A 115,343-nucleotide genomic window follows, 5' to 3' on the forward strand; every position below is an offset into this window, starting at 1 on the left:
CGAGCGGGCGGCGCGCTCGAAGGCCTCCGCCCAGCCGGGGTCGAGCTCGCCGAGCGCGTCCACCGCCGGCACGGCCACCCGCCAAGGCCCCGGCCGCCTGGACGGCACGGCCACCTCGCCAGCCGACCCCACGGCCGACCCGGTCGCCGGTCGACCAAGCGGCCTCATGGCCGTCGCACTCGACGAGCCGGTGCCCCGCCCAGCCGCGGCATCCGACGAGATGGGCTCCCCCGCCGCCGCGGTGCCCGACGAGGCGGACGCCGCTGTCACCGATGAGGCGGCCATGACGGCGAAGGCGCGGCGGGCCTCGGGCAGGGTGCGGGCGAAGACGGTGACGCAGTCGAGGCTCCGGCAGGCGGGCATGACGCCGTCGGTGGGGACGAGGCCGTAGGTCGGCTTCAGCCCCACGATCCCGTTGAAGGCCGCCGGGACCCTCCCGGAGCCCGCGGTGTCGGTGCCGAGCGCGAAGTCCACGATCCCGAGCGCGACCGCGACCGCGGAGCCGGAGCTGGATCCGCCCGAGACATAGGAGGGGTGGATGGCATTGGGCACCGCCCCATAAGGGCTACGTGTCCCGACCAGCCCGGTGGCGAACTGGTCGAGGTTGGTCGTGCCGAGCACCACCGAGCCGGCTGCGCGCAGCCGTGCCACCACCTCGGCGTCACGCTCGGGCAGGTAGGCGTAGGAGGGGCAACCCGCCGTGGTAGGCAGGCCCGCGACGTCGATGTTGCCCTTGACCGCGAAGAGTGTCCCGGCCAACGGCAGGGCCGGGTCTATCGCGGCGGCCTCCGCCTCCACCTCCTCCTGCGGGCGCAGGGTGATCCACACCTCGGGCCGGTCCACCTCGGCGATGCGGGCATAGGCCCGCCGTACCCTGTCGACCGCCACCGGAGCGCCGCGCCCATCCGCATGCCGTACTCCGTCCATCGCCGTCACGCCCGCTCTCCTCTCACCACGACCAGCGCGGTCCCGGCATCGACCTGGTCGCCGGGCTTGACCAGGACCCGCTCCACCACCCCGGCCACCGGGGCCACGACAGCCGACTCCATCTTCATCGCCTCCAGCACGACGAGCCTGTCCCCCACCTCGACCCGCTCGCCAGGCGTGACGGCCACCTGCCAGACGCTGGCCGCGAACTCGGCCACCACCCCTCCCGCGGGAACCTCCGTCGAGGCAGGCGGCGAGTCGGCGGGTTCGGAGCCCCGGGCGAACTCGCCGGAAGCCTCCCAGGCGGCACGCTCGGCGGCGAAGGCCGCGGCCTGCCGTTCCCGGAAGGCGGCGATAGACGGCGAGTGGGCGGCCAGGAAGCGGCGATAGTCGGCCAGCGAGAACGAGCCGTCCTCGATCTTCAGCTCCAGCCGCCCGGTCGCCATGTCCGCCCGCAGGTCGAGCAGCTCCTGCGCGCTGACCGGGTACCAGCGGATGCGGTCGAAGAAGCGCAGCAGCCAGGGCTTGTCCTGCCGGTAGGTCGACCAGACCTGGACCGTGCGGCCGACGAACTGGTAGCCGCCGGGCCCCTCCATGCCGTAAATGCACAGGTAGGCGCCGCCGATGCCGACGGAGTTCTCCGCGGTCCAGGTCCTGGCCGGGTTGTACTTGGTGGTGACCAGCCGGTGCCGCGGGTCGAGCGGGGTGGCCACCGGCGCGCCCAGGTAGACGTCGCCGAGCCCGAGCACGAGGTATTCGGCGTCGAAGACGGTGTCGTTGACGTCCTGCACGCTCTCGAGCCCGTTGATCCGGCGGATGAATTCGATGTTCCACGGGCACCAGGGAGCGTCGTCACGCACACCCGCCATGTAGCGTTCGATCGCCTCGCGTGTCGCCGGGTCGTCCCACGACAGCGGCAGGTGCACCGTGCGCGAGGGCACCACCAGGTCCTCGACGGGTGGCCGCCCTGCTTCGACCTCCATCAGTACGGCCAGCAGCCGCTCCTGCGCCAGCACGGCCGGATCGAGGTGGACCTGGAGCGAGCGGATGCCGGGGGTGATGTCCACGATGCCGGGCAGCCGGGCCGCCTCCACCGCCTCGGCGAGGGCGTGCACCCGCATGCGCAGGGCCAGGTCGAGCTCCATCGGGCCGAACTCGACGAGGAGGTTGTCGTCGCCGCTTCGCCGGTAGGTGACGTCACCCCGGCGGGCCAGCACTCCCCCGTCGCCGGGCTGGCCGACCGCCGAGGGCAGACGGACGAAACGCACCGTGTCACCCGGCCGCAACTGGCCGATTTTCCACCGCTCGCCCGTCACGACGGTGGCGGGGCAGACGAAGCCGCCCAGTGAGGGCCCGTCGGGTCCGAGGATGACCGGCATGTCGCCGGTGAAGTCGATCGCCCCGACCGAGTAGGGCGTGTCGTGGATGTTCGACGGGTGCAGTCCCGCCTCGCCGCCGTCGGGCCGAGCCCAGCGCGGTTTGGGGCCGATGAGCCGGACGCCCGTTCGCGCCGAGTTGTGGTGCACCTTCCAGGTGGCGGCGTAGAGGTCGGCGATGTCGTCGTCGGTGAAGAACTCGGGCGCGGCGTGCGGCCCCTCCACGACGCCGATCTCCCAGGTGCCCGGCTCCCAGGCTCCGCTGGTCCCGGTGAGCCCCCGGCGGACTGTCCCGCCGCGCAGCACGTCGCCCGCACGCAGCGCCCGACCGCCGTGGCCGCCGAAGTTGCCGAGCGTGAAGGTGGCAGCGCTGCCCAGGTAGGCGGGCACGTCCAGGCCCCCGGCGATCAGCAGGTAGGTGCGCATGCCGGTCGGCGGGGCGCCGATGTCGAGCGTGGCGCCCGCCGCGACGGTCACCGGCTCCCACATCGGGATCGGCGCGCCCTCGAGGGTTACGGGAGCGGGCGCGCCGGTGACGCAGAGCGTGGTGGCGTGGGTGAAGCGCAACGCCGGACCCTGCAGCATGCTCTCCAGTCCCGGTGCGCCCGGCTCGTTGCCGAGCGCCTGGTTGCCCAGGCGGAAGGAGCGGTCGTCCATCGGGCCCGACGGCGGCACGCCCACTTGCCAGTACCCGGTGCGGCCCGGCCAGTCCTGGACCGTGGTCAGTATGCCGGGCCGGATGACCTCGATGCGCCGCGAGCTGTCGCCGATCCCTGCGAGGGTGGCGGTGTGGTGCGTGGCCGCCAGCACGGCGGGGTCCTCGACGACGGCCCGCAGCAGGGCGAGGTTGGTCTCGACGCCGTCGATCCGGCTGGCCTCCAGGGCCGCACCGAGCCGGGTCAGCACCGTCTCGCGGTCGGGCCCGTGCGCGATCACCTTGGCCAGCATGGGGTCGTAGGAGGTGGTGACAACGGTCCCGGCCTCGACCCAGGTGTCCACGCGGACGTCGGCGGGGAACTCCACCCGGGTGAGCAGCCCGGCGCTCGGCCGGTGGTCTTTGCTCGGGTTCTCCGCGTAGACGCGCGCCTCGACCGCGTGGCCGCGCGGCTGCGGTACTCCTGCATCCAGCGGCGAGCTGTCCCCCTGCGCCAGCCGCAGCATCCACTCGACCAGGTCAACGCCGTAGCGTGCCTCGGTCACCGGGTGCTCGACCTGCAGGCGGGTGTTGACCTCCAGGAAGTATGGCTGGCGCCGCATGGGGTCGTAGATGAACTCGACCGTCCCGGCCGAGCGGTAGCCGACGGACTCGCACAATCGCACCGCACTGTCGGCCAGCAGGTCGCGCACCGAGTCGGGCAGGCCGGGGGCGGGCGCCTCCTCCAGCACCTTCTGGTTGCGGCGCTGCAGCGAGCAGTCCCGGTCGCCCAGGGCCACGACGCGGCCCCGGCCGTCGCCGAACACCTGCACCTCGACGTGGCGGGCGCCCTCGACGAGCCGCTCCAGGAACACTCCGGCGGTGGCGAAGTTGGCCGACGCCACGTGCTGCACGCTCTGCCACGCCTCGGCCAGCTCCGCCGCGTCGCGGCAGGCCCGCATCCCGATCCCGCCGCCGCCGCCGGTGGCCTTGAGCATCACTGGGTAGCCGATCCGCTCGGCGGCGCTCTGCGCGGCCGCCAGGTCGGCGAGCAGGCCGGTGCCGGGCAGCAGCGGGACGCCGGCCGCGCGGGCCGCGGCGCGGGCGGTGTGCTTGGCGCCGAACAGCTCCAGCTGCTCCGGGGTGGGGCCGACGAACGCCACACCGGCCAACTCCACCCGGCGTGCGAAGGCGGCGTCCTCCGACAGGAAGCCGTAGCCGGGGTGGAGTGCGTCAGCGCCGGACTCGATCGCGGCGTCCAGCACCCGGTCGGCGTCGAGATAGCTGTCCTTGGCCGGAGCGGGGCCGAGCCGTACGGCATGGTCGGCCAGCCGGACGTGCGCAGCGCCGCGGTCGGGGTCGGAGTAGACCGCGACGGTCCGCAGGCCCATCCGGCGGGCGGTGCGGATGATCCTGACAGCGATCTCGCCCCGGTTGGCGACCAGCAGGGCCATGCTCACTGGATCGTTATCCTCACCGGGGTCGGGTCGAAGCCGTTGCACGGGTTGTTGATCTGCGGGCAGTTGGAGACGAGCACTAGGACGTCGGTCTCGGCACGCAGCGTCACCCGCAGGCCGGGGGCGGAGATGCCATCCACGATGCCGAGTGTGCCGTCGGCCTCCACCGGGACGTTCATGAACCAGTTGATGTTGCTGACCAGGTCGCGCTTGCCCAGGCCGTGCCGCAGGCCCTCGGCCAGGAAGTTCTCCACGCAGGCGTGCTGGGACCAGGTGTGCTGGCCGTACCGCAGGGTGTTGGACTCCTTGGAGCAGGCGCCGCCGACCGTGTCGTGCCGGCCGCAGGTGTCCTCGACGACGGTCAGCAACGGCGTGTGCTCGTTGGACAGCAGCACGGTGCCGGTGGTCAGGAAGATGCCGCCCTGGGCTTGGACGGTGTCCTGGGCGCTGTAGCGCACGGCGGTGTCATGGGCGTCGTAGATCAGGCAGTCGACGGCCTGGTTGCCGCCGAGGTCGGTGATGGTCAGGTTCTGGCCGACCCGGACCACCGAGGACCAGGGAGCGCGGGCGGGAACGGTCACGTCGGTCATCGCATGCCCCTGGCGGTGAGGTGGTCGGCGGTGTTCTCGAAAGCGCGGCGGCCTTCGGGGGTGGCCTCCCAGAGCGGGTCGCCGGGCGCGGTGGGCTTGCCGGAAGAAGCGGCCACCTCCAGCAGGCCGCAGTTGTAGTCGGGGCGAGGGTCGATCGGGTGGGCGGCGTTGGCGATGAGGATGGTCACCGGCATTTCCATGCGGAGCGTGACGCTCGCGCCGGGGCCCGCCGAGCCCGTGAACTCCAGGCGTCCCGACTCGGGGTCGACGCGGACGCCCTGGAAGAAGGAGATGGAGGGCGGCAGGTCGCGCGGGCTCAGCCCGTGCTTGGCCGCGGCCAGCTTGAACAGCTCCCGGCCGGCGAGCGAGTCGCTCTGCGCGGCGCCGTCGCCGTAGCGTTCGGTGTTGCGACGCAGCGTGGAGACGCCGCACATGGTGTCGGCGGGCGCGGTCGACTCCAGCACCGAGGCCAACACCCGGCCCTGGTCCGACAGCAGGAGGTGGCCCGCGCCGGGGTAGGCGTTCCACAGGACCTTGACGGTGTCGGCGATGTTGAGCCGCTCCCAGGGGCGGTCGGTCACGTAAAGCAGCAGGTGGGCGCAGGCATCGCCGGTGACGTCGGTCAGGGTCAGCTCCGTGCCGCGGGCCAGGGCGCGGTGCGTGTAGTTGGCGCCCGCGACCGTCTCCGACCAGGTCAGGCCTTCGGGGGCTGGCACGCGCGGCATGGCCGGGACCGTCGTGCCCTCCTGGGCGCGGGCGTGCTCGCGCGCGCCGTACGTGGTGGCTGTCGCCATCGGGCTCCTCCTTGATTTCTGTCGCTCGACAGAAATTAAGATCGCGACGTTTCGCCCGCGGATCCCGGGTGTTTCATTCCTGTGAAACGGAGGGGTTCGCGGCCTGTGAAAGGATCAGTGGGTGAGCAGACGAGGGGTGGGACGGCCGCGTGCCGTCGCGCGTCCCGACACCGGCCTGTCCCCGCGCGAGGAGCTCCTGGCGGCGGCAGCGGAGCTGTTCACGGTCAACGGTTACAGCGCCACCACCACCCGGGAGGTCGCCGAGCGGGCTGGGATCCGGCAGGCGACCATGTACCACTACTTCAAGGGCAAGGAGGCGCTGCTCGCCGAGTTGCTGGAGAGCACGGTGCGGCCGTCGCTGGAGGCCGCGCGCCTGCTCGCCGCCTCCGACGCGCCCGCAGGGGCGCGGCTGTGGGCGCTGGCGCACCGCGACGCGGCGCTGCTGTGCTCGGGCGAGCACAATCTGGGCGCGCTGTACCTGCTGCCCGAGGCCGACCGGTTCCTCGACTTCCAGGAGTTGCGGACCGCGCTCAAGCAGGCCTACGCAAACCTGCTAGCGCCGATCACCGCCGGGCTGCCACAGGCCGAGCGTGACCTGCGCGCGGATCTGGTCTTCTCCGTGGTGGAGAGCGTCATCCTGATCCGCAGGAACGCCTCCGCCCTCGCGGTCGAGGCGATGGCGGAGGCGGTGGCCGACGCCGCGCTACGCGTTGGCGGCGTCGGTGAGGGCGACCTCGCCCACCCGCGTGAGCTGGGCCGCGCGCTTCTTCCCGGCTGACCACCGGTACAGCAGGCCCGCGCCCACCGCGGCGGCCAGGAACAGCACCGTGAACCACTGGAAGTACCACTGTCCGCTGGCCGGGGCGTACACCTCGACCCGCGGCCAGGCCAGGTTGACGGCCATGCCGACGCCGTAGACCACGGCCAGCACGTTGACCGCCAACCCCCAGCGGCCCAGTGAGAACAGCGGCTTGCCGTTCTCGTCCACCCCGGCCGGGGCCCCGCCCGGCCACGAGCCGCGCAGCCGTTGCCACAGCAGCGGCCCGGTCACCATCGCGTAGGCGATGTACAGGGCGACGATGCAGGTGGTGCCGATCGCCAGGAAGGCGTCGGGCGAGACGAAGTTGATCGCCACGATGAGGGCCGCCAGGAGGCCGGTGACCAGGGCGGGGCCGGTCGGCATGCCGGTGCGGGGCGAGACCCGGGCCAGCTGTGCGGCGAAGGGCACGACGCCGTCGCGGGCCATCGAGAAGAGCATGCGGGTCGCGGAGGTCTGGATCGCCAGCGTCGCGACGCAGATCGCCACGACGACGTCGGCCAGCAGCAGCTTGCCCACGCCGTCGCCGAGGGTGCTGGTCAGCACGTAGGAAAGGCCCTCGGTGGCCAGGCGGCCGTCGGTGAGGCTGGGCGCGGCCATCAGCGCGGCGAAGACGATCAGGCAGGCGAGCAGCCCGGCCGCGCCGAGCGCGGTGATGATCGTACGCGGCGCGACGGCGGAGGGCTTGCGGGTCTCCTCGCTCAGCTCGCCCGCGCTGTCGAAGCCGATGAGCACGTAGGACGCGGCGAAGGCGGCCACCAGCAGGGCGGCGAAGGCGCTGCCGGGCAGGCCCGTCTCGAAGGTGATGGTGGGCTCGCGGTCGGCGTGGGTGAGCAGCAGCACGACGATGAGGACCGCGCCGATGATCTCGGCGGTGACCCCGATGACGTTGATCCGGGCCATGATCTTGTTGTCGAGCAGGTTGACCACGGTGGTGGCGGCCAGTAGGAGCACGCCGAACAGCGCGGCGTTGGCCGCGCCGTCCGCCGACACCGGCGAGGGGTCGGTGCCGATCAGCTGGAAGCCCGGCCAGATCGCCGGGAGCACGACCTGCAAGGCCAGCGCCGCGGCGGCGATCACCACGACCTGGCCGAGCACCATGATCCAGCCGGCGAACCAGCCGAACGTCGCGTTGCCCAAGCGGCTGGACCACTGGTAGATCGCCCCCGAGATCGGGTAGCGCGCGGCCAGCTCTGCGAAGCAGAGCGCGACCATCAGCTGGCCGGTCAGCACCAGCGGCCAGGTCCAGAAGAACGCCGGGCCGCCGAAAGAGAAGCCGAGGCCGAAGAACTGGAAGACCGTGGTGAGGACCGAGATAAAGGAGAAGCCGGCCGCGAACGAGGCGTAGCGGCCCATGCTGCGGTGCAGTTCCTGCCGGTAGCCGAACTTTTCGAGGACGCTCTCGTCGGTGGGGGGTGAAGGCGCCATTGGGTCTCCCCGGGGAGGCAATTTCTGTCGATTGACAGATAAGTAACGCCGCTCTGTTTCTCCCACGTGTCCCGGCAGTTCCCCGGCAGTAAAGCTGCCCTCACATCAGCAGGTGCGCAGCATGTTCAGCAGCGCCGTCTTCTCCTTGCACGTCACGAAGAGCTTGTAGTGGTGCTTGACGGTCCAGATGCCGGACGGGTCGGCGGTGATGGCGGTCAGCCGAGGGCCGGTCGGGTCGGGCGGGGAATCGTCGGACGGGGGCGGGGCCTTCGGCAGCGCCGAGGTCAGGTTGATCCGGACCCAGGCCTTCCCGTCGAAGTGGTGCACCCAGGGGGCGTCGCCGTCGAGGGCCCAGATGTCGGAGGTGGAGCGGGCGCTGACTCGGAAGGCGTGGAAGGAGACGCTCTGTTCCGACCAGGTGGTGCCGTTGTAGTGCCAGGCCTTGTGGTCGCCGAAGACCCACACGTCGTTGTCGGAGGTGACGGCGAGGCTCCCGGCCGTCGCGGGCAGCTTCTGGACGATCGTCCAGGTGCGTCCGTCCCAGCGCAGGACGGAGGTGTCGCCCTCGTCGCCGGTGAGTGCCCACACGTTGGAGGGGGTGGAGGCGGCGACCGGGCCGATGTCGCTGCTTCGGAAACATGATCGAAGCATATGAAGACCACCAGAACGGCACATGAGTATTCGTACTCAGCTGGATGGGCGTAGGGCCCAGAGGCGTTCGTGGCGATGGGGTCGTTGCTGGGGAGCCGGCGCGGCGGCAGGCTGAGTCCCGGCAGCGGATCGAGGAGCTTGGTGAGGAACTCGCCGAGGTGCGGGCGCGACTGGAGGCCGAGGAGGATCGGTTGTCGCGGTCGCTGATCGCGCAGGAGATGGTGACCGAGAGAACCAGCGCTTTCGCCACCGCCGTCACCAGGACGAACATACCCTCACAGCCTGATCGAATCAGTCACTGCGGAAGAGCCATACTCAACGGAGTAGCCCTTCTCAAACGCGTTCTTAGAAGGGCGGCCAGTCCGGCTCATTGGTTCTACGCTTGAGTTTCGATACCAGGCATCAGCGAGTTCGGGTACCAGTTGGCGATCTTCGGAGCAGGTTCGGCGAGTGAGTTTTGGTACCACTCAGCGGGGTCGGAAGGGCGGGCTGGTGTCGGGTGTTCCATCCCGCCGAAGTTGACGCAGATCCCAGCAATCTGACGTATTCGACGGTTGTCCCATCGATCCTGACGCATGATCACTAAGGTGCTGATCACTGTGTTGGCCAGTCCCGTGCCTGCCTGTCGCATGTGCTGGACCGCACGAGCGACCACCCCCTGGGTGGCGAGGAAGTTACTACAGGGGTTCGGCGAACGCCCAGTGTTCGACGAGCCGGCCGTCTTGCACCCGGACCATGTCCATCCCCTTGATCTCGAAGCGTTCGCCGGTCGGCGGCTGTCCGAAGAAGTCCCCGGTGTGCGTGCCGCGGATGGTGTAGCGGTTGGCGACCCACTCGCCGTTCTCCACGCTGTGCTCGGTGATGACCTCCATGTCGGGGCAGCCCGCTCTCATGTGCTCCCATTTGCGCCGCCAGTCCTCGCGGCTGGCCCGCCGGCCTTGGTCCAGGGACTCGGGGGCGATGTACTTCAGGCCGGTCTCCAGATCGCTGTCCTCGCGTGCCGCGATGATCGCCCTGACGACCGCCGCCGCTCCCATCTCTTCGGCCATCTGCTCTCCTCCAGTGAATCCGGTAATTAAGTGGGGACAAGTCCCCGTTTGCCGTTCAAGACGATACGGGGATTCGTCCCCGGTTGGCAAGTAGGATGATCCTGAAATGGCTTCTCAACCATCACGACGGCGGGCTGACGCGCAGCGCAACCACGAGCGCCTGCTGGCGGCCGCTGAGGCCGCGCTCAACGCCGACGGCGTCAACGCCTCGCTGGACGACATCGCCAAGGCGGCCGGAGTTGGAAACGCCACGCTCTACCGGCACTTCCCGACCCGCGAGAAGCTGATCGAGGCCGTCTACGATCACCGGATCCGGACGCTCTGCGATGCTGCCGGAGAGCTGGCCGCATCGCAGGAGGCCGGCGAGGCGCTGATCGACTGGCTACGCGCCGTCGTCTGCCACATCACCCAGAGCCAGGTGCTCGGTGACGCGTTCATGGCCGCCTACGAGGGTCCTGCCGACGTCGAACCGCCGCAGATCATCGCCTGGCACCAGGCTCTACGCGAGGTCGCCGCCCCGCTGCTGGGCGCGGCCCAGGTGGCCGGAGCCGTACGGCCCGACCTCGACGTGGTCGAGCTGCTCGCCCTCACCACCGCCGTGGCCCGCGCCGGGAACCCTGCCCAGGCGGGCCACTTCCTCGGTTTCCTGCTGGAGGGCATCGTCCCCCGGCCCGGCTGAGCCCAGTCCTGGTTCGCAGACAGGAAACTGAACCAGGCATGGCCGCCCCGCTCGGATCGCCGGGCTGGACCGCTGCGATCTGCGTCAAGTCAACGAGACACCCAGGTCGAGGAATCGTCCCACCTACCTGACGCATCCCAGCTCAGACACCGACGCCTGCGTCAGATTTCCTGGGACGGAACATCGGGGATGTGCCTGTTGCCGGGGTGTGTCGGTTCCCAGTCCTGATGGGGTTCCCGGTCTTGAGGGGCCGGTTCTCAGCATCCGATGGTGCGGACGGTCACGTGGGCGCTGGATGTCGTCTGGTCGATCCAGTCGGGTTCGGCTTGGGTGATGATGAAGGTGGCTCCGTCGTCGTCTTGCTTGACCACCAGGTAGGGGGTGGTCTGGTAGCTGGTTGGCATGACGCCGACCAGCGGCAGGTGCCGCATGTCGCCTCGCCAGCCGACTTGGTCGGCGGCGTCGACGAGGGCCAGGACGGCGGCCAGGACCCAGGCGGTGCGGGCGGTGCGCTGCGGGGCGGGGGGCCGGTCGGCCAGTGGCCCAGCGGGGCGAGCCCGTCGAAGTCGTCGATCGGCACGGTGAGGCGGTGGACGAACACAGGGTCTCCCGTCGGGTGGAGGAGCCGGGTATGGTCGTCACGCCAGGGCGGCGTCCTGCTGGGCGCGGGTGCGGGCGAGCCGGTAGGAGTCGGTGCCGGTCTCGATGATGGTGGCGTTGAAGGTGAGCCGGTCGACGATCGCGGCGCAGAGCCGGGGGTCGGTGAAGGTCTTGGTCCAGCCACCGAACGACTCGTTGGAAGCGATCGCGACGCTCGCGGTCTCCTCCCTGTCGGCCAGAACCTGGAAGAGCAGTTCGGCGCCGCGTTTGTCGAGTTCCAGATAGCCCAGCTCGTCAATGCACAAAAGATCGAAGCGCTCGTAGCGGGCGATGGTCTTGTTGAGGATCAGCTCGTCGGCGGCAGTGCTGTGTCGTCCGGACAGGCGATCGCGGGCGCCCGCCGGCTGAGCGATGGACGGGTGGCCCGCGTCTCGCGTGAACGGGTGGGGGTGATGCCGGCCACTACCACTCCTAGACGAATAAGTCCGAAGTCTGATCAGTGGTCGTAGGCGATCAGGGATCGGGTGATGGGTTGGCCGGTGGCCCGGTTGTGCCAGATTGCGGCGGTCATTGCGAGGACGCGCTGGGCGACGCGGACGGCGACGCCCTGTGGGGTGCGTCCGCCGTGGAGTTCGAGATCGAGCTGGCCTTTGAGGGTGTCGTTGACCGACTCGATGAGCCAAGGCCGGACCGCCCCCGCAGGACGGCAAGCGCGCCTAACCCTCCGTCACCACCGAAAGAGAGACAGAGCCGTTCGTGTCTTACGGTCCCCAGGCCGGGTTGTTCGGGGGCGGCGGTCTGGGCGACTTCGCGATCACGTATGGATCGCAGCGCTACAACTGGCCGATCGTCTACATCACCGTCGCCACCATCGTCGTCATCGTCCAAGCCGGCCAGTTCCTCGGCAACTGGCTGGCACGATCATCTCGGACGGCCATCGGGGAGGGCGGGTGGAAGGAGGATGCCGTTGTTGGCGCTGAGGCCGCCGTCGACGGGGATGACGACGCCGGTGACGTACGACGCGGCGGGTGAGGCGAGAAACCAGATGACCTCGGCCTGCTCACGCGGGGCAGCCCAGCGCCGTTGCGGGATGCGCTCGGTCACGGCGGACGCGAATGCGGGGTCGGAGACCACTCCGGCAGTCAGCGCGGTCGCCGTCAGGCCGGGGGCGATGGCGTTGATCCTGATGTTCTCGACGGCGAAATCGATCGCCGCGCCGCGCACCAGGTTGATCACTGCCGCTTTTGACGCGTTGTACGCCCACGTCAGCGGGTCGCCGCCCAGGCCTGAGACCGATGAGGTCACCACAATGGAACCACCGCCCGACGCCCGCAGGGCGGGCAGGGCCGCCCGGATGCCGAGAGCCGTCCCGCGGACGTTAACGGCGAGGATCCGGTCGAATCGGTCGATGGCTCCGGGTGACTCCAGCGCCCCTCCCCCGCCGATCCCGGCGTTGAGCACGACCGTGTCCAGCCTCCCGAACTCTCGTACGGCGAGCTGAACCATGACGGCGTTGGTCTGCTCGGTGGACACGTCGCCGACGAGCGGGATGGCACCGTGCACATCCGAGAGCTTGTCGAGTTCGACCTCGTTCACATCGACGGCGACGACCTGGGCCCCTCGCTCGGCGAACAACTCCACCGTGGCCCTTCCGATGCCGGAAGCCGCGCCAGTGACGGCCACGACCTGCACGCTCATACGGCCCTCTCCTCATAGGACGGGACAAGTCGGACCGAATGCGCCCGGACACCACACCCTTGCCACCGCCTCGACCGCGGTCAGCGCGTGGTGAAGGCGCCGGCGCTCATCCACGCAACAGCGGGAGAAGCCGGTCGCCCTGGCGCTTGATCTCCGGCAGATATGGGGTGTCGGAGAGGACGAAGTGGGTGATGCCGAGGGCCTGGTAGTTGCGCAGCGACTTCGCCACGTCCTCGGCCGAGCCGACCAGCCAGGTGGTGCCCGCACCGCCTCCACCGAATTTTCCGGGGGCGGTGTAGAGATTGTCGTCGAGCACCTCTCCCCGCGCGGCCAGGTCGAGTAGCCGCTGCTGACCGACGGCGGCATGCCGGTTCAGGTCGCGCGTGCTGCTGCCTTTCGCCATCTCCACGACCTTGGCTTCGGCATCGGTCCAGGCCTGTTCGGTGGTGTCCCGCACCAGCGTGGTGATCCGCAGCCCGAATTCCAGCGGAGGATGCTCGCGTCCGAGCTTCTCGCTCAGTCGCCTGAGGCGCTCGATCCGCTCGGCGACGCCGTCGAGAGGCTCACCCCAGAACAGTTGCACATCGGCCTCGGTGGCGGCCACCTTCTCGGCGGCCTCGGAGGCGCCGCCGAAGTAGAGCCGCGGGTGCCGGCGTTCGCCCCTGACGACCGTTCGCGGCGCAACGGTGGAGTCCGTGACGCCGAAGTGCCGGCCCTGGTAGGTGACGTTCCCCTCGGTCCAGAGCCTGCGCACGATCTGGATGAACTCCTTGGTGCGGGCGTAGCGGTGGGCCTGGTCGCCTTCGCTGTCGCCGTACGCCGCGAGGTTGTCCTTGCCCGAGACGATGTTGACGAGCACCCGCCCTCCGGTGAGGTGGTCCAGGGTCGCGGCGGCGGAGGCGAAATTGGCGGGACGCCAGTAGCCGGGCCGGATCGCGATCAGCGGCTTGAACGTCGTCGTCTGCGCGGCCAGTGCGGTGGCGACCGTGAAGGTGTCGGGCCGTCCCCATCCGGTGCCGATGAGCGCCCCGCCCCACCCGTGCTCCTCAAGGGCCTTGGCCTGAGCGGTGAGGGTCTCCAAGCTGTTGTGGTTCGCGGTGACGGCGTCGCCTCGGTGCCCGGGCTCGGCCTGATTCGGGACGTACCAGAGGAACTCGAGGCTCATCGGTGGACCCTCCTGCAAAACCAAATATTCCTGTAGGTAAAGTGTAGATTGTGTTTCGATACTCCGGGCGCGAGTCGACTTCGCTTTCTTCGCTCCTTCCATCGCTGAGCTCGGCGGGTTGGATGACCGCAACCGGCACCGCCATCGGTGAGATCGTTCCCGCGGAGGTCGTCTGGAGACTCTCGCAACCGTGGTATGGCGATCGACTGGACCCGGCTACCAACCACACACTGCGGCCGCCAACCAGATGCCACTCGCAGAGTTGGGGCTGACGGGAACGTTCTGGGACCCCCCATGAGTCGTGACGAGTTGTCGACCGAGCTTCCTCACGCTGACCAGCGTGCGCGAATCGGCGCCCACCACCGCCGCGCGGTCGAGGCGTACCTTCGGGTATTCGTCAAGCTGTCGTGCAGAGGCAACAAGCGTCGATGAACACTCGAACGGCCTCGCGATGGTCTCCTGTGCGCCAGACGACGGCAAGCTCACTCGGAGAGAGACCGGTGACCGGTCGGCAGATGAGGTCTACGCGGTTGTAGATCTCAGCGTTCCCCGCGGAGAGGAGGGCTATCCCGAGCCCCGAAGCGACCGCTTCGAAAGTCTCGTCGGCGGTTTCGGCCGTCGCGGCGATCCGCGCCGGTGTCCGGCGATGATCGTTGCCGACCCAGAACTCACGGAGCGCTCCGGCCGCCGCCGGAAGGGCGATGAAAGGCTCATCGGCGAGGTCCTCGAAGGAGATGACGGGGCAGTCGGCCAGATGGTGATCGGCTGGAAGAGCGACCCAACGATCTTCCCTGGTGATCACCTTATGAGAGAAATCGCCGCCCGTCGGGACCGGCAGCCAGGCGACGGCGACATCAACATCGCCGGCAAGTCCCACTGTCGGATCGGCCCAGGTGACCTGGCGGAACTGGAGTCGCCAGCCGGGAAGCAGCTTCTCCATCGTGGCCGTGACGGCCGGAATGAGTCCGCGACCGATGCTCGTCTGGAAGCCGACCGTAAGTGTCGTGTGCTGGGTCGCCGCGGCATCGGCAACCGCACGCTGTGCCCCCTCCCACTGCTCGATCATCTGCCGAGCGTGCGGCAGAAGGGCGCTACCCGCGGCGGTGAGGGTGACCGTCCGCCGGTCGCGCTCGAAGAGCGCGGTCCGGAAGGAGAGCTCCAATTGGCGGATCTGTTTGCTCAGTGTTGGCTGCGATACGAAGAGCCGGCCACTCGCCGCTCGGGTGAAGCTGAGTTCCTCTGCGACCGCGACGAAGTAGCGCAGATCCCGGAGGTGAACATCCATAGACAAAGGCTATAACAGCAGATCTTGGACGTATGGCATGTGTGCTCTCATGCTTGATCACGCGGTCGCAAGCAGGCACCGCATGTGGTCGCCGCCCGAAGTGGATGGAGATGGGCGCTGATGGAACTGGGTGTCAACGGGCTGAACGCCAAGGCCACCATGGGTCCCGCGGAGACGGTCCGGCTTGCTCGACTGGCGGAGGAGTTGGGCTACCGGTCGTGGTGGGCCGGTGAGCATGTCGTGCTCCCCAGCCCTCGGGTACCGCCTGCGCCGATGGAGCCGACAGATCCGATTCTCGACCCGCTGGTGCATCTGGCCTACGTCGCTGCCGTCACTGAGCGGCTGGAGCTCGGCACCGGGATCATCATCCTGCCGCAGCGCAATCCGCTGGTACTCGCCAAGCAGGTCGCGAGCCTCGATGTGCTCAGCGGTGGCCGGCTGTCCCTGGGGGTCGCAGCCGGATACCTCGAACCGGAGATGACCGCCGTCGGAGTGCCGTATTCGGAGCGTGGCAGGCGCACAGACGAGTACTTGGACGCCATGAGGGCGCTGTGGACCCAGCCCGCGCCGTCCTATCAGGGCCGGTACGTGGCCTTCGACGGCATCGACGCACACCCGCGGCCTGTCAGGGAAGACGGACCGCGGATCGTGATCGGTGGACATAGCCCGGCCGCTTTCCGGCGGGCGGTCGCCCGCGGCCACGGGTGGTTCGGCAATGGAGACAGCCCAGATGATCTAGAGGGGCATCTCATCGGGCTGCGGACGGCGGCCGCCGAGGTCGAACGCCCGGAGTGGCTGGGTCGACTGGAGATCAACTTTATGCAGCTCTCCCCGGTAAACGCCGGAACCGCCCGGCGTTACGCCGACCTCGGCGTCGACCGGCTCGTGGTCTACCCACTTCCGCTGGAGCATCCAGCGGAAGTGGCCGCGTTCCTCGAACGTCACGCCGACCTGCCGCACTGACGTCGTCCCCGTCGCCCGCAGCGAGGACTGTCTCGACGAGGCGGTGCTCAACGCTCCCCCGCAGCCGCTCGACATGGCTCCACTGAGCGCGCCGCTCCCATCTGACGACCCGCGATCGCGAATGGGTACCGGGCGAACGGGAGCCGGAGGGCGCGATCCCTCGGGCTCCCGTCTTCGCGTCCGGAGGAGCCGTCAAGCCAGTTGCCCGCTGAAGACGGTCACCGGCCTGTCGAGCTTCTGGCCGTCCACGACGATGTCGACGGCCTCGTTGTAGAACGCGACGTGATCCTTGATCTGCGCGGCCGCGGGGATCGGAGCGGGGTAGGCCCACGCGATGTCCGCGGGCACGCCGGCGTCTACGTCCCGGAACGACCAGTACGAGGCGATGCCTTTGTATGGGCAGCGGGTGTGGCTCCGCGTGGCCTCGAGAAGGTCGAAGTCTACGTCATCCGGCGGAATGTAGTACCGCGTCGGCAGTCCGGTCTCGAACAACAGCACGGGCCGGTGGGTGTCGGCGACGACCTGGCCGGCGATCTCGACCCTGATGTGACGCGAGCTGGGGATCGGGTCGACACGCTTGTAGGGGTCGCGGGGGTGCACGAAGATCTCCTCGTCTTCCTCGTACCAGTGGTCGAGCACGCCGGCGGGGTGGCGGAACCATCCGAAGGCGATGTGGCCGGGGAGGTCGGGATAGGTCCAGGCCGCACGCTCGACCGTCTCGTCTCGGTCGAGAAGGTCGTAGAAGACGACGCCGTCCACCGCCTCGCCGGCCCTCAGCAGGTCAGTCCGGACGTCCTCCTCAGGGAAGGCGTAGCCGGGGACGGGCACGCCCGGCTCCCAGACGAGGACCGGGCGCCTGCTGTCGACGACGGTCGTGTCGCCCCTGACCCCCCGGACCCACCGCTCGCTGGGCACCCAGGTGAAAGTGTCGGATGCAGGCACGTCTACGCCTCCGAGAGTTCTGCGACGTACGGGCGGCCCTCCCGCCAGGCGGCGACCTGCTCGGGACGCCCGAACACCTGGAGATACTCCTCCACCTGTCCCTTCGTCCTGTCCCAGAGGAGCACGGGCTCGAAGTCGGACCCATCGGGCCCGACGAACGCCGGCAGCGGCTCGATCACCGTGTCCAGGCTGGGGTGCCAGAACACGGCCGTCGAACGCCGCGTGACGGTGCCTCCGGCCACGACGCGGTGACGTCCGGCGCGCAGCAGGCCGTTCGTCCAATGGGTGAGCAGCGATCCGGAGAAGACCTGGAGGGCTCCCGGGACGATCGGAACCGGGATCCATTCACCCGTGACGGCCTGGCCCTGCAGGCCGTCGTAGTCGCCTCGCTGGTGCAGCACTGTCAGCGCGGATCCGTCGGCGTGCTCCAGCAGGAGCAGCTTGTCCTCGTCCTCCGGAACATCGGGGTAGATCCAGGTCGGGTAGTCGTTGACGACGAATGTGGTGTGGTACGGCCGGCCGACGGTGGGGAAGACGGCCGGGGAGACGCCGAGCACGCGGGCGTACAGCTCGAGGACCTTCTCCGCGACGCCGACGGAGGCGTCGTGGTAGCGCCGGGCGACGTCGGCGAGCCCGGGGTCCTGCGAAGGCCACACGTTGTCGTGCGCGTACAGCTGCGCGTACTCCTCCGAAAGCCCTGCCGACTTGGCGTCTTCCGCGTTGTCGAACTGGCCGATGCTGAAGCGCTCCAGTTCCAGCCGGCCGAAGTCGTCCGGCCACTGCCGCCAGCCGCGGTAGGGGTGACCGGTGGGGCTGGCCAGGTTCGCCTTCTCCTGCCTCGGCAGGTCGAGCACGCGCGCGATCCGGTCGTGGAACTCGTCGATCAGGTCGTCGGGGACGCCGTGGTTCACGACCTGGAGGATGCCGAGCTCCTCTCCCGTCTGCCTGACGGACTCCAGCAGGCTTTTCGGCGCGTCATCACTCAGCGCCAACTCGAGGTCGATCAACGGAATGTCGTCAGCCATGATCATCTCCCCTTTGTGATCTCGTTCACTACCTGTGCCAGCGCCCTCGGCCGGTGGACGTCGGTGGTCACGAGCCGGGCACCGGGGGCGCGGCGGCGCAGTTCAGCGATGGCGTCGTCGGTCAGGCGGGACCTCTCGGCCGCGCGTACCACCACGACCGGCACGTCGAACGCGGCGAGCACGGCCAACTGGTCCCAGAGAGTCTCGTCGTCGAGGTGGTCCGCCGACTCCGGCGGCAGGTTGCCGAGGTGATGGCGCCACGACAACGATCGGTCGGAGTTCTCCACGACCTCGTGGCGGAGATCGGGGTCCAGCCGGTGGGCCGGGCGAGGGGCGCCTTTCCCGGCAGCGGCGTCGCCGGCTCCTGGCAGGGTGTCGAGCAGTATCAGCGCCCGGACGAGGTGGCGGGAGCGCACGGTGAGCGCCAGCGCCGTGAGCGCACCGAGGCCGGTGCCGAAGACGGCCTCGGTCTGAGGGGCGAAGGGATCGCCGACCACCTGCTCCTGTCCCACCGCATGTCGCAGCCAGCTGTACCGGATATACCCACGCTCGGGATCAGCAGCGCAGAGGGCTGCGCGATGCTCTGACCGACCTGGCCTGACGTACCCGGCAAGGCCAGCATCGGGACGACGTGCGCCCCGGCCGAAGCATCGGGGATGAAGGTCATCGTGGCCGTGTCGCGCTTCGGCCCCGCCCGGCGGCCGAGAAGCCGAGAACCGGGATACACGCCCTCACGGGCATGGCCTGCCGCAAGCCGCCGTTGCCGTCGTCCGGACCGCTGATCTCACCCTCGGCTCCCGCTACGGGCGTCCCCCAACTTGGCCCGGACGCATCACAATGACGGTGGCCATGCATACCGGGCGCTTGATCGAGGCGACGTCGACGGTGCCTTGGTAGATGCGCTGGCGTTTGTCAGTGCGTAAGGCCACAGCCCGGTGGCTCCTGAGCTTGCCGATGCACCGCTCGACGGTGTTGCGCTCCTTGTACCGCTCGGCATCGAAGATGGGCGGACGCCCGCCTTTACTGCCCCGCTTGAGGCGGTTGACCTGCTGATCCTTCTTGATCGGGAAGACCGCCTTGATGCCACGCCTGCGCAGGTAGCGCGGTTACTCCGGGAGGAGTACGCCTTGTCCGCCAATACGGTCGCCGGCCGCCTGCGGGGGCGACCCAAGCCCCGGCGTACAATCCGGATCGTGTTCAGCACCCGCTGGAAGTACGGGCTGTCTCCATGCTGGCCGGGGCTGAGGATCCGCGCGAGGGGACGGCAGCGCCGGTCGGCGACCAGGTGAATCTTGGTGCTCAGCCCGCCGCGGAAGCGGCCCAAGGCCTCTCGATGCGTACTCGTTTTGTGATCTACGACCTCCCCCTTGGTGGGATATCGGCAGCCGGCGCACGTCGGGCTCCGGCGGCGTGCTGATGAGCGCGCACCACCGTGGAGTCCACGCTCACTGTCCAGTCCTGGCCGTCGGCCTCATCGCATCCTGCCCGCAGCCCGTCCAGGATCCGCTCCCAGGTGCCATCCATCGACCAGCGGCGATGCCCTGCTGAGCTTGATCTGGGCGTCCTCTAGAAGTTTCTCTACGCGAGAGCCGCGAGCTCACCGGACGACGGATGCTCGCCCCCATCCGGAGCTACCTAAAGATCATCCCGCGCGCTCGATCATACTCGCGCGGCGCCAGCCGTGACGCCTGACGAGACGTGAATAGTCACATTTGAGCGGTTGTTGACGAGATGGCGTCTAGCCTCAGAAGGGAGAAGCCAGGTGCGTCGGCCATCGCGGGCCGAAACGCTCACGCATGTCAGCCGGGCCCGGACAAAGGCATATGCGACAGCCGTACGCGGGATGAAAGCGGAGGCACAGCGATGCGGCTCACGAGACGGGAATTCGCGCGCCTCGCGGCGGCGACGGGTATAGGTGTTTTCGGACTGCGAGCAGCGACGCGGCCCCTACGGAAATACGCCGACCCGTTGCCCCTACTGCCTGTGGCCGTTCCCGAGAAATCGACTTACCCCGACAGCGACTATTACGAGATCACTATGCGGCAGGCCCCGTGGCGCTTTCATCGGGACCTGAACACGACCGCCGCGTGGGGTTACTGGGCCTCTCACCCGTCCGATCCGGGGCGGCCGATGGGGCTGGGGTACCTTGGGCCGATCCTGGTCACCCATCGGGACCGGCCGGTGATCGTCAGGTATCGCAACCACCTGCCGACCACCCACCTGCTGCGGAGGTCGATCGACGTCACCCTGTGGAGGAACCTGCCGGGCGTTCCCCCCGATCCGCCAGGCGGGCGGCCCATGGACCTCCCCCGCGACGTCAACGTCTGGAACGTGGTCCACCTGCACGGCGGGTGGAACCCACCGCAGTCCGACGGCAACCCGGACGCCTGGTTCACACCACACGGGCTCCACGGCTCCCTGTACGGCACGCTGTCTGGGGCGGCACCCAACGAGGCCATCTACGCCTACGGCAACAGGCAGCGGGCGACCATGCTGTGGTACCACGACCACGCGATGGACCTCACCCGGCTCAACAATTACCTGGGACTTTCCGGCGTCTATCTGATCCGCGATCCGGCCGAGGATGCGCTCCGCCTGCCGCGGGGACGTTTCGAAGTCCCGCTCATCATCCAGGACCGCACGTTCAACGCCGACGGCTCGCTCTTCTACCCTACGAAGGGGATCAGCGCCTACCACCCCATCTGGGTCCCGGAATTCTTCGGCGACACGCCCGTTGTGAACGGCAAGGCGTACCCGTTCCTGGCGGTCGAGCCGCGACGTTACCGACTGCGCGTGCTCAACGGTTCAAACTCGCGTTTCTACCGTTTCTGGTTCAGCGACGGCCGGGTCCGGCTGCCCTTCTGGCTGATCGGCATCAGCGGCGGCCTGCGCGCCTATCCCCTGCGCTCGACGACCATCCTGCTGGCCCCCTCGGAACGCGCGGACGTCATCGTCGACTTCGGAGGACTGCCGCGCGGCGCGAGCGTCACGCTGATGAACGACGCCGTCGTGCCGTACCCCGGTGGCGGCGGCGGCCCGGCCATTCCGGAGATCATGCGGTTCCAGGTGACCGAGCCGCTGTCGGGCCGCGATGACACGACGCCGCCCCACGCGCTGGTCCTTCCACCGTTCGAGTCGCTGCACCCGACACCGGGAATCCCCTCACGCGAGCGCGTCCTGACCGAGACGACCGACCCGCACGACAACCCGGTCCACATGAAGATCAACGGATGGTATTTCTTCGAGCCCGTGGACGATTTCATCAAGGCGGGCAGCACGGAGATCTGGGAATACGTCAACACGACGGGGGACGCCCATCCCATGCACGTCCACCTCGTCCAGTTCCAGATCCACAACCGGCAGAAGTTCAGGGCCGGGGACTACGCGAAGGACTACGAGCGCTGGGTCGCGGCGGGCCGGACGGCCGGGGGCAAGCCCCAGCTGTCCCGTTATCTGGTCGGGCCGCCGGTCCCACCTGAGCCGTACGAGCAGGGTTGGAGGGACAGCTTCATCGCCTATCCGGAGATGGTGAACAGGATCATCGCCACCTTCACTCCGGCGCCGCCAGTTCCGAACATCAGCGGCACCGACACCAAGTATCCCGCCGACTACATCCACCACTGCCACATCCTTGAGCACGAGGACAACGACATGATGCGGCCGTGGCAGCTCGTCAGGGTACCTGTGCCGCTCGAATAATCGGTTCGGGATTCTCCCCCGTGGCGCACGCGCGTCCGACTCACTCGCTCTCGTGGTCACCTGCGTCGTCGGGGCATTCCTCGTGCACAAACGCAGAGTTTTGTCAGTACGGGCGCAGAGTTATGTCAGTGGCTCTGAGAGGGACACGCTCGTGCTGACGCCGACCGGAGTGAGCTCTCCGTTGCCGACGGCTCTGCGTCGTGATCGACAATGTGTCTGACCAGGGCAAACATCTCACGGCTGGCTGCCGGCAGCTCGGCTCACTGACAAAACTCTGCGTATTTACTGTCAGTAGCACTGCGCTCAACAGGAAACGCAGGGTTTTGTCAGTAGGCGCAGAGTTTTGTCAGTGACTCCATGCACCGTTTCCCGGCGAATCTGCAGGTCAGGCCACTTCCCCGCCTGGGAGCCCTCGCGCGGTTCACGGCTCGACTGGCGACGGGTAATCACGGCCATGTGACGGTATCTAGCACCGCTAGCCTGGCTCCACGCCGCATGGGACAGGCAGGTGAGGTCACTTCCAGCACGAATCCGCGTGCGCTCTGCCAGGGAAAACGCAGAGTTTTGTTCAGTGACCGCCGGGCAGAACCGGGTTCCAGCCGGCTACCCCGCACTGAAGGACCTGGAATGGCCCGGCCTGCCCCGCGTCCAGGCGATCATCGGCACTTCGCGCGATCGCCGACTACGACCTGCTCAAGGTTTCCGGCGCGACCAGCGGCGCCCGAACCACGATTTCCACGATCGACAAGGTGATCACTGCCGTCCAATCGGACACCGCCGTGCGGTCGAAGGCCGCGAAGATCATCGTCGCGGCGGCCGACAAACCCTACAGCGTGAAGGTGAACGGGTCGGGGCTGGCAGTGGCACGGGCCCAGTTGGGGGCGCCAAGCAGCTGGAAGATCTTCGCCAAAGCCCGACTACTGAGGCTGTTCAAGGCAACCGACGCGTTGGCATGGGCACCGATGGATGCCTGGGACGGGCAGAGCGCTTACGTCAAGGACGCCCAGGCGGTCCGGCGAGTCCTGGCCGCGGAAACTCTGGACGGCGCGCCGATCGAGCCGGTCGCGGTGAGCCTCATGAACATGCACAAATCCAAGGGCAAGGGGTTCGACGCAGTCATCATCGCCGAAGACCGATCCGCCGCCCCGCTTCCCGACTTCACCTGGAACACCACCGGAATGAGCAGCGTCGGCGCCTCCTCCGCATGGCCATGACCGGGCGCGACACGGGCATCAAACTGATCAGACCACCCGCAGCCGCACCATTGCTGGGGTAAGCGGCAGCGGACCGGATCCCCTATCCATGGTCCGTCCGCGAGACCGCGGAACAGGCCCAATGGGTACAGATCGGCTGAGGCGCTGGTCGGCGCCGTTGTGTTGCGCTTCCGCGGGCATGGGTCCGCGCTCTTCCGGAAGCGCGACCTGCTTGCCGTTGATGCCCTCATTAAGCCGGCCCAAGTGATCTATGCCGGCGGCGATGCGGTCGTACACCTCGTCGATGTGCTTCGCCTCTTCGTCGACCGCCTTGCGTGTCGGGATGAACCGACTCCTGCGGTCGCTGCGCTGCAGTTTCTGCCCTTCCTGATCGGTCAGCCTGCGCACCCTGACCGGTTCTGCCACCGCGACTCCCTCCGCCGACCGGATGTGTCCTCACATCCAATCGGCGCGCTGGTCGACGCGCGAACCCGGTGATCATTTCCGGTCACAGCACTAGCCAGCACGTCGAACCGGCGGTTCACAATGAACGCCATCTCGTGGCGGCAGGCCTCCAATAGACGCAGCACGTTCGGGTGGACCCGGTCGGTCGGCCTGCACTTGCTTGTACGAGGGCAAGCAAGCGCGTAGAGGTGTTCAGTGGCCTGGAGATCGAGCTGGAGGACACGCGCCAGGGCGCCGAGCACCTGGCCCGAGGGGTTACGTTCTCGCCCCTGTTCGAGCCTCACGTAGTAATCGGTGCTGACGCTGGCCAGCATGGCCACCTCTTCGCGGCGCAACCCGGGCGTCCGGCGGCGGTCGCCAAAGCGCGCTAACCCAACCTCATCAACGGTCGTGAGCTGCCGCCGAGCCCGAAGGAACTCGCCCAGATGACTGCTCGTGCCGGACAGAGTACGGAGCGTAAGGTCAAGATAATGCAAAGGGGATAAGACGGGCCCCTGGCGTAGCCTGCTCGGAGTTACGGTCCGGGCCGTGACCGAACTCGACGTCGACCAGGCGGCCGCGTACCTTTCGGCCCTCGGCGGAGCGGCCACACACTGGGGGCGATCGCGTTCATCATCGCCGGCACCGACCCGTCGTCTGGGTTCGATGCCCCAGCCGAGGTTGCCGAGCAGGCGCTGCGGCTCCGCGCGGAGACCGCGGCGATCGAAATCTGAGAGTCACAAGCCCTTACCCTGCGCTGTTAGAGGCAACTTCGACCCGACACCAAGACGGGACAAATTACGCATATTTAGCCTCGTCGTTAGCCAAGATCAAACCCCGGACTGCTAACAAGGAACCATTCCCGGAAGTCGCGTTCAGCTGACCGGGGAGGTGGATCATGGAATTGCTGAACGTCACGGTGGAACCCGCCTCCGAACAGCTCATCGTCCGCGTACACGGCGAGATCGACATAGACACTGCCGGCAACCTCGAGCACACCCTCGACGCGGCACTTCAACGAGCTGAGGTATCACGACTCGAGTTCGACATGAGCGGAGTACCTTTTATGGATTGCTCTGGGATCCGTGTCCTACTCGATGCCAAGCGGCGGCTCAACAAACGGGGCGGCACACTCACCCTGATCAATAAGACGCCCCAGGTCATTCGGCTGCTATCGATCCTTCACCTCGACCCTTCCCTTAACCCGATCAAGGTCCGCCACCAGTCCCGGCGACTCATCGATCGCCGACCTATGACAGGAGCCAGACCGGGTTAGGTCAGGGCTCTGGGGCTCACCGTCGAAGTGCGGCCCGTCACGCTGACGACGAGGTCGTGCCTCACCGTGAAGACCCAGCAGCAACGCACACTGACGCTCCGACCGGTCGCCTCGAGCACCTCGCGCCCCCGGCCAGCAGGAATGGTCCCGTGTGCGTGTACCCGTCACCGGTCCCTCGACCACACGCTGTCGCCGCACACCAGCTTGTCCCACACCGTCACCCGTAAGTCCGGAAAGCCTTCAACGATGTGCCCGCGGAAGGCGATGATCAGTAGCCCGTCGCTGGTCTCGCGATAGTCCAACACCATATGTAGCCGCTGAGGAAGCCGCCTGACGGGAGGGAACTTCGGGCTGCGGTTGTCTGTCATGCGCTCCCTCCTCGCTCCAGAGCGGCACTGTCGTTACGGTTGCGCTTGTCTCGGGCGCGCTGGTGGAGGGTCTGGCGCCGGTCAGACGAAGAACCTGGTTGATCCAGGCTTCCGAGGAGATGGGCGCGGAGGCGTACGAGGACTTTCGGCGCGCGATCCATGACCCGGACACGGTGCACGCCATGATGGAGGACTACCGGGCCGGGCTCGGCGTGGACCGCGTGGCCGATGATGCCGACCAAGCGGCGGGCCGCAAAATTCGGTGTCCGCTGCTCGTGCTGTGGGGCGCCCGCGACGACCTGCCCGAGCTCTACGACGACATCCTCGGCATCTGGCGGGACTGGGCCGGCGACGTTCAAGGGCACGCGCTTGACTGCGGCCACCGCATGTCAGACGATGCGCCGCTCGAGCTGGCCGCCGCCCTGCGCGCGTTCCTCAATCCGTCGGCGATGCTCGCCGTTCCCTGATCTTCGCCTCCGATGTAGGTCGGCTGTCGGTCAGCCGCAGGGGCCGATGCTGGGACAACGCCCTGGCCGAGTCGTTCTTCGCCACGATCAAGGGCGAACTGCTGGACGAACGTCGATGGCCCAGCCGCGCGGCCGCGCGCAGTGCGATCTTCGAATTCATCGAGAGCTGGTACAACCTCCGCCGCCCGCACAGCAGCCTCGGCTACGTTAGCCCCGCCGCCTACGAGGCCACCCATGCCGCCTGACCACACCAACGGTGTCCGCCAAAGCGGAGCAAGCTCAGGTGATGAAACGTCCGTGGGCACTCCTCCTTCCGGAGGGAGTGCGTGTGGGCCTGGTCTGAGTTTCACCAGGTTGTCCCGCCTTGCGCGCTGGGGGACACGGGAGCGCCCGTTACCGGTGGCCCGGGCGCTCTTCGCCTTTCAAGCGTCCTTCCGCGGTCGGCTGCCCCGACACCGTGGCCGGGGCGCGCTTCGAACGGCGTGTACGAGGAAAGTGATCCCAGTTTCCTGTGTCAGCCAACGCCGTCAGTGCCTAATCAGCAAGCCGCGTTGAGGGTGTTACGGCACACGCGATCCCGGTAAGCGGCCAACAGACCGATAGTGATCAACCTGGTCAGCAGCGCAAGAAGCATGGTCCCAATCATGACAACTCTATTACTCTAAGTAGCAGTTTAATAACTATGCGTACTGGTCGTTTATCCCCGCACTGCCCGCCGACTCATCCAAAGAGATCTCCAAGGAGCCGAAATGCTGGCACAGCACTTCGCCGCGCCGGACCCAGCGGGGCTGGAAGCGTGGATCCGGCAACTGCTCCGCCTCACTGGAGCTTGCGCCAGCACGCCGACGACCGTGGCTCCAACCGAACCCCTGAATCCGTTTTCCCCGGCTGAGCCTGACTCACATGGACGCCGGCGCGCGTAGTGACACCGACAGAATTGGTCGCCCGGCGATTCACGGCCGCCTTCGAGTCTTTCGCGGCCGGCCACCACCGACGCCGCGGCCCGGGCGCCTGGTACGACTACAGCGACCTCGCCACCATCGAAGGTTGCCTCCGCCGCGGCGACCCGTGCCCCCATCCCGGAGCTCCGCGCCGACTACCGCGCCGCCGCGCTCAACCCCAGCCTGACCCGGCCGCACCTCACACTTCGGCCCGCCGTCTTTGCACCATGTCATGGGAAATGCAGGGATGACACAGCGGCGGACCGAGACTACCTCTCGCGCGGCTCCATCGGGATCTCGAACGCCGCGATCTTCTCCAGATACTCCGGCGTCGGCCGCTTCATGAACCAGTGGCCGCCCGGCGGCTCCTGGAACGGCAGCACTTGTCCGTCGATCTTCGTCACGGGGAACTTGCTCGTGAACTCGACCAGGTAAGCGCGGAGCCGCACCCGGGATCGGACCCGGTGCACACGCCCGTACTCGGCGGGCTCCTCGTGCCAGACCTCCGGCGCGACGTAGCGCGTGCAGCACGGTCACGGCGGCGGGTATTCCGGTGGCGCTCTCGCTCGGCGTGCCGGCCGGCACCTTCCTCGGCCAGACGCTCGGCTGGCGCATGGCGTTACTGGCGATGACAGCGCTCACGGTGGTGCTGCTGTTATGGATCTTCGCGGCCGTGCCCGACTACCCCGGGCAAGATCGGGGTGAGCGCCCGAAGATGCTGGGCGCGCTGCGTGTCCCGGGCGTGGCCCCGGTCCTGTTCGTGGCCGAGCGGCCGCTCCTGCCCGCGTATGCGGCTCACGGATTCCGCGCCGTACGCGATCCGGCGAAGACCGTCAGCGATCGATACCGGGCGACGGCGTCCTCCACGTGGAGGGTGCCGTTGTGAGCGCGGGCGATTGCCAGGCCGAGGTCGGCGCCGGCAGCGGGCACTGTCGAGCCGGGAGAAGCGCTCGAAGACGCGTTCGCGATCCGGGGCGGGGATGCCGGGCCCGTCGTCGGTGACGATGAGTTCGGCGTGGATCCGTGCCGGAGGACCTGGATCTGTATCGCATGCTGGGCGTATCGGCGGGTGTTCTCGAGCTGATTGCCACCAGCCTGTCAAGGAGCGTGGGCGTGGCATCGACGATGACCGAGTCCGCAGGCCGCAACCGGAGCCGGGAGCGGACGGTGGCGTTCGGCCGCGCCGCGGCCCGGTCGCGCATCGCGGGCCCGTCGCTCTCCCAGCAGATCAAGGCACTGGAGCGCGGTCTGGGCGTACGTCTATTCGATCGGGACCGCCGCTCGTCGCGCAGACCCCCCGGACAGGCCCTGCCGCCCGCTGATCCGGCGCACCGCCGAGTCCTCACCAGGTGCTGCGCCGCTTCACTCGCGGTGGCCCAAACACCCCACCTCACCGCGCTTCATCCATGCAAAGGGGTGAAGACTCCGACAGTGCCGAGAAGCCACTGCGCATCGTTCTCCCCCTAAGAGTTCGGCCGGCTCTACGACGTGCCGCCCGCCGTGGAGGCCCGGCTTCTGGCTCAGACCTGCATGGTCTTGACCTGGAGCAGTTCGCCGAAGCCCATGCGGGTGATGAACGCCTCCCGAGCCTCCCGCATGACTCGGTTGACCTCCTCGACTCCGGCGTTGGTGAAGTCGACGACACTGCGCAGCGGCCGGGTACCTGCGGGCAGGGCGAGGATTCGCGTGATCTCCTCGGCGACCGCAGCCGGGTCGGCGTCGACCCCAGGCTCGAACAGGCTTTCGGTAGCCTGCTCGTTGCGAGCGACCAGGTCGTCCAACGCCGAGTAGGCCTGCGCGGTGGCCGTGTCGGTGGTGTGGCTGGCGTTGGGGAAGTGCTCGGTGCCCTTGGTGAACGGGCCGGGCATCACGATCGTGGTCTCGATCCCGAACTGGCCGACCTCGTAGGCAGTGGCCTGGGCGAGGGCGTCGGCAGCGAGCTTCGACGCGACGTACGGGCCGAGGAACGGCGGCACGACCACCGACGTGGTGCTGCCGATATAGAGCAGCGTCCCCGAGCGGCGCTCCCGCATGTGTGGGAGGGCCGCGCGATTGACGCGCTGGATGCCTAAGGCGTTGATGTCGAACAGCCGTTGGATGTCCTCGGCGGTGAACGCCTCGACGTAGCCGACGAACAGGTGGCCGGCGTTGTGCACAACGGTGTCCAGTCGGCCGCTCTCGCCAAGGATGATCTTGACGGCTGCGTCGGCCGACTGCTGGGACTGCACGTCGAGCTCGACCACGTGCAGGTCGAGTCTTCGCTCGTCGCCGAAGTCGAGCAGTTTCTTGAGATGCGCGGCGTTCCGGCCGCCGGGGTCATACATGCTGGCGTAGACGGTGTGGCCGGCGGTGGCCAACGAGCGGGCGGAGAGGTTGCCGATACCGGTGGCGGCACCGGTGATGAGGACGACGGAAGGCATGACGGTTCTCCTTGTGAAGTGGGCGGTGATGATCGCGCCGCCGGAGACCCAGGGCAACACCTCGAAGGCGCCATCGATGAATGCTGCGCCGTATATCAGATCGGTCCCCACCCGCCCGCCGGCGATTTACCCAGGCGTAAGAGTCGAGACATCGTGGGTCATGTATGGATCGTCACCCGGGCGGGCCTCACTCGGTCAGGCCCCAGTTCTCCTGGGAGGACGGAGTCCGGGTGTGCCACTGCCCCGACCGGCAGGAACGCTTGATCGGCCTGCCGGGCGGGGGATGTTCTCACGCCGCGTCGGAGCCGCAGGGCGTTCAGCCCTGAGCCAGGTGGGAGACGTGCTCCCAGTCTGCCCAGGTTTGCAGGCGCTGGGCGTAGAGGTTCTTGACTAGGTGGGTGGGGGAACTGCCGAAGAGCACGCGCAGTGGGGGCTGCTCGGCGTCGACGATCTGCAGCAGCGCGAGGCTCGCAGCTTCGGGGTCGCCGACGGGATCAGCGCTGACCGCGGCGTGGACCGCCTTCTTCACCTCCTCATAGACAGGGTTGGGATCGGCGAGGACGGCGGAAGAGCCCAGCCAGTCGGTGTCGAACCGGCCGGGCTCGACGAGGGTGACCTTGATGCCGAAGCCCGCGACTTCCTGGGCCAGGGACTCGGATAGGCCCTCCAGCGCCCACTTGGAGGCGTGGTAGCCGCCCAGGGTGGGGAAGGCCGCGATCCCGCCGGTAGTAGAGATCTGGATGAGATGCCCGGATCCTTGGGTGCGCAGGATCGGCAGGACTGCCTGGGTGACCCGCAGGGCGCCGAAGAAGTTGGTTTCCATCTGGTCGCGGATCTGCTGCTCGGACAGCTCCTCGACCGCCCCGAACAGTCCGTACCCGGCATTGTTGACCACCACGTCGAGGCGGCCGAACCGCTCGTGCGCGGCAGCGACGGCCGCACCGACGCCTGCCCTGTCGGTCACGTCCAGTTGCAGCGGCAGCACAGCGTCCCCATAGCTCTCCGCCAGGTGCTTCAACGACTCGGTGTCGCGGGCAGTCGCGGCCACCCGGTCACCGCGCCGCAGCGCCGCGATGGCGAACGCGTGGCCGAACCCGCGCGAAGTGCCCGTGACGAACCAGACCTTGCTCATGTGCTCCTCCAAGCTCACGGTCGCGGCGTGTACCGCTCCTACTAGCACCATACGCCAATAATGACACCCGGTGTCACAGTCTGCGCGCGGTACCATGCATGACATGGATGCTCCCCAAGTCCCCGCCCCCGGTCTTCGCGAGCGCACTCGGCGCGCGGTGCGTGCGGAGCTGATGGCCGAGGCGTGGCGGCTGTTCGCCGCTCAGGGATTCGAGGCCACCACCGTGGAGGAGATCGCCGCGGCAGCGGGAATGTCCAAGCGCAGTTTCTTCCGCTACTTCGTCTCCAAGGAGGACCTGGTCCTCGGCAACCTTGAGGATGTAGGGCGTGAGGTCGCCGCCGCCCTGGCGGAGCGACCTGCGGACGAGTCGGCGTGGCAGGCGCTCCGCCGAGCTTTCGACGGCCTGGTCGCGGAGATCGAAGCCGACGCCGATCGCTTCCGCCCGCTGCTGACGATGTTGCGGAGCGAGCCGGGCCTGCATGCCAGCCACGTGGAGAAGCGGCAGCGCTGGCAGACGATGCTCGCCCCTCAGCTCGCCGCCCGCGTCCCCGCTCGCGCCGGCGGATCCCAGGACCGGCCGGACCCACGCCTCGCCGCGCTCGCGGGCGCCGCGCTGACCTGCTTCGATGTCGCCCAGACGGCCTGGCTCGACGATCCCGCCACCGACTTGGCCGCTCTCCTCGACGAGGTCATGACCGCGATCAGCACCCTCACTCCGTAGCCGAACCAGACGCCATGGGAAGGTCGTCGAATTTCACCGCCACATCAGCGGTGCCACGAGGATCACGGCGGTGGCGTTCAGACCGGGCACGCGCTCGGGGCCGCCGGCCGATGTGCTGCGCGGTGCGGCCGTCAGCGAGGTGTGCCGGAGGTCTAGAGCGTCTTCTCCCTTAGGCCGGCCGAGTTCGGTGCCACTACGAGGCTGTCCAATTGGTCCAGAGCGGCCTGCGACGGGCTGCCGGGTTCGGCTTCCCCAACGAAGATGCGCAGGCCGGGCACGCTCTCGATGCGCAGCGTCTCATGCCAGAGGGTTACATGACCGACGTCACGCCGGCATAGGCGTACGAACCCCTGTTTCCTGCTCTGTACGTCATGGCGAGCCCATAGGTGGCGAAAGTCCTCGCTTGCCCGCGAGAGCTCTTCGACCAACTCATTGAGGAACGGGTCTCGGGGATCCGCTCCCGCCGCGGCGCGAAGGTCCGCCACATCGTTACGGGCCTCCTGTTCCCAATCCATGTAGAACTCATGTGCCACAGGATCGAGGAAGGCGAACCGGACCAGATTGTCGTGCTCCAGCCCCTTGAAAAGGGCAACGGCCAGCCGGTTCTTGGCCACGACGTCCAGCCGGTGATTCACCACAAGCGCCGGCGCGTGATCCCATTTCTCGATGAGGCGCAGCACGGCCGGACTGACCTGGTCGGCCCCGTTGCTGGGTGGACCCGTGTCTGCCCGGGGGCGTGCGAGCTCACACAAGTGCCGTGTGGCCTCGCCGTCCAATCTCAAGGTACGTGCCAGGGCTGCGATTACTTGATCTGATGGACGGCGTTCCCGCCCCTGCTCGATCCGCATGTAGTACTCGGTGCTCACGCCGGCCAGCATGGCCACTTCATCGCGGCGCAGCCCGGGTGTCCGGCGTCGGCCCCCGTCCATCAGCCCCACCTGGTCGGGGCTCGTCACCTGCCGCCGAGCGCGAAGGAACTCCCCCAGGCGCTTGTCACGATTCATTCCCACACGCTACGAGGTGACGAAACGAGAAGGATGGTCGTGTCACACCTAGGAACACGGTTGCCATGTGCCAGAGGTCCCGTATTGCTTCGCCCAGTCGAGAACCTTCGAATCGGGCGCACGCTGGTCAACGATGGTTCCGCAGGCCTCACCCCGCCCATTGAGGCGGCGTAGAAGCGAGTGAGGCTGAACGTCACTAGCAGGGGGATCGGCGATGACGCATCCACTCGCAGGGAAGACCGCCTTGGTCACCGGGGGATCACGTGGGATCGGCGCGGCTATCGTGCGCCGGTTGGCCCGCGACGGGGCGCAGGTGGTCTTCACCTATCTCCGCTCTGTGGACCTGGCAGAAAAGGTCGCGCGGGAGTTGGCGATCGCCGGGGGTCGCTCCCTGGCCGTCCAGGCCGACAGCGGCGACCCTGAGGCGGTCTGTGCCGCCGTGGCGCGGACAGTGGAGACCTTCGGTGGCCTGGACATCCTGGTGAACAACGCCGGTCTCAGCATCCGGAAGCCTGTCGGCGACGTCACGCTGGAGGACTTCGACGTGATGGTGGGCGTGAGTCTCCGCGGCCCGTACGCGACGATCCAGGCCGCCCTTCCTCACCTGCCCGATGACGGCAGGATCGTCAACATCGGCAGCATCTGGGCCGATCACCTGCCGCTGCCGGTGGCCCACCTCGGCATGTCTCTGTACACGATGACCAGAGCGGCGACGGCCGGCTTGACCCGAGCCCTCGCCCAGGAACTCGGACCACGTGGCATCACGGTCAACAACGTCCAGCCGGGCACCACCAGGACGGATCTGGTCCCCGACCGCCTGATGGAGGTCTTGAGGCCGATGATTCCCCTGGGCCGTATCGGAGAGCCCGCCGACGTTGCCGGCGCGGTTGCCTACCTCGTGGGGCCGGATGCCCGCTTCGTCACCGGCGCGAGCTGGAACGTCGACGGCGGCTACATGACATGAGACGGGCAGTAGTCGGCGCAGGCGACTTGTCCTGATCAACCTTCCGGCCAGGTGGCCGCTCTACTGCGACCGCGACATCGCTAACGACGTCGAAATCCGCAAGGCCGGCAGCCTCCCCGTGGTCGCCCCGGCCCGGGTCGACTCCGCGCTGTCTTAGAAGTCCTAACAAAAAGGATCTTGGAATAGGTTGATCATCTCTGCTGTTGATCGCGGCGTGAGGAAGGGTCAACAGCCTCCATGGATCGTGTCCGATGAACTGTGGGCGCGGATCGGGCCGTTACTGCCGGTCGTGCCTCGACGAGCCGACCACCCGGGCCGCAAGCGTCTGGATGACCGGAAGGTCCTGTCGGGCATCTTGTTCGTGCTCTACACCGGGATCGCGTGGGAGTTCCTGCCCCAGGAGTTGGGCTTCGGCTCCGGCATGACCTGCTGGCGGCGCCTGCGCGACTGGCATGAGGCCGGGGTCTGGCAGCGGTTGCACGAGTCCTTGCTCGCCGAGTTACACGCCGCCGGGGCCCTGGACTGGTCGAAGGCGGTGGTGGACGGCTCCCACATCCGAGCACTCAAAGGCGGCCCAAAACTGGGCCGAGCCCGGTCGACCGTGCCCAAACTGGCTCCAAACACCATCTGATCACCGAAGCGCACGGTATCCCGCTGGCCGTCATCCTGGCCGGCGGTAACCGCAACGACGTCACCCAGCTCATGCCACTGATCCAGGCCGTCCCGCCGGTACGCGGCCGGCGCGGCCGACCCCGGCAACGTCCCGACACGCTCTACGCCGATCGCGGCTACGACCACGACAAGTACCGCAAGCAGGTCCAAGCATCCGGGATCATCCCGATCATCGCCCGCCGCGGTACCGAACACGGCTCCGGCCTGGGCGTACATCGGTGGGTGGTCGAGCAGAGCTTCGCACTACTGCACTGGTTCCGACGGCTACGCATCCGCTGGGAAATCCGCGACGACATCCACGAAGCCTTCCTCAGCCTCGCCTGCGGCATCATCTGCTGGCGCCGAATGGCCAAACTCCAACTTTGTTAGGACTTCTTAGGCCGGCGCGGCCTCATTCTTTCTGCGGGTCGCATCCTGGCCGGGGGAAAGCCCGAACTGGCGGCGATATTCGCGGCTGAACTGGGACGGGCTGTCGTAACCGACGGCGAATCCCACACCGGCGACGTCTCGCGGTCGTTCCATCAAGAGGAAGCGCGCCTCCTGCAGCCGGATTTGCTTCTGATATTGGATCGGGGTCATCGTGGTAACCGCTCGGAAATGCCGATGGAAGGACGTCACGCTCATCCGGGCTAGTTGCGCCATTTCGTCGATGCGCAGGGTCGCGTCGTAGTTCTGCCGAATCCATTGGATCGCCCGGCCGATCTGGGAGAGGCGACTGTCGGCGAGACCGATCTGCCGGATCATCGCCCCCTGAGCTCCGGTGATCAGGCGCCACAGGATTTCTCGCTCGGCCCCCGGCCCGAGGACGCGGGCATCGGCGGGGTGATCGAAAAGCCGTAGAAGACGGACGACCGCATCGAGGAGAACAAAAGGAGCATCGCTGACGGCTATGCCCGGCGGAGGCGAGGGGGCCCTTTCCTGCGATGCCGTCTCCAGCAGGAGCGTGGCGATCGCCGCCGGCTTCAAAGTCAGCGCGAAGGCCGAGAAGGGCTCGTCAGCGCTCGCCTGCGTGATGTACGCCGTGAGCGGCAGGTCGACCGACACCACGAGATACTGGCCGGCATGGTAGTCGAACACGCTGCCGTTGAGCACCACCCGCTTGGCCCCTTGGGCGATCACCGCGAAAGCGGCACCCGCCATGCACTCCAACGGCTCCGTCGGTGCGCTGGAAACTGTCAGTTCGACCCCGTTGAATTCCTTGCAGCGGCTTCCGGAGGCGGAGTGGCGGGCGATCAGCTCCTGAAGCTCAGCCAGTACGTCCACGCCCTCACTAAAGCATCGAAGCCGCCGGCGTGGCTAGCTCGGCATGCCTGATCCTTAAACGATTGGCAGGATCAGGCAAGGCACTGACAGCATCGTTCTACCTGTCGGGTGATTCCGCATGCTTTGCTGGGCACCACACCGGCCGACGTTAACAGTCGGTTGTTCACGAACAGGGACGGAAAAGAGTAAGCACATGTCAGCGGATATGACCGATGAGACTCAGGGCCAGGTTTGGCTGATTACCGGATGCTCGACTGGATTCGGCCGCGAACTCGTCCTCGCGGCACTGGCCGGTGGCCACCGGGTGATGGCCACCGCACGTCGTCCCGAGACACTGGCTGACCTGGCGGAGTTCGGCGGGGACCGGGTGAGTACGACAGCGCTGGACGTCACAGACCCTGCTTCCATCCAGGCGGCGGTGAAGACGACGCTGGCAACATTCGGCCGGATAGACGTTGTGGTCAACAACGCGGGCAGCATGCTTCTCGGCGCTGTCGAGGAATTCACGATGGCCGAGTTGCGCTCGCAAATGGAAGTGGTCTTCTTCGGCGCGGCCGAGGTGACCAAGGCGGTCGTGCCATTGATGCGCGATCAGGGCAGTGGCACGATCGTGCAGATGAGCTCATTGGGCGGGCTGATGACCTACCCGGGCTATGGCGCCTACCACTCCGCGAAGTGGGCGCTCGAAGGCCTGTCCGAGACGCTGGCGGCTGAACTGGCACCGCTGGGAGTACGTGTACTGATCGTGGAACCTGGTGCGTTCCGCACGGAGTTCAACAGGAACATCAACAAGACTAACGAAATCGCGGCCTACCACGAGTCGTCCGGCGTGACTCGGAATCTCACGGACCAACTGCTGGACGCCGAGCCGAACGACCCGGCCAAGGGCGCGGCGGCCATCGTCAAGGCCCTTTACAGCAAGAACCCGCCGCTGCGGCTCGTCCTGGGTAATGACGGGGTTGATCAGGTACGCGCCCACCACGAGTTCTTCCTGGCCCAGGTCGCCGACTGGGAAGCACTCAGCCGCTCGACAGCGATGTCCTGACCGCACCCGTCCCGCGCCGATACCCACCGGCAACATCACGATCTACGGCTGCACCAGGCGATGGTTTCAATTCGATCTTGCGAGACGGGATCGCGGAGCCAGATTCGTATCGAGACGGGCTTTGCGCTGGGTTGGGACCGCAGGAACGCCGTGGCCGCCGTCGAGTGGCCGGCAGCGGGCGAGGAGTCCGAGGTGCACGGCGGGGACGGCGGTGACGCGCAGGGTGTAGCCCTGGCCGCGCCGTACGGTCACGCTCTGGTCGAGCGCGGCGCCGCGATGACGCGCCGCTAATCATCAGTCAACGGCGTGATCCCCACCTGCGCCCACGGGAGCCGCCAGTTGAGCCGGTCTACCGCGTACGGGCGCGTGGAGACGATCGCTGAGGCGTTGGTGCGACCGAGGAACGCCTCCAATATCCCAAGGGCGCGTTCGGCTGCGCCGACGTCGCTCCACTCGTCGACGCCGTCGACGAGCAGCAGCAAGCGATCGTCCTGCAGAGCGCGCTGGACCAGCGGCCACAGATGTGCGGCGCTGTGCAATTTCAGCCAGGCTTCAGCAGCCGAAACGAGCGAGTTCTCGGTCGACCTTTCCAGGTGACGGCACAGGAACCCAAACGGCAGCCAGATCGGCAGGTCGGCAGCGTGCTCCCGCTGCAGCGGGATCGACTGCGGCTGGGACGAGAGCACGTCCGTTGCCGCGAACCGCAGGAGGCTGGACTTACCCGCTCCCGGACGGCCAACAAGTAGCCGATATTTACCCCCGGCCAACCACTCGTCGGCCCCGACTGTGCCAACTATGGCGCCTGTGGTCGGCGTGGACCGGGTTGTGCTGTTGAGCAGGTGGCGGACGGATCTGAACGACTGCCGGCGTGCACCCAGTCGGGAGGCGACGTAGGTATGCCCGTCGACCGGACCTTGCGCAAGGTTTTGACCTTCACCGGTCGGCTCGAGGATATTGGACTGCTGGCGGTTGGTATCGACATCCAAAATCACAAACTGGTGGTCGGGCTCTGTGTTCTCGACGAGGTGGACACCGCCCTGGGCGGAGAAAACGGCCTGGTAGAGGTCACGCAGCCCGGCACGTAGCTCGCTGCTGTCCTGGCGGGGCAGGTTGATGGCGAGGGCTTGTGCTGCCCCCGGGCCGCAGAAACACTCGACCCAGGACCGGCCGAAGAAGTCATCGACGATGCGAGGATGATCCTTCAGCAGGCTGGAGACCTCCTGCACACCCCACGGAACAAAGGTGATCTTGAATTTGGCCAGACGTTCGGTCTGCTGGCGGATCGCGGCGTCCAACTTCGTGTCCTGCAGGTCGAACGAGGTGGCGAAGTAGAACCTCGACGTCTTGTACGCCCATTCGCCCTTCAGCAAGTCGTCAACAGCCTTCTTAATCTTGGCTGCCGTTAGGGATTTAATCCGCCGCGATTGCAGGGTGATTGTAGTTCCGGCCGCCGGTTTCGCCATCTGTCAGATCCAGTGGGAGCCGGGCGTAGGCATCGATCCCGGCCTGGGCCTGACCTGGAACGCCGAAGAGTTTCGCGTACTGGACGGGCCGGACCGTGTGCAGCAGCCTGAGAAACAGGCGCTCGGCGTCGGGCCAGTGCAGCTCACCGATAGGCAGCACCTGAGCCTTGGTGTCGATGGGTGGCGGGGGAAGCTGCCCTGTAGGGGCAGCCCACAAGAGCGCTTCGGCGCGGTCTGCGTCATCCCTCTCGTCCACGTAGGCCAGCATCATCTTTCCTTCGCCGTAACTCGCCGGCGCTCCGGCCGCCGGTTGCGTCCACGGGGGTGGTGTAAGAGTTTCCGCTGGTAGAGGCGTGGCGTCGTGAAATGAGTACGGCCATCGCGTGATCCTTCGTGATTGCGACATCAAGATCGAAGGAGAAGAAAAGCGATGGCCGTGAACGACAGTGTGGACCCTGGCGCGTGGCTGGCGCGGCAGATCGAGGCCGGGGATCCGGATCTGTTGCGATCCATGGTGAAGACCATGGCCGAGGCGTTGATGTCGGCCGAAGCAGACAGCGTCTGCGGGGCCGACTACGGGCAGCGCAGCAGCGAACGGACCAACTCCCGCAACGGCTACCGCACCCGCGAGTGGGACACCCGCGCCGGAACCGTTGAGCTGGCCATCCCGAAACTACGGCAGGGCTCCTACTTCCCGGACTGCTGCTGGAACGCCGACGGCGGGCCGAACAGGCACTGGTCAGCGTCGTGGCCACCTCCTACCTGCTGGGTGTCTCCACCCGGCGGGTGGACAAGCTGGTCGAGCAACTCGGCATCACCGGCATCTCCAAAAGCCAGGTCTCTCAGATGGCCAAAACCCTCGACGTGCAGGTGGAGGCGTTCCGCACCCGCGCGCTGGACGGCGGCCCGTATGCGTTTGTCTGGCTGGATGCGTTGACGCAGAAGGTCCGCGAGGGCGGGCGGATCGTCAACGTGCACACCCTGGTCGCCACCGCGGTCAACGCCAACGGCCAGCGGGAGATCCTCGGCCTGGACATCACCTCCCGTGAGGACGGCGCCGGCTGGCTGGCATTCCTGCGCGGCCTGGTCGCCCGCGGCCTATCCGGCGTGCAGTTGGTCATCTCCGACGCCCACGCCGGGCTGGTCGAGGCGATCGGCGCCACCCTGCCCGGCGCGTCCTGGCAGCGCTGCCGGACCCACTACCTGCGCAACCTGCTGACGACCGTGCCGAAGTCGGCTCAGCCGTGGGTGGCCACGCTGGTGCGGACCATCTTCGACCAGCCCACCACCGAGCAAGTTCGCGCTCAGCACGCCTGGGTCATCGACGCCCTCCAGGCGAAATACCCGGCCGCCGCCGACCACCTCGACCAAGCCCGAGACGACCTACTGGCCTTCGCCCAGTTCCCGCGCGAGATCTGGAAACAGATCTGGTCCAACAACCCGCAGGAACGGCTGAACAAGGAGATTCGTCGCCGCACCGACGTCGTCGGCATCTTCCCCGACCGGGAAGCGATCATCCGCCTCGTCGGCGCGGTCCTGGCCGAGCAGACCGACGGATGGACCGAAGCCCGCCGCTACATGGGCCTGGACGTCCTGGCCAAAGCCCGCCTGCGAGTGATCCCCGGCGACACACCGAACCAGCAACAGCTACCGGAGACACTCACCGCTTAACCTGCAGAAACGGATCACGCGGAGGTCGACTCATACACCACCCCGCTGGACGTGACCGAAGGCGGCACTCTGCGGCAGTAGTCGGCATTGATCAAATCGACTTTTAATCCGTAGGTTCAGGGTTCGAGTCCCTGGCGCCCCACCACCTCACACCCCATCTGACCTGCAATTTCTCGAGCGAGCCGGGCCTCGTGGCGAGAAGATGATCTCGCTTGGTTGCTCGTTGGCTGCCCTTGGGCACGGATCGGGCACAAGGAAGAAGTTTAGTCGCGGCATGTCATGTCGGACCCGTCAGACGCTTATGGGAAGACCAAGCCGAAGGACCCCTCCGGGACGCCGCGCCCGACTCGGGCGGGTAACGAGTCAAGTGTTGATCAAGCCGTTTGGAGCGGGCACCGTCGCTGGCCTTGCCGCTTGGATGAATGCCGCCCGCGAGCTGCTGCCGTGGGCCGAACGGTACTGGTCGCGCACCAGGTCCTCATCGACGCGGACTTGATCGGCATGCATGCGTGGTCTACTCATGCAATCTCCCGTCCGAGCACAACAGTAGCCACAGCGTTGGCCGCGGAGACACCGACCAGTAGGGGCAGTCCATTCGCGTCCGACAGGACGTGCATCTTCGAACCCGGCTTCCCCGCCACGGGCTCGGTCCTAACACAATGGCTTCGACGACAGGTCAGCATCGTTTCGGCCCGAAGCCCGTCAAAGCGGCACTCCCCGCACCCATCCACGGTCACCGTCCAGGAACCCCGACATCGTCAAGCCGGCCTCGCCAAGTGACGTCTCAAGGAAGTCGTCGTCGAGGCGCCTGCTGACCGCGTCTTCGAAGACCTCGCCCGGTTCACCTGGCGCAGGCTCATCACGATGCTGATGGTCCGGCACCACTGGAGTTGGAAGGACGTCCGGCGTTGGCTTGTCACTCCCACCGGGCGGTGGCGGCCGATCGCTGCGGACGGAATCGAGCTGTTCAACATGGCCAGCACACCGGTCACCCGATACCGCTGGCGCGGCAGCAGAATTCCCAACCCTTGGATCCTCAACCGCGTCTGACGGCAGGTCCCGTGGAGAGCCCGTTGCGTTGAGAGGCGCACGGCGGGTTCGGCGAGCGGCCTGGAGAAACGGACCGGGAGTGATCTCGGCACCGCGCTCCAAACCGACTCAGCTCTGTCTCTCTTTCGGCTCTGTCGCAGATTCGGTGGTGACGAATGGTTCGGCTGCGTCACAGTGAGTCATGCTTGATCTTGACGAGCTTGTGCGCGTGGTCTTTTCGGGGTTGTCGCCGCTGGTGGTGAAGGACGTCGTCGACGAGGGCGAGCGGATCCGCGTGCGGGCGCGAACTCCGGACGGGTCGGCCACCTGCTCAGGGTGCGGGGCTGAGACAGCGCGGGTGCACGGCTATCACGACCGGACCGTCGCCGACGTCCCAATCGACGCCCGCCGGGTACTGGTGGTGGTGCAGGTTCGCCGCCTGGTCTGCCCGACCGGTGGCTGCCGCCAGACCTTCCGCGAACAGCTGCCCGGCGTGCTCGAGCGTTACCAGCGGCGCACCACCCGTCTGACCTCGAAGATCGGTGCGGTGGTCCCGCGAACTGGCCGGACGAGCTAGCGTGCGTGCCTTATCCGCTCTGGCTGTTGGCCTGTCCCGGCACACCGCGCTGCGCCTTCTGCTGCGCATGCCGACACCCCAGCCTCGGGTGCCCCGTGTGCTCGGGGTGGATGACTTCGCGCTACGCCGACGTCACCGCTACGCCACCGTGCTGATCGACGCCCAAACGCGCAACGCATCGACGTCCTGCCCGGCCGCACCGCCGATGTCCTGGAGGCCTGGCTACGTGCCCATCCCGGAGTGCAGGTGGTATGCCGGGACGGCTCAGGCGCCTACGCCGAAGCCGTGCGCCGCGCGCTGCCGGACGCCGTCCAGGTCACCGACCGCTGGCACCTATGGCACAACCTGAGTGAGGCCGTCGGGAAAGAAGTCGCCGGACACAGTGCCTGCTGGGCCAAGGCCGGACCGCCAATACAGGACGGCAAACGCGCCAAAACCACCCGTGAGCGCTGGCATCAAGTCCACGACCTGCTCGGCAAGGGCGTCGGACTGCTGGAATGCGCCCGCCGGCTGAACGTGTCCCTCAACACCGTCAAGCGCTACGCCCACGTGGGCGAACCCGAACGCCTGCAACGCGCCCCGCAATACCGGCCCACCCTCGTCGACCCCTACCGCGACCACCTCAGGCGCCGCCGATCCGACGACCCCGCCGTCCCCATCCTGCATCTGTTCAACGAGATCAAAGCCCTCGACTACCAGGGCAGCTTCAACCTCCTCTACCGCTACATCACCCAAGCCCGGGTCGAAGCCGACCGCCTGCCCATCTCACCCCGCCGCCTCGCCCGGCTTCTCCTCACCCGGCCCGACAACCTCAAAGACGAGCACCGCCGCTTGCTGGACGACCTCACCACCGCCTGCCCACAGATGATCGACCTGGCCGAACTCGTCCGCGCCTTCGCCAACCTGCTACGGCCACACGAGGACAACGCCGACCGTCTTGATGCGTGAATCACCACCTCCCGGACCTGCGATCTGCCTCACCTGCACGCCTTCACCCACGGCCTCGACCACGACCGCGACGCCGTCCACGCGGCCGTCACCTTGCCCTTCCACAACGGCGGCACCGAAGGCGTCAACACGAAAACCAAGCGCATCATGCGCCAGATGCACGGCCGGGCCAGCTTCGCGTTGCTCCGCCACCGCATTCTCCTGGCCTAACCCTCCGTCACCACCGAAAGAGAGACAGAGCCGTTCTTCTTACAGTCCCGTTCCTGGCCGGCTGGTTCATCCAGAACATCGAGCCGGGCATCCCGGGCCGTCTTGTCGCCGTCCGGGTCCGCGAGACGGAGCGCAGCTGGGCTCGCTTCGACGTGGAGGAGCGATGACCGCCGGCATCAGCTCAGAGATGCGCAAGGACAGCGAAACCAGCGTGCACGTCCTGGCGTTCGCAGAAAACTTTGGGCGCTGACCGCCCACCCCTTTGCTCAGCCGCCTGTTTCCCCCACCCTCGGAAGCGAGGCGAAGTCCATGACGAACGCCGTCTACAGTCCGGCACCCGGCCAGAGTGCGGCCGTACCAGCGCAGCCCGGCCCTTCGGCTCCGGGACGTCTTGGCCAAGCTGCACGTGCTCCCCGCTACCGGCGGTGATTCGAGCGGACGTGCGGCTTGCCGCAGCCCCGCTACTCGCTGCGGACTGAGTGACGGGCAACCCTGCGGGGCCGGTGTCCTGGAAGGCCACCCGGGCGCGCCTTCGCCCACGCCTCGGGTGCCCCGTGTGCTGGGGGTTGATGACTTCGCTCTGCGCCGGCGTCACCGCTACGCCACCGTGCTGATCGACGCTCAGGCGCGCGAGCGTATCGACGTTTTGCCTGGCCGTACCGCCGATGTCCTGGACCACGGAGCCCGAGACGGGACTTCCTCCCCGCGGCCCGAAAGTATGGCTGTGTGAGCAGGTGATCGCAGCCGAGGCGACCGATCACCTGCTGGAGCTGGGGCACCGCACGGTCCATCACGTGCCCACTCTCAACTCCTCACGGCCGGGAAGCCGCTCGGAAGGTTGGCGGCAGGCGCTGATCCGGGCGCGCCCCCATCCCGCCCAAGCGCCCGCCGGGATGGAGCGCGGAAGCCGGTTACCGGGCAGGTCGGCCTGCGCGAGATCCGGAGGTCACCGCGATCTTCTGCGGCAACGACGATCTGGCACTCGGCGTCCACCGCGCCCTCCGCGAGGCCGGCCGATCGGTGCCCAGTGATGTGAGCATCGTCGGGTTCGACGACTCACCGTCCGCGGCGTTCTGGAATCCCCCGTTGACCACGGTCCGGATGGATTTCGTCGCATTGGGGCGGGCCTGCTACGCCGCCGCGCGCGCGCAGATCTGGGACGAGGAGATGCCCGTCCCCGACCTGCCGAGCCCGAGGCTCATCGTGAGGCAGTCGACCGGGCCACTCCCCACATCGACGTGAGCAGCGACTTTCCCGGCTCCGAAAGTGACCTTCTCAACCGGGGACTGATGGCGCGCCGAGCATCACGGCTCACTGGTGCCGTAACGAGTCTTCCGCTCCTGACTCCGTTCGCAGCTGGTACACGCGTGCCGCGGTTCCGTGGAAGACGGCGTCACGTTCGGTCGCTGACAACCCCGCGGTGATGAGAAGAGTCTCCGCGGCATCGGCCCAGTCGGTGTAAGCACCGGCGAGGAGGCAGACCGGCCAGTCGGAGCCGAACATGATCCGCTCGGACCCGAAGGCGTCAAGGACGACGTCGGCGTAGGGACTCAGCCCCGACACGTTCCACCCGTCCCACTCCGCTTCCGTGATCATCCCGGAGAGCTTGCAGGTCACATTCGGCAGATCGGCCAGCTCACGGATCCAGCCTGCCCAGGGCTCCAGCTCGCCCGTGGCGATGGGCGGCTTGGAGAGGTGGTCCAGCACGAAGCTCAACTCGGGCAGCGCACGGACCGTCTCGATGGCGGCGGGCAACTGGTGGGGCAACGTCAGCAGGTCGTAGGTCAGCCCGGCCGCCGCGACGTTCCGTAGCCCTCGGCGGACGTCGTCGCGGGACAACCAGCGCGGGTCGGGTTCACCTTGGACCAGGTGCCGGACGCCGCGCAGCAGCCCACCTCCCGGTGACGACGCCAGCGCGTCGAGTTCGTCCGGGAGATCGGACGCGGTCAGGTCGGCCCATCCGACCACGCCGGCGACGACCTCGGACGCGGCGGCCAGCGCGAGGAACTCCCTGGTCTCCTGGGCGTCGGCCGACACCTGAACCAGCACAGATCGGGTGACTTCGGCCTGCGCCGAGACCCGCGCGTAGTCGGTCAGGGTGAAGTTCCGGCGGATGGGCGCCATCTCGGCGGCGTCGAGCCAGGGTTGCTCCCGCCGCGCGAGATCCCATATGTGGTGATGGGCGTCGATGCGTGTCATTGGGCGTCGAGGGCCTCTCGTGCGAGCTGTCGCAGGGGTATTCCGGTGGCGTCCGCCAGCTTGACCAGGTCGTCGTGTTCGGCCTTGGCGCCCCAGGGGCCGCGTTTCACACGCACCTCACCGCCGTGGATCGTCACCGTGTCGGTGCTCCGGGGCAGCGCCACCTTGTCGACGAGGCTGCGCCGGAGGCCGAGGCTGCCGGTCTCGCGGAGAACCAGTTCCTGCAGGCTGTCCGCCAAGTCCTGTGCGACGAGGACGTGCAGGACGTTCGCGGGGCGGCCCTTCTTCATCGTCGCGGGCGTCGACCACGCGTCGGCGGCGCCGGCGGCCAGGGCTCGTTCGATGACATAGGCCAGCGTCTCGCCGGTCACGTCGTCGACGTTGGTGGACAAGACGACCTGCGTGCTCGCGCCGCCGCCGGGCTCCCCCAGCACGGCCACCACCACGTTGGGCCGGTCGGGCAGAATCCGGGTGCCCGTGCCGTAGCCGGAGCCGCGGATCGTCATCGGAGGCGGTGACTCGTAGCAGGTGCCTGCGGCTTTGAGCAGGGCGGCACCGGTCGGGGTGACCGTCTCCCCCACGATGGCATCGCCGCGCACACGGGCTCCGTGGAGCAGGGCGAGCGTCGCGGGGGCCGGAACGGGCAGCACCCCGTGGCGGGTCATGACCGTGCCGCTCCCCAGGGGAAGCGGCGCGCAGTGAACCTCGGTGACACCCAGAGCACGCAGCGCCGCGCCACAGCCGACGATGTCGATCAGCGTGTCGTGACCGCCCAGCTCATGAAGGTGCACATCGGTTACGGGCACGCCGTGCAGGGCGCCTTCCGCCTCGGCTATGGCGGCGAGCGCCGCGTCCGCGACGGGCAGACCGGCCTTCGCGGCCATCTCGCGCAACACCGAGGCGGGGCGCTCGGTGGCGTCGTCGTCGACCTGGATCAGGACGCGAGTGGCCATCAGCGGTCCGCTGCGCACCCGCTCGGCGTCGAGGCTCCAGCCGGTCAGGCCCGTCGCGGCGACCGCCTGCCGTACGGCCTCGATCGGGGCGCCCGCGTCGAGCAGCGCCGCCAGCAACATGTCCCCGGCCAGGCCGGTGAAGGGGTTCAGATAGAGAATCATGCCGACACCCTGGTCAGACGATATGCCGCGAGGGCGGCGCCGAATCCGGAGTCGATGTTGACCACGGTGAGCCCGGCGGCGCACGAGGTCAGCATGGCCAGAAGAGCGGTGACGCCCTCTAGCGCAGCGCCGTACCCGACGGAGGTGGGGACGGCGACCACCGGCGCCTCGACGAGGCCGCCCACCACGCTGGCGAGCGCGCCCTCCATCCCCGCGATGACGATGACGGTGTCGGCGTCCCGCAGCCTGTCCGTTTCGGCGAGCAGTCGGTGGATACCCGCCACTCCGACATCTCTTATCTCGGTGACCCGCATCCCGAGAGCGGTGGCCACCGCCGCGGCTTCCGCGGCCACCGGGCCGTCCGAGGTGCCCGCTGTGACGACGGCGACCCGGAAGCCGATGTCGTCCGCCTCACGCCAGGTGAGCAGGCGGGCCGCCTCGTCGTAACGTCCGCCGGGGACGGCGGCGTGGACCGCGGCCGCCGTGGCCGCCTCCACACGGGTGACCAGAACCGGTCCGGTGTTGCGGGCGATCAACGTGGTGACGATGGCGGCGATCTCGGCATCCTGCTTGCCCGGTCCGTACACGATCTCCGGCAGGCCCTGGCGGGCCTGTCTGCCGATGTCCACACGGGCGAAGCCCAGGTCAGACGTGTGGTGGTCCACGCTAATCCTCTGCGAGATAAGGGATGGTCATCGGGCCCTCCGGAAGCACGCACACTCGACCGGGCAGGGAGGCGACGGTGGCGGAGATGTCACCGGTCTGCTCCAGGTGGGCCGAGGCCAACTCGGCCCCGGACAGGAACGAGGTGTGCATGATCACTCGGGCGGCGATCTGGATACGTGCCTGGATCTGGACCTGCCACTGGTCGGGCACGGTCACGGCCCGACTGGAGATCTCCTCGAACAGCGCCCCCGGCGATGCCGCCGATGTCAGCACGTCACGGTAGGAACCGTGGTCGGGAAAGCCGTCGCGGCATTCGGCGGCACAGATGATGACCCCGCCGGGCTTGACCACTTGTGCTGCCGCGCTCATGCCCTTCACGGACTGGTAGAGATTCTGGTCCAGCGGGAAACCCGCGTTGGTGGTGATCACCACGTCGAACGGAGCATCGACGGCCCGCATCGCCGTCTGGCGGGCGGCACTCGTGGCTGCGGCATGCATGGGCAGCAGGTCGCCGCCGAACGCCGCGACGATCTTCTGGTCGCGGTTGAGAACGACGTCGAGGGCGAAGGTGACGCCCGTGCCGAGGGCGATCGCGCGGACGTCGTCGTGAACGGGATTGCCGGCAGTGACTCCCCAGGTGGCCCTCGGGCTGCCGATGCGTGCGGCGTCATGGAGCTTCAACACGGTCTCCAACGCCGCCAGACCCGGCGCGACGAGCTTGGGACCGCCGGAGAAACCCGCGAAGAAGTGCGGCTCCACGAAACCCGTGGTGATCTTCACGTCGGCCTGGACCCATTCGCTGTTGAGCCACACCGGGACTCCGTCGCCGTGGCGGCCCATCCAAGTCAGGCTGCCCGGGTCGCGGGCATCGTGATTGACGATCCGCACGCCGTCCACGACCTGATCGCCGAACATCGCACGCAACTCGGCTTCGGTGTTGCCCCTGTGCGTGCCGGTGGCGACCAGGATGACGACGTCCTCGAGGTCCACCAGTCCGTCGAGTTCCTCCAGGATCGCGGGGATCATCAGGTGCCGGGGCTGCGGCCGGGTGCCGTCGCAGGCGGAGATGGCCACGGTCTGCCCGGGCCGTACCCGCTCGCGCAGTGGCGGGCCCGCGACGGGTTGGCGCAGCGCCCGGCGGAGTTCCGCCATCTCGTCCGGTACGGCCGGCCGTGCCACGGGGGTGATCACCGTGGTGCGGTCCGCGGGCAACTCCATGGCCAGGCCGGTGCTGCCGTAAGCCAGGTCAACCAGCATGGATGATCGTCTCCCCCGTTCCCGCGTGGTGTGCCGTACCGAGGTCGTGCGGACCGGAACCGATCCTCATGACGACACGGGCCGCAGGCGGAGGCCCGCCATGCCGCCGTCGACGGGCAGTTCGACGCCCACGGTGGAACCCGAGGCGGGGCCGGCCAGGTAGGCGACGGCTGCGGCGACCTCCTCGGCGGTGACGAGCCGGCCGTGCGGCTGGCGTGCCCGCAATGCGGCCCTTTCTCCGTCCGGGTCCGGGGCGGCGGCGAGAAGCCGCTCGATCCACGGAGTGTCCACCGTGCCGGGGTTCACACAGTTGACCCGGATCCCCTCACGGATGTGGTCGGCGGCCATCGCGCGGGTCAGCGCCAGCACGGCGCCTTTGGACGCCGAGTACAGCGCCCGCTGGGGCAGCCCTGCCGTGGCGGCGATCGAGCAGGTGTTGACGATCGCCGCGGACGGCGAGCGCCGCAGATACGGCAGTGCCGCCCGGGTGACCCGGGCGATGCCGACCACGTTGAGGTCGAACACGCGCAACCACTCCGCGTCGGCGTTGTCGGCGACGGTGCCCTGCGCGCCGATGCCCGCGTTGTTGACGACCACGTCGATCCGCCCGAACCGATCGGCGACTCCGGCGACCGCCGTACGCACGCTGGAGTCATCGGTGACGTCGCAGGCGAACCCGGTGAGCGGGTCCGCCACCTCGGGCCGCACGTCGAGTACGGCGACCTGCGCGCCACGCCGGGAGAGTTCCCGGGCGGCGGCGAGGCCTATGCCGGACGCGCCGCCGGTGACCACCGCCACCAGGCCGTCGAAGTCGTCGCTCATGCCTGCGCCACCTTCTGCCGCTGGCGGCCGAGGCCGTCGATCTCGATCTCGACGACGTCGCCTGAGCGCAGATAGGCCTCCGGACCGCGACCGAGGGCCACTCCGGCCGGGGTTCCGGTGTTCACGATGTCACCGGGCTCCAGCACCATGAACTGGCTGAGGTACCAGATCACATGCTGGACGTCGAAGATCTGGTTCTTGGTGTCGCCGTTCTGGCGAGGCTCGCCGTTCACCCACAACCGCAGGCCGAGCGCCTGGGGATCGCCGACCTCGTCCGGTGTCACCAGCCACGGTCCGAGCGGGTTGAAGGTCTCGCAGGATTTGCCCTTGTCCCACTGGCCGCCGCGCTCGTTCTGGAACTCGCGCTCGGAGACGTCGTTGGCGATCGCGTAGCCGGCGATCACGCCGGCGGCCTCCGCCGGGCTGTCGAGATAGCGCGCGGTCCTTCCGATGATCACCGCGAGTTCGACCTCGTAGTCGGTCTTGACGCTGCGCCGCGGCACCAGGACCGTGTCGTCGGGACCGACCAGGGTGTTGGACGCTTTGAGGAACACGACCGGCTCTGCCGGTGATTCGGCACCGGTCTCCTCAGCGTGGTCGGAGTAGTTCAGCCCGATGCAGACGATCTTTCCGGGCCGGGCCACCGGTGCGCCGACCCGCTCGTACGGCCCGGCCTCGAGCAACGTTCCGGCGGCGACGGCAGCCTGGACTCGGGCGACGCCGTCATCGGCGAGGAAGGCGCCGTCGATGTCCGCGGTCAGCGACGATAGGTCCAGCACCCGGCCGTCCGGCCCGATGACCGCCGGCCGCTCGCCGCCGGACGGCCCCACTCTCAGCAATCTCATCTCGACCCCTTACTCGGGATTCACCCAACCTTTGTGACACCGACGAGCCTGGCATATTTCGCACCCGTGCGTAAAGTGGCCCTTCCACCGTGCGATCGGGTTGACGCCTCCTCGCCATCAGTCTTACCGTCTGCCATATTCATCGGGTTAATTTTTGGGAGTTTGGCCGATGCCCACCATCACCACCGTCGACGTCGTCGACGTTCGGTTCCCCACCTCCGCGACGCTCGACGGCTCCGACGCCATGAATCCCGACGGCGACTACTCGGCCGCGTACGTCATCCTGGGCACCGACGCCGACCACTCGGGATACGGGCTGACCTTCACGATCGGCCGCGGCACCGATCTGTGCGTCGCGGCGGCGCGGCAGATCGCCGCGCCGCTCGTCGGCCGGGACGTCGGCGAGGTCACCTCCGACCTCGGCGGCCTCTACCGCGAGATCATGTCCGACAGCCAGATGCGCTGGCTGGGCCCGGAGAAGGGCGTGGTGCACCTGGCCGCGGCGGCCGTCCTCAACGCCGCATGGGACCTCGCAGCCCGGAGCGCGGGCAAACCGCTGTGGCGCCTGATCAGCGACATGACCCCAGCCGAGCTCGTCGCCGCGTGCGACTTCCGTTATCTCACCGATGTCCTCACCCCTGACGAGGCGATCGAGATGCTGGAGAAGCTCGCTCCCACCCGGGAGCAGCGCATCGCCGATCTGGCGGTCCGCGGCTATCCGGCATACACGACCTCGCCCGGCTGGCTCGGCTACTCCGACGACAAGCTCCGGCGGCTGTGCAAGGAGGCGGTCGAAGAAGGCTGGACCCATGTCAAGCTCAAGGTCGGCGCCAACCTGGAGGACGACGTCCGCAGGCTGGGGATCGCCCGCGAGGAGCTCGGCGACCGGACCTTGATGATGGACGCCAACCAGGTATGGGACGTTCCCCAGGCCATCGACTGGGTGAACCGGCTCGCCCCTTTCGGTCCACTCTGGATCGAGGAGCCCACCAGCCCCGACGACGTCCTCGGCCATGCACGCATCCGCCAGGCGGTCGCGCCCGTCGGAGTGGCCACCGGTGAGCACGCGCACAACCGGGTCATGTTCAAGCAGCTCCTACAGGCCGGGGCCATCGACTTCTGCCAGATCGACTCCTGCCGGCTCGCATCGGTCAACGAGATCGTGCCGATCCTGCTCATGGCCGCCAAGTTCGGCGTTCCCGTGTGCCCGCACGCCGGCGGCGTCGGCCTGTGCGAGATCGTCCAGCACCTGTCCGTCGTGGACTACGTCTGCGTCAGCGGCACCCTCGACGGCCGCGTTCTGGAATACGTCGACCATCTGCACGAGCACTTCACCGACCCGGTCCGGATCGACGCCGGCCGGTACCGGCTGCCGGAACTTCCGGGCTACAGCACGCGGATGCACTCCGAATCCGTCGACACCTACCGCTACCCTGACGGCCGGCACTGGTCACAGGGAGTCTGAGTGGGCGTCATCGAAGCCACCATCGAGAAGATCAAGCAGATGCTGGTCGACGGCGAACTGCTCCCCGGGCAGAAGCTTCCGGTCGAGAAGGACCTGGCCGACCAGCTCGGTGTCTCCCGCAACACGCTGCGGGAGGCGGTCCGCGCGCTGACCACGATGCGCGTGCTCCAGACCAGGCAGGGCGACGGCACCTACGTCACCAGCCTCTCCCCCGGCCTGCTGCTCGACGGCCTGAGTTTCGTCGCGGACCTGCATCTCGACGCGGAGGCCAGGCACTTCCTGCACGTCCGCAGGCTGCTGGAACCGGAGGCCACGGCGCTGGCGGCGACCCGGGTGTCGGAGCCGGACCTGGCGCGGCTTGACGATCTGCTCTCCCGGGCCGAGCACCTCGCCGACCGGAGCCCGGTCGACCACGACGGTCTCGTCGACATCGACCACGCCTTCCACTCCCTGATCACCTCGCTGTGCGGCAACGCTGTTCTCGCCGCGGTCATCGAGAACATGTCCGGCAGGACGGTCCGCGCCAGGGTCTGGCGCGGCATGACCGACCCCGGCGCCGTGCAGCGCACGCTGCGCGAGCATCGGCTCATCTATCAGGCACTGCGCGCGGGAGACACCGAGCGCGCGCGGCTGCACTCCGCGGTGCACATCGTCGGCGTCGAGGACGCTCTCTTGGAGGCGACGCATGAGTGAGGGCATGGACCGGCTGACCGAGCGCCTGAGCCGCGAACACGCGGTCGTGGTCGCGTACTCCGGCGGCGTGGACTCGGCGCTGCTGGCCGTGGTGGCCGCCAACGTGCTGGGAGCCCGGGCGGTGGCCGCGACAGCGGTCTCCCCCAGCCTCGCCGCCGCCGAAAAGGCGGCGGCGAAGGCGTTCGCCCGCGAGCACGACCTGGCGCACATCGAGGTCTGCACCGACGAGGGCGACCGGCCCGAGTACACGGCCAACGGCCGGGACCGCTGCTACCACTGCAAGTCGGCGCTGTTCGACGCGCTCACCCCGCTGGCCCGTGCTATGGGCGCCCGGATCGCCCTGGGCACCAACCTCGACGACCTCGGTGACCACCGCCCCGGCCGGCGCGCGGCGGATGAGCGTGGTGCGATCGCCCCTCTGGTCGACGCGGGGCTCTCCAAGGCCGGAGTCCGCGCGCTCAGCCGGGAGCTCGGCCTGGTCACCGCGGACAAGCCCGCCGCGCCGTGCCTCGCCTCCCGGGTGAGCTACGGCGATCCGGTCACGCCGGAGGTCCTCCGCCGGATCGAGGTCGCCGAGGCGGCACTGCGCGGCCTGGGCTTCCCGGTCTGCCGTGTCCGCGCCCATTCGGGCGGCACCCTTGCCAGGGTGGAGGTCCCGTCCGCCGAGATCGCCCGCGCGAGCGAGTTGCGCGAGCGGATCGACACCGCGGTGCGCGGCGCGGGGTTCACCTTCTGCTCGCTGGACCTGTCGGGCTTCGCCTCGGGACGGCTCAACGCCCTGCTCCCCCTGCTCGTCTGAACCGAAGAGGTACGGCCTGCGTCGCGATCGCGACGCAGGCCGTACCTTTCTTCGTTCAACCGGTGACCGTCACCCCGCGTAGGCCTCGAAGTCGAACACCGCCGCGCCGTACCGGTGCGCGGTGAGCGGCTCGTTGGAGAACACCCGGATATACCGGGCGGTGACCGGCTGGCCGAGTTGGTATGTCTCGGACGTCGCCGTTCCGACGCCCGACGAGACGGTCGTCCAGATGTCCTTGTCGGCGGAGACGGTCGGGTAGCCGTTGCCGCCGCTCAACCGTGTGCACGTGCTGGAGTTCCGCTCAGCGGCCGTGTGGGCGTCCGCCTGTGCCTGGGAGAGCACCTGGATCTGGAACGGGGAGTTGTACATCGCCCCGTAGGTGGCGAGATTCTCTCCGAACTGGATCGAGTAGGACCCGATCGTTTTGTCGGAACCCAGATCGACATACGCCCACGTGCACAGCGACCCTTGAGTGGAGCCGGAGTTGCCGTCGGAGAACGCTCCGTCGGTCGCCCCGCCGGAGTACCAGCCGCTCGTCGCGTCGTCGTCGACCATCTTGGCCGGCGTCCGGTTCGCGTTCGTGGTCTGGCCGTAGGCGGTCACCGGCTTGTTCAGCGCCAGGTTCGGCGGCTTGATGTTGACCTTGACCGTCGCGGTCGCCTTCTCCCAGGGATGATCGGCGATCGTGCCCGTCAGGGTCTGGTCCTTGTCACCGGTGATCGCCTGGTCCCAGCGCACGTACACGAACCGGGTGAACGTCACGCCGCCGCCCGCGTCGAAGCGCGCGTTGGGGAACGTCTGCGCCGGAAGCGCCGGGGTGCCCGGGTTGTAGACCAGGCTTGTGGTGAGTGGCTGAGCCAGCTTGGGCATGACCGTCACCAGGACGGGGACCTTGAGGTCGGTGCCTTGGACTGTGCCCTCGACGGTGAACTTGCCGCGCGTCTGGCCGTCCACGTACGGGGTGGTGGCGATCGCGAGCTGATCGGCCCCGATCGCGGGCCACGTCACGCCGACCTTGTCCCGCGTTCCGTCGGAGAAGATCGCGGTGACCTGCTCCGGCAACTTCGGCTGGCTGTCCTTGACGGTCTTGACCCCGGCCACGTCGTAGCCGACGATGTGCCGTCCGGCGGTGCCGTCCTCCGGAACGACCGTCAGTTCGACCGGTCCGGTCGCGGGCGCGACCGGCAGTGCGGCGACGCGGGCGTCGTCGAAGCTGCCCGTGCTCTTCTTGTCCAGGTAGTAGCCGACGCCACCGCCGGTGAAGGTGTCGTCCTGAAGGGACAGGGCGTTCTTGCCGTTGACGGTGACGGTGAACAGGTCGCCGCGTGCGCTGACCCTCATCGCGTACCACTTGCCGGCCACGAGTTCGACGGGGGATGCCGCCTTGGCGATCTTCTTCCACTTGCCGCGGACCCGCTTGTCGAACGTGATCGTCTGCTTGTCGAGGTTCAGGGCCGCCCGGTAGAGGTTGTCGGGGTCTTGGACCCGGAGGAGCAACCCCGCGCTCTTGCCGCTGTCGACGCGCAACTGGGAGGAGTACAGGTACCCGGACCCGCTCCAGGGCGCCTCGCGTCCCGCGGTGACCACGCCCTCGTCCTTGCCGGTCTCGCCGGTGTAGTAGCCGGTCTCACCACTGGTGAAGACATCGGTGTTGACGACCTTCCAGGTTCCCGAGGCCGTCTGCCACTGCCACGGGAACTCGAAGCTCGTCCGGGTGTCCTTGGCGCCGAACACCAGGGCGCCCTCGGTGATCCAGCCCTTGGCCGCGTCCCAGTCGGCGAAGTCGCTGCGGTACAGCTCCTTGCCGTCGGGGTCGCTGAGCCGTACGTCGTCGAGCAAGACGAAGTCACCGAGCCCGCCGCCGTTGCGCTGGGCGATCCGGATGCCGCTGTATCCGGCGGTACGGCGCTGGGCTGCGGTGACCGTGTAGTCGATGACGAGCTGGCCGTCGATCCAGGCCTTGATCTGGTCGCCGATCGCCTGGAACCGCACGGCGTACTGGCGATCCGTGACCAGGTCGATGTTGGTGTTGACGGCCAGCGTCGTGGCGTGGTCGAGGATGAGCTGGACGTCCCCGGTGGTCGCCGTGGCGCGCTCGCCCTCGCCGACGCGGTTGGGGTCGAGCCGCAGCATGTAGCTGGTCTTGTTCTTCTCGTCGGCCCGCAGCATGAGCTGTCCGGTCGTGCCCTTGAGGAGCGTCATCTTCGCGTCGTAGACGACGTCGGCCGCCTTGACGTTCGTGTTGTAGACCGAGACGTCGCCGAAGAAGGGGAAGACGTACGGCAGGAGCTTGAGCTGGCCGTCGGCGACGCGCCACTTGTCGGAGCCGAAGACCGTGTTCTGGTCCTCGGCCGCGGTCGCGTAGGTGAAGTCGTCGTCGTGGACGTCGCTGAGCATGTGCTCGACCGATGGCACGTACGACAGGTGGTCGATCTCCGGCTTCCCGCCCTTGATCTTTTCGATCCGCAGTGTGTGCGGGCCGTTCGGCAGGCCGGTCGCGCGGAAGGGGACGCCGGAAGCCTCGTCGTAGGAATCGGCGTAGACGACGCCGTCGACCAGGACGCGGGCGGTGCCTTTCGCCTTGGCCGGGGTGGTCCACTGAATGGATGTGCCGTCGAAGGTGAAGACCTGGTCGCCCTTGTCGGTGAGGATGCGCTTGTCCTTGCCGCCGACCTGGGTCCAGCCGGTGTCGTCCGAGGTGGTGGTGAGGTCGAACTGGACGACGCCGTTGTGGTTGAGCGTGAGCGTGTACACGCCGGTGCCGGGGTTCCACTGCTGGGCGTAGGTGTACTGCCCGTCGTAGCCGGAGATCGTGAGGACCGGCCGCGTGGTGGTGTGGACGCGGATCGTCGTCGTCCTGAGCTGGTCGTCGGCGGCGTGCGGCACGTAGGCGTACTTGGGGTAGTCCCTGATGAACTCCATGTCCCGCCGGCCGTCGTCGCGCAGCAGGTCCTGGCTGCGGTCGGACCGGTAGTTGTCGACCAGCACGGACAACTTGTGGTCGCTCTCGTCGAGCGTCGCGAACGTGTGCGGTGTCATCTCCGGAATGTCCACCTGGGTGAACGTCGTGCCGTTCAGGTGGAGGGACGCGTCCTGGTTGACGTTGTCCCAGTAACGCGAGTTGTAGACCAGCCAGTGGCCGTTCCATTGCTGGGCGAACGCGTCGCCGGTGGAGATCTGCGGGTAGCGCTCGTCGAAGAAGGCCTTCTTCGCGTCACCGGCGATCAGCTGCGCGTTGTAGGTCGACTTGGTCAGCACGGTGCCGATCTTGTCGACGACGTCCTGGCCGGTCAGCTTGGGCAGCCGGGGGATGATGCCGTACCGGCCGGAGGAACGCAGGTAGTACCAGAGCTGCTGGCCGCCCAGGGCGTCCGGCACCTTCTCGTACAGGTCGAAGAAGGTGGTGCGGGCGTTGCGGGCGGACACGGTGTCCGACAGCGAGCTGATCGTGCCCTCGCGTTCGGAGAACGCCACCTTGGTCTTGGCGATGACCTCGTCCCTGGTGGGCCCGGCGTGCGTCAGCATGTACCGCATCGCGGGAAGCACGGACTGGTAGAACGTCGGCGTGTAGAGGTTGTTCGGCGCCGGGACGTCGATCTGGTTCTCCAGGTGGAAGACGGTCGCCCCGTTCTGCCACTGGTCCAGCATCGCCATCGCGTAGACCGTCTCCGGCTGTGACCGCGAGCACCGGTCGCCGCGGCTCAGCGAACCGCTGCTGCCCTGCCCGAACACGTTGCACCCGTAGTAGGCGTAGCCGTCGAAGTACGGCCCCCAGTTGCCCACCGCACCGGCCATCCAAGCGCCCAGCGCCTGCGCGTTGGCGGTGTCGAAGTTCTCGTGCATGTCCTTCGGGTCGAGGATGAAGTTCTTGGAGTAGCGGGTGATGCTGCTCCAGAACGCCGGGTCCTCCATCTTGGCGCCGAGGAGGTTCGCCTCTTCCATCGAACCGAGAACGTGGAACCCGCCATACCGGTTGGCCAGTTCGAGGATCTTCGGCAGGTCGTTCAGGGTGTTCGTCAGCTCCGACACGACCGTGCCGACGAAGTTCGGATACGTCTGGTAGAGCTTCTCGATCCACTCGTACTTGTCGGCGGGAGCGGTCGGGGACTCACCCCACAGGACGAGCATCGGGATGCCGAGGTCCCGGCCTTCGGCGAGGTTGTCCTCCACCCACCGGCGGGTGACGGACGGGTTCGCGTCGGCCCACTGGTTGTGTCCCGGGTGCAGCACGAACGCCGTGTGCCCCTTGAGCTCATCGGGCAGAGCGGCCCACGCCTGCTTGATGTTCCAGCCCTCGTTGAGGTCGCGGCGGAAACCGGGATCCTGGCCGAAGTTGTAGCCGATCAGGAGTTGGGTAATGAGCAGCGGATTCTTGTTGTCGATGGTCAGCCGGAGAGGTGCGTCGACGACGCCGCCGGCGGCCGACGCCGACGGGGCGAAGGCGACAGGGGAAACGCCGATCAAGGCGACCAGTAACGCGACGAGAAGCCCTCGAAGGTACTGGTGTGGCCGCCGTGAGGCAGATAGGGACATTCTTCCTCCACTCGGGAAGATCGGGGGGCGGGAAGTGGAGTGGTTCAGGCCTTGATCACGACCATGCCGTGGCCGTCCGGAACGTCGACCGTGGTGCGGACGTATCCGTTCTCGTAGGTGAAGGGCAGGTCGCGACCGTGCGGTTCGAGCCGGACGGCGCTGGGCGCGGTCTCAGATCTCACCGCGAGCTCCATGCCGACCAGCGGGAACGGGTCGCGCATGACGTCGATGCCCTCCACCTCGAAGGTGATCGGGCTGAGTCCCTCGGCCTGCCGGGACGCGAGGAAGCTGAGCAGGTGCACCACGCGGGCATCGGGAGTGTCGACGACCATGGCCTCCAGGTGGGAGGGTCCACCCGTCTGCAGGATCGGGTCCGGGAGGATCCGGTCGAAGATCTCCGCCAGCATCCGAAGGTAGGCGAGCGGAGCGTGTCTGCCGTACGCGGTGAAGATGGGCGCCGCGGTCACGGCCGTGCGCCCGCTGACGATCGCCGCCGCGTAACGCGGCTGCCCGGTTCCCGCAGGGGTGTAGTCGTGGCCGCTGAAGGCGTCCCACGCGCGGGTGAAGTACGGCTCGACCACGTCGTACAGCACGTCCGCGCCGTCGGCCGCGGTGAATCTGAGAGTCGGCTCATACATCGCATGAGGGAAGGCGTCCGTTTGCCCCGCGGGCCGCAGGAACGTTCCTTCCAGCGGCTCCCCCTCATGGATCTCGACGCCCTCGATTCCGATGGCCGCGGCGGCGGCCCCGCTCACCAATAACGCCCCGCCCGCCTCCATGAAGTGCCGGAGCCGGGCGGCGAACTCGGGCGAGACGGGTGTCGTCTCGGGAACCACCACGGCCCGGTAATCGATGACGGGCGCGTCCGGGGGAATCACGTCGAACTGGAGCCGGAGTTGCTGCAGCGCCTTGACCACGCCGACCCCGACCGAGCCCGGGTCGTCGCCGAGCCGGGGGTCCATGACCACGGCGACTTCCTTGACGTGCGCACCGCCCTCGACGTGCGGCTCGCACAACGTGAGGTAGGCGTATGCCTCACCGACCAGGTCGTATGTCTCAGGGGCGAGTCGTCCGCTCGGGTGCAGCAGGTCGCCGACCCCGGCGGTCAAACCGTAGGCCAGCATCTGCGCGCACTCGAACTTCAGGGCCGCGGGCGTCTTGAGGCCGCCGTTGTCTCCCCAGCTCTTGTGGAAGCGGCCGGTGTGCGCCAGCGCGGGCAACCCCAGGGGCCGGACGAACCTGGCCACGTACGGCAGATAGCCATATCCCCAGCCGCCTGTGGGAAGCGCCTCGATCTCCACATGGGAGATGAAGCCGATCTCCTCCGCCAGCGCGGTCTTGGGCCGGCTGTTGAACCAGATGCTCATCGGCGCGTCGTCGGCGAGATGCGGCAGGACCATGTCGCGGAAGCGGCCCATGTACTCATGGGCGACCTTCCGCGCGAACCGGTCCCGGTCGGCCGCGTCGGCGGGGTCCAACCCCGCGCGGCGCATCCCGTCCACCGCCCACTTGGACGAGCTGGGTTGGTCCCAGCACATGTCGAGGAATATCCCGTCCACGGTGCCGAAGCGGGTCAGCACCTCCGCCAGCTGGTCGGTGAAGTAGTCCTGGTACGGGCTGGACATGTCGAGGACGTACCAACCGGGATCGAACCGCCCATGGGAGCGCCTCACCTGCCGGCCGTCGGGCTCCAGGGCGATCCACTCGGGAGCGAGCTCGGCGGCGTACTCGTCAACCGCCATGCTCAGGTAGATCGGGGCCTTGAGCCCTTCACGGTGCAGCGCCTCGACCTGCTCCTCAAGCAGGTGCAGCTCCTTGGCCAGGCCGGGATGCCGCTCCGGCCGGTCGGTGTCGTAGTAGAGGTGCCCGTGATGGCACTTGGCGAACAGGGTGACACTCTCGACGTGTGCCTCGACGAAGGTGCGGGCGAACGTGCCGGCGTCGAAGGCGGCGCCGACGGCGGGAACCTTCGGGCCGGTGTGGAAGTCCAGGTGAACGGTGCGCCTGGGCAGCATGATGGGTCAACCCCCGAGATATGGGTCAGTCCTTGAGCGCGCCGCTGGTCAGCCCGCTGGTGATGAAGCGAAGGCCGAACACGACGAGAAGGACCGCGGGAAGGGCGAGGAGAACGAGACTCGCGCTGTAGCGAGCGGCGTCGACGGGCGAGGCGGACAGCGCGTTGTGGAAGGTGGACACCGCCTGCGCGGCCGTCGTCATCTCCGGCCGCGTGTTGAAGATGGCCGGCCACAGGAAGTCCTGCAGCGACCACATGAAGCACAGGACGGTCAGGTTGACGATGGCCGGGCGGGCCATGGGAACGAAGACGTACCGGAAGATCTGCGGATGACCGGCCCGGTCCACGATCGCCGCCTCCAGCAGCTGGTCGGGCACGTTGTCGGCGTAGTTGCGCATCAGCAGCACGCCGAACGGCACGGTCAGCGCGGCCTCGGGCAGGCCGACGCCGAGGTAGGTGTTGAACAGGCCCAACTCGTGCGTGACGTGATACAGCGGCACGAGGATCGCGGTGCCGGGGATGGCCAGGAACAGCAGCGTGCCGTAGTAGAGCAGTTCACGGCCGGGGAACTGCAACTTCCCGAAGGCGTAGCCGGCAGGCAGCGACACAACGAGGACCACTGCGGTGTGGACGACACCGTTGGCCAGGGAGTTCAGGTACGTCCGCCAGATCGGCACGCCCCCAAGGGGGTCGGTGAACAGCGACACGAACGTGGAAGGGCCGCCGAGCCTGAACGCCTCGCTCAGCGCCGACCACACCGGGAACAGCCAGACCACCGCCGTCACTCCGAGGAACAGCTGCATGATCATGCGATCTCGACGGCGGCGGCCCAGGAGGCCGAAACCGCCGGCGTGTGACGTGCTGACACTCATCGCGAGGTCCTTTCCGCGTCCGGCTTCTCGGCGGCCTGGCCGGAGGGCGACGCCGGTGCCCCGGCACCCCTGCTGCTCATGCCGCCATCCTTCGTGCGGCGACTGCTCCGCCGCTCCTGAGGAGCACGGCGAGGCCGGGCGATCAGGGCCTGCGTCGCTGACACGAGTAGCGCGACGATCAGCACCAGGACCGACGCGGCCGAGGCGTAACCGATCGTGGAGCCGGCCGAGGTCACGAACCGGTAGGTGTAGGTTCCGACGATCTCGGTCGTGTCGTCAGGACCACCGCCCGTGGACAGCAGCACGACCTCGAAGGCCCGGAAGGAGCCGAGGAGCAGGGCGAGGATCACTGTGATGTGAGTGCTGCGCATCATCGGATGGATGATCGTCCGCATGATGTGCAGCGGGCCCGCACCCTCCAGGACCGCGGCCTCCAGCACATCGGTGCGCAACGTGGACAGGTCAGCGGTGTAGTACATGATGGGCAAGCCGATGAGGTAGGCGAACAGGCCGACCACAGCGGCGAACGCCCAGCCGGGCTCGGTGAGCCAGTGTGCGGCCAGCCCGTCCAGGCCCACCGCCCGGAACGCCTGATTCAGTGCGCCGTCCTGATACTGGAGCATCCGCCCGAAGACCGTGGCGACCAGTGCGATCGGGGTGAGCGCGGGAACCAGGAAGATCGCGTAATAGAGCTTGCGCCCGCCGACGCCCGAGGCCAGGAGCACCGCGATCACGAACCCGAGGGTCAGCGCGAAGGCGATGCTCGCCGCGGCGAACAGCAGGTTGTTGCGGATCGCGTGGATGAACGTCTCGTCCTCCAGCAGGAGGCGGTAGTTCTTCCAGCCCACGTCGACCGCGTTGGCGAAGCTGATCGACACCTTGGTGAAGCTGGTGCGGATCAAGAACCAGAAGCTGTACCCGAAATAGATCGCGTACATGACGAACAGCGGGATCAGGAACAGGAACGCGATCCGTCCCTCGCCCTTCAGCGTGCGCCGCATGGATAACCTTTCTGGCACCCGGCCGGGGCGCAATTGCGCTGCGCCCCGGCCGGAGGGGACCCGTCAGCTGAACTTGCCGCTGTCGAGGTCGTCCTGCATCTTCTGGGCCGCCTCCGTGGGGTTACCACCGCCGATGACCTTCAGTACGCCCTTGCCGACCTCGGCGGAGAAGGCGCTCAGGTTGTTGCGATCGCCGTGCGGGCTGGCGATCAGGTCCTGGATCGTCTTCAGTCCGGTCTTCTCAGCGTCGCTGGTCAACGTGCCCTCGGGCGGGTTCCATCCCTGGACGGCCGGAATGAGCCCGAGGTCCTTGGCCCACGCGTCGACGCCCGCGCCCGTGGTGATGTACGCGATGAAGTCGGCGGCCTCCTTGGGATACTTGGCCGTCTTCGGGACACCCATGGTCACGTCGAGGAACGACCGCAGCGACCGCGTGGCCGGATCACCCACCGCCGGGACCGGCAGCGCGCCGACATCGGTCAGCGCGATCTTGTTCGCCTCACGGTAGGCAGGTGAGAGCAGCACCGAGTCCCAGGTGCCGTTGAAGATCATCGCTGCCTTACCGGTGGCGAAGGTCTCCTCGGCCTTGGCGTAATCGACGTCGATCAGGTTCTTGTCGAGCCCGCCGTCGTTGTAGATCTTCTGCAGCGCCGTCAGCCCCTGGACGTACGACGGGGTGTTCCAGGGCCCGTTGTTGTAGCGCACGTTGTTGAAGAAGTCCTTGTCCTGCTGACCGACCAACGTGAGCGCGAACTCGTCCTGGAACCAGGAGTCGGCGCCGGACGGCATGACCGCCACCGCGACACCCGGCTTCTTCTCCTTCAGGACAGTGGCCAGGTTCGCCATGTCGGCGAAGGTCTGGGGCGGCTCCACCCCGACCTCCTTCAGCAGGGCCGCATTGTAGAAACCGACCGCCGAGCCGCTCAGACCGAACGGGACCGAGTAGAGCTGGCCATCGCTGTAGAGCTTCTTGTTCTGCTCCAGCGACAGTGGCTGGAACTTGGCCATCGTCCCCGCCGGCAGGTCCTTCTCCCACGCGGAGACCGGCAGCAACTGATCCTTGATCTGGTCGGCGAACAGGTTCGGCTGCACGGCCAGGACGTCGATCTGCTCGCCGGCGTTCAGCGCGAGCGGGACCTTGGCCTTGAAATCGAGCTGCGCGATCTCGGTGTTCTTGATCGTGACGTTCGGGTGGTCCTTGGTGTAGGCGTCGATGGCGCGTTGCATGGCCGCGCCACCCGGCGCCCCCGTCCAGGTCCACAGGTTGAGGGTGACCGGACCGGTGGCGGCCTCGGTGGCCGAGCCACTCGCGGCAGGGTCGGATGTGCCGCCGCACGCGGTCGCCAGCGCCAGCGCGCCTCCGGCCGCCAGGAGGGCGAAAGCCCGCCGATTGATGTTCATGGGATCCTCACAGGGGGTTGTGCTAGGACCAGCGAATCCAGCTCGGATGAAATTGTCCCGATGACTTGTGAGCGCAGGAGAGTTCTACTCCCGGATGAAGCCCATGTAAAGGGGTTGTTACGCGAAATTGACCCAATGACTCACGCAGCGGCGGCTCAGGTTGGCCCGAAGAGTGGATGATCTGGCGTCAATTGGTCCGATGACTTAGAGTCTCCTTGTCCTGATGTTTACCTGGAGGTTCGATGACAGCCGGCGACCAGCGCCCGGGGGCCAGCCGCCCCGCCGTGTCGTGGGCTCTACGCCAGGTCCTCGATCGCATCGCGAACGGCGCTTTCGCGCCCGGGCAGCAACTCCCCGTCGAACGGGACCTCGCCTTGCAGCTCGGTGTGTCGCGCGGGTCCATCCGTGAGGCCATGAGCGCGCTGGTCGCGCTCGGACTGGTCGATCCTCGTCAGGGAGCCGGGGTGTTCGTCACAGCGCTCGACCCTGAGCAGTTGCTGTCCGGACTTCGCCTGGTGCTGCCGATCGCGGACGAGACCCGGCGGGATGAGTTGCTCGAGGTGCAGGCCGTGCTGGAAGGAGCGGCGGCCGGATTGGCGGCGGTCCGCACCGGCCCAGAAGGGGCGCCCATCCTGACCAAGCTCGCAGCGGAGGTCGCAGGGGCGGATACCCCGGCGGAAGCCGCCGATGCCGACCGAGAGTTCCATCTCGGGTTGTCGCAGATGAGCGGCAACGCCGTTCTCGCATCACTCGCCGACGCCCTGTTCAGCCGTGCCACGCGCCTTTCTGTCTGGCAGACGATGTGGGACCAAGGACGCGAGCACTTGCTGCTGGACCACGACATGGTGATCGCGGCGTTGGAGAACCGGGACGCCGAAGGCGCACGCGCCTGGGCGCTCACCCACGCGTCCAGGACCGCCGCCGCCCGCCGGAGCCCGGAACCGAAGCCTCAGGTGAGGAAGCGGCGAAAGCGGGCCAAGGCTGAGGAAGCCCCAGAGCGGGAGACACCCACCTGGTTCCGCGACGCGAAACTCGGTGTGCTCATTCACTGGGGCCTGTATTCGGTGCCCGGCTGGGCACCGCTCGACGAGTCGCTGGTGGAGCTGCTCACCGACGAAGAGACCCGGCCGCATGAAAACGATGAGCCCGACCCTCTCGTCGCCCATCCCTTCTCCGAGTGGTACCAGAACAGTCTCGCCATCGAAGGCAGCCCCACCTGGAACTACCACCGCGCCACCTACGGAAATATGCCCTACCGGCAGTTCAGGGCATCCTTCGCCACCGCGTTGACCGAGTGGGATCCCACCGAGTGGGCGAACCTGTTCACCTCCGCCGGAATCAGGTACGCCGTGCCCGTGGCGAAGCACCACGACGGCTTCCGCATGTGGCCCTCCGCCGTACCGCACCGCGACGATTGGACCGCCCCACGCGACGTCGTCGGCGAGGTGGCTGCGGCTGTACGGGAAAAGGGACTGAGGCTGGGCGTCTACTACTCATCCGGCCTGGACTGGTCCTTCGCCAACCTGCCGGTCCGGCGCATGGTCGACGTCCGGGACAGTTGCCCTCCCGGCACGCAATACGCCGCCTATGTGGACGCGCACTGGCGCGAGCTCATCGACCGGTACCGCCCGGACATCCTCTGGAACGACATGGGTTACCCCGGCGATCCGGCGGTCATGTTCCGCGACTACTACGCCCAGGTTCCAGACGGTGTGGTGACCGATCGATTCTGGAGCGGCAGCTACGACGTCTCCACCCCCAACTTCGCCCGCCGGCACGTGATCGACACCCGCCCGTGGGAGGTCGCCCGTCCGATCGGCGTCTCCTTCGGCTGGAACCGCCAGGAGGGCCCCGAGCACACTCTCTCCGGCACCCAACTCGTCCACCTCCTGCTGGACGTGGTCAGCAAGAACGGCAACCTCCTGCTCGGCGTCTCCCCCGACGATCGCGGCCGGATCCCGCAGATCCAGCAACGCTCGCTCATGGAACTCGGCTCCTGGCTCGCCGTTCACGGGGAGGCCGTGTACGGAACCCGTCCGTGGACCACCCCCGAGTCCACCACCCAGGACGGCCTCCCGGTCCGCTTCACCGTGAAGGCCCACACCCTGTACGTCCACCTACTCGGGCCGGTAGCCGGGGAAACCGTCGTCACCGGACTCCATCTCCCGCAGGGAACGGAAGTCCTCGACCTCGCCACCGGCACTCCAATAGCGACCAGTAACGGGAGGAAGGGCACCGTCCTCAATCTTCCGGGTGCTGCGGCGGCCCCCGCACGGGTCCTGCGCGTAAATCCCGTTCCCGAAGCCGGGTGAACCACCCTGTTCCACATCGCGGTTGGATGCTTTCATCAGCCGCAAGGTGGGCGCCGTCGGTTGGATGGATGGACAGTCGGCGGCTCCGCTGTTTCACTTTGCGTCGTGTGCGCTCAGCGGCGTTCATTGACGCAGCGCATAACCGGAAAGCGGGTCAGCGCCTCGGGGTCGGGAGCGCCTCCCTCGATATGGAAGACGGCCGTCTCACCGGGGAGGAGGCTGAGGAGTTGATCGTCCACCCTCGAGAGCGGGTCGAGCCGATCGGGAAAGAACGCTAGGTCTCGTACCACCGTCCGGGCGGTGACGCTCACTCTCAGGCCACTGCCGACCGCCTCGACCGACGTATCCAGATCGGCGGGGGGGTAGTCCAGCGCCGGATCCTCGGCGAAGAAGCGCAGCGCGCGCACTCCGTCAAGGGTCGCCGAAAGGACCTGCTGCCCTGGGCGCTCGGCCTTGGCGACGGCGTCAGGCAGGTGCACCCAGGCCGTTCCCCTGGGCGGCGCCGCGACGGCGACGCGCTCCTTGGCCAAGGGTTCTCCCTCGAGGGTCAGGCGAACCAGCTCAAGCTCCCCTTGCCACGTTTCGTCTGTGTCGTTGACCATTGCCACGCGCCGGCTTTGAAAGGTCACCAGCCGGTCCGCGAAGGCGCGCCGCAGTGCGTACCACAAGGGTTTGCGCCGTCCGCCGCCATCGACGGCAGACCAGGACGTGACCGGCCAGCAGTCGTTGAGTTGCCACACGAGCGTGCCCATGCAGTACGGCGCGAGCGCCCGGAACCTCTCGACGCCGAAGGCCACCGCCCTCGCCTGGTTGACCTGGGTGAAGTAGTGCCAGTCGTCGAAGCCCGACGGCGCGGGCAGATGATCGCCAAGGCCGCGTAGCAACTTGGCGCCTCCGTCGACGGCCTTCTGGTGGTGCCTGACCCCCGGCGAGTCCGGGGTCAGCGGGTCGTCACTGACGGCGGCACGCAGGGTCGCATAGGTCGGGGGGCCCTGGAAGCCGAACTCGGCCACGAACCGCGGCGTGTAGTCCGCATAGTGCGTGTAGTCGTGGGTGTTCCACACCGTCCAGATGTGCATCGTGCCCTTGGCAGGATCGTTCGGCGACAGGTCGGGAGCGCCGGAATAGGGACTGCCCGGCCAGTAGGGCCGGGTCGGGTCCAACTCCGCGATTACGCGCGGCAACAGGTCGTAGTAGAAGCCGCCACCCCAGGTCCGCCCGGCGAGGCCGTCCTGCCAGTCCCAGTCGGTGTGGCCCTCGATGTTCTCGTTGTTTCCGCACCAGATCGCGAGGCTGGGGTGTCGCGCCAGGCGGGACACGTGTTCTCGGGCCTCGGCTTCGACCTCCCGGCCGAATGGTCCCTCCTCGGGGTAGGCGGCGCAGGCGAAAGGAAAGTCCTGCCAGATGAGGAGTCCCATCTCGTCGGCCAGGTCGTAGAAGTCGTCACTTTCGTATCGGCCGCCGCCCCACACCCGCAGGGCGTTCGCTCCCGCGCCGGCGGCCTGGGAGAACCGCTCGGCAACGCGTTCCCTGGTCAGGCGGGAGGGGAAGCAGTCGTCGGGTATCCAGTTGAAGCCCTTCACGAACACCGGTTTCCCATTGACGACCAGGGTGAAGGCATCATCGGAACGGTCGAGGCGGACGGAGCGGAAGCCGATCCTTCGCGTCCAGATTTCCTCGCCTAGGCGCACAGTCAGGTCGTAGAGCGGCTGGGCGCCATGGCCACGAGGCCACCACTTCTCCGGATCCGGCACCGTCAGCCGCACGACCGCCTGCCGCTCGCCGGCGGCCAGCAGCAACTCCTCGGTGATCTCGTCCACGGAGACGGTCAGCGTGAGTGGCTCCTCGACGGCGCGGTCCACCGTGATGTGTACCTCCACCACGCCGTCCGCTCCGTCGAGCGTGACGAGCGGACGCACCTCGGCCAGCCGGGCAGCACTCCAGGCGTGGAGGCCGATGGGTGCCCAAATTCCGGAGGTGACCACCGTCGGGCCCCAATCCCAGCCGAAGTTGCATGCCATCTTCCGGATGAACTGATACGGCTCGGTGTAGGCGCCTGGCCGGTCACCGAGGGCCGCCTGCCACTTCTCGGCGTATTCATACGGAGGGTCGAACAGCACCTTCAGCGTGTTCCGGCCCTCGCGGAGCAAGTGGCGTGCCGGGAAGCGATACGACCGGTGCATATTGGCGGTCGCCCCCAGTTCGACCCCGTTGAGCACGACGGTCGCCACCGTGTCGAGCCCTTCGCAGACCAGATCGGCGCGGTCGTCGCCGGTGTCCGACCAAGTGAACGTCGTCTCGTAGGCCCAGGCGGTGTGCCCTATCCAGTTCAGCCGCGTCTCGTTGTCGTCAAGATAGGGATCGTCGATGATCCCGGCGTGGAGGAGGTCGGTGTGGACGCAGCCGGGAACAATCGCGGGCACTCCGGCGATCACCGGCCCGAGCCGCCCGGTCGACGACACGGCGGTGACGGTCCATCCGTCGTGCAGGGGACGGTGCAAGCTCACGCTTTCTCCTCTGTGACGTGCGTCGCGACGTTTCCTGTGGCATTCCCCGTGCCATCCGCCGTGACGACCGGTGTGCCGTCCGGCAAACCGGTCGGCGCGGCCTCGTCGGCCCACTTGGCGCCCAATCGGGGAACCGACGCGAGCAGGTTACGGGTGTACGGATGCTCAGGGCGCTCGAAGATCTGGGTGGTGGGGCCCGACTCCACGACCCTCCCCTGCCGGAGCACCACGGTCCGGTCGCTGACGTAGGTGCCGAGTGACAGATCGTGGGTGACGAACAGGACGCCCAGCCCGCGCGCCTTCAGGTCGGCGAGCAGGTTGAGCACGTCGATGCGGGTCGAGGCGTCGAGCATGCTGGTGATCTCGTCGGCGACCAGCAGCCTGATGTCTAGCAGCAGCGCCCGCGCGATCAGCAGCCGCTGGAGCTGGCCGCCACTGAGCTGGTGGGGATACTTGCCCAGCACCTGGCCGGGGTCGAGCCGCACGTCCTCGAGCGCGGCCGCGACCCGCTCGGACCAGCCCGCGGCCCTGGGGAAGAACTGGTCCCTGATCATCGTCAGGACGCGGTCTGCCGGAAAGATCGGGTTGAACGAGCTGAACGGATCCTGGAAGACGCCCTGGACCTGGCGGTAGTACGACCTGCCCAGGGTGGAGACGTCCGTGCCGTCGAAGGTGATCGTGCCGCCGCTGACGGACGTCAACCGAAGGATCATCCGGGCGAGGGTGCTCTTCCCGCTCCCGCTCTCGCCGATGAGGGAGACGACCTCGCCCCGCCTCACCTCGAAACCGACGTCGGACACCGCGGCGAGCTCCCTGCCGCCGAACGCCCCGACCTTGTAGACCTTGGAGACCCGGTCGAGCCTGAGCAGCACGTCTTCGGCCATCACATCGCCTTCCAACAGGCCACGAAGTGATCGGGCGCCACCTCCGCGAACGGCGGTTGCTCCGCGCAGCGCTCGAAGGCGAGCGGGCACCGGTCCCTGAACCGGCAGCCGGGCGGCGGGTCGAGCAGTGCGGGCGGGCTCCCTGGAATGCCCTGCAGCCGCTTGTCCGCATGCCGCACCCCCGCCTCGGGCAGCGAGGAGATCAGAGCCCGCGTGTACGGGTGGCGCGGTGAGGTCGCCACGGCGTCCGCCGGAGCCTTCTCCGCCAGCCGCCCGCCGTACATGACCATGATCGTGTCCGCGATCTGGTAGACGAGCGAGATGTCGTGCGTCACCACGATCATGCTGCCGACGAGGCCGCCGTCACGAAGACCGAGAAGGGTGCGCGCCACGGCCTTCTGGGTGGAGACGTCGAGTGCCGAGGTGACCTCATCGGCGATGAGCAGCGACGGGTTCAGCAGTGTGGAGACGACCATGACCACCCGCTGCTTCATCCCGCCGGACAACTCGATCGGATAGCGGCCGAGCACCTCCGCGGAGAGCCCGACGAGCTCGAGCCGCCGTTCCAGCTCCGCGGTCTCCAGCCGCACACCGCGGGAGGCCAACAGCTCGCCGACCATCCGGCCGATCTTCCTGGTGGGATTGAGGGCGCTCATCGAGTACTGCGGGATGATCGAGATCTTGTGGAAGCGGAAGGCGTTCATCCGCCGCTTGTCGGTCACGGGCACCACGGTCCCGTCGAGCTCGACGGTGCCGCCGACGTGCCGCATCCGGCTGTCGAGGCGGATCAGGCTCTTCCCGAGTGTGGACTTGCCGGAGCCGGACTCCCCGGCTAGCCCCATGATCTCGCCGTCGGCGACGGAGAAGGTGACGCCGTCCAGGGCCTTCACCTCGCCCCGGCGCGTCCGATAGTGGACCTTGAGGTCGGTCACCCTCAGAGCCACGTCACATCTCCCTCAGCTTCGGGTTGAAGACCTCGTCCAGGCCGACGTTCATCACGTAGAGGGCCCCGACGATCGCGGTGATGCCGGCCCCCGGCGGGATGAACCACCACCACATCCCGAGTTGGAGCGCGCTCCACCGGGCGGAGTTGTTCAGCATCAGCCCCAGGGAGACGCCCTCGGTGGGACCCAGCCCGATGAAGTCGAGCGACGCGGCGATCAGGACCGATCCCCCGAAGAGCAGGATGAACGTCATGAAGAGGTAGGAGCTCATGTTCGGCGCGATCTCCCGGCGAATGATCTTCGCTGTGCGCACGCCGCTGAGTCTGGCCAGATCCACGAAGTCCCGGGAGCGCAGTGAGAACGTCTGCGCGCGGATCGCCCGCGCCGCCCACGGCCACGAGGTCAGACCGATGAACAGCGCCTGCAGGCCGATGCTCCGCACGCCCAGGTACGCATTGATGATCAGCAGGACCACGAGGGCGGGCAGCACGAGGACGATGTTCGTGATCATGTTGAGCACCTCGTCGACCAGGCCGCCGCGGTACCCCGCGGTGAAACCCACGACCATGCCGATGACGGCGGCCAGCCCGCCGCCGAGGATTCCCACAAGGAAGGTCGCACGCAGGCCGTACACGAACTGGGCGAGGACGTCCTGCCCGAACGTCGTCGTGCCGAACCAGAACTCCCCCGACGGCGGCGAGGCGGCGGGTCCGACGTAGTCGTTGGGACCGTAGTCAATGATCAGCGGTCCGGCCACCGCGGCGATCAGGAAGACCCCGACGACGACCAGCCCGGCGAGCAGTTTCCCGTTGCGCAGCGCGAAGTGCAGCGCCTCCCGGCGCGCGGTGGGCACGGCGGTCACGCCGCTCCTCCCATCCCGGTCCTGGTACGCGGATCGACCAGGACGTACACGATGTCGATGACGAAGTTGGCGATCAGAACGCCGATGACGACGAACAGGAAGGTCCCCTGCAGGAGGAAGAAGTCCTGGTTCTGGATGGCCTGAAGGATCAGATGGCCGAGCCCGGGATAGGAGAAGACGATCTCGGTGACCAGGGCGCCGGCCACCAGCACGCCCAACTGGAGGGCGAGCCCGGTGATCTGCGGCAGTATCGCGTTCCTGAAGGCGTACCGCCGGACCAGCCGTCTCGACGCACCGAGAGCTTCCAGATAGTGCACGTAGTCGGCCTCCAGCTCATAGATGATCATGTTGCGCATGCCGATCGCCCATCCTCCGAACGCCACCAGGAAGAGCGAGGCGAATGGGAGGAACCAGTGCTGCGCGAGGCTCGCGAGGAAGGCCGGCGACCAACTGGGCTCCATCGCGAAGCTGTACGCCCCGGCGACCGGAAAGATCCCGGCGACGATCCCGAGGGCCCAGGCCAGCAGGATCGCGAGCCACATGTAGGGGGTGGCGGTCAGCACGTAACCGACCGGCAGGACGGTGTTGTCGAGCCACGTGCGACGTGCGGCGAACGCCCCGAACCGGTTGCCCGCCACCCAGCTCAGCAGGATGGCCGGAATGAGGAGCGCCAGCGTGTACGGCACGGCCCGGACGATGACGTCGGTCACCGGTGTCGGGAACAGCCAGATGCTGATGCCGAGATCACCTTTGAGTAGCGCCCCCCAGAAGTTCAGGTACTGCTTCCACAGTGGGAGGTCCAACCCGAACAGATTCGTGTAGTGGACCCGCATGGCCTCGACGGCTTCTGGCTGGGAGATGTTCGCCCGCGAGAGCATGCTCTGCACGGGGTCCCCCGGCATGAACCTCGGGATCGACCAGTTGATCGTGACGGCAACGAAGAAGGTGAGCCCATAAATCAGGAGCTTTCTGCCGAAATAGCGGCGCAAACTGACCTCCCGGTCACAGAGTGGCGCCCCCCTTCCCGGGAGACCTTCCCTGGGGAAGAGGGGCGCGAGAAGGTCAGCCGGCTGCGGGCTGGAGCTCGGTCAGCATCAGGACGCCGCCCATCTCCAGCCAGTTGCGCCAGACGGTCGGGGCGTACTTCGGTGTCCCCTGCGCGCTCGACGGCCAGTTCTTCCACACGGAGTTGGTGGTCTGCGACCAGAGGCCGTTGTACCAGAGCGGGATCACCGGCATCTCCTCGAGCTGAACCTCTTGGAGCTGGGAGGTGATCTTCTGCATGCCCGCGACGTCGTCGGGCTTGACGGCGTCGAGTTGCTGGGTGAGCCCCCAGCCCTTCTTGCTCTCGTACCGGCCGAAGTTCGTCACGGTCTGCAGCTTCTGAACCGGCAACCGGAAGATGTAGTCGTAGTACAGCCACGGCGTGTTCGAGAGTTGCTTGTCGTTGTTGATCACCATGTCGTACTTGCCGGAGTTGCGGCTGTCCACGAGCGCGTTGTAGTCGGGGAAGTCGGCCTCGACGTTGATTCCGACCGCCTTGGCGCCCGCGCTTATGACGCGGCTCGCCTCCATCCAGTCGGTCCATCCGGCGGGGACGATGAGCTTCAGAGAGATCTTCGACCCTGTCGGCGACTCGACGTACCCGTCGCCGTCCCCGTCCTTGTATCCGGCGTCGGCCAGCAGCTTCTTGGCCTTGTCAGGGTCGTAGGAGAAGCCGAGCCTGCTGACGACGCTCTGGTCGATGTACTTGTCCCACTGGGGCAGCAGGCCTGTCGGGCTGGATGCCTTGACCAGGTTGCCGTACACGCCTTCGACGATCTTCTTCGTGTCCACCGAGTACGCGACCGCCTTGCGGAAGGCCACGTCGTCCATCGGCTTCTTCGTCGTGTTCAGCCACAACCACGCGGTGTTGGCCGGCAACATGAACGGCGGCTCGTTGTAGTACGTCTGGATCCCGAAGTTGCCCTTCACGAGGTTGGCCATCCCCGGAAGGAAGTTGGTGCTGAGGTCGAGCCCCTTCTGGAGAAGCATGCCCATCGCCACCTCGTTGCTCGAGTTGACGATGTCGACGATGTACTTCGGCTTGACGTCCTTGCCCAGCGCCTTCGTCGCCCACCACCCGTCCCGCTTCACCCAGACCATGCGGTCCTGGTCATGGGACTGGTACGCGTAGGGGCCGGTGCCGACGGGCTTCTCGTTGACCCCGTTCATCACCTCGTCCTCAGATCGGCCCTCCCAGATGTGCTTGGGGACGATCGCCCTGCTGTAGAGGTTGTTCGCCCACTGCTGGTAGTTGGCCTCGGTGAACGTGAACTTCACGGTGAGGTCGTCGACCGCCTCGGCGCTCTTCAGCCAGGACCAGACCGGGTGGTAGGGAACGGTCTCCATCTTGCCGAGCTCGAATGTGAAGGCGACGTCCGCCGCCGTGAGCGGTTTGCCGTCCGCCCAGGTGATGCCTTGCCGGAGCTTGAGCGTGTATTCCGTGTCGCTGGTCCAGTCGCCGCTCTCCGCCAGCCAGGGAGTCAGCTTGTCGGTGTTCGGGTCATAGAGGAACAGGGTCTCGTAGACCAGGCCCTTGGTGCCCGTCGCGAAGTCCCACTCCCGCAACGGGTTCCAGTTCGCCGGCGGGCCCCACTGCGTGCCGCTGGTGTAGAGAGTCTCGTTACGAGGGAACGAGCCTCCTCCCCCACCTGGCGCCACGGCGGTCCCGGCCTGAGGGCCCTGCGTCGGCGTGCCCCCGCCACCCGAGCAGGCCGCGATCAGACCGGCCGCGAGGAGGGGGATCAAAAGCCGTGTTCGTCTTCGCATCGTGACTCTCCTTCCCCCACGCGTCGTCGCCGCGCGGGGTCCGCACTTCGGCCAGGCCCCGATGGGTCGTGCGCCGCCGGATGAACCGGTCTACGAAAGGCCGCACCCGGAAGGTCATCCTCTTGCGCTGAACCGGATAAGTACCGAGACCGTAAATTCGAAATGTCAGCTGTGTCAATAGCCGAACAAAGTAGGTCAGTGAGCCTCACTGGTATATGGTGGCGGACACTGGACCGGTTCAGTTGAGGGAGCATGTGAGACGACCGACGATCACGGACATCGCCCGGCAGGCGGGCGTCTCCAAGGGCGCGGTCTCCTACGCCTTGAACGGCCAGCCCGGAGTGTCCGAAGCGACCAGAGCCCGCATCCTCGCCATCGCGGAGGAGATCGGCTGGCGGCCGAACATCGCCGCCCGCGCGCTCAACGGCGCCCGGGCCAACGCCATCGGCTTAGCCCTGTGCCGGCCGGCGCGCATCCTCGGCATGGAGCCGTTCTTCATGGAGCTCATCAGCGGGATCGAGGCCGAGCTGTCCGCCCGTTCCTGCGCTCTCCTGCTCCAAGTGGTCGCCGACCACGATGCCGAAATGGCGGTCTACCGCCGGTGGTGGGGTGAGGGCAGGGTGGACGGGGCGATCCTCGTCGACCTCCACGTCGACGACCGTCGCGTACCCGAAATAGAGTCCCTCGGCCTTCCCGCGGTCGTGATCGGGCACCCGTCCGCGGCGGGCTCTCTCGTACCGGTCTGGTCCGACGACGGCGCAGCCGTACGGGAAACGGTGGAGTACCTGGCCGCGCTCGGCCACCGGAACATCGCCAGGGTCGCGGGGTTGCCCCGCCTTGTGCACACCTCGATCAGAGACGAGGCGTTCGGCAACATATGCCGGCAACTCGGGCTTGCTGAGCACACGACCGTCCACACGGACTACACCGGCGAGGAGGGCGCGCGGGCTACTCGACGGCTGCTCAGCTCGTCTCGGCGGCCTACCGCGATCGTCTACGACAACGACATCATGGCCGTGGCCGGGCTGTCGGTAGCTCAGGAAATGCGGCTCAGTGTCCCTGCGGACCTGTCGATCGTCGCGTGGGACGACTCTCCGCTCTCCCAAGTCGTCCGGCCATCGCTGACCGCACTCACCCGGGACATCCCGGCATACGGTGCACATGCGGCCGCGCGCCTGCTGGCGCTCATCGACGGCGACCGCGCGGCCCCGCTGGAGGACGCTGCCGCCCGCCTCACCCCTCGCGGCAGCACCGCGCCTCCCGGGTAGGTCCAGCGACGCTCGCTCATGGGGCTCGCACGCTTGGCCAGACGGCACTCACACTCCTATCTGTCCAGAGCGTGGACGGAAACCAGTTGTTGTGGTCGGCGACCCTGAGACTCGACCTCTCTTCGTCGCCGGCGACCGCGACCTTCTCAAGATCTTCGCTGACGAAGTTCAGGCCATAGCCCAGACTGACGATGGCGGTCACCACCACATTGAACCGCCCCGGCTTTGATGGAGAGCTTGATGTTCACCGGCTTTCGTAGAGTCGCTTTGGTTGACTTGCATGTCTCGATCCTCAGGAGAGGTCAGCATGCCGAGGAGCTATCCCCCCGAGTTCCGTCGTAAGGTTCTGGACCTGCTCAAGGGTGGCCGGACCGTTCAGCAGGTGGCCGCGGATCTGCAGATCAGCGACCAGACGATCTACAACTGGCGCAAGCAGGACCGCATCGACGCGGGGCTCGAGCCCGGCATTACGTCTTCAGATCAGGTCGAACTGGTTGCCGCCCGGCGACGGATTGCGGAGCTGGAGGCCGAGCTGGCGGTGACCCGGCGGGCCAGTGAGCTGCTGCGAGAGGTGGTGTCCCCAAAAGGCGGTTCGAGGCCATCGCGGTGATGGCCGCCGAAGGCTTCCCGGTCCAGGTCTGCTGCCGGGTGATGGGCGTCTCGGAGTCGGGCTACTACGCCTGGCGCACTCGCCCGCCCTCAGCCAGGGCGCTACGCCATGCCTGGCTCACTGACATGATCCGCGAGGTCCACACCGCCTCTCGAGGCGTCTACGGCGGCCGCCGGGTGCACGCCGAACTCACGCTCGGCCGCGGCATCGCGGTCGGATACGGCGCCGTCGCCATGCTGATGCATCGTGCCGGCATCAAGGGCCTGCCCGGCAACCACCGCCGGCGCCCGATCCCGCAGGTGCCGACCGCGACCGACATGGTCGATCGGCTGTTCGCCAGGGGCGGGCCAAACCAGTTGTGGGTCACCGACATCACCGAACATCCGACCCGCGAAGGCAAGGTCTACTGCTGCGTCGTCTTGGACGTCTACTCCCGGCGGGTGGTCGGCTGGTCCATCGACTCGACCCAGACCGCAGCGTTGGTGACCAACGCGCTCGGCATGGCCATCCACAACCGCACCCCGCAGGCCGGCACAGTGATCCACTCCGACCACGGGGTTCAATACACCTCCTGGGCCTTCACCGAACGCGCCAAAGCATCGGGGCTGGTCCCGTCGATGGGATCGATCGGCGACTGCTACGACAACGCGGTCATCGAGTCGTTCTGGGGCCGCATGCAGACCGAGTTACTCAACCGCCAACGATGGAAGACCCGCATCGAACTCGCCAACGCGATCTTTGAATACCTGGAGATCTTCCACAACCGGCAACGACGCCACAGCGCCCTGGGGATGCTCACCCCGATCGAATACGAGATGCTTCACTCAAACACCCAGCTGGCATGACAGCCAACCAACCCGGCTCCACGGAACTCGGTGAACATCAGAGCCTCCATCGAAGCCGGAGCGATTCACGCGTGCGTGGTCGTATTCGGGCATCGGTGGCGCCATGCTCCCGAGCTCGCTCGGGAACATGAGCGGCTCGACGAGCGTGACATGCACGCCGTACTCCGCGACCTCCGCCGCCAACGCTTGGCTCAACGCCTCCAGGGCCCACTTGGTCGCGTGGTACGTCCCCATAGTTGGAAGCGCCACGACCCCGCCCATTGAGGAGATCTGGATGATCCGACCGCTGCGACGCTTCCTCATGTGCGGCACGACTGCCTGCGACGTGTAGAAGGCGCCGAAGTGGTTGACCTCCATCTGCTCACAGGCCTGGGCGGCCGTTACTTCCTCTACCGCTCCCATCACGGCCTGTCCCGCGTTGTTGACGAGGATGTCGATCCCGCCGAACCGCTCTTCGGCAGAGCCCGGTCAGTCCCACGACAGAGGCCGAGGCGCTCTCCGTTTCCCGGGACGGAGAGCGCCACTTCGGAGGTAGGGGATAATTTGCTCCGGTTCGGCGCTCGCTAGTGGCGGACTTCCACGGAGACCTTTGGCTGCGAGCCCGCTACGGAGCCGACCAGAATCCTGATGGACTCGGGTGCCAGCACAAGTCCATCCGCCGCGTGGTCGAAGGTTGTTGTGCCCTCAACGATGGAGGGGTTCAGCAGTCCGTAGTCGTAGGTCTTCAACGTGCCGCCGTGACCAATACCGTTGACCCGGAAGGTGACCGGGTTGACATCGTCGGTGTTGACCAGGCAGATGGACTGGGTACCGTCCAGGTAAGACGCGAACGCGCGCACCGTGCTGGGCGACGAGGGCGTCACTTCCGTCAGATACGCGCCCGGCTTCGTCATCAACGATGCCAGCACGAAGCCCCAGTAGGCCGGCATCGGCGTGTTCAATGGGGGTTCCTTCAAACCCAGCTCGTTCACGGTGGCACCGGCCGGGTGTGCGTTGCCCAGCGCCGGAGTGAACGTGATCCCCGTGCTCACCACGGCCGCTGCCGTGTCGTGCGCCGATGTGAGGGCCTCGGACAGGGTGATCCCGGTCCCCGGTGTGCTCACTGTCGCGCCGTCGGGGTGGTTCTTGTGTAGGGGTTTGGTGAGGGTGAGCCCGCTGCCGGCGTCGCGGGTCGGTGTTCCGATGGGGTGGGCCTGCTTGAGCGGGGCCGACAGGGTGATCCCGGAACCGATGTCCTGGGCGGCCACGCCGGCCGCGTGGGCCACGGTGACCGGGTGGGACAAAATTACCCCGGTGCCGACATCGACCGCCGCGGCACCGAGAGCGTGGGCCAGGGTCAGCGGGCCGGACAGGCTGATACCGCTACCGGTGGGCCCGCCGGAGCCGACCGACGAAATGGTGAAGGTCTCGCGGTTGGCGCCGGTGTCTATGGTGATCAGATGCCCGGCGAGCAGGCCAGCGTTGCTGGTCACCTTGACATTCGTGGCGCCGGCGGCCGCCGCCGCGGCCAGGGTAGTGGCGGTCTGGGCACCCACCGAGGCGATCGTGCTCACGATCTCCTGATCGGCGCCGGTGTCAACCATGAGCGGATGGCCCACCGTGACGCCGGTGACGCTGGCCAGGAAGACGGTGCGGGTGCCGGCACTCAGCGGCGCGACGACGGTGGTCACGGCCGCCGCACCGGAGCCGACGCCCGTGATGGTTCGAACCTCCTCGGTCGCCGCGGAACCGATCGTGATCGGATCACCCACATAGTTGGCGATCCCGTTGTTGGAGTTGGAGACGCTGGCGACATAGAGCGTCTTGTCGCCGACGGATGCCGGCGCGACCAGCGTCGTGCCCAGGCTCGACGACGTACCCACGGATTCGATGGTCGCGGTCTCCGCGTCCGTACCGGTTCCGACGGTGACCGTGCCCCCGGGCGCGAATCCGATCGGCATGAACACCGGGATGGACTGTCCGCCCATACCCCGGCCGACGATTCTGATGGTCTTGTCACCTGCGGACGCCGGCGCGGCGAGCAGGCCGGAGTCCGCGCCCGTGCCGACCGATGCGACAGTACGTGACTCAAGGCCGGAGCCGGTGTCGATCGTGATCGGCGTACCCGGCGCGAACGGGACGATGCTGCTCACCTTCAGGTTCTTGTCGCCCTTGGCCACCGGCACGGCCAGCGTGGCACTCCCACCGATGGCGGTGATCTTCCGGGATTCCAGCGTCGCGCCGGTGTCGACCGTGAACTGGTGTCCATAGTAGAACCCCGCCGTGGAGGCCACGGCGATGTTCCGCGCGCCGGCCGTGACCGCAGTGGCCAGCGTCGTCGCGCTCGGGCCGGGATTGCCGCTACCGTTGGAGAGGAAGCCGAAGTCGCCGTTCATGTTGTCGCTGTTGTGGACCTGCCACCACATGTAGGAGTCCGCTCCCTGTGACAACCAGGTGAGTGCGGTGGCGACCGCGTAGAGGGCGGCGACGGGCTGGCAGTTGTAGACGATCTCCGACTGCGAAATGTTCGACTCACTGACCACGATCGGTGTGTTGGGGTCGTATTCGTCGATGATGGACCGTAGGTAGTCCATCGCGTGCGGGATCCGATCAACCGTCTCGAACAACTGCGCGTTGGAGAGCACAGGGATGCCGAAGATCGGGTACCAGTGGAAGTCGATGAAGTCGACCTGGTCGGCGTTCTGTTTCAACACGGTGCGGTTCCACAGGTCCGGGTCCGCGACCCACGTCCCGGTCCCCGCGGCCACCGTGCGGTCGATGGTCATCGGGAAACCCACTCGCGTGGCGGGATCGACAGCGTGCATGGCCACAAAGTACGGCCGCACATTCGTCGCGTAGGACGCGGGCGTGTGGGGGTCCGGGTGCTGGTCGCGTTCCCACGGTCCATAGCCTTCGTTGCCGAGCACCCAGATGGCAGTCGTGCTGTCGTAGTTCGGGAAGGTGAGCGCGCTGCCGACCCAGGCCGCCGCCGAGTCGGGGCCCTGGGCCAGCGTCCCGTAGTTGATCGTGATCATCGGTGCGGAGCCGATCTGAGCCATTAACGCCATGTACTTCGGCCAGGGCAGCGAGCCCGTCGGCGCCTTCCAGTTGGCATTGTCCGCGCCAGAGCCACCCGGGTACCGGATCAGTCCGATGTGGGCGTCGGCGAGCAGTCCGGGCACGACCGCATCCGCGAAATTGCCGTCACCTGAGGTGGTGTTGACGCCCAGTGCCTGGGCCGTCATCCGGTAGCCCCGGCTCGGCTTCGAGCGCTTGTTCCACTTGCCGCCGTCGTCCGTCCGTTGTGCCGTGGCTGCGCTGGCCGCCGGCGCAGCCAGCCCGCTGAGCACGACGGCGGTCCCGGCCGCCGCCCCTACGCCGAGGAACCCGCGACGATTCAGTTTCGGCAGCGGAAGATGATGCTGTTCGTCAAACGTCGAAGTCATGAAGCGTCCTTCCCGATCGGTGTTGTATGACAACGTTGTCAGGACTCGCGCGGCATACCGTATATCGGCACGGTCGATCTCGTCGAGAGCCGAGCACACGGAGAATCCATCTGTCCTGGTCAGCAGCAGGCTGTCTGCTACCTCGGACACGCCAACCCGGCATCAACGCACTGGCACCTGGCTGAATCGCCGGAATTGCTGTCCGCAGCGGGACGACGATGACGGCGCATCATGACCCTGCTTGCTCCCATGCCGGAGGCGTTGTTCACTAGGCGACAGCTCACGCAGCGTCGGGCCAGTCCGAACACCGTCGCCGCCTACCGGGACACGTGGCGGCTCCTCACCCGCGGATCGCCTGAGCGATGCAACCTGGTCGCGGTGCCGCGTGCCAGGTAAAACGGCTGACGACGGTACGCGGGTTCACGACCACCTGCGCGGCATCGACCCGGCCACCGAGGTGCCTCCGGCCGATCCGATCCGCCCGGGCCACGCCGGGCAACCCCTACCTCTCCCGCATCGAGGAACTCCTGCGCCATGCTGCTGATGTGCCGGAACTCGGCATCGCGGTCTTGGTGCTGGTCGCCTTCCTTCGTCTTGAACACCGACTACAGCCGGTACCGCCTGCTCCAGCAACCTGGCCACGGTCTTCTTACTCACCGGAAACCTTCGCGACCAGGCCTTTCGACAACTGGGCCAACGGCTTCGTCGTCCACCGCAACGGCGAACACCGATCACCCGCGTTTCCGGCGACACCGACGCCTCCACGTCGCCGACTGGTCTGCTCCACGGCCGGCCGACCAGCACCGATCGCCCGGACCGCACATCCATCCCGGCCCCGGCCCGGATCGCGGCCACGCCCGACGGCACCGTCGTCCGCGACGCACCAGACATCCTGGCCATCAACGCGATCCCACCCCGCCCCAACGCCTCGGCCTCCGCACCCAAGACCAGCCGGCACTGACGCTCGTTCAGATGCGGACGCAATACAGCCAGCCTCTCAGCCAACACCTCGTCGGTAACTATCACCACGAACCGACAAGGAAACGACCATAAAGACCGACGGACCAACCAAATCAGCGCTGAGCCCTAATCCCAACAACGACACCGGTCCCTGTGCCTCCTCGGATCCACCAGGGCCTCCGACGCCGCCGGCTGCGGGTCGGCCTGCACCCAAATTTCTTGCGACCACCCGGGCACTACTTGACGGCCCATACTCGGTCGGGGAAGCTTCCTGCTGTGATTGACAACGTTGTCCGCGAGCGGGGCGGCCGTCGTTGCGATGCGCGTGTCGAGTCACCGAGGCGGACTCCTCTCCACCGGCGGCCGATCGACAGGGTGTCGGTGGGCACCCTGTCGATGTGTGGTGCGGTGGCGGCTGGGCCGCCGAACGTCCGTCTCGCCGACCCCCGGGCCCCGTGAGGCGTCCGTCGGCGGAGTGCGCGCTCGCGAGCGTCGCCTTCGGGAGTAGCGGCGACCCGATTGCCGATATCGGTGCGGCGGTAGTAGGGCGTGATGTCGTTGGCAGGTCGAAGTCAGCCGCCGGTTTCCTACTACACGTGGGCAGGGCCGACTTTCTGAACAAGTTTCTAGCTGACAAGCAATCCAGCGTAGAGAAGAGCAGTTGATGACACGTTTTTCTCGGCGGCAGGTTCTTACCGTCGCGGGGCTCACAGTGGGCGTGGGCGTGGCGGAGTTGGGCGGATTCACGTCGTCGGCCTCAGCTTCTCCGTCCGGCTCCCAAATCCTCTCTCCTGAAGACCATCGAAATGTCAAAGGCCACCGAAACATCGCGCTGCGTCGCGCAGTCCTGCAGTCGAGCTATGCCGCCGGCAACTTCAACAACGTCGGCCACCTGACGACGGACGGTCTCTTCACCGATCCGACGGCTACGCCCGTGGCGAGGCCAGTGGTAACGGCGTCGAGCGCCGACGGGGCCAACCTGGCGGTCTACGGCTTCGACTACCACCTGAACGGCCAGTACTGGCAGTCTACGGGCACGCTCAGCACGTCCAATCCGCAGTGGCTCGCCATCGATCTGCTCTCGCCGACATCGCTGCGGTCCTACCGAGTGCAGCCGGAATACAATCCTTTGGGGAACAGCAACGGCCTCGCCCAGAACTACCCCACCGCGTGGGAGTTCCAGGGGTCTCATGACGGCGCCGCCTGGACGACTCTCGACAGCCGCACCGGCATGACCGGGCTCGACCAGCTTCCCAGCCAAGGAAGAACCTTCCCGCTCAGCGGCGCCAACTACCAGAACTACCGCATCCTGGTGACTGCTGCCTCGGCCACGACCGTCCGCATCGCCGAGCTCTACCTGTTTGGCGACGACGGCTACCCGGTAGTGCCCAAGCCCGCGTTCGCCAGTTACTGGCAGTCCTCCACAGCGGCCATACCGCATTCACTGACAGTAGATCTCGGCGCCCCCTCCAACTTCGACACCGTCAAGTTGATGTGGCTGTCCGACACCACTCAGTACGCCACCGACTACCACATCTCGGTGTCGGCCAACGGCACCACCTTCGACACAGTCAAGACCGTCACGGGCGCGTCGGGCTGGAATCAGAGCGTCACCCTTCCCACGCAGAGCGGTAAGCGCTACGTCAAGGTGGAGTTCACCGCGCGGGTCGGCACGGATTACCGCCTTCAAGCGTTCGAAGTCTGGGGCACCAACAACCTCCACTACACCCTCCCGCCGGCACCCGCGGTCCGAGCCGACGAGATCCAGTACCTCACCGGAGGTAGTTGGAAGCTGGCGCGTGCGTTCAATACGAACAGCAGGGGCGAAGAACTTTCGACTCAGGCGGGCGCGGCCACAACCGCAGATTGGCTGCCCGCGACAGTCCCGGGCACCGTACTGATGTCCTTCCTGAAGGCGGGCGCCATCGTCGATCCGGCATTCTCCGACTATCAAACGCAGGTTTCTGATTCCTACTTCACCGACTCTGACTGGTGGTACACCAACACCTTCACCATTGCGGCGTCGCTGCGGGGCAAGCGCACCTGGCTGAACTTCCAAGCCATCAACTGGAAGGCCAACATCTACCTGAATGGCCACCGCCTCGGCACCGAGGCCCGCTCCATCGCAGATGGCGACTACGACCTCGAAGGCGCCTACACACCGGGAAAGTTTGATATCACCCGGTTCGTCAAGTACGGCGGCACCAACTATCTGGCCGTCCTGATCAAGAAGAATGACTACCCCGGCAACGTCTCCCTTCAGACCCTTGCGAATGCCGGCAGCAACGGCGGATACCTGGGCGCCGACAACGCGACGATCGAGGCATCGGTGGGCTGGGACTGGCTCCCGACCATCCGCGGCCGCAACATCGGCATCTACGAGGACGTCTATCTGTCGTGCTCGCAGGACGTCCTCATCGAGAACGCATGGGTGGTCACCGATTTCGAGGACAGTCGCTTCTCCCGCGCGAGACTGACGCCCAAGATGGATCTGACGAATGCTTCCGACATCACGAAGTACGTGCGCGTGTCCGGCACGATCGGCGACATCAAGGTGTCCTCGGACCGCTCATACGCGGTCCCCGCACACTCGACCATCTCGGTCTCACTGCCAACGGTGACCATGCGCGATCCCAAGCTCTGGTGGCCCAATGGGTATGGCGATCAGCCGTTGTACGACACGCGCCTCACAGTGAAGGTCGCCTCCTCGCAGTCCGGGTCCTATGTGGTTTCGGACGAGGCCAACTTCAAGACGGGCATCCGCGAGCTCAGGTTCGCATGGACAGAACAGCCCGACCTGGATGCGTATGACCCCACGCCGGCTCGCAACCCGCACGCCGGGATGAATATCTATGTCAACGGTACCCGCATCGTGGCCAACGGCGGCAACTGGGGTCTGTCCGATCAGAACATGGCCAACACCTCCGAGGATTACGACCTGAAGATGCGGTTGCACAAGGAGGCCAACCTCAACATCGTCCGCAACTGGGTAGGTATGACCGGCAATCCGGCCTTCTACGACGCGGCCGACAAGTACGGGATCATGATCATGGATGACTTCTGGTTGGCCAACCCGTTCGACGGCCCCAACGCCCACAACGAGCAGATGTTCATGGCCAGCGCCATCGCCAAGGTGAAGCGGGTCCGCTCCCATGTGTCCGTTGCGTTCTACTGCGGCCGCAACGAGGGCATCCCGTCGCCCACCTTGGAGCCTCAACTCCGCGCCCTGACCGCAACTGGAACCGGTACGCTCGACCCGACGCGGACGTATGTGTCAAGCTCGGCGAGCCCAGCAGAGGGCATGGACGGCAACGGTCCGTACGGCGTCCGTGACGCGCTCTGGTACTTCGACAACACCCCCGCAGCGTCCGGCTACAACGGCAACGGCAATGGCGCGAAGAACCTGTCGTCCGAACGCGGGCAGCTCAACATACCAACCATCGAGTCGATGCATCGGATGCTGGGTGACGTCATCCCCTGGCCGCCCGTCACCTCCACCCCGGGCGTCGACGTGTGGGGCGTGCACGACTTCACCACGAGCGGTGCTACCGAGGCATCCCGCGAACTAGATCACATCAGTCACACCTACGACCCGAACTGGGTGGCTAACGGCTTTGAGGAGTTCATCAAGACCGCGCAGCTGATGAACTACGACAACCACCGGTCGATGTTCGAGGCCGTGTTCGTCAACGACACCCCAGGCTTGATGCAATGGATGAGCCAGTCCGCCTGGCCGTCGATGGCGTGGCAGACCTACGACTACTACTACGACCTCAACGGCGGATTCTACGGCGAGAAGCTGGCCAATCAGCGCATCAACCCCATCCTCGACATACGCGACCAGACGGTATTCCTCTCCAACGAGTCGAGGAAGAACCTAACGAACGTGACGGTCAAGGCCGAGGTCTACAACCTCAGGGGGGTCAAGGTGGGCGAGGACTCCGTGGTCACCTCGCTTCCGGCCGGCGGGCGCTCCAGCCAGTTCACCCAGGCAGAAAGCATCGCCCAAGGTGGAGTGGCCGTCTCGGATCTGCTGTACAAGCGGGTAGGGCTGCCGTTGCTAACGGTCTCGCCGGTTGAGGGCTTATCGGGCACCCGGTTCGTCCGCACGTCGGTTGTCTCGTCGGACGGCAAGGTGCTCGGGTCCAACTTCTACTGGACCAACCCGGACACCAAGTCGGTCTGGCCCGCGCGCAGCCGCACCAACCGTGGCACCAATGCACCGACCACCTGGACCGACTACACCGACATCCGCACAACTCTCAAGGGCACCGCAGGTGCGCCTGTGGCGCCTGTGGTGGTGACCGCGGAAGTCACGCAGGCGCCCTCGCCGGAACCTGGCTGGGCGGCCCTGACGGTGAAGCTCACCAACACCGGCGACCTGCCGGCAATGCAGATCCGCATCAAGGGGCTCGATGAGAAGGATGAACAGATCCTGCCATTCATCGCCGACGATAACTACATCACCCTGATGCCGGGCGAGTCCCGCACCCTTCGTGCGCAGTACAAGGTGGCCACTCGCAAGGCCCACTCGACCTTTGTCGGTATCGACGGCTTCAACGTGGCCGACGGCAAAGCCGCGCTAGCGCATCGTAACCGCGACCGGTAGAGAGGACGGCTGACCGACCGCGATGGTACGTCCAGGTCGGTCGCTGTCGCCACAGTACCGGCTTGCCGAGACATCGCGGTCCACCGACGTGACCAGGTCCGTTACGACGATCGGCTGTTCGAGACACTGTGGTGTGTCCAGAACCAGGCGCCGAGGGGCCGGAGTCCAGTACTGCGAAGGCATTTATGTAGCAAATGCCCGCGTCGGCGGTAGTGGCTGACGCGGGCTTGCCTTTGCCCACGGCGGCGGAACCAGGACCGGGCCTGGACCTGCTTCCATGTGTTCGTCAACGACACGAGTCGAAGGCGAGGAGCAGTCGTCGGATCTGGGTACGGTTGGTGCGATCATCATGTCCGCGGCTGGGTCGGTTCTCTTTTGCTACCCTCACCAGAGAGCTTGCGCCGTGGTGCGCAATGGTTGTGCCTTTCACCAGGTGATGGTGCGGTCGGGGCGAGGGCGCTGTCCGGTCGGTGTCCCTGCCCCGCGTTGGGGTGCTGAAGGTGAGGGAGCAATCAATAGCTCAAGCCGTGAGAAGGCAAGTGTTCAGGTAGGGGTTGTGGAACTTGCCGATGGGGTCGTACTTCGCGGCGAGAGCGACGAAGTCGGGAACCATCGGGTACGCCTCGCGAAGGGTGGCGGCGTCGATCGTCGATGCAGTACCGCTGGCGATGATGAAGCACCACCACAGCGGGAAGATTGATCCCAGCAGGATCGCGGCCAGGAAGCCGTAGCTCATCCAGCCCGGTCTCAAAGAACTCGCCCGGGACCGTCGACGCGTCCGTGTACGTGCCGCGGTCGTATCCGCCTCTCCCGAGATCAAGCTCGGCTGGATCGGCGGAGGCGGCATGGCTGCCTTCCTCACCCACAGCATCGGTCCCTCCAATGCGGCGATGATGATCTACACCGGCGACCCGATTGATGCCCGGCAAGCGCTGGCGTGGGGACTGGTGTCTGCGCTCTACCCGGCTGAAGAACTCCTGCCGTTGCTGCGCCCGGTCATCGCGACCGCCACCATCCTCATCTGCCTGTACGTCTGGAACGACATCTTTTACTCGTTCTTCGTACTCGGAGGCGGGACCTACACAACGCTCCCCTTGAACCTCTACTCGGTGGCCAGTAGCAACCTTTACCAGAACAACTGGAACCTCGTCTTCGCCTACGTCGTGCTCATGAGCCTCCCACTGATCGTCATCTTCGTCGTCGCACAGCGGAGGATCATCGCCGGAATCACGGGCGGCGCCGTGAAATGAGCGGTCGCCTTAAATCGTGGGACAACGCTTCTCAGTTCAGACGCACACGTCCTTCTTGACGGTGGGATCAGCAAGGGGTGGACGCCGGCTACTTGAGCCTCTGTCGACCGCTGAGGCCCGGCATCCGCTATCGCTGCACGGGCAAGGCAGCGCGCTCCACCGGTGCGCCATGCGAGCACGTTGAATGCACCAAGACCTGGAGAGAGTTCACCGACTTCGACGCCGACAGTCGCGCCTACCCCCCAGCACGCTCCGCCTTGGACGGTCATGACGCCAATCCCTCCAGGCGCCTACGCTCTCGGGCGTAACTGGCGACCCTCAACGTGGTGGGCTGGAACCACATCGCTCGTCGGGGCAGGACCCCGAGACTCTTCGTTTTATCAACATAGTTCCATCGCAATGCGGGCCACAGTAATTCAAGGCGAAGCGGATACCACGCCGAATCGAATGACCGCCATCCTGGTCCCGCATGATCGGCAATACGTCGCCGTCTCGGCGGTTAAATCGGAGCGTCCTAGCATCTCCGGCCTTTGAAGGACGACCGTGAGCAAGCAGAGCAAGCACGTTCCCATGGTGTCCGAAGCGATGGGCTCTGCCGCCAAGCGCCAGGATGCCGCCCCGTCAGACGGGCTGGGATCGGACACGGTCCGTACTGTCGTCGTCATCGGTGGCACCAGCGGGATCGGTACGGCGATAGCGGAGCGGTTCGCCGGGTCAGGCGCCCGCGTGATCGCGGCAGGGTTGCGAGCCGCCGACGCCCCGGCCTCGCTGGGAAATGTCGCGCGTGCCGTCGAACTGGATATCACACACGGTAACGATCTGGAGGATTTCATCACAAGCCTTCCCGAGTTGGATGTCCTGGTGAACGCCGCCGGAGTCATTCACCGTGGTGACGAGTATCAGCCTGAGGTCTTCGCGCGGGTGGTCGAGGTCAACCTCACGGGCACGATGCGCGCCTGTATCGGTGCCAAGCCCTTGCTGCGTCGTGGCGGGGGCTGCATCGTCAATGTGGCGTCGATGCTGAGCTTCTTCGGCGGACCACTGGTGCCGGCGTACACATCCAGCAAGGGCGGCGTGTTACAGCTCACCAAGGCGCTGGCCGTCGCCTGGGCGTCGGAGGGCATCAGGGTGAACGCTGTGGCCCCCGGGTGGATCCGCACCGGTCTCACCGCCGAGTTGCATCAGAACGCCGATGCGTCCCAGCGCATCATTGACCGCACTCCGATGGGCCGCTGGGGTGAGCCAGCCGATGTGGCAGGTGCTGTCGCGTTCCTGTGCGGGCCCGACGCCGGATTCATCACTGGTGTTGTCCTGCCCGTCGACGGGGGCTATCTCGCCGCCTGATACCTGCTTGTCCCTTCTGGGGCACACGCTGCGCCGACCGAGGAAAGGTGGAAATCATGTTCAGCGCCAAAGGCCCCGTTATCGCGGTGTTCGGGGACGTCCCACTGGAGATCGCTGTCGCGGCGCTTCCGGATGACGAGCGGATCTGGGTGCCCCAGGCCCCTAACGTGTGGTTTCGCCCTCTGATGTTCAACACGATCACCGGCCAGTGGTGCAATCTGCTCAAGGTGACCGCATCCGGCATCGTCTCCCGACACCGGCATCCCGGCGCCGTCTTCGGCTATGTGATCAAGGGTAAGTGGCACTATTACGAACACCCGTGGGTCGCCGAGGCCGGTCATTTCGTGTACGAGCCGCCGGGAGAGATCCACACCTTGTCCGTGCCAGACGACTGCACAGAGATGATCACTTTCTTCAACATCTCCGGTGCCATGGTCTACGTCGACGAGGCCGGCGCTCAGATCGGTTTCGAGGACACTTTTACCAAGATCGACATGTGTCGAGCGCACTACGAGAAAGTTGGTCTCGGCGCCGATTACGTGCGTCAGTTCATCCGCTGACCCCGCGCCAGAAAGTAGTTCGAGGGTGGGGGTCGATTGCGGGTTAGGCTCGTGCCCGATGGACATCAGGAGCGTCTACCACTATCGGATCGAGTGGATCGTCAGCTTCGTCGCGGTCGCTCACTACGGCGGGTTTTCCGCAGCCGCCAAGTCCCTCTACCGCTCACAGCCGCGTGTGAGCAGCCACATCGCCGACTTCGAACGGGAACTAGGTACCAAACTCCTCGACCGTTCCGTGCACCCGGCTGTGCTCACCCCCGAAGGACGTGCACTCCTGCCGCACGCGGAGGAGGTCCTTCGCCGTCTGAACATGTTGACCGACCTGACCGGGGGTGTCGTGCGTGGGGACGTGCGGCTGGGCGCCTACCCCAGCGCCGCCGCGTACCTGTACCCCCTTGCCGTACGGGCCCTGCAACGCTCCCATCCGCAGGCGCGACTGGTGCTGCGCGAGGGGCCTAGCGTCGCGCTCGGCAGCGCCCTCATCAGCGGCGACGTGGACCTCGCGATCCGGCCGTTGCTGCCACTGATCAACGCTGACCAGGTCGCCCATCGGATCCTGTGGCGCGAACCGCTGGTCGCGGTGTTCCGTGAGGACCATCCCCTTGCCCGATCACGCGTCGTGTGGCTCAGCCAGATCGCGGCGCTACCGGTGATCAGCATCGGCGAGAGCGACGAGGGATACGGCCGGCAGTACGAGACCAATTTCGCCTTCGCCAACGCCGGCCTCACACCGACGATCACGGCGCAAACCAATCAGCCGCAGACACTGATCTCCCTGGTCCGCCACGGCCTGGGCACCGGCGTCACCAATAGCCTGGCCATGACCACCGCCAACATCGAGGGGGTCCGGCTCGTGCCGATCGCCGACCCGCACTGCGAGCGGGTGGTCGCGTTGTGGTGGCGGAGCGACGAGGTCAGGTCGCCTGCGGTCGACGCGGTACGCGAGACGATCGGACCGCTCCCCTCACCTCAGTGGCCCTGGAGTGACGAGTCGCCCCCGTCGCCGCCTTCCGATCAGCGCCGGAGTCAGGGACACCGCTGAGGCCTCAGCGGCGTTCAGGGCGCGTCGTTCACCTTCACGAGGATCTTCGCGTGTCGGTCACGCTCGGGGCCGACGAGGACGTCGAACCCATGGGTGACGGTGTCGGCGAGGGCGATGCGAGAGGTCACGATCCGCTCCGCCCGCTCGCTGTGAGCGGCGAGGATCTCCATGGCTGGGACCATATCGGTGTCGGCGAGGTGTGACATGCTCCCGACGATTCGGATCTCGCGCAGCGCCACGTCGGCGAGGTCGAGACTACTGGGACCGCCGGGCAATCCGACGATCACCACGACGCCGCCGGGTTCGGCGAGCCGTATAGCCGTGTCACCCGCGACCGCCGCGCCGGAGCACTCGATCACGATCGGCGCTTGGAGGCCGGAGGTGCGGGCGTCGGTTACCTCGCGCGCCTCGAAACCCAGGTCGGCGGCATGCCGGATCCGCTCCTTGGCGATGTCCAGCACGGTGACAGTGTTGCCATCCGCATCGAGCACGGTAGCGGTGGCCAGGCCGATGGTGCCGGCGCCGATCACCACGCATGGCCTGCCGGTCGGCCGGCCTGCCCGCCGTACGGCCCGCATGGCCACGGCGAACGGCTCCGCGAGTGCGGTCGCCTCGGCGCTCATACCGGGGAGCGCGGGCACGGCCATCGCAGCTGGAACGGTGAGGAGGTCGGCCAGCCCGCCGTCGGCGGACTGGCCCAGATGGCCGAGAGTCAGGCAGAGGTGAAAGTCCTTGCGCGTGCACGGAGAACAGGCACCGCACGGCAGCAGCGCGTTAAGGGCGACGAGATCGCCCACAACCAGCCCGGTCACGTCGTCGCCGACCGACTCGACCCATCCGGAGATCTCATGCCCCATGGTTAGCGGTGCCGATCGCCCGGTGACCGGATGCGGACGTATCGAGACGTGCACCGGCCCGAAGCGGTATTCGTGCACGTCCGTGCCGCACAGCCCGCACCAGGCGACGCGGACCCGGACCTCGCCCGCACCCGGGGACGCCGGTGGCGCGACCTCCTCGACTCGGACGTCACCCGCGCCGTGCCAGCGAACGGCTCGCATGTGGCCGACCTTCCTCGTTCATACGGCGGACCTGCCCCAGTGAATCGGGTGGCGCCCGGCCTTCATGAGTGTAGGTGCCCCGCCGACGAGGCGAACGTGATGCGAGAGCGGTTCGAATAGCTCCGATACGCCGCAGAAATGTTTCGTTGACGTCCCTGTCACGCCGGTATGGACTGCCGTTTCAACATCCCTCATCGTTTCTTCGTCTCATGACATCGGCTCTCGGGGGCGAGACCGGCCGACACCGCGGTCAATCGATCATCCAAGGGAAGGACGCCGCCATGGTCCAGGGATCCCCCGGTAGCGCCGAGACATCGCCCAGCAGACCTGTCGCCGCCGTGAGCCGGCGAAACCTCCTGCGCACAAGTCTGCTCGGCGCCGCCGCGCTCGCGGCGCCCGGTCTGCTCAGCGCCTGCGACGCCGACACATCCACAGGAGGCGGCACCACCGCCGGAGGCAAGGCCAGGGTGCGTCTGTGGCACTGGTACAGCCAGCAGCGCGATCAGTGGGGGCCGCTGATCCAGGAGTTCCAGGCAGCGCACCCGAACATCGTCGTGGAGAACCGACTGTTCGGCGACCCAGACTCCTATCTGCCCGCGCTGCAGGGAGCGGTCGCGGCGAACGACCCGCCGGAGATCTTCGCGCCACACGTGCTCGCCATCGAGTACGGCAAGGCCGGCGTCTCCGCGGACCTGCACGCCGAGCTGGGTCCGGACTTCCTGAAGGACTTCTTCCAGTCCGCCAACGACGAGTACACCGACAACGGCAAGCAGTACGCGCTCGGGTGGATGGCGCAGACATTCGGCATCTTCTACGATCCGGACATCTTTGCCCGGGCCAAGGCCGATGTGCCGGAGACATGGGACGACCTTCTAGCGGTAGCCGCCAAGATGAAGGATGCAGGTGTGCTCCCCTGCGTGCTGTCCAATAATCCGGGCAGCAACGGACTGGACTTCTTCCTGCCCTTGGTCACCCAGGCGTCCGACGATCCGCGACTGGTGCTCGACATCGACCAGCAGCGCAACGGCGCCAAGTGGGACCACCCCAAGGTCATAGAGGCGCTGACCAAGCTCGACGAGCTGATCAAAGGTGGTGCGTTCGCCCCCAACTCCAACGGGATCACCACCCCACAGGGCGAAACGATGCTCTACACGGGCAAGGCGGCGATGCTCTTCATGGGCTCGTGGGTGCCGCAGGACTTCATCCAGAACGCCCCCAAGGAATTCGTTCAGCGCTACAAGGTCATGCAAACCCCCGCATGGGTTGACGGCAAGCGACACTGGTGCGCCAATCAGGCGGGAGCCGGCTTCGCCGTGAGCCAGAACAGCAAGAACAAGGACGCGGCGCTGGAGTTCGTGAAGTTCATGTATGAGCCGTCCCGATATTCGAAGATCATGAACGACTCGGCCAGTATGCCGTCCACCCAGTCGGCAGGCAGTCAGGTAACCGACCCGATCCTCAAAGAGATGACGTCCTGGCTGCTCAACGGTGACGGGGCTCCGCACATCCTGTTCGGCAAGGGCTCGTCCGCGTCGGCCGCCAACGCGGTGGCCGCACTGATCGGCGGTCAGGCGACCCCGGACCAGACCGCGGCGAAGATCCAGGCCGATGTCGTACGTGCCAGAGGCGGCAACTGATCATGTCGATCGTCCGCGCCGCCGGACCTGGAGCGGTTCTCCGGCCACGGAGCCGAGAAGCCGTGATCGGCTACATCTTCATCGCCCCGATCGTCGCCTTCTTCGCGGTCTTCGTCGGCTATCCCTTCCTGCGCTCGCTCTACCTGAGCCTGTCGGAGTGGTCCGGCTTCGGCGAGCCGAGGTTCGTCGGACTGGACAACTTCCAGTTCATGGTCGGCGACCCGGTTTTCTGGAAGGCCGTGGGCACCACGTTCATGTTCACGGCCGCCACGACGATCCTGCAGACGGTCCTGCCGCTGCTGCTCGCCGTGCTCATGAACTGCCGGTGGCGCGGAACGGTGATCTACCGGACATTGTTGTTCGTCCCGGCCGTGATCTCGTTCGTCGTCACCGGCGTGCTCTGGCAGCTCATCTACGAGCCGAACCTCGGCACGCTGAACGAGGCGCTGCGGACCGTCGGCCTGGACGGGCTCGCCCAGCCATGGCTGGCCGACCCGCATCTCGTCGTGCCGGCGCTCATTGTGGTGTCGCTGTGGCAGTCCGCAGGCCTGTACATGCTGATCTTCCTCGCCGGCCTGCAGGGCATCGACCCGACGCTGTACGAGGCCGCGCGCATCGACGGCGCGGGACCGGTTCAGCAGTTCCGGCGAGTGACCGTACCGACGCTTCGCACGGTGACAGGCGTGGTGGTGCTGCTCAACCTGATCAACGGGTTCAAGACGTTCGACCTGATCTACGTCATGACCGGAGGTGGTCCCAACCGGGCCTCCGAAGTGCTCGGCACCTATCTGTACGGCCTGGCCTTCGGCAACGAGTCCGGCGGCACCCCGTCTTTCGGGTACGCCACCGCAATCAGCATGGTGATCTTCGTACTCTGCATGATCGTGACGCTCGCCCAGCTGCGGATCTCACGGAGGGCCTCGTGACGACAGCCGACACACAGGTCCCCGCGGGCCGAGCCCGTCCCCGTTCCCGTCCAGGACCGGCATGGCATAGCGCCTCCACGATGCGCACGAGACGGAGGATCTGGCGATCCACCGGCTACCTGCTGCTCATCGCGATCTCCGCGGCGACCGTCTTCCCGTTCGTGTGGATGGTGCTGACCTCGGTACGCCGAAGGGACACCGTCTTCGGCGGCGGGATCATCCCCGACGAGATCACCTTCGACGCCTACCAGCGGTCATGGTCTCAGCTCGACTACCCGTCGCACTTCCTCACCACGCTGGTGATCACCACGATCACCGTGGCGGTCGTGGTCGCGCTGGCCACGCTCGGGGGGTACGCATTCGCGAAACTGCGCTTCCCGTTCAGGAACCTGCTCTACGTAATCCTGCTCAGCACCCTCATGCTGCCCGTGACGGCGATCATTCTGCCGCTGTTCCTGCAACTGCGTTCGCTGCACCTGCTGGGCACCCGACAGGGCCTGATCCTTGTGTACATCGGTACGTCGCTGCCGTTCGCGATGTTCCTCATGCGCGCCTTCTTCACGACTCTGCCCGACGAGCTGATCCAGGCGGCCCGCGCGGACGGTGCGGGCGAGTTCACGATCTTCCGTAAGATCATGCTGCCGCTCGCCGCGCCCGGGGTGGCGACCGTGGTCATCTTCCAATTCATGACCACCTGGAACGAGTTCCTCTACGCCCAGACGTTCCTTCAAAATCCGGACTACCTCCCATTACAGCCCGTGCTCTACACCATCGTCGGACAGTACTCGACCGACTGGCCGCTGATGTGCGCGTCGCTGACCATGTCGGTGCTGCCCATCGTGCTCGTCTACATGCGGATGCAACGCCGATTCGTCGCCGGCCTGACCCTGGGGGCGGTCAAGTCATGACCGCCCGACCTGACGAAGGGAAACACGTGCCCGATCACCCCATCGGCATCCACCACGTCGAAATCGGAGTCGGCGACCTGGACCGCTCGCTCGACTTCTACCAAGGCCTCCTCGGTCTTCAGCGGGCCGAGGTCCCGGAACCGCCCGGCGTCCGCTGGCTGTCAGCCGGCTCCGCGCTGCTCAAACTGGTCGAGACCGTTTCCGGCGACCTCGGCGGCTGGATCAACGACGACCTGCAGCGCGGCATCCGGCACGTCGGATTCACCGTCGGCGACGTCGACCTCCAAGCAGACAGGATCCGCGACGCCGGAATCCCCTTCACCCTGCCCCCGCTCGACGCCGTCGGCGGCGTACGCCTGGCTTTCTTCCAAGACCCGGACGGGACACACCTCGAAATCATCGACAAGCATCTGCAATATCACAAGGTGTCCTCGCCAGAACTCGCCGACCGTGAACGCGCCGCCGCTGAAGCTCGTCCCCGGACCGCGGGACCGTCCTTCGGTCATGTCGCGGTGACCGTTGACGACCTCGACGCGACACTGGCGTTCTACCGCGACACCCTCGGATACCAGGTGATCGGGCAGATCTCGCAGAACCAGGATCCCCGCGGATTCCTGCTGACCTACCTGCAGGCGGGCGAGTCCGTGCTCGAAGTGTTCACGTTCACCGCACCCACGACGCCCAGCCCCTGGGCACCGGAGGCGAACCGGCACGGCTTCCGCCACATCGCCATCGCCGTCGACGACGTCGACAAAGCGAGAGCACGACTCGTTGCTGCCGGTGCGCGCGAGACCGTCGATGGCCTGCTCGTCGATGCCGACGGCATTCCCCTCCGCCCTGTGGACGGCCGATGACGCCTCCGGTCGCTCCGTTGTCCCGGCAGCCGCTAGGCAGCACCGGCCTTGACGTCACCCCGGTCTGCATCGGCGGTGGTCCCCTCGGGAGCATGCCAGAGAATTTCGGCTACGAGGTGAGCTCCGAGCGTGGGATCGAGACCGCAGCGGCAGCGCTTACCGGGCCCTTTAACTTCCTCGACACCGCGGCTGGCTACAGCGGCGGAGACAGTGAGCGTCGTATCGGCGCGGCTCTGGCCCGGGTCGGCGGGCTGCCGGACGGTTTCGTTCTCGCCACCAAAGTCGACCGTGACGGCGCGACCGGGGACTTCTCCGCCGACCAGGTGCGCCGCTCGGCGGAAGGTAGCCTGCGCAGGCTCGGCATCGACCGGCTGCAGCTTGTCTACCTGCACGACCCGGAGCACATCACCTTCGAAGAGGGCATGGCGCGTGGTGGCCCTGTCGAGGAACTCCTGAAACTCAAGGACGAAGGCGTCATAGGCCATCTCGGCGTGGCCGGCGGGCCGGTAGAGCTCATGGCCCGGTACCTACGCACCGGCGTGTTCGAAGTGCTGATCACGCACAACAGATGGACCTTGGCCGACCGGTCGGCCGGCGACCTGCTCGACGAAGCGAAAGCGCTCGGTGTGGGCACCGTCAACGGGGCCCCTTTCGGTGGCGGCATCCTCGCGAAAGGCACCGCGCGTTCCGCCAAGTACGCCTACCAGAAGGCCGGTGAGGAGGTGCTGGACCGCATCCGGGCGATGGAGGCGGCCTGCGCCGAGCATGGGGTCCCGCTTGCGGCCGCTGCGCTGCAGTTCTCCATGCGCGACCCGCGCGTCACCTCGACGATAGTCGGCATCTCCAGGCCTGAGCGGATCGCGGAAACGGCCCGGCTCGCCGCTTGGGAGATACCTCCAGAGCTATGGGAGGTCCTCGAATCAATGGCCGTACCCGCCGCGTCTTGGCAGTGGTGACCGTGGCGTACCTCCCCCTCTTGCGACAACGTCAAAGGAGCTGACATATGACAGATATCGAGATCACCGGTGGACCGGCTGCCGCCGTTCATGATGAACCCGTGCGTTTCCCCGCGGGCTTCGTCTGGGGGGCCGCCAGCGCCAGCTATCAGATCGAGGGTGCGATCAGCGAGGACGGGCGGGGCCCCTCTATATGGGACACCTTCGCGCATACCCCCGGCGCAATCTTCGGTGGTGACACCGGAGACGTCGCCTGTGACCACTACCACCGCTACCGCGAGGATGTAGGGCTGCTCGCCGACCTGGGAGCAACCCACTATCGCTTCTCCCTGGCCTGGCCTCGGCTGCAACCGGGCGGGCGCGGGCCGCTGAACACCGCGGGCCTCGGCTTCTACGACCGGCTGATCGACGAACTGCTCGAGCGAAACGTCCAGCCATGGGTCACCCTGTATCACTGGGACCTGCCCCAGGAACTGGAGGACGCGGGCGGGTGGCCCGCACGCGACACCGCTCACCGATTCGCCGAGTACGCCGAACTCGTATATGTCCGGCTCGGAGACCGGATAGCGGACTGGACCACGCTCAACGAGCCGTGGTGTTCGGCTTACCTGGGATACGCCGGCGGGGTGCACGCGCCTGGGCGCCGGGATCCGGCCGACGCCGTACGCGCGGCCCACCATCTGATGCTCGGCCACGGCCTGGCCGTCCAGGCAATGCGCGCCCACGACGCAAGCAAGCGAGTCGGTGTCACGGTCAACCTGTACCCGGTCGACCCGGTCGGCGACTCTGAGGCCGACCAGGACGCGGCACGCCGCATCGACGCACTGATGAACCGGCAGTTCCTCGACCCTGTGCTACGCGGCGCCTATCCCGATGACCTGCTGCGTGACCTAGCAACGGTGAGTAACTTCGCGCACATCCAAGATGGCGACGAGGCCGTGATCGCTCAGCCGCTGGACTTTCTAGGGGTGAACTACTACACAAGGCACGTGGTCCGGGCCAGCGGCGGGCCGCGGCAGGCGCACGACTCGGTCTCGCCCTGGGTGGCCAGCAACGACGTGGAGTTCGTCAGCAGAGGCGTGCCCGCGACAGATATGGGCTGGGAAATCGACCCGCAGGGACTACACGACGTGCTCACCCGGGTGCACCGCGAATACCGCCCGATCCCGCTGTATGTCACGGAGAACGGAGCCGCGTTCACCGACGAGATCGGCCCCGACGGCGTCATCGCCGACCAGCGTCGGGTCGACTATCTCGACAGCCACTTCCGCGTAGCGGCCCGCGCCATCTTGGACGGAGTCGACCTTCGCGGATACTTCGTGTGGTCGCTGACGGACAACTTCGAATGGGCCTGGGGCTACTCGCGCCGCTTCGGCCTAGTGCACATCGACTACGGCACTCAGCAGCGCACGCCCAAGCAGAGCGCCCACTGGTTTGCTCAGGTCACCCGCCGGAACTGCCTTTGACAAACACTTGCGCCGAAGACGCACCATCGCCTTACAAGCCTGCGGCGTTGGCCTCCTGGCTGGCCAGCAGAATTCGCAACGGCGTCGCCGGGCTGCACTCGTAGCCCTTGCGGGCGGTGTCGGCGGACACCTGGAATCGGTTGCGCCATCGCTCTGTCTTCGCCTGTGCACTCAGCACCGCAGCCTGGTTCGCGCCGGCCTCTTCGGCACACAACTCCGCGGCGATGCCGTGAGTGATCGCTGCGCTGTCGTTGTGGAGATCACCGAGAAGGACCGGGTTCCCCGGCCTCGGCCCCGCTCCCACGGGTCGGGAAGCACGACGTCGAATGTCGCGCAGACGAGGTCCGCGAAGGCCGCGCCGGCTGCCGTGAGTGGCCTGTGGGATGGCGCGATGAGCGAAACGCCCACTGCGGCAGGCCGGACACCGGTCGCGACACCAGCTCACGCGACCGGACCAACCCTGACCTGGGCATGATGGCGACGCCGAACCCGGCCCGGACGAGTTCGGCGCACGTCACGATGTCAGCCACCTCGACCATGATCTTCCGTTGCACGCCGGCTTCCCAGAACGCCCGGTCGGAGAGTGCTCGGGCTCCTCGTGGGCCACTCCTACGGCGGCATGGTCATCACCAACGCTGCCGTGGGCAATCCCAATGTCAAGGCCTTGGTCTACGACGACGCCTACATCCCCGCCAAGGGCGAGACCGTATTCCAGATCAACGCCGCCAAGCCCGGTTCATGCGTCACCGCCGACCCATCGACGTTCCTGAATCTGGTGCAGTACCCCGGCTCCGCCCTGGGCGACTACGACGCCTACCTAAGTCAAGCGCGCGGCCGCCCTCATCGGACTCGACCAGGCCAGCTCCTTCAGTGCGCATGGGCTCCGCGCTGGCGGCGCCACCTCCGCGGCCACAGCGGGCGCTCCCATGTCGGCGATCACCGCCACGGCCGGTGGGCAGATGGCTCCCCCGTCGTGGCCGGCTACATCCATTTTCCAATGGCCGGTGTGCCGCTGGACCGGCACACGTGAAGAAAGAGCTGTGCCCCGGTTGCATGCATCGCAGAGGCAGGTCCGGGGCTTATGCCGCCAAGTTTACAGCACCCGCCCGGGGCTGCTGCGGATCTGAAGCGCCGCGGGTCGCGTGGCGTGATGCGATGCCGGTCCGTTCGCAGCCAAGGGTGGTTGTACCGGGTTCTGGACCTTGATCCTCTTCGGGGCCGTGTTCACAATTCGTGATACTGGAACGTCGTGCACTCACCAGAACGCCACGGGCAGCGGCTGTGATGGTGGTCCGCCCAGAGGTCTGCTACCTGGACGCCCCGCATGAATAGGTTTTGTCGGCCATCAGGCGTCTGCTCGGTCTGCGTGGATCGGTGCCCGGCGACGCGCACCTGCCACCTGTAGCGCCTGTGGCCGTGGCGGGTTTCATCACGGGTGTGTCGCTGACACGCGCGTGCCCGGCTCTTACCACCCGCGCCAGGCGCGGGTCCTGATTGCGCCGCCTCGAACATGGCCGTAGGCATCAAGCACGCCGATCCGGGGGAATGCGGCGATGACATGGTGGAACGGGCCGTGGCGGGGCCGCGGTTCGTCTCCTGGTCGTGTGTGAGCACGATCCGGGCTGTTGGGTGGTTGACCTCCCATGCCGATGGTCGGGCTCTCGGGGATTCCAGGATGAGGCTGGCCTCCGCCGCGTCCTTGAGCAGCTGTGTTGCCGCTGATTGCGCACGGAGTTCTTCGGCGAGATTCAGCTGCTTCCCGTGGATGAACTGCAGGACTGAGTGGATCTCTCCGGCGAGTTGAGCAGCGTGCTGCAGGAGCCAGGCGGGGGGCGGCGATCCGGTGGGGGCTGTTTCGGGCGGTGTAAGCCGCTCGCTGGATGCGTTACCGGTAACTGTGATCACGGGCTCTCCTCCCTAGGGCTGCGCTATAGAGGCGTGGGACAAAGGCGGTGCTGAGGCAGCATTGCGGATACTCGTTGCGGGCGTCCGGCCACTTGCCGCGATATGTACCAAACTTGGTACAGACCTTTGAGGATCATGCCCACCAGGTTTGGGTAGGTGCACGCATCGATCCCGCCACGCCTCGCCGAACTGCGAAGACAGTTCGGTCTGCGGCTACGCGAGATACGCGAGGAGCACGATCTGACCCAGGAACGGCTGGGAGAACTGGCTGGCTTGGATCGCAAGACCATCAACCGCATCGAGAACGGGATGTACAGCCCGCGGCTGGACAACGTCTTCCAGATCGCTGATGCCTTGGGCATAGCCGCCTACGAGCTGTTGCAGCGCGCGTCACACTGAGGCGGCGCCCGGCGTCTTAGTTGCTTCCGCCCGCACCCAGTGAGCTCAGGCGCCGGAGACGGGGAGGGTGGGCCAGCGCACAGGAGCGGCATCACGGGCCGGCCTCCATACCCGGGATTGACGCGTCCGTCTGGAGACGCACCGCCTATTCGGTCGCCCAGGCACATGAGTGCCGCGGTCAGCGTGCGACTACGCGTGCGTCTGCGCTTGATACGGTTCCACGCCGAACCCGTCACGATGGCAACCGTGTGTGCGATCTCGACTTGGCCCGATGGAGATATCGCGAATATCGGTCCACAGTCCTGCTCCGCGCCAGTCGCCTTCAGGAGATTACCCAAATAGCTGATCAGCTGAGCGATGCGCCATCAGGATTGGTAAGGAGACCCAAGCACAACTGTGCCTCGACTATGCCGAGCACACGGGCGGCAGCGATCAGAGGAGCAATTATGTCGTGGGCCAGCGATGAGCACGCTGACCTTCTCTGTGCTGCAAGCGCGCCGCCAGTGACAGTTCTACTGGATCCGCAGGACGAACGGGCTGTCATCGACGCGGCACTGGGGGCGCATGCGCCTCACCTTGGCTGTGTGACGGTGCATCCGACACCAGCGGCGAGTGGAGATCTGGTCCTGGCCCATGATCTGCTGTTCGCCCTGGGGAAGCGGGCGATCCCGCTGACTGTCGAACAGTTGCCGGACTCCTCATCGGCTTGGGCGGCCGTGGCCACCTGGATACGTATCGCCCAAATCACGATGTTGGTCGTGCTGCGGGCTCATCTGCTGAGCGCTCGATGCTGGCGGCTGTTACTCGAGTTGCGCTCAGCGACCGGCGTGCACTTGGTCTTGGTGCATCATCGCCGTAACATCGCGACGGCGCTACGCGGCCAGTTGACAGGCGTTGACTACCGCATCAGCCTCGACCCCGGCAGCGAACTGCCGGCGCCTCCCACTGCCAGAGCTGCGACCGGACCCACCGACCCGCGCGGCGGCACGGAGGTGGGCGGCGCTTTCGATCAGCATGACCAACGAGTTGCCGCCTTGCCCCACACGGTAGCCACATCTCTGCCCTGGTATCGCGCCGATGCCTACCGTCGATTGAGCGCCGCTGAGTTCGCCCGGGTCGATGCCGAGTATCGGCATGGCCTCCAGGCCGCTTGTCAGTGGCTGCGTCGCCACACCCCCTCGTCCCCGGCGCAGATTCTTCCTCACGGCATCACCACCGGCCTGTTCGACGATCTCACTCTGGCCGACCATGTTCTGGGACGGCTGCCCGCGATGGCGCTGCCGGCGCTGAACGGCTCTCCTGGCTGCTATCCCTACCCGACGGAGGACCTTGCTGGACTACAAGGGTTCTTATCCGGGCTAGTGGCGGACGCGCCCACCCCCGGCCACGCGGTGGCCCGCATCCGCGGCGCCCAGGCAGCATTTCTCCGCCACGGGTTGCTGCTGAGCCCGCCCGAAGATTTGACTACAGCACACGGCCCTGGCCTTGGCGTGCAAGGGTTCACTCACCTGGTGGCCGACCAGATCCGCCGCCAGATAGCTCACCCCGGGGTGGCCGCCGCTCTTACTCTCGCCCTGATCACAGGAGCACCCGCGAGTGTTGTGGCCCAGCTGAGCATCCAGGCAATGGACGATGAAGCCGGCACCGTGACGGTGGGCCGCGACCGCTTCGGCATCCCCCGTCATGGGCGCGATCTGGTCGTGGCTGCCAAACTCTTCGGCCGCCTGGCGCCTGTGCGAGCCGGTCAGCGCCTGGTAAAGGTCATCGGCCGCGACGGAGTCGGACTCGAGGCGGCCGCTGACGTGTGCGGCGTGCGGTTGGAAGGCGACGCCTTCGGTCGGCACGTCCACCGCCCCTGGCATGTTCTCACCGGCTGCTGGCGGGTAGGCCGATCGCTTCACGACCGCGACGGCGACAGCGGCCTGTGTCTTGCGGCAGATCAACAAGGACACCTATGACCTCGCCCGCTGTCTACACGCTCGACCTCGCGCTGATCGAGGCGCGCGCCGCCGAGCTGGGCTGGGACAGCACCACCTTCGTGGCCGAAATCGGCGTCCATCCCCGTGAGCTGCATCGTGTGCTGCGCCCCGACCGCGTCACCCTCACGTGGCTGTGCGAGATTGCCAAACCTCTCGGGCTGCATCCGGCCGATCTGATCGCCGCTGTCCCGGCTGCAACAAGCGGACACGCTGCAGATGCCGACATACTTGAAGCACTGCTCGCCCCGCGTGCCCGACCCCGCCCAGTGTCGGTTGATACGTTGTCGATCGTGCTGCACTGGCCCGTGGATCGGGTCGTGACCGCCATGGATGCGCTCGCCCAGCGCCTGCAAAATAGCCCCTTCGCGTTGCTCCGTGAGCAGGACGGCTACCTCATCGCCAGCCGCTTTCCCAGCCCGTACGCCGCCAGCGCCTTACCCGCCATCCGCGCGCGAGCCAATCCACTTACCGCGGAAGACACCGTGCCCCTCATGGCGGCCCTGCATCAGGTGGGCCTGCTGATGCCGGAAGATGATCAGTCGTTGGAGGCCGCTGGTGTCGATCCGGTCATCTCCTCCTCCGTGCACCCCGACCTGCTATTCGCACTGTTGCTCACAGATGCACCCGCACCCTCCCGGCCCGACGGCACCAAGCCCGGAAATGGCCACGGTGGAGTTGCCTAATGGACCGCAATACGGCCATCCCGGCACCCACTATGGCGGCTCTGCTGCACTGACAGCCGTGCAACCACCACCATGGCTTTTGATCGTCAAGGCGCCCCGACGCTGCGGAGCAACGGCGGGCTCCCCGCCGTCGTCTCCGTAAGCATTTGTCGTGCCGGGCAAGGGCCGGTCCGCTTCGGTGTGCCCAGTAGGGCATGGCGTGAGGCTAGCGCGGCAGGGCAGACCGCACTCAGCCGACAAGCGCGCCAAGATGTTGATCACCTCCATGTCCGTCAGGCGCTGTTCGGGCGACAACCGGCGCGGCGCAGTGGCAAACAGCGGGCCGGACAACTGCTCAAGAGGCAGATGCTGGCGGGCCGCACGATGCGTGAGGTAGCGCAGCAGTAGGCATGCCGGCTGGGCGGTCAGCGGCAACCGGCCACCTTCATAATCGCCATGCCAGGCAACGCTTCGGTGCGGTGCCTGTTTGGTCTCTGGCGTCCATTGCAGGTCAGCCAGATCAAGGTCCAACAGCGGCGGGGGTGCGATGGCGGTGTGAAACCAGATAGCCACCAGCGCGGCGTCACGCCAATTCCTTTCGCTCCATGCCGTCTCATCGCCGTGCGTCAATGCGCGCCACTCGGCATAGTCGACAAGCGCCGCGCTAGCTGAGACGCAATGGGCGCCTGTCAGGTCAAGCGTCGGGGCGGCAGGAGCGCAGCGCAGGTCAATGGCGGGATGGCGAGTGCACAGGCCGCCGTGGTACAGACGGGAGTACCAGGAACGCAGTGTGGCAAGAGCGCTGGAGACGGCCATCGGCGTCCGGTCGGGTGCCAGCGAGTCCAGCCATCGGATGACGTCCCACACCTGTGGATCCAGGGGATGCACGCCTTCACGTTCACAGTGATGTAGCCAGGAGCGTAGCTGTCGCAACTGGTCCGCACGGAGAACAGGGCTCTTGTTTCCCAGCCACGCTGCGGTGGCCGCCAGTGTCTCATCCAGAGCTAGTCCAGAGTGACGGTCACATGCCACCAAACGCACGCGGAACCGGCCGTCTGATGCGATGGTTTGCAGGATCCTGCGGACCTCTTCCGCATTGTCCAAGACAGCGGCGGCGTCCGATTGGTAGGCCCGCTTGGGCAGATACGGCGTCATGGTCGTTCCCGGGAGGCTGGCCAGATGCTGCGACGTGCCGGATGCCGCTGCACTAAATAGGAGAGGATCCGCAGTCCGTCTCTGAAGAACCGGATGAGCTCCCACTGCCAGACGACCTTGATGGAGCGCAGCTCACCGGCCACGCTGTGGCAAGGGGCCCGAAACTGCGACACGGGCGTGCTCTGGACGGCGGTCGTTGGCGCCTTCCTGGGAACGGGCATCGGCCTCTCGTTCAGGTCGAAGGCGAACATGACATCGGGGTGCAGGGTGAGCCTGATGCGTCGGTTCTCATCCTGGTGCGGGCTGGTGTCATCGGTGTTTGCATCGGCAGTGGCGATGCCGCGTTGCTTGAGGAGCGCGTGACAGGCGGGAGACAGAGTCACGGGCTGCCAGGAGGACGGGCGCTGGTGCCGCCGCACGGCGGCGACGAGTATCCCTGCCTCGCGCGTCGACACCTCGCCGCGACGGTTCAGTTGCCGGGCGGCCAGGCGACGAGCCACCTGCCCTGATAGCGCGTGTTGCTCCGGTTGCAGCATCACCAAGTCTCCGGCGCGCTCCAGGTGGTGGCCGCTGCCAGTCAAGACACGGTCCAGCGTCTGCTCTGCGGCGTGACATTGATGGGCGTCCCAGCCGAAGGCGTCCGTGATGTCCGCATCGGTCAGCGGGCCGAACGCGGCCAATGCCACATGTAGCGCTCGCGCGTCGGCATAGGGCTGCAGCAGCGCGGTTGGAGTGAACTGACCCGGGTTGTTGCCAGCTACACAGTGCCTCGCCGGCATATTCAGCATGATCTGCAAAGTGATCATCTGGGTGGCGGTCAGCGAGTCAGCATCGATGGCAGCGGCTTCGGATGCCGGAGGCGGACCGATGATGGCCGCCACTGCTGCGGCGAATTCACCGTCACCCCGTTCATGAGCGCGTCGCCAGAGCCGGCTGGCGTCGATGTTCACGGCTCCCTCCGCGAGCGACTACGGCGCGGCCGCTCGCCAGGACGGCGTGGGTGCGTCGGTTCAGCAACCCAGAAACAGCGGGCCTGCAAGTGCCAGCCCATGCCGGGCTCGACCGGCAGGGGTTGGTCTAGATGTATGTCAGACCATTGTGCGTTGAATTTCAGAGTCCTTGCGCGTGGCCCAATGCCTGCGGCAAGGAAACGCGTATCCGAGCCGCCGCCTTGCACAGTGATGAGCGTGCGGGCGGCGACGAGCAGGTCCCTCCCGCACGCCGGAATGGGATAGTAGATCGTGGTCTCCCCTCGCTGACGCAGAGCTGACCCATCCGGGGCCAGGTCAGCTGCTTGGGCCAGGCTCAGCTCCCAGGCGGTCAGACCTGTGGACAGGTACGCCGCCAAGGCTCCGGCAGCGGCGGGATCGGAGACGTGCGTGCGGATCTGAGCTGCTGTTTCGGGTGTCAGCCGTGTCTGCCTCGTTTCCAGACCGCCTGCCTTGTCCACGTCGGGAGGCAGGTGCAGGTGCACACCGTGCAGCAGCAGCCCGGCCTGGGCGCCGCGCAGCAGCGCGATGGTGTGCTCATCGGAGCTGGCCTCCGCGATGAGAGCGAGGATGAAGCTGACGACCGCACCCTGATCCGGCCATGAGCGTGGCAGGTCGGAGGCCGTCGCCGGAAGCAGACCGATGGTGTGCTCCTCATCGTCAGCGTCGACGGGTTCGCCACTACGTGTCCGGGTGGCGGGAGATCCTGGAACGGCATGGCCGCCACGGGCACGAGTCTCAGCGTTGTCCGTGCCGGAACGCTCACCTTGATCAGGCACCTCAAGGGACTGGCCGACCATTGCGTTCATCGGTGTGCCGGAAGACGGGCCAACGTGCGAGCCGGCGCTTCTGAATGCGGGATGGGCAGACAAGAACCTGCATGCGGAGTCCATTGCCGAGGCATACAGCAGATCGACCCAGGCGAAGTTTTCGCGACTGAGCTCGCGCCGGGCATCGGCACGGAAGCGGAGCAGGCCGCTTCGGGGCACGCGCGGCAGCGGCTGGTTCATGAGGAGGTCCAGGTCCCGACGTTTCCAGTCAGGCACGATCGCACTGCACTCCATCGCTGGGGCGGCACACGGTGCGGCCTCGGACTCAGGTCCGGGCGCGAGGGCGTCCTCCAGCGATCGGCCCTGCTCCAGTCGCCGCAATGTGGCCTGCGGGATCAGATCGGACCAGTTCGCCGGTGGGCTAGCGTGCCAGACCAGCGTCAACGCCGCTCCTGACTCGGCGGCCAGGTGGGTGAGCCGCGCCACGACGGCTGCGGTCAGGAGGTGCGTCCGCAGCACCACGAGTCGGCGAATCTTTGCTGCGATCACCCACGCGGTGGCGGAGTGCCAAGCGGCGGCTGCCGCAGACCGGCCGTGGAGCACTACCGTCGGGCTCTTGCCCAACGCGACCAGGATATCCTGCGCGAGCGCGCTAAAGTGCTTGTGGCCCACTGTCGGATGAACGATCAGGACGCCGCGCACCGGGTCGTGAGCGGCCAGGATGGCGTGCGTGAGATGGTAATCATCGTGTGGATCCAGCAGGATCGTCACTGATGTTGTGTCCGCAAACGGCTCCTGAACACCAGCGGCCGGGGTACTCATGCGGTGTCCTGGTCGCCAAGCTTGTCCAACGCCCAGGCCAGCACCTCTTCGTCCACAGTGGTGCGCTGGAGGTGTTTCAGTGCTTTCACTGCCAAGACAGTGATGCTTGCCCACGCGCGGAAGTTGCCGTGCCCGGAGCGCCTGTTGGCCTGCAAGATGATCTCTAGGTCAGCCTTGGCCCAGATCGGGTGGTAGACCGGAATCACCGCCATCACCTCGGCAGGCGTCAGCGGAGCGAATTTCTGCCACAGCAGGATGCGTGAGGACAGCATGGGCTCGCGCCGCAGCACCTGGTAACAGTTCTTACCGCCGACGAAGACGATGGTGATGTCGGTTCGACGGTCATCCCATAGATGCCGCCACAGTTCGAAGCATTCGGTGGACAGCCACTGCGCCTCATCGCAGACCAGCACCCGGAACCGTTCCGACAGCGTGTCTTTGAGCAACGTGTCGAATTCCAGAGGGTGGGCCGGCTTGGGTCCCGGCAGTTCGAGAGCATCGAACAGAACGCCCCGGATGTCACGGGGGTAAGGGTGAGAGCGGAACTGCACGCGTATGGTGTCAGCTGGTGCCAGCTCGCGCAGCGAGGCGTTCACCGACAACGTCTTGCCGAGGCCAGCGTCGCCATACATGCACACCATGGCACGCTCTTCGATCGCGATGGCCAGATTGTCCTGCGTGCGCTGCAGGGCCGCGGTGACCACCACGCTGGCGCCCTTCAAGCGGAGAAAATGATCATGATCTTCACCTAGAGGATCCACGAAACCTGCGCTCATGATGTTCCGTTCCGTCTGGTGCGGTACCACATAGCGGCTGACCATGTAGCGGTCGGCGCGGCGAGCGGCGCGTTCACCAACAGCGTCTTACCGAGCCCGGACTCGCCGAGCGCCCACGCGGTGCCGTTGTCATCGCGCAGGAGCCCCGAAACCACTTTCATGGTTGGTCGCCCTGTTCACGTGTGGAGACTTGCTGTGTGGACTTCGGGAGAACCCAGCCCGGTGCTGGCGGCCTCAACGGGATGAGATTGGGACTGGCCTTCAGGGGCCGCTTGTCCCGCTCGGCCTGTTCCAACTCGATACTTGCTTCCAGCGAGGTCAGCGCGCCCAGCACACGTGGCGGCTCGGCCTGGGTGACGGCCCCATAGCGGACCCTCCGCTTCTTTGCCGCCGCCTTGAGAATCTGGTTGACGCGTTTGCTCGCGGCGCGACGCGACGCCATTACCGCAGCGACCTGCTGCTTGGACGCTTGGTCGGACAAGTAGGCCGGGCCTAGATGGCGGCCGGTAACCGCGTCGAACACCTCGACCTCATGGTCATGGTGTGGCATGTACCGCAGGCGCACTTTCAGCCCAACACCGCACCTGCCCGTCATCCACTCCCCCGCGTACTTACGGCCACCCCACGACACTCCCTTGTCAGTGATCGTCCGCACGCGGCCGTCGTCCTCCAGCATGAACAGGCGCAGATCCTCGGCTGGGACGTCATCGATCGGCCAGGCATCTTCCTGCCATGCCTGGAGCGGGGTACGGCCGGACAGAGCGGGCTTGGGCAGGTCGACGTTCCATTCCCGCACCCAATCCAGCAAGTGCTCGACGAAATCCTCAAACATTAGCGCAGGCGCATCGGGATCGATGGGAGCGCCGTTCAGCTCAGTCGGCTGACCGGTGTAATGCGGCAGCGACTTGCAGAACATTGTCTGCACAGCCCCGTTCAACGCCTCCACCCGGCCCTTCAGGTGGGGGTGATAGCCGGGCAGGTCGCTCACGAGCACGGCGAAGCGGCCCAACGCCGTCCCCACCGTCTTGGACAAGAAATCCCGGCCCCGATCGATCCTCACGGCCGCCGGTACCCCCCCGAAGGGCCCGTACCGGTCATCACGCAGAATCGAGCTGCGCAACGCCGCCAGGATGTTACCCCGGTTGGGGTAGCTCGGCGTGATAGCCAGCCCGCAGATACCGTCGCTGGCACAGTCGATAAACCAGGTCACCCACGGCTTGCGCAACTGGCCATCAACGCAGACCTTCACCGGCAGCTCAACATGATCGCCTTCCCAGACCGTGTTGCGGTGATGGCCTTCGCCGTCCGTCGGCCGCCGCAGGTAAACGTCGAAACGGCGGCGCGCCCGCTCACCTTTGCGGATGCCGGCCTTCTCCCCCGGCGTCAGCGCGGCGTCGACCGCTCGATACAAGGTGCGCAGGCTTGGGGCAGGCGGCCCGCCCCCTCGCTCCTGCTCAAGTAATTCCCGGTGGAGGCGAGCGCAGTTTCCCCCTAGCAACGCCAAGTGAGAAAGAAGGTCGTCGTTCATGGTGAACCGCCGACGCGACCGACGCTCCACCTCTCCCTCGGCCCGCGCACGAGCAAGCCATCGCCAAAGCGTTCGCGGCGCGGCTCCCACGCATGAGGCCATGAGCTCTATATGCGCGGACGACAATTCTTTGCGCGCATCCAACGCCATCAACCGCCGCGTCACCAGTCCGCGCAGCTCAAGCAAGGATTGCTGCTGCGGCTCGGCCTCTGATCCCCCAACGAAGGAGCCATCACGCGACCCAAGGACAGGGTCAGCTTCGAAAGGGAGACATCGCACAGGCCTCCGATCTGAGTGGCCGCACCACCACCGCTGGGGCAGCCACCTCGTCTGCCAATAACCGCCAACCAATACTCGGCACTACAGTGGCCCAGAGGACCACCTGACCACTGGTTGTGAAACCTCTGTCACAGTGAGCCACACTTTAGCTCCGCACAACACCTGGTGCTAGGGAGGAACCAAGATGGGGCGCCAAGAATCCTCCGCTGAATTCTCGGACCCAACACCCGTATTTCAGCCCCTCCAACTTCCTCCGCCCGCTTCCAACGCCTTCGACGTGCTGACCCGCCGCTGGGTGCCCCAAGTTCTCTACCTGCTGTGCCAACGCCAGGCGCGCTTCAGTGAACTTGCCCGTGCACTGCCCACCATGTCACGCAGAGTTCTGATGCAGCGCCTGCGCCAACTTGAAGACGAACAACTGATCCAGCGCATCGTCACCCCCGGGCCTCCAACACGCATCACATACGAGATCACGGATCTTGGCGCCGGACTGGGCGCCACACTCCGTCACGCCGAGATGTGGGGTGAGCGTTATCTCAAGGCCAGACCCTTGCCGTAACGCGAGGGACGCCCAGCGCCACCCGTGGATCTTCACACGCTAAGGGTGCACTTAGGCGCTTACCTCGTGCGGAGGTGCCGCCAACCGGCCGGGGGGCACGTCCAGCGGGGCGAGGGGTCAAAGTGGTGCAGCCTCGTACACCTGGCCGGTTGCCCTGCGTGCCACCCGACCACCCGAGGTCCGCCGGCGTTTGCCTGGGTCGTACACGAACCGCTCCGCCTAGCATTAGGCAGTTGATCGACGTCACTGACAATTTCATGACACACGCCGCTGACATCAGATGGCAAACTGCCACGTCAGAAGGTGTTTTCTGTCTGTCAGTAGATGGCAGAACTGCCATCTACTGACAGACGCACAGCATAAGTTTGGCCGCCCGCGAAAGATCAAATGATTGCCTCATGCCTGACGCTTAGAATGTTGCGAACACGCGCGGCGGAGGGCAGCACTGGATAGTGCGCCCATCTAGGCAGTTCCGCAGTCAGAGAAAGCGCGCTGACCAGCGCACTGACATCGTCTGGCAAATCTGGACTGACAGTTACGTGGCAATTCGCAGTAAAGCGGCTGGTGGCCGGCTCTCAGAGGCGCTGCGCTCGTACTCTCACGCTGCTGAGGCTGCGTCCCCGGCTTCGCGCCCGCCCGCTGCTAGAGCTCGCCCAGGCCTTAGCGAGCTCACCACGGTGCTCGCTGAGCTGACTCATCAGCTCGAGCAGGCGCAAAGTGGCGCGTTGGCGCAGATCGACGCCGCAGAGCAGGAAGCCTCAGAGGCCCGCAACCTCGCAGAGACGGCAGAGCAACAGGCCGCACAGGCAGAGCGAGCTCGCCGCCAGGCGGTTGCGGCCGAGCGCGTCGCCCACAATAGACAGCTCGAGGCAGAGCGGCGGCTGGATGATACGCGCACCGATACCGAACGGATCCGGACCGTAGCGTGGCAACAGGTGGCCGAGCACGAGGCGGCTCGTGGCGGTGCGGAGGCTGCCCTTGATGCCGCCCGTTCTGCCCAGGCTGACCTAACTGACCAGCGAGATTCGGCCTTGCGAACCGCCGATGAGTTGCGCGCTTCTCAGCTGATCCAGGCAAAACAGCTCGAAGCACTGCGGCGCGCTCTCGCCGAGGCACGCGCCGCATACGATGCGCGCGCGGATCGGCTAACCCTCGCCGAGCAGGCTCTTGCCGAGGCCGCTGCCGATAAGGCAGCGCTGCGCGAGCAGGTGAGCGCCGCGCTGGCGCGAGCAGAAACTGCAGAGACCGAACGAGATCGCGCCCGAGCTCAGGCCGAGCAAGCCGCTGCAGAGGCCCGGGGAGACATCCACAATCTGCGCGCCGATGCGGATCGTCACTTGACCGTGATCACCACGTCCCATCAGGCTGAATTGGCGGCGCTGAGGGCGAGTGCCCAGGACGCCCGTGTCCGGGCCGAACGCGCCGAGGCGCAGGCCGACGCCGCTGAACTTCAGCGCCAGATTTTCGCCCGTCAACTTCATGATCTTCGCGCTGAGCCTGACATCTCGTCAGCTGCAGCGGGCGGGCAGGCCTAAGCGTGGGCAAGGTCGCCAGGTGGAGACCGCGACGTGATCCGGGTGTCCCCAGATGCCTCGATGAAGGACGGCGCGAACAAACGCCGCGATTGGCACAGCGACGTTCATCTACCCGGGCTGTGGCGAGCCTCAATGAAGGGCGGCGCCATAGAGCGCCGCGATCCGTACATTACGGCCATGCCGACCAGGTCAACGATGCCTCGATGAAGGACGATACAAACGAGCACCGCGATTCACTGGCCTCGGAACAACGTTCAACCTGCCGAAGCCTCGATGAAGGGCGGCGCGAACAAACGCCGCGACGCGAGCTTCTGGCCTGCACGCTGAATACCACGAGGCATACCTCGCGACACCGCTCACTCTCTGGTCTCGTAACACGTTTCCAGGCCTCGTTGAAGGACGGCGCCAAAAGCGCCGAGACTTCCTGTGCACGAGCATTGCCGTGACGCAGGTCTCTCCCTGATGAAGGGCGGCGCCCAAGAGCGCCGCGATCGGGGGACGAAACCGAAGACGCCGGCACGGTCAAGCCTCGATGAAGAGCGGCACTAACGAGCTCCGGATTAGTCTCGTCCTCCGCGCCCCAGGATAAGGGTCTGACCTGGATGAAGGGCGTCGCACACGAGCGCCGCGACCCCGGCAGGCTGGCCAACCACTCGAGATAGGGCAAGCCTCGATGAAAGGCGGCGCCGATCAGCGCCGCAAGAACAGCCCCGTGAGATTGTCGCCAACCCCGTCCCCGCCTCGATGAAGGAAGCGAGCGCCGGGATGTGGTCCTGTAGTGGTCGTATGCCCATGCGCCCTCGCCTCGACTAAGGGCGGCGCCGACGAGCGTCTGCCGGGTGGACGTCAGTGGCCGGCTTGAAGCCTCGATGGAACGGCGGCGCCCACGGGCACCGCGATACCCGGGTGGCAGGTCGGACCTGCCCGCTTACAAGATGCCTCGATGAAGAGCGGCGCTCTGGAGCGCCGCGACCGGTCCATGAGGGAGGGTTGCATGGGCAGGAGTCGGCCTCGATGAAGGGCGGAGCTTTGGAGCGCCGCGACGTGTCGCCCACGGTAGCGAACACCGCTGGAGCGTTATGCCTCGGTGGAGGGCGGCACCCAAGAGCGCCGTGACAACGTCTCGGAGCCGGCCGCACCGACGTAGAGGTTGCCTCGATGAAGAGCGGCGCTCTGGAGCGCCGCGACCTCCAAGACAGTGACCCTCTCTATGGATTATGTGACGCCTCGATGAAGGCGGCGCTCCCAAGCGCCGCGACGCCACCGGACACAACACTGCCAGAATCGGCGTCTGGCCTCGATGAAGGGCGGCGCCAACAAGAACCGCGATAGGGCACCGGCACCGTCGCCACCACCGCCCGATGGCCGCCTTGATGAAGGGCGGCGCTCAGGAGCGCCACGACTGGGACGCCCGGATCGACTGGGTGGAATGGGACACCGCGCCTCGATGAAAGGGGCGCCGACGAGCGCCGCCACTGGAGCTTGGGGTGCTGCTTGGGCCCATGGATCGGGCCTCGATGAAGGGTGGCGCCGCACAAGCGCCGCGACGGTCGACGGGGCCTCCATGCGGCAGTGCGATAGTTGCCCTCGATGAAGGGTGGAGCCCGCGAGCGCCACGACCTCGGCGTCCTCCTGGTCGTGTACGGCTACTTCGCGCCTTGATGAAGGGCGGCGCCCACGAGCGCCCCGACGCGGTTCACCGTCGTGCACGTGGGTTCGGCCTGCGGGCCTCGATGAAGGGCAGCACCCACGAGCGCGCGCTTAATCACACTTTCGTTGTGACTTACTAACGAATGGCCAAGACGGTCCCCGAAGTACGCTAACGCCGCGCGGCTTTTGGGCGATCTGCGTAGTGAACGGCATCAGGACCTTCGACCCGAAAGAGGGCTTGCATGGCTGAAGACAGCAAGTCCGCCCGGTACAGCGAACACCTGGATGTTCTGCTTGCGTTGATTACCTACTTCAGCCTCGCGGAGTGGCGCAGCCGCTCTCCGTATTGGCTGGCCAAAGACCTCGGCCTCAGCATGCCGATGGTCATGTCGGCACTGGACGCGTTCCCTGGTCTCTTCCGGAAGAGTCGCAAGGTGCACCCGACCGACGTCGGCGACCAACCCGCCTACACGCTGCATGCACGTTACGCGCGTCGTCGAGAGCGGACGCCGATGTCTCCCGGAGGGGACGAATCGACATCGAGTACCCCTACTCCCCCGCGGCGCGGGTCTAGCGAGGAACTCGATCCTGACACCCTTCGCGCGCTCCTGGATTTCGTAGTCGAACAGGCCAGAGCGGAGCGCGAATCGGATAGGCACGCACGGGCTCAGATCTGGCTACGGGTGGGTGTGATCGTGGCCGCGGTCAGCAGTCTGCTCACCGCAGTCATCCAGCTGTTCATTGCGGCGTGATCAGCAGCCCGGGGAGTGGATGGAGGCTGGTGCCGCCACTTACGACAACCTTGTACACACCCACTCTTTTCCGGATTCCTAATCCTGTGCTACTTCGCCGACCGCGCCTCGGCCTGATCGCTGTAGTGATAGGCAATGTGTCCGCGCCTTGCTGGCCATGGCCGTTAATTTTACCGATGCGCGGTTTGTGCTGTTTAGTCCGAAGGCGTACGCGGCCTTTGAGCATGCGGTGGAACATCCAAATCAGTGACGCCTGACATTATCTGTAACTGAAAAGAAAGAAAAGGATTCGTGGATAAGATCCACGGTGCGGCAAATAATGGTCCCATGTCGGCCGATGTCATCCGCGTTCCAATCGTCGAGTTCATGGTGGTCCGCTCTCCGGAGCCGGTCGGCACCCTGGCCTCCTACCGTCACTTCATCCGCGACGAGATCAGCCGCGCGCCGGTGCTCACCCATGTGCCGCCACCCGACGCCTATTCGGTCACCCGGGTCTCGCCGATCGGTCGGCTGGTCTATGACCTGGTCTTCTGCCGTGGTTTATCCGACGCCGACTTTCCGGGGGCGCTCAAGGCGGAACTGCTCGCCCGGCTGGAGCCCAGCCGGGCGCACTGCCCGAGGCAGGGAGAGGATCCCGGGCCGCTGCGGCTCGTCCTCGAAGACCTTGAGCAGCACGCGTACCTGCTGGAAGGCGAGGACTACTACATCCTGCCCGACACGCTTCGGCAGCTGGCCGAGCACCCGTTCATCGCGGACCTAATCGCCCTGGGTCCGGTGCTGGAACGGGCGCTGGATCACGACGACATAGCCGTTCTGCTGAGCGACGTGACCGCCGTCCTGCGCGGGACGCCGGTCGACCAGGTGGTCTTCGAAAACGGCTACACCTCGCCCGGCTTCGCCGAGGCCAAGCGGAGCCTGTTCGACGTGCTCTACCTGCTCTACCTGCTGCGCAAGTGGACGCGGGTCAACCTGACCGGCATCCTCTCCGGTCTCCGCGTGCTCCACGTGCTGGAGGCGCTCGCCTTCGACGTGGTCTATGAGCGGGTACGCGCCGGAGGAACCGACCCCACCGACGGCACGATCCTTACGACGCTCGCGCAGTACGTGCCCGACCTGGCTGGCTGGGACCCCGCGTCCCCCGTGCCCGGAATGCCACTCGTCGCCGACAAGCACGCGCTGGAGACCCTGCTTACGGCCACCCCGGTGATCCATCCGCTGTTCTCCCGGCTTAACCGGTTCACCCGCCCCTTCAACGACATCAAGCCGATCGGCGTCGGCGACCTCAAGGTTGTCAAGCAGTGGCTGCGCGGCTACACCGTCGGCGAGATCGCGCACGTCGACACCGTCCTGCGCAGCGAATTCAAGTCGCGGGTACACCGCCGGCTGGAGAAGACCGAGGACGTCTTCTCACTCACCCGGGAGCAGCAGAACGACGTCCAGCGGGACACCCAGACCACGGACCGCTTCGAGCTCAAACGTGAGGCCGAGGACGTCGTGAAGACGGACCTCAGCGCCAACGCGGGGCTCAGCGTCAACGTCAACTACCAGGGCACCGGATACAACATCGCGTCCAGCGTCACCGGCGGCTTCGCCTACGCCCGGTCGGCCACCGAGACCGCCCGGATCGCCACCACGTACGCCCGCGACGTCGTCGACAAGGCGGTCAGCCGGATCCAGAACAGGGTCGTGCAGCAGCGCACGACCACCCAGCTGTTCGAAACCGAGGAGACCAACACCCACACCTACGACAACCGCGAGGGCGACGAGCACGTCTCCGGCCTTTACTACTGGCTGGACAAGAACTACCGCGCCCAGGTGTACAACTTCGGCAAGCGCATGATGTTCGAGTTCGTCATCCCCGAACCGGCGGCCTTCCTCGTCGAGTCTCGCCTGCGGGCGTTCGAGGCCACCCTGGAGATGCCGACGCATCCCGTCGAGCCGCCCGAGGAGACACTCCCGCAAAGCGTGCTCGACCTCGACCCCGCCACGATCGACGAGGTGGAGTTCCGCCGCCTGTCCCGTGTCTACGACCTCACGGACTTCACCTACCCGGCCGAAGAAATCAAGGTCGACTTCGTCAACGCGAGCACCGGCCGCAACTACTTCAACGACAGCCAGGTCGACTCGAACACCTGGCAGGCCAGGACGTACCAGTGCCGGCTCAACGCGAAGGACTACGTCATCACCAACCTGGTGGTGACGGGCTACATCTACTACTGGGGCGCCAACGACACGAGCCCCTGGTTCAACGAGCAGAACACCTTCGACGCGTACGTGGACGGCCACCGCTACGCGCACGACGTCGACAACGCCAGCGAGCGCTGGTTCCTCACCCCCAGGGTCTACCCCGGCGAGGACGCGCCGCCGCTTCGCGACCAGCAGGTCAGCCTGGTGCTGGGATTCTGGGACGTGGCGCAGTTCGACCTGAGCGTGTTCGCTGAGCTCAAGCTGTCGGACACCGCCCTCGGCGACTGGCGCGACAAGGTCTACCAGCACATCCGCGACATAGAGCAGAAGCGCGTGGACGCGATCAACGACCTGCGCAAGCAGACGTACCAGAGCGAACTGTCCGCCTACAAGGAGCGGGTCGCCGAGATCCGCTCGCTGGCCGTCAACGAGATCCTCCAGGGCCAGTCCGAGGCGGCCAACCGGCAGGTGATCCTCCGCGAGCTCAAGCGGCTCTGCCTGTCGATGCTCGCCAGAGAGTTCGACTTCGCGGCCGAGGACGACATCCTGACCGACCTCGACGACACCGGCAGCCGCCCGGTCAAGTCGGAGTTCCGCCGGTTCCGGGTCACCGAGGAGCCCGACGAGAAGGGCGTGCCGCAGCCGTCCGCGTTCTACGAGCTCGGGACGAAGCAGCTGGACTTTCCCGTGCCCATCGTCGCCACGGCACGCCAGAAGGGAAGGTACGTCCAGTTTCTGGAGCAGGCGTTTGAGTGGCACCAGCTCGCGTACATCTGTTACCCCTACTTCTGGGCGACGCCGCCACGGTGGATCGAGCTGATGAACCGCTCCGACCGCGCCGACCCGTTCCTCAGCGAGTTCCTGCAGGCCGGTTCGGCCCGCGTCCTGCTCGCCGTGACCCCCAAGTACGACTGCGCGGTCCAGCACTACCTCGAAACCGGCGAGCCGTGGTTCGACGACGACCCCCCGGTCATCGGCGACCCGCTGTTCATCCCGCTCCACCAGGAGCTGCGCCGCCGCCAGGACGACCGGGCCGGCGCCGAGCCCGACGGCGAGTACTGGGACTTCACGCTGCCGACCTCGCTGGTGTACCTCCAGGACAGCAGCACCGCGCTGCCGCCGCTGCTCGACGAGGAGTAGCCGTGGAGGAGGCCGACGGCATCGAGATCGTCCCCGGCCCGAGCCGCTTCTTCGACGACGGCGCCCTGATGTCCTCGCCCGAGGCGGCGCCGCCTTCCGTGGGCGATTCGATCGCCTGGGTACGCCGGGTGGCCGTCTACGAAGCCGCGCTGGCCAAGGAGTACCGCCTGATCCGCATGTCGCTGCCGGACCGCCCCCGGCCGCACCACCCGGTCACCGTGGACGGCCGGACCGTGGACCTGGTGTACGACGCCACACTCGACCGGCAACTCCACGGCCTGTACGTCGGCCACGGCTGGCCGGCCATCCTGGCCGTACAAGCCGCCCTGGAACGAGCCGCCACCAGCTACCCCAGCCGGAAGCTGCATCCGTGGAAGGTGGTCAAGGACTTCGCCGAGTACGCGATCACGGCACTCTGGACGCGGGTCCGCGCAGCGCTGGCCCAACTGGACCGGATGGCCACCGACGAACTCGCCCTCCAGCTCAACCTGAGCGCCAACCTGGTCAACGAGACCTGGCAGCTGCTCGGCGTCACCACGAGCGACAAGGACGAGCACGGGCAGGAGCACCGGACACCGAACATGACGGCGTCCTTGGACACCGTGACATGGACGAAGAAGACCTTCTACCGGCTGACGGAACCGAAGCCGCTGCAGAGCATCATGGAGCTGATGCCGAGAGCGGTCGAGATGCGCCGGCGGCTCGGCGAGATCAAGCAGAGCCTGGTGGCCATCTCCGACACGATCGAGTGGGGCCGTCAGGAGGCCTCGGGAGCCAACTTCCCGGGCGACGTCAGCATGAAGCTGAGCCTGCAGCAACTGCTCGCCGAGGCGGACCGGGTCACCGCTGAACTCGAGGGCGTGCTGACCCGGATCCACAAGGTGACCCCGCTCGCGATCCTCGTCCTGCCGTTCCTCCAGGAGCCGGTCACCCAGCTCGCCGTGGAACA

The 115,343-nt window shown here is 66.8% G+C and carries 93 protein-coding genes and 8 pseudogenes (2 of these 101 cut by a window edge); 45 read left to right on the forward strand and 56 right to left on the reverse strand.

All coding sequences use genetic code 11. From position 1 onward, the window contains the following. The 4 genes in view from Pmi06nite_RS31390 to Pmi06nite_RS31405 are tightly spaced (at most 5 nt apart) and all read right to left on the reverse strand, a layout consistent with a single transcriptional unit that may run on beyond the window. Positions 1-927, reverse strand: the 5' portion of a protein-coding gene (locus Pmi06nite_RS31390; RefSeq protein ID WP_203956897.1) for an allophanate hydrolase. Its footprint begins 870 nt before the window's first position; 927 of the gene's 1,797 nt are visible here — the first part of the coding sequence; the start codon lies at positions 925-927; its stop codon lies off the left edge, out of view. Positions 928-932: 5 nt separating this feature from the next. Further along, positions 933-4,391, reverse strand: coding sequence for a 5-oxoprolinase/urea amidolyase family protein (locus tag Pmi06nite_RS31395; RefSeq protein ID WP_239114337.1), 3,459 nt, complete (start codon positions 4,389-4,391; stop codon positions 933-935). 2 nt (positions 4,392-4,393) lie between these two features. Continuing rightward, positions 4,394-4,984, reverse strand: a complete 591-nt coding sequence (locus Pmi06nite_RS31400) for an urea amidolyase associated protein UAAP2 (RefSeq protein ID WP_203956791.1) — start codon at positions 4,982-4,984, stop codon at positions 4,394-4,396. Further along, the gene (locus Pmi06nite_RS31405) at positions 4,981-5,778 is read right to left on the reverse strand and encodes an urea amidolyase associated protein UAAP1 (protein WP_203956792.1); all 798 of its coding nucleotides are present in this window, start codon (positions 5,776-5,778) and stop codon (positions 4,981-4,983) included. Before Pmi06nite_RS31405 ends, Pmi06nite_RS31400 begins: the two co-directional genes overlap by 4 nt. Before the next feature lie 121 nt (positions 5,779-5,899). Between Pmi06nite_RS31405 and Pmi06nite_RS31410 the strand changes: the two genes are divergently transcribed. Beyond that, on the forward strand, positions 5,900-6,556 hold the full coding sequence (locus Pmi06nite_RS31410) for a TetR/AcrR family transcriptional regulator (RefSeq protein WP_203956793.1): 657 nt from the start codon (positions 5,900-5,902) through the stop codon (positions 6,554-6,556). On the opposite strand, the gene Pmi06nite_RS31415 is transcribed toward Pmi06nite_RS31410, so the two are convergent. The 3 genes from Pmi06nite_RS31415 to Pmi06nite_RS31425 form a co-directional block, all read right to left on the reverse strand. Beyond that, positions 6,482-8,023 carry an amino acid permease gene (locus tag Pmi06nite_RS31415; protein ID WP_203956794.1) on the reverse strand — a complete coding sequence of 514 codons (1,542 nt, stop codon included), beginning with the start codon at positions 8,021-8,023 and terminating at the stop codon, positions 6,482-6,484. The genes Pmi06nite_RS31410 and Pmi06nite_RS31415 overlap by 75 nt on opposite strands. Positions 8,024-8,128: 105 nt before the next feature. Then, positions 8,129-8,674 carry a hypothetical protein gene (locus tag Pmi06nite_RS31420; RefSeq protein WP_203956795.1) on the reverse strand — a complete coding sequence of 182 codons (546 nt, stop codon included), beginning with the start codon at positions 8,672-8,674 and terminating at the stop codon, positions 8,129-8,131. 677 nt (positions 8,675-9,351) lie between these two features. Further along, positions 9,352-9,723 carry an ester cyclase gene (locus tag Pmi06nite_RS31425; protein WP_203956796.1) on the reverse strand — a complete coding sequence of 124 codons (372 nt, stop codon included), beginning with the start codon at positions 9,721-9,723 and terminating at the stop codon, positions 9,352-9,354. A gap of 106 nt (positions 9,724-9,829) precedes the next feature. Between Pmi06nite_RS31425 and Pmi06nite_RS31430 the strand changes: the two genes are divergently transcribed. After that, complete coding sequence (locus Pmi06nite_RS31430; protein ID WP_203956797.1) at positions 9,830-10,402, forward strand: TetR/AcrR family transcriptional regulator; 573 nt, start codon at positions 9,830-9,832, stop codon at positions 10,400-10,402. A 257-nt stretch (positions 10,403-10,659) separates the two neighbouring features. Here Pmi06nite_RS31430 and Pmi06nite_RS31435 read toward each other — a convergent pair whose 3' ends face one another. From Pmi06nite_RS31435 to Pmi06nite_RS31455, 6 genes and pseudogenes are all read right to left on the reverse strand, one after another. Then, entirely contained in the window at positions 10,660-10,833 is a 174-nt protein-coding gene (locus tag Pmi06nite_RS31435) for a hypothetical protein (RefSeq protein WP_203956798.1), read from the reverse strand. Between the two features lie 207 nt (positions 10,834-11,040). Beyond that, positions 11,041-11,559: an ATP-binding protein gene (locus Pmi06nite_RS42735; RefSeq protein WP_275409623.1), complete on the reverse strand. Its 519-nt coding sequence runs from the start codon at positions 11,557-11,559 to the stop codon at positions 11,041-11,043. Further along, a pseudogene (locus tag Pmi06nite_RS42210) lies at positions 11,499-11,684 on the reverse strand (IS982 family transposase); the annotation flags it as partial. The gene Pmi06nite_RS42735 and the pseudogene Pmi06nite_RS42210, both read right to left, overlap by 61 nt. A 239-nt stretch (positions 11,685-11,923) precedes the next feature. Next, positions 11,924-12,700 carry an SDR family NAD(P)-dependent oxidoreductase gene (locus tag Pmi06nite_RS31445; protein ID WP_203956799.1) on the reverse strand — a complete coding sequence of 259 codons (777 nt, stop codon included), beginning with the start codon at positions 12,698-12,700 and terminating at the stop codon, positions 11,924-11,926. Between the two features lie 106 nt (positions 12,701-12,806). After that, complete coding sequence (locus Pmi06nite_RS31450; RefSeq protein WP_203956800.1) at positions 12,807-13,865, reverse strand: LLM class flavin-dependent oxidoreductase; 1,059 nt, start codon at positions 13,863-13,865, stop codon at positions 12,807-12,809. 397 nt (positions 13,866-14,262) lie between these two features. Further along, complete coding sequence (locus tag Pmi06nite_RS31455; RefSeq protein ID WP_203956801.1) at positions 14,263-15,150, reverse strand: LysR family transcriptional regulator; 888 nt, start codon at positions 15,148-15,150, stop codon at positions 14,263-14,265. Positions 15,151-15,270: 120 nt separating this feature from the next. Between Pmi06nite_RS31455 and Pmi06nite_RS31460 the strand changes: the two genes are divergently transcribed. Then, positions 15,271-16,113, forward strand: a complete 843-nt coding sequence (locus Pmi06nite_RS31460; RefSeq protein ID WP_203956802.1) for an LLM class F420-dependent oxidoreductase — start codon at positions 15,271-15,273, stop codon at positions 16,111-16,113. Between the two features lie 192 nt (positions 16,114-16,305). On the opposite strand, the gene Pmi06nite_RS31465 is transcribed toward Pmi06nite_RS31460, so the two are convergent. From Pmi06nite_RS31465 to Pmi06nite_RS31480, 4 genes are all read right to left on the reverse strand, one after another. Next, the gene (locus Pmi06nite_RS31465; RefSeq protein ID WP_203956803.1) at positions 16,306-17,055 is read right to left on the reverse strand and encodes a DUF427 domain-containing protein; all 750 of its coding nucleotides are present in this window, start codon (positions 17,053-17,055) and stop codon (positions 16,306-16,308) included. A 2-nt stretch (positions 17,056-17,057) separates the two neighbouring features. After that, the gene (locus Pmi06nite_RS31470; protein ID WP_203956804.1) at positions 17,058-18,080 is read right to left on the reverse strand and encodes a 2OG-Fe(II) oxygenase family protein; all 1,023 of its coding nucleotides are present in this window, start codon (positions 18,078-18,080) and stop codon (positions 17,058-17,060) included. 2 nt (positions 18,081-18,082) lie between these two features. Then, on the reverse strand, positions 18,083-18,577 hold the full coding sequence (locus tag Pmi06nite_RS31475) for an alpha/beta fold hydrolase (RefSeq protein WP_203956805.1): 495 nt from the start codon (positions 18,575-18,577) through the stop codon (positions 18,083-18,085). A 335-nt stretch (positions 18,578-18,912) separates the two neighbouring features. Beyond that, positions 18,913-19,536, reverse strand: a complete 624-nt coding sequence (locus tag Pmi06nite_RS31480; protein WP_373317343.1) for a transposase — start codon at positions 19,534-19,536, stop codon at positions 18,913-18,915. Positions 19,537-20,117: 581 nt separating this feature from the next. Here Pmi06nite_RS31480 and Pmi06nite_RS31485 point away from each other — a divergent pair. Further along, positions 20,118-21,779, forward strand: coding sequence for a multicopper oxidase family protein (locus tag Pmi06nite_RS31485; RefSeq protein WP_203956807.1), 1,662 nt, complete (start codon positions 20,118-20,120; stop codon positions 21,777-21,779). Between the two features lie 749 nt (positions 21,780-22,528). After that, positions 22,529-22,993, forward strand: a complete 465-nt coding sequence (locus tag Pmi06nite_RS31490; protein WP_203956808.1) for a hypothetical protein — start codon at positions 22,529-22,531, stop codon at positions 22,991-22,993. Between the two features lie 27 nt (positions 22,994-23,020). Here the strand turns inward: Pmi06nite_RS31490 and Pmi06nite_RS31495 are convergent, their stop codons facing one another. Further along, positions 23,021-23,398 carry a hypothetical protein gene (locus tag Pmi06nite_RS31495; RefSeq protein WP_203956809.1) on the reverse strand — a complete coding sequence of 126 codons (378 nt, stop codon included), beginning with the start codon at positions 23,396-23,398 and terminating at the stop codon, positions 23,021-23,023. Beyond that, a complete protein-coding gene (locus tag Pmi06nite_RS31500; RefSeq protein WP_239114332.1) occupies positions 23,368-24,027 on the reverse strand; it encodes a helix-turn-helix domain-containing protein in 660 nt (219 codons plus the stop codon). Before Pmi06nite_RS31500 ends, Pmi06nite_RS31495 begins: the two co-directional genes overlap by 31 nt. Positions 24,028-24,314: 287 nt before the next feature. Here Pmi06nite_RS31500 and Pmi06nite_RS31505 point away from each other — a divergent pair, with 287 nt between their 5' ends. Continuing rightward, positions 24,315-24,692: an STAS domain-containing protein gene (locus Pmi06nite_RS31505; RefSeq protein WP_203956810.1), complete on the forward strand. Its 378-nt coding sequence runs from the start codon at positions 24,315-24,317 to the stop codon at positions 24,690-24,692. A gap of 164 nt (positions 24,693-24,856) precedes the next feature. On the opposite strand, the gene Pmi06nite_RS31510 is transcribed toward Pmi06nite_RS31505, so the two are convergent. Next, entirely contained in the window at positions 24,857-25,060 is a 204-nt protein-coding gene (locus Pmi06nite_RS31510) for a hypothetical protein (RefSeq protein ID WP_203956811.1), read from the reverse strand. 98 nt (positions 25,061-25,158) lie between these two features. On the opposite strand from Pmi06nite_RS31510, the gene Pmi06nite_RS31515 reads away from it, so the two are divergent. Together Pmi06nite_RS31515 and Pmi06nite_RS42215 are read left to right on the forward strand one after the other, a co-directional pair. Next, entirely contained in the window at positions 25,159-25,527 is a 369-nt protein-coding gene (locus tag Pmi06nite_RS31515) for an alpha/beta fold hydrolase (RefSeq protein ID WP_203956812.1), read from the forward strand. A 32-nt stretch (positions 25,528-25,559) separates the two neighbouring features. Beyond that, positions 25,560-25,772: pseudogene (locus Pmi06nite_RS42215) on the forward strand (integrase core domain-containing protein); the annotation flags it as partial. 965 nt (positions 25,773-26,737) lie between these two features. Here Pmi06nite_RS42215 and Pmi06nite_RS31525 read toward each other — a convergent pair. Beyond that, a complete protein-coding gene (locus tag Pmi06nite_RS31525) occupies positions 26,738-26,917 on the reverse strand; it encodes a hypothetical protein (RefSeq protein ID WP_203956813.1) in 180 nt (59 codons plus the stop codon). Positions 26,918-27,021: 104 nt separating this feature from the next. On the opposite strand from Pmi06nite_RS31525, the gene Pmi06nite_RS42220 reads away from it, so the two are divergent. Both Pmi06nite_RS42220 and Pmi06nite_RS31535 read left to right on the forward strand, forming a co-directional pair. Then, positions 27,022-27,354, forward strand: coding sequence for a hypothetical protein (locus Pmi06nite_RS42220; RefSeq protein ID WP_239114341.1), 333 nt, complete (start codon positions 27,022-27,024; stop codon positions 27,352-27,354). Positions 27,355-27,593: 239 nt separating this feature from the next. Beyond that, on the forward strand, positions 27,594-27,935 hold the full coding sequence (locus Pmi06nite_RS31535; protein WP_203956900.1) for a LysR family transcriptional regulator: 342 nt from the start codon (positions 27,594-27,596) through the stop codon (positions 27,933-27,935). A 53-nt stretch (positions 27,936-27,988) separates the two neighbouring features. Here Pmi06nite_RS31535 and Pmi06nite_RS31540 read toward each other — a convergent pair whose 3' ends face one another. Together Pmi06nite_RS31540 and Pmi06nite_RS31545 are read right to left on the reverse strand one after the other, a co-directional pair. Next, positions 27,989-28,888 carry an SDR family NAD(P)-dependent oxidoreductase gene (locus Pmi06nite_RS31540; RefSeq protein ID WP_203956814.1) on the reverse strand — a complete coding sequence of 300 codons (900 nt, stop codon included), beginning with the start codon at positions 28,886-28,888 and terminating at the stop codon, positions 27,989-27,991. 316 nt (positions 28,889-29,204) lie between these two features. Then, complete coding sequence (locus Pmi06nite_RS31545) at positions 29,205-30,020, reverse strand: SDR family NAD(P)-dependent oxidoreductase (protein ID WP_203956815.1); 816 nt, start codon at positions 30,018-30,020, stop codon at positions 29,205-29,207. Between the two features lie 103 nt (positions 30,021-30,123). Between Pmi06nite_RS31545 and Pmi06nite_RS31550 the strand changes: the two genes are divergently transcribed. Beyond that, positions 30,124-30,741: a TetR/AcrR family transcriptional regulator gene (locus tag Pmi06nite_RS31550; protein WP_203956816.1), complete on the forward strand. Its 618-nt coding sequence runs from the start codon at positions 30,124-30,126 to the stop codon at positions 30,739-30,741. Positions 30,742-30,893: 152 nt separating this feature from the next. Here the strand turns inward: Pmi06nite_RS31550 and Pmi06nite_RS31555 are convergent, their stop codons facing one another. Beyond that, entirely contained in the window at positions 30,894-31,745 is an 852-nt protein-coding gene (locus tag Pmi06nite_RS31555) for a helix-turn-helix transcriptional regulator (protein ID WP_203956817.1), read from the reverse strand. Positions 31,746-31,959: 214 nt separating this feature from the next. Between Pmi06nite_RS31555 and Pmi06nite_RS31560 the strand changes: the two genes are divergently transcribed. Together Pmi06nite_RS31560 and Pmi06nite_RS31565 are read left to right on the forward strand one after the other, a co-directional pair. Further along, positions 31,960-32,709 carry an SDR family NAD(P)-dependent oxidoreductase gene (locus tag Pmi06nite_RS31560; RefSeq protein ID WP_203956818.1) on the forward strand — a complete coding sequence of 250 codons (750 nt, stop codon included), beginning with the start codon at positions 31,960-31,962 and terminating at the stop codon, positions 32,707-32,709. Between the two features lie 241 nt (positions 32,710-32,950). After that, positions 32,951-33,750 (forward strand): IS5 family transposase gene (locus tag Pmi06nite_RS31565; protein ID WP_373317344.1). Its coding sequence is split into 2 segments (ribosomal slippage): positions 32,951-33,284 and positions 33,284-33,750, totalling 801 coding nucleotides; the frame shifts between segments, so codons are not numbered across the junction. Between the two features lie 6 nt (positions 33,751-33,756). Here Pmi06nite_RS31565 and Pmi06nite_RS31570 read toward each other — a convergent pair. Next, positions 33,757-34,644: an AraC family transcriptional regulator gene (locus tag Pmi06nite_RS31570; RefSeq protein ID WP_203956819.1), complete on the reverse strand. Its 888-nt coding sequence runs from the start codon at positions 34,642-34,644 to the stop codon at positions 33,757-33,759. Between the two features lie 205 nt (positions 34,645-34,849). Here Pmi06nite_RS31570 and Pmi06nite_RS31575 point away from each other — a divergent pair, with 205 nt between their 5' ends. Continuing rightward, a complete protein-coding gene (locus Pmi06nite_RS31575) occupies positions 34,850-35,689 on the forward strand; it encodes an oxidoreductase (RefSeq protein WP_203956820.1) in 840 nt (279 codons plus the stop codon). 150 nt (positions 35,690-35,839) lie between these two features. Next, positions 35,840-35,980: a hypothetical protein gene (locus Pmi06nite_RS31580; RefSeq protein WP_203956821.1), complete on the forward strand. Its 141-nt coding sequence runs from the start codon at positions 35,840-35,842 to the stop codon at positions 35,978-35,980. Here the strand turns inward: Pmi06nite_RS31580 and Pmi06nite_RS31585 are convergent. Both Pmi06nite_RS31585 and Pmi06nite_RS31590 read right to left on the reverse strand, forming a co-directional pair. Beyond that, a complete protein-coding gene (locus tag Pmi06nite_RS31585; protein ID WP_203956822.1) occupies positions 35,977-37,152 on the reverse strand; it encodes an NACHT domain-containing protein in 1,176 nt (391 codons plus the stop codon). The two genes, Pmi06nite_RS31580 and Pmi06nite_RS31585, sit on opposite strands and share 4 nt — an antisense overlap. Continuing rightward, entirely contained in the window at positions 37,100-37,423 is a 324-nt protein-coding gene (locus Pmi06nite_RS31590) for a hypothetical protein (protein WP_203956823.1), read from the reverse strand. The genes Pmi06nite_RS31585 and Pmi06nite_RS31590 overlap by 53 nt, the downstream gene beginning before the upstream one ends. A gap of 252 nt (positions 37,424-37,675) precedes the next feature. On the opposite strand from Pmi06nite_RS31590, the pseudogene Pmi06nite_RS31595 reads away from it, so the two are divergent. The 4 genes and pseudogenes from Pmi06nite_RS31595 (at position 37,676) to Pmi06nite_RS42225 (ending at position 42,829) form a co-directional block, all read left to right on the forward strand. Continuing rightward, a pseudogene (locus Pmi06nite_RS31595) lies at positions 37,676-38,823 on the forward strand (IS256 family transposase). Between the two features lie 1,231 nt (positions 38,824-40,054). After that, positions 40,055-41,587, forward strand: a pseudogene (locus Pmi06nite_RS31600) (ISL3 family transposase). 535 nt (positions 41,588-42,122) lie between these two features. After that, a pseudogene (locus Pmi06nite_RS31605) lies at positions 42,123-42,278 on the forward strand (transposase); the annotation flags it as partial. A 179-nt stretch (positions 42,279-42,457) separates the two neighbouring features. After that, positions 42,458-42,829 carry a substrate-binding domain-containing protein gene (locus tag Pmi06nite_RS42225; RefSeq protein ID WP_373317345.1) on the forward strand — a complete coding sequence of 124 codons (372 nt, stop codon included), beginning with the start codon at positions 42,458-42,460 and terminating at the stop codon, positions 42,827-42,829. A 69-nt stretch (positions 42,830-42,898) separates the two neighbouring features. On the opposite strand, the gene Pmi06nite_RS31615 is transcribed toward Pmi06nite_RS42225, so the two are convergent. The 6 genes from Pmi06nite_RS31615 to Pmi06nite_RS31640 all read right to left on the reverse strand — a co-directional run bounded on the left by Pmi06nite_RS31615 (position 42,899) and on the right by Pmi06nite_RS31640 (position 48,491). Then, positions 42,899-43,786, reverse strand: coding sequence for an amidohydrolase family protein (locus Pmi06nite_RS31615; RefSeq protein ID WP_203956824.1), 888 nt, complete (start codon positions 43,784-43,786; stop codon positions 42,899-42,901). Further along, a complete protein-coding gene (larC, locus tag Pmi06nite_RS31620) occupies positions 43,783-44,901 on the reverse strand; it encodes a nickel pincer cofactor biosynthesis protein LarC (RefSeq protein WP_203956825.1) in 1,119 nt (372 codons plus the stop codon). Before larC ends, Pmi06nite_RS31615 begins: the two co-directional genes overlap by 4 nt. Then, positions 44,898-45,566: a nickel pincer cofactor biosynthesis protein LarB gene (gene larB, locus Pmi06nite_RS31625; RefSeq protein WP_203956826.1), complete on the reverse strand. Its 669-nt coding sequence runs from the start codon at positions 45,564-45,566 to the stop codon at positions 44,898-44,900. Before larB ends, larC begins: the two co-directional genes overlap by 4 nt. A gap of 1 nt (position 45,567) precedes the next feature. Beyond that, complete coding sequence (gene larA, locus Pmi06nite_RS31630; RefSeq protein ID WP_203956827.1) at positions 45,568-46,824, reverse strand: nickel-dependent lactate racemase; 1,257 nt, start codon at positions 46,822-46,824, stop codon at positions 45,568-45,570. 66 nt (positions 46,825-46,890) lie between these two features. Next, on the reverse strand, positions 46,891-47,646 hold the full coding sequence (locus Pmi06nite_RS31635) for an SDR family NAD(P)-dependent oxidoreductase (RefSeq protein ID WP_203956828.1): 756 nt from the start codon (positions 47,644-47,646) through the stop codon (positions 46,891-46,893). Further along, positions 47,643-48,491 carry a fumarylacetoacetate hydrolase family protein gene (locus tag Pmi06nite_RS31640; protein WP_203956829.1) on the reverse strand — a complete coding sequence of 283 codons (849 nt, stop codon included), beginning with the start codon at positions 48,489-48,491 and terminating at the stop codon, positions 47,643-47,645. The genes Pmi06nite_RS31635 and Pmi06nite_RS31640 overlap by 4 nt, the downstream gene beginning before the upstream one ends. A gap of 169 nt (positions 48,492-48,660) precedes the next feature. On the opposite strand from Pmi06nite_RS31640, the gene Pmi06nite_RS31645 reads away from it, so the two are divergent. From Pmi06nite_RS31645 to larE, 3 genes are read left to right on the forward strand one after another with little or no spacing between them, the layout of a single operon-like run. Next, positions 48,661-49,956 carry an L-fuconate dehydratase gene (locus Pmi06nite_RS31645; RefSeq protein ID WP_203956830.1) on the forward strand — a complete coding sequence of 432 codons (1,296 nt, stop codon included), beginning with the start codon at positions 48,661-48,663 and terminating at the stop codon, positions 49,954-49,956. Beyond that, the gene (locus Pmi06nite_RS31650) at positions 49,957-50,649 is read left to right on the forward strand and encodes a FadR/GntR family transcriptional regulator (RefSeq protein ID WP_203956831.1); all 693 of its coding nucleotides are present in this window, start codon (positions 49,957-49,959) and stop codon (positions 50,647-50,649) included. Then, on the forward strand, positions 50,642-51,448 hold the full coding sequence (gene larE, locus Pmi06nite_RS31655) for an ATP-dependent sacrificial sulfur transferase LarE (protein WP_203956832.1): 807 nt from the start codon (positions 50,642-50,644) through the stop codon (positions 51,446-51,448). Before Pmi06nite_RS31650 ends, larE begins: the two co-directional genes overlap by 8 nt. Before the next feature lie 69 nt (positions 51,449-51,517). Here the strand turns inward: larE and Pmi06nite_RS31660 are convergent, their stop codons facing one another. The 5 genes from Pmi06nite_RS31660 to Pmi06nite_RS31680 all read right to left on the reverse strand — a co-directional run bounded on the left by Pmi06nite_RS31660 (position 51,518) and on the right by Pmi06nite_RS31680 (position 61,269). Further along, positions 51,518-55,981: a glycoside hydrolase family 98 domain-containing protein gene (locus Pmi06nite_RS31660; protein ID WP_203956833.1), complete on the reverse strand. Its 4,464-nt coding sequence runs from the start codon at positions 55,979-55,981 to the stop codon at positions 51,518-51,520. Between the two features lie 44 nt (positions 55,982-56,025). Then, positions 56,026-57,996 (reverse strand): alpha-amylase family protein, encoded by a 1,971-nt coding sequence (locus tag Pmi06nite_RS31665; RefSeq protein WP_203956834.1) that lies wholly within the window; start codon positions 57,994-57,996, stop codon positions 56,026-56,028. A gap of 25 nt (positions 57,997-58,021) precedes the next feature. Continuing rightward, positions 58,022-58,867, reverse strand: coding sequence for a carbohydrate ABC transporter permease (locus Pmi06nite_RS31670; protein ID WP_203956835.1), 846 nt, complete (start codon positions 58,865-58,867; stop codon positions 58,022-58,024). Beyond that, entirely contained in the window at positions 58,864-59,868 is a 1,005-nt protein-coding gene (locus Pmi06nite_RS31675; RefSeq protein WP_203956836.1) for a carbohydrate ABC transporter permease, read from the reverse strand. Before Pmi06nite_RS31675 ends, Pmi06nite_RS31670 begins: the two co-directional genes overlap by 4 nt. A 63-nt stretch (positions 59,869-59,931) precedes the next feature. Further along, a complete protein-coding gene (locus tag Pmi06nite_RS31680) occupies positions 59,932-61,269 on the reverse strand; it encodes an ABC transporter substrate-binding protein (RefSeq protein ID WP_203956837.1) in 1,338 nt (445 codons plus the stop codon). Between the two features lie 242 nt (positions 61,270-61,511). Between Pmi06nite_RS31680 and Pmi06nite_RS31685 the strand changes: the two genes are divergently transcribed. Next, the gene (locus tag Pmi06nite_RS31685) at positions 61,512-63,581 is read left to right on the forward strand and encodes an alpha-L-fucosidase (RefSeq protein WP_203956838.1); all 2,070 of its coding nucleotides are present in this window, start codon (positions 61,512-61,514) and stop codon (positions 63,579-63,581) included. Between the two features lie 113 nt (positions 63,582-63,694). On the opposite strand, the gene Pmi06nite_RS31690 is transcribed toward Pmi06nite_RS31685, so the two are convergent. From Pmi06nite_RS31690 to Pmi06nite_RS31715, 6 genes are all read right to left on the reverse strand, one after another. Continuing rightward, positions 63,695-66,088, reverse strand: coding sequence for a glycoside hydrolase family 2 protein (locus Pmi06nite_RS31690; protein WP_203956839.1), 2,394 nt, complete (start codon positions 66,086-66,088; stop codon positions 63,695-63,697). Continuing rightward, positions 66,085-66,957: an ABC transporter ATP-binding protein gene (locus Pmi06nite_RS31695; RefSeq protein ID WP_203956902.1), complete on the reverse strand. Its 873-nt coding sequence runs from the start codon at positions 66,955-66,957 to the stop codon at positions 66,085-66,087. Before Pmi06nite_RS31695 ends, Pmi06nite_RS31690 begins: the two co-directional genes overlap by 4 nt. Positions 66,958-66,971: 14 nt before the next feature. Then, positions 66,972-67,916 carry an ABC transporter ATP-binding protein gene (locus Pmi06nite_RS31700; RefSeq protein ID WP_203956840.1) on the reverse strand — a complete coding sequence of 315 codons (945 nt, stop codon included), beginning with the start codon at positions 67,914-67,916 and terminating at the stop codon, positions 66,972-66,974. A gap of 1 nt (position 67,917) precedes the next feature. Further along, positions 67,918-68,778: an ABC transporter permease gene (locus Pmi06nite_RS31705; protein ID WP_203956841.1), complete on the reverse strand. Its 861-nt coding sequence runs from the start codon at positions 68,776-68,778 to the stop codon at positions 67,918-67,920. Next, entirely contained in the window at positions 68,775-69,767 is a 993-nt protein-coding gene (locus tag Pmi06nite_RS31710; protein ID WP_203956842.1) for an ABC transporter permease, read from the reverse strand. Before Pmi06nite_RS31710 ends, Pmi06nite_RS31705 begins: the two co-directional genes overlap by 4 nt. Before the next feature lie 73 nt (positions 69,768-69,840). Further along, positions 69,841-71,589 carry an ABC transporter substrate-binding protein gene (locus Pmi06nite_RS31715; protein WP_203956843.1) on the reverse strand — a complete coding sequence of 583 codons (1,749 nt, stop codon included), beginning with the start codon at positions 71,587-71,589 and terminating at the stop codon, positions 69,841-69,843. A gap of 254 nt (positions 71,590-71,843) precedes the next feature. Between Pmi06nite_RS31715 and Pmi06nite_RS31720 the strand changes: the two genes are divergently transcribed. Further along, positions 71,844-72,857 (forward strand): LacI family DNA-binding transcriptional regulator, encoded by a 1,014-nt coding sequence (locus Pmi06nite_RS31720; protein WP_203956844.1) that lies wholly within the window; start codon positions 71,844-71,846, stop codon positions 72,855-72,857. 16 nt (positions 72,858-72,873) lie between these two features. Here the strand turns inward: Pmi06nite_RS31720 and Pmi06nite_RS31725 are convergent, their stop codons facing one another. Further along, positions 72,874-73,059 carry a hypothetical protein gene (locus tag Pmi06nite_RS31725; protein ID WP_203956845.1) on the reverse strand — a complete coding sequence of 62 codons (186 nt, stop codon included), beginning with the start codon at positions 73,057-73,059 and terminating at the stop codon, positions 72,874-72,876. A 105-nt stretch (positions 73,060-73,164) separates the two neighbouring features. On the opposite strand from Pmi06nite_RS31725, the pseudogene Pmi06nite_RS31730 reads away from it, so the two are divergent. Next, a pseudogene (locus tag Pmi06nite_RS31730) lies at positions 73,165-74,312 on the forward strand (IS3 family transposase). Here Pmi06nite_RS31730 and Pmi06nite_RS31735 read toward each other — a convergent pair. After that, positions 74,292-74,759, reverse strand: a pseudogene (locus Pmi06nite_RS31735) (SDR family NAD(P)-dependent oxidoreductase); the annotation flags it as partial. The pseudogenes Pmi06nite_RS31730 and Pmi06nite_RS31735 sit on opposite strands and share 21 nt — an antisense overlap. A 116-nt stretch (positions 74,760-74,875) precedes the next feature. After that, positions 74,876-77,737, reverse strand: coding sequence for a hypothetical protein (locus Pmi06nite_RS31740; RefSeq protein WP_203956846.1), 2,862 nt, complete (start codon positions 77,735-77,737; stop codon positions 74,876-74,878). Between the two features lie 1,624 nt (positions 77,738-79,361). Here Pmi06nite_RS31740 and Pmi06nite_RS31745 point away from each other — a divergent pair. Then, complete coding sequence (locus Pmi06nite_RS31745) at positions 79,362-83,306, forward strand: glycosyl hydrolase 2 galactose-binding domain-containing protein (RefSeq protein ID WP_203956847.1); 3,945 nt, start codon at positions 79,362-79,364, stop codon at positions 83,304-83,306. Positions 83,307-83,826: 520 nt separating this feature from the next. Here the strand turns inward: Pmi06nite_RS31745 and Pmi06nite_RS31750 are convergent. Next, a complete protein-coding gene (locus Pmi06nite_RS31750; RefSeq protein ID WP_203956848.1) occupies positions 83,827-84,042 on the reverse strand; it encodes a hypothetical protein in 216 nt (71 codons plus the stop codon). Positions 84,043-84,121: 79 nt separating this feature from the next. On the opposite strand from Pmi06nite_RS31750, the gene Pmi06nite_RS31755 reads away from it, so the two are divergent. The 4 genes from Pmi06nite_RS31755 (at position 84,122) to Pmi06nite_RS31770 (ending at position 87,502) form a co-directional block, all read left to right on the forward strand. Beyond that, positions 84,122-84,556, forward strand: coding sequence for an enoyl-CoA hydratase-related protein (locus Pmi06nite_RS31755; protein ID WP_275409624.1), 435 nt, complete (start codon positions 84,122-84,124; stop codon positions 84,554-84,556). A 543-nt stretch (positions 84,557-85,099) separates the two neighbouring features. After that, positions 85,100-85,900, forward strand: coding sequence for an SDR family NAD(P)-dependent oxidoreductase (locus Pmi06nite_RS31760; RefSeq protein WP_239114334.1), 801 nt, complete (start codon positions 85,100-85,102; stop codon positions 85,898-85,900). 56 nt (positions 85,901-85,956) lie between these two features. Continuing rightward, the gene (locus tag Pmi06nite_RS31765; RefSeq protein WP_203956849.1) at positions 85,957-86,460 is read left to right on the forward strand and encodes a 2,4'-dihydroxyacetophenone dioxygenase family protein; all 504 of its coding nucleotides are present in this window, start codon (positions 85,957-85,959) and stop codon (positions 86,458-86,460) included. 58 nt (positions 86,461-86,518) lie between these two features. After that, complete coding sequence (locus Pmi06nite_RS31770) at positions 86,519-87,502, forward strand: LysR family transcriptional regulator (RefSeq protein WP_203956850.1); 984 nt, start codon at positions 86,519-86,521, stop codon at positions 87,500-87,502. A 14-nt stretch (positions 87,503-87,516) separates the two neighbouring features. Here the strand turns inward: Pmi06nite_RS31770 and Pmi06nite_RS31775 are convergent, their stop codons facing one another. Continuing rightward, positions 87,517-88,560, reverse strand: a complete 1,044-nt coding sequence (locus Pmi06nite_RS31775) for an alcohol dehydrogenase catalytic domain-containing protein (protein WP_203956851.1) — start codon at positions 88,558-88,560, stop codon at positions 87,517-87,519. Positions 88,561-88,841: 281 nt separating this feature from the next. On the opposite strand from Pmi06nite_RS31775, the gene Pmi06nite_RS31780 reads away from it, so the two are divergent. The 6 genes from Pmi06nite_RS31780 to Pmi06nite_RS31805 all read left to right on the forward strand — a co-directional run bounded on the left by Pmi06nite_RS31780 (position 88,842) and on the right by Pmi06nite_RS31805 (position 95,307). After that, positions 88,842-90,197: an ABC transporter substrate-binding protein gene (locus Pmi06nite_RS31780; RefSeq protein ID WP_203956852.1), complete on the forward strand. Its 1,356-nt coding sequence runs from the start codon at positions 88,842-88,844 to the stop codon at positions 90,195-90,197. A 62-nt stretch (positions 90,198-90,259) separates the two neighbouring features. Further along, entirely contained in the window at positions 90,260-91,123 is an 864-nt protein-coding gene (locus tag Pmi06nite_RS31785; RefSeq protein ID WP_203956853.1) for a carbohydrate ABC transporter permease, read from the forward strand. A gap of 80 nt (positions 91,124-91,203) precedes the next feature. Further along, complete coding sequence (locus tag Pmi06nite_RS31790; protein ID WP_203956854.1) at positions 91,204-92,031, forward strand: carbohydrate ABC transporter permease; 828 nt, start codon at positions 91,204-91,206, stop codon at positions 92,029-92,031. 26 nt (positions 92,032-92,057) lie between these two features. Continuing rightward, a complete protein-coding gene (locus Pmi06nite_RS31795) occupies positions 92,058-92,885 on the forward strand; it encodes a VOC family protein (RefSeq protein WP_203956855.1) in 828 nt (275 codons plus the stop codon). Next, a complete protein-coding gene (locus Pmi06nite_RS31800; RefSeq protein WP_203956856.1) occupies positions 92,882-93,841 on the forward strand; it encodes an aldo/keto reductase in 960 nt (319 codons plus the stop codon). Before Pmi06nite_RS31795 ends, Pmi06nite_RS31800 begins: the two co-directional genes overlap by 4 nt. 47 nt (positions 93,842-93,888) lie before the next feature. After that, positions 93,889-95,307, forward strand: coding sequence for a GH1 family beta-glucosidase (locus tag Pmi06nite_RS31805; RefSeq protein ID WP_203956857.1), 1,419 nt, complete (start codon positions 93,889-93,891; stop codon positions 95,305-95,307). 31 nt (positions 95,308-95,338) lie between these two features. Here Pmi06nite_RS31805 and Pmi06nite_RS31810 read toward each other — a convergent pair whose 3' ends face one another. Both Pmi06nite_RS31810 and Pmi06nite_RS43050 read right to left on the reverse strand, forming a co-directional pair. Continuing rightward, positions 95,339-95,611 (reverse strand): hypothetical protein, encoded by a 273-nt coding sequence (locus tag Pmi06nite_RS31810; protein ID WP_203956858.1) that lies wholly within the window; start codon positions 95,609-95,611, stop codon positions 95,339-95,341. Further along, positions 95,568-95,897, reverse strand: a pseudogene (locus Pmi06nite_RS43050) (LysR substrate-binding domain-containing protein); the annotation flags it as partial. The pseudogene Pmi06nite_RS43050 and the gene Pmi06nite_RS31810, both read right to left, overlap by 44 nt. On the opposite strand from Pmi06nite_RS43050, the gene Pmi06nite_RS31820 reads away from it, so the two are divergent. The 4 genes from Pmi06nite_RS31820 (at position 95,891) to Pmi06nite_RS31835 (ending at position 100,273) form a co-directional block, all read left to right on the forward strand. Further along, entirely contained in the window at positions 95,891-96,337 is a 447-nt protein-coding gene (locus Pmi06nite_RS31820) for a hypothetical protein (protein WP_275409620.1), read from the forward strand. The pseudogene Pmi06nite_RS43050 and the gene Pmi06nite_RS31820 overlap by 7 nt on opposite strands. A gap of 1,031 nt (positions 96,338-97,368) precedes the next feature. Then, entirely contained in the window at positions 97,369-97,611 is a 243-nt protein-coding gene (locus Pmi06nite_RS31825) for a helix-turn-helix transcriptional regulator (RefSeq protein WP_203956860.1), read from the forward strand. Between the two features lie 446 nt (positions 97,612-98,057). Next, entirely contained in the window at positions 98,058-99,569 is a 1,512-nt protein-coding gene (locus tag Pmi06nite_RS31830) for a hypothetical protein (protein WP_203956861.1), read from the forward strand. Further along, positions 99,566-100,273, forward strand: coding sequence for a hypothetical protein (locus Pmi06nite_RS31835; RefSeq protein ID WP_203956862.1), 708 nt, complete (start codon positions 99,566-99,568; stop codon positions 100,271-100,273). Before Pmi06nite_RS31830 ends, Pmi06nite_RS31835 begins: the two co-directional genes overlap by 4 nt. Before the next feature lie 30 nt (positions 100,274-100,303). Here the strand turns inward: Pmi06nite_RS31835 and Pmi06nite_RS31840 are convergent, their stop codons facing one another. The 5 genes from Pmi06nite_RS31840 to Pmi06nite_RS31860 form a co-directional block, all read right to left on the reverse strand. After that, positions 100,304-101,407 (reverse strand): hypothetical protein, encoded by a 1,104-nt coding sequence (locus Pmi06nite_RS31840; RefSeq protein WP_203956863.1) that lies wholly within the window; start codon positions 101,405-101,407, stop codon positions 100,304-100,306. Continuing rightward, positions 101,404-102,357, reverse strand: coding sequence for a hypothetical protein (locus Pmi06nite_RS31845; RefSeq protein ID WP_203956864.1), 954 nt, complete (start codon positions 102,355-102,357; stop codon positions 101,404-101,406). The genes Pmi06nite_RS31840 and Pmi06nite_RS31845 overlap by 4 nt, the downstream gene beginning before the upstream one ends. Then, on the reverse strand, positions 102,354-103,937 hold the full coding sequence (locus Pmi06nite_RS31850; RefSeq protein ID WP_203956865.1) for a hypothetical protein: 1,584 nt from the start codon (positions 103,935-103,937) through the stop codon (positions 102,354-102,356). Before Pmi06nite_RS31850 ends, Pmi06nite_RS31845 begins: the two co-directional genes overlap by 4 nt. 47 nt (positions 103,938-103,984) lie before the next feature. Then, complete coding sequence (locus Pmi06nite_RS31855; RefSeq protein ID WP_203956866.1) at positions 103,985-104,809, reverse strand: AAA family ATPase; 825 nt, start codon at positions 104,807-104,809, stop codon at positions 103,985-103,987. A gap of 112 nt (positions 104,810-104,921) precedes the next feature. Beyond that, positions 104,922-106,442 (reverse strand): TnsB C-terminal domain-containing protein, encoded by a 1,521-nt coding sequence (locus Pmi06nite_RS31860; protein WP_203956907.1) that lies wholly within the window; start codon positions 106,440-106,442, stop codon positions 104,922-104,924. Between the two features lie 313 nt (positions 106,443-106,755). Here Pmi06nite_RS31860 and Pmi06nite_RS31865 point away from each other — a divergent pair, with 313 nt between their 5' ends. The 5 genes from Pmi06nite_RS31865 to Pmi06nite_RS31885 all read left to right on the forward strand — a co-directional run. Then, positions 106,756-107,130, forward strand: coding sequence for a winged helix-turn-helix transcriptional regulator (locus tag Pmi06nite_RS31865; protein WP_203956867.1), 375 nt, complete (start codon positions 106,756-106,758; stop codon positions 107,128-107,130). Between the two features lie 677 nt (positions 107,131-107,807). Then, a complete protein-coding gene (locus Pmi06nite_RS31870; protein WP_203956868.1) occupies positions 107,808-108,665 on the forward strand; it encodes a coiled-coil domain-containing protein in 858 nt (285 codons plus the stop codon). Positions 108,666-110,557: 1,892 nt separating this feature from the next. Continuing rightward, the gene (locus tag Pmi06nite_RS31875; RefSeq protein ID WP_203956869.1) at positions 110,558-111,067 is read left to right on the forward strand and encodes a hypothetical protein; all 510 of its coding nucleotides are present in this window, start codon (positions 110,558-110,560) and stop codon (positions 111,065-111,067) included. Between the two features lie 327 nt (positions 111,068-111,394). Further along, positions 111,395-114,394, forward strand: a complete 3,000-nt coding sequence (locus tag Pmi06nite_RS31880) for a hypothetical protein (protein ID WP_203956870.1) — start codon at positions 111,395-111,397, stop codon at positions 114,392-114,394. A 2-nt stretch (positions 114,395-114,396) separates the two neighbouring features. Further along, a protein-coding gene (locus tag Pmi06nite_RS31885) for a hypothetical protein (protein ID WP_203956871.1) crosses the window boundary here: on the forward strand, positions 114,397-115,343 show its 5' portion. Its footprint extends 700 nt past the window's final position; 947 of the gene's 1,647 nt are visible here — the first part of the coding sequence; its start codon is at positions 114,397-114,399; the stop codon falls past the right edge of the window.

Origin of the sequence: Planotetraspora mira (assembly GCF_016863275.1) — a bacterium.
Taxonomy (GTDB): Bacteria; Actinomycetota; Actinomycetes; order Streptosporangiales; family Streptosporangiaceae; genus Planotetraspora; species Planotetraspora mira.

What these genes read in the sequence shown, in the direction of transcription:
- Pmi06nite_RS31460 (WP_203956802.1), top strand. Translation starts at nt 15,271, where the DNA reads ATGGAACTGGGTGTCAACGGGCTGAACGCCAAGGCCACCATGGGTCCC.
- Pmi06nite_RS31425 (WP_203956796.1), bottom strand. Translation starts at nt 9,723, where the DNA reads ATGGCCGAAGAGATGGGAGCGGCGGCGGTCGTCAGGGCGATCATCGCG.
- Pmi06nite_RS31685 (WP_203956838.1), top strand. Translation starts at nt 61,512, where the DNA reads ATGACAGCCGGCGACCAGCGCCCGGGGGCCAGCCGCCCCGCCGTGTCG.
- Pmi06nite_RS31430 (WP_203956797.1), top strand. Translation starts at nt 9,830, where the DNA reads ATGGCTTCTCAACCATCACGACGGCGGGCTGACGCGCAGCGCAACCAC.
- Pmi06nite_RS31800 (WP_203956856.1), top strand. Translation starts at nt 92,882, where the DNA reads ATGACGCCTCCGGTCGCTCCGTTGTCCCGGCAGCCGCTAGGCAGCACC.
- Pmi06nite_RS31840 (WP_203956863.1), bottom strand. Translation starts at nt 101,407, where the DNA reads ATGACGCCGTATCTGCCCAAGCGGGCCTACCAATCGGACGCCGCCGCT.
- Pmi06nite_RS31575 (WP_203956820.1), top strand. Translation starts at nt 34,850, where the DNA reads ATGACCGATGAGACTCAGGGCCAGGTTTGGCTGATTACCGGATGCTCG.
- Pmi06nite_RS31545 (WP_203956815.1), bottom strand. Translation starts at nt 30,020, where the DNA reads ATGAGCAAGGTCTGGTTCGTCACGGGCACTTCGCGCGGGTTCGGCCAC.
- Pmi06nite_RS31505 (WP_203956810.1), top strand. Translation starts at nt 24,315, where the DNA reads ATGGAATTGCTGAACGTCACGGTGGAACCCGCCTCCGAACAGCTCATC.
- Pmi06nite_RS31550 (WP_203956816.1), top strand. Translation starts at nt 30,124, where the DNA reads ATGGATGCTCCCCAAGTCCCCGCCCCCGGTCTTCGCGAGCGCACTCGG.
- Pmi06nite_RS31555 (WP_203956817.1), bottom strand. Translation starts at nt 31,745, where the DNA reads ATGAATCGTGACAAGCGCCTGGGGGAGTTCCTTCGCGCTCGGCGGCAG.
- Pmi06nite_RS31450 (WP_203956800.1), bottom strand. Translation starts at nt 13,865, where the DNA reads ATGAGCCTCGAGTTCCTCTGGTACGTCCCGAATCAGGCCGAGCCCGGG.
- Pmi06nite_RS31660 (WP_203956833.1), bottom strand. Translation starts at nt 55,981, where the DNA reads ATGTCCCTATCTGCCTCACGGCGGCCACACCAGTACCTTCGAGGGCTT.
- Pmi06nite_RS31865 (WP_203956867.1), top strand. Translation starts at nt 106,756, where the DNA reads ATGGGGCGCCAAGAATCCTCCGCTGAATTCTCGGACCCAACACCCGTA.
- Pmi06nite_RS31400 (WP_203956791.1), bottom strand. Translation starts at nt 4,984, where the DNA reads ATGACCGACGTGACCGTTCCCGCCCGCGCTCCCTGGTCCTCGGTGGTC.
- Pmi06nite_RS31455 (WP_203956801.1), bottom strand. Translation starts at nt 15,150, where the DNA reads ATGGATGTTCACCTCCGGGATCTGCGCTACTTCGTCGCGGTCGCAGAG.
- Pmi06nite_RS31405 (WP_203956792.1), bottom strand. Translation starts at nt 5,778, where the DNA reads ATGGCGACAGCCACCACGTACGGCGCGCGCGAGCACGCCCGCGCCCAG.
- Pmi06nite_RS31770 (WP_203956850.1), top strand. Translation starts at nt 86,519, where the DNA reads ATGGACATCAGGAGCGTCTACCACTATCGGATCGAGTGGATCGTCAGC.
- larE (WP_203956832.1), top strand. Translation starts at nt 50,642, where the DNA reads ATGAGTGAGGGCATGGACCGGCTGACCGAGCGCCTGAGCCGCGAACAC.
- Pmi06nite_RS31665 (WP_203956834.1), bottom strand. Translation starts at nt 57,996, where the DNA reads ATGCTGCCCAGGCGCACCGTTCACCTGGACTTCCACACCGGCCCGAAG.
- Pmi06nite_RS31855 (WP_203956866.1), bottom strand. Translation starts at nt 104,809, where the DNA reads ATGGTCAGCCGCTATGTGGTACCGCACCAGACGGAACGGAACATCATG.
- Pmi06nite_RS31560 (WP_203956818.1), top strand. Translation starts at nt 31,960, where the DNA reads ATGACGCATCCACTCGCAGGGAAGACCGCCTTGGTCACCGGGGGATCA.
- Pmi06nite_RS31395 (WP_239114337.1), bottom strand. Translation starts at nt 4,391, where the DNA reads ATGGCCCTGCTGGTCGCCAACCGGGGCGAGATCGCTGTCAGGATCATC.
- Pmi06nite_RS31790 (WP_203956854.1), top strand. Translation starts at nt 91,204, where the DNA reads ATGCGCACGAGACGGAGGATCTGGCGATCCACCGGCTACCTGCTGCTC.
- Pmi06nite_RS31445 (WP_203956799.1), bottom strand. Translation starts at nt 12,700, where the DNA reads ATGAGCGTGCAGGTCGTGGCCGTCACTGGCGCGGCTTCCGGCATCGGA.
- Pmi06nite_RS31420 (WP_203956795.1), bottom strand. Translation starts at nt 8,674, where the DNA reads ATGCTTCGATCATGTTTCCGAAGCAGCGACATCGGCCCGGTCGCCGCC.
- Pmi06nite_RS31765 (WP_203956849.1), top strand. Translation starts at nt 85,957, where the DNA reads ATGTTCAGCGCCAAAGGCCCCGTTATCGCGGTGTTCGGGGACGTCCCA.
- Pmi06nite_RS31615 (WP_203956824.1), bottom strand. Translation starts at nt 43,786, where the DNA reads ATGACACGCATCGACGCCCATCACCACATATGGGATCTCGCGCGGCGG.
- Pmi06nite_RS31780 (WP_203956852.1), top strand. Translation starts at nt 88,842, where the DNA reads ATGGTCCAGGGATCCCCCGGTAGCGCCGAGACATCGCCCAGCAGACCT.
- Pmi06nite_RS31875 (WP_203956869.1), top strand. Translation starts at nt 110,558, where the DNA reads ATGGCTGAAGACAGCAAGTCCGCCCGGTACAGCGAACACCTGGATGTT.
- Pmi06nite_RS31585 (WP_203956822.1), bottom strand. Translation starts at nt 37,152, where the DNA reads ATGGCGAAACCGGCGGCCGGAACTACAATCACCCTGCAATCGCGGCGG.
- Pmi06nite_RS31540 (WP_203956814.1), bottom strand. Translation starts at nt 28,888, where the DNA reads ATGCCTTCCGTCGTCCTCATCACCGGTGCCGCCACCGGTATCGGCAAC.
- Pmi06nite_RS31805 (WP_203956857.1), top strand. Translation starts at nt 93,889, where the DNA reads ATGACAGATATCGAGATCACCGGTGGACCGGCTGCCGCCGTTCATGAT.
- Pmi06nite_RS31775 (WP_203956851.1), bottom strand. Translation starts at nt 88,560, where the DNA reads ATGCGAGCCGTTCGCTGGCACGGCGCGGGTGACGTCCGAGTCGAGGAG.
- Pmi06nite_RS31740 (WP_203956846.1), bottom strand. Translation starts at nt 77,737, where the DNA reads ATGACTTCGACGTTTGACGAACAGCATCATCTTCCGCTGCCGAAACTG.
- Pmi06nite_RS31835 (WP_203956862.1), top strand. Translation starts at nt 99,566, where the DNA reads ATGACCTCGCCCGCTGTCTACACGCTCGACCTCGCGCTGATCGAGGCG.
- Pmi06nite_RS31635 (WP_203956828.1), bottom strand. Translation starts at nt 47,646, where the DNA reads ATGAGCGACGACTTCGACGGCCTGGTGGCGGTGGTCACCGGCGGCGCG.
- Pmi06nite_RS31590 (WP_203956823.1), bottom strand. Translation starts at nt 37,423, where the DNA reads ATGATGCTGGCCTACGTGGACGAGAGGGATGACGCAGACCGCGCCGAA.
- Pmi06nite_RS31675 (WP_203956836.1), bottom strand. Translation starts at nt 59,868, where the DNA reads ATGCGGCGCACGCTGAAGGGCGAGGGACGGATCGCGTTCCTGTTCCTG.
- Pmi06nite_RS31415 (WP_203956794.1), bottom strand. Translation starts at nt 8,023, where the DNA reads ATGGCGCCTTCACCCCCCACCGACGAGAGCGTCCTCGAAAAGTTCGGC.
- Pmi06nite_RS31715 (WP_203956843.1), bottom strand. Translation starts at nt 71,589, where the DNA reads ATGCGAAGACGAACACGGCTTTTGATCCCCCTCCTCGCGGCCGGTCTG.
- Pmi06nite_RS31470 (WP_203956804.1), bottom strand. Translation starts at nt 18,080, where the DNA reads ATGGCTGACGACATTCCGTTGATCGACCTCGAGTTGGCGCTGAGTGAT.
- Pmi06nite_RS31670 (WP_203956835.1), bottom strand. Translation starts at nt 58,867, where the DNA reads ATGAGTGTCAGCACGTCACACGCCGGCGGTTTCGGCCTCCTGGGCCGC.
- Pmi06nite_RS31830 (WP_203956861.1), top strand. Translation starts at nt 98,058, where the DNA reads ATGTCGTGGGCCAGCGATGAGCACGCTGACCTTCTCTGTGCTGCAAGC.
- Pmi06nite_RS31680 (WP_203956837.1), bottom strand. Translation starts at nt 61,269, where the DNA reads ATGAACATCAATCGGCGGGCTTTCGCCCTCCTGGCGGCCGGAGGCGCG.
- Pmi06nite_RS31535 (WP_203956900.1), top strand. Translation starts at nt 27,594, where the DNA reads ATGACCGAGTCCGCAGGCCGCAACCGGAGCCGGGAGCGGACGGTGGCG.
- larA (WP_203956827.1), bottom strand. Translation starts at nt 46,824, where the DNA reads ATGCTGGTTGACCTGGCTTACGGCAGCACCGGCCTGGCCATGGAGTTG.
- larC (WP_203956825.1), bottom strand. Translation starts at nt 44,901, where the DNA reads ATGATTCTCTATCTGAACCCCTTCACCGGCCTGGCCGGGGACATGTTG.
- Pmi06nite_RS31750 (WP_203956848.1), bottom strand. Translation starts at nt 84,042, where the DNA reads ATGAGCTACGGCTTCCTGGCCGCGATCCTGCTGGGATCAATCTTCCCG.
- Pmi06nite_RS31745 (WP_203956847.1), top strand. Translation starts at nt 79,362, where the DNA reads ATGACACGTTTTTCTCGGCGGCAGGTTCTTACCGTCGCGGGGCTCACA.
- Pmi06nite_RS31435 (WP_203956798.1), bottom strand. Translation starts at nt 10,833, where the DNA reads ATGCGGCACCTGCCGCTGGTCGGCGTCATGCCAACCAGCTACCAGACC.
- Pmi06nite_RS31860 (WP_203956907.1), bottom strand. Translation starts at nt 106,442, where the DNA reads ATGGCGTTGGATGCGCGCAAAGAATTGTCGTCCGCGCATATAGAGCTC.
- Pmi06nite_RS31640 (WP_203956829.1), bottom strand. Translation starts at nt 48,491, where the DNA reads ATGAGATTGCTGAGAGTGGGGCCGTCCGGCGGCGAGCGGCCGGCGGTC.
- Pmi06nite_RS31880 (WP_203956870.1), top strand. Translation starts at nt 111,395, where the DNA reads ATGTCGGCCGATGTCATCCGCGTTCCAATCGTCGAGTTCATGGTGGTC.
- Pmi06nite_RS31485 (WP_203956807.1), top strand. Translation starts at nt 20,118, where the DNA reads ATGCGGCAGGCCCCGTGGCGCTTTCATCGGGACCTGAACACGACCGCC.
- Pmi06nite_RS31510 (WP_203956811.1), bottom strand. Translation starts at nt 25,060, where the DNA reads ATGACAGACAACCGCAGCCCGAAGTTCCCTCCCGTCAGGCGGCTTCCT.
- Pmi06nite_RS31645 (WP_203956830.1), top strand. Translation starts at nt 48,661, where the DNA reads ATGCCCACCATCACCACCGTCGACGTCGTCGACGTTCGGTTCCCCACC.